Origin of the sequence: Streptomyces sp. MUSC 14, assembly GCF_001866675.1 — a bacterium.
In the GTDB taxonomy this organism is placed as follows: Bacteria; Actinomycetota; Actinomycetes; order Streptomycetales; family Streptomycetaceae; genus Streptomyces.
The window spans coordinates 1-112129 of sequence record NZ_MLYN01000022.1; the positions used below are offsets into that span (position 1 = coordinate 1).

Consider the following 112129-nt stretch of genomic DNA (forward strand, 5'->3'; position numbering starts at 1 on the left):
AAGGCCCCCGCTGGACCCTCAAGGCCTAGCCGGGACCCGAAGATCGACTGTGCCGCCCGGCCTTCCGGGCGGCACACTGCACAGGACGCGGACGACGCAGGACGCGGACGACGCAGACACAGAAGACGTACGTACGAAGCTCACGGAGACGAGTGACTCATGGCCGCGAACAACCGCCGCATGTCCGGCAAGAAGGGCGCGCAGGTCGGCAGTGGCGGCCAGCGGCGCCGGGGCCTGGAGGGCAAGGGCCCGACCCCGCCCGCCGAGATGCGCAAGGGCCACAAGAAGAACCGCATCGCCACCGCCAAGGCGAAGCAGACCGCACGCCGTCCCGTGGCCCGGGGCCGGGGCGGCAAGTCGGCGTCCGAGATGGTCGTCGGCCGTAACCCGGTCGTCGAGGCGCTGCGCGAGGGCGTGCCCGCCACCACCCTCTACGTCCAGCAGTTCATCGACAACGACGAGCGCGTCCGCGAGGCCCTCCAGCTCGCCGCCGAGCGCGGTGGCATCAACCTGATGGAGGCCCCGCGCCCCGAGCTGGACCGCATGACGAACGGCCTCAACCACCAGGGCCTCGTCCTGCAGGTCCCGCCGTACGAGTACGCGCACCCGGAGGACCTGTTCGACGCGGCGGCCGACGAGGGCGAGGACCTGCTGGTCGTCGCGCTCGACGGGGTCACCGACCCGCGCAACCTCGGCGCGGTCGTCCGCTCCGTCTCCGCCTTCGGCGGCCACGGCGTCGTCGTGCCCGAGCGCCGCTCGGCCGGCATGACCGCCGGCGCCTGGAAGACCTCCGCCGGTACGGCCGCCCGTACCCCGGTCGCCCGCGCCACCAACCTCACCCGCACCCTGGAGCAGTACAAGAAGGCCGGTGTCGCGGTCGTGGGCCTGGCGGCGGACGGCGAGGACGAGCTCGGCGAGCTGGCGGCCCTGGACGGCCCGGTCGTCATCGTGGTCGGCAGCGAGGGCAAGGGTCTGTCCCGCCTGGTCGGCGAGACCTGCGACTTCCGCGTCCGCATCCCGATGCCGGGCGGCGCCGAGTCGCTGAACGCCGGTGTGGCGGCGGGAATCGTGCTGTACGAGGCGGCGCGCAGGCGAGCCTGAACGGCCGTCCGAATTCTCACCCGTTCGTGTTCATTCCGGTGCTCCTGCGGTGCTCCGGGCCCCTTTGACGGGGTCCGGACACATCCGGGCGGTCAAAGCAGTGTCCTAACTCCACGTCACTCGGTTAGATGAGTGTGGACACCAGAACACCCCGCACACCCACGGGGGGCCGCTCGTCGGGATTCAATTCCGGATTCTCGTCCGGACCCGAGGACGCTCCCGCGCTGAGCATGGTGAAGGTGCCGAGCGATCCGGCGCAGGTCATCGTCAATCACGCCAGCTTCCGCGTGCAGCTGAGCGGGTCGGCGAAGCGGACCCAATCCCCGCGGATCGCCCGGCATCTGAGTGCCGCCCATCACACCGCCGGGATGCCCGCCATGAGCCCCGAGGGCCGCGCGGCCGCCGCCGGCCGCCGCCGCCCCGTCGTGTGGAGCGGCAAGTCCGCCCCCGACGACACCGGCGCCCACCGGCTCCTCCAGGCCGTGCGGGGCAGCGTCCGCCAGACCGAGGAGCCCGAGGCCGGCGCCACCCAGGTCATCCCGCGCGTCGGGACCGGCTATGACGACGGCTACGACGCGCTGGACCAGACGGTCGAGACCCCGGTCGTGGGCCACCAGCGCACCGCCCCGGACACCGACGGCACCCGCCTGCTGCCCCACATGCGCACGGTCGACGGCGCCTACGACGAACCCCCGTACCCGGACGCCGACTTCGGACACCCCCACGGCTACGACGACCACGACGGCTACGACGAGTACGCGGACCACCCGGGCCACCGGGATCCCGCCCTCGACGACCTCGTGCGCCCCGTACGGCGCCAGGGCGACGACCCCGCCCGGCACGCCTACTACCCGGGCCGCCGGATGAACCTCGGCGTCGTCCTGCTCCCGCTGCGCATCTTCCTCGGCTTCATCTCCATCTACGCCGGCATGGGCAAGCTGTGCGACCCCGTCTACTTCGACGGCGGCAAGCGCGGCTCCATGGTCAAGTGGCTCAACACCCTGCACCCGTGGGAAGTGGCCGAGCCGCTGCGCCAGTTCGCCCTGCACCACCCGGTCGGCTCCGGCCTGGTCATCGCCTTCCTCCAGGTGGTCGTGGGCGTCCTGACGATCCTCGGCTGCTGGCAGCGCGTGGCCGCGGTCGTCGGCGCCCTGCTCTCCGCCGCCCTGATCGTCACGGTCAGCTGGAAGACGGTCCCGGCCTACGACGCGCCCGACATCATCTACCTCGCCGCCTGGTCGCCGCTGATCATCGCCGGCGCCCCCGTCTACTCCGTGGACGGCCGGCTCGCGGCCGCTGCCTGGCGGCGCCTCGGCCCCCGCTCGGACATCTGGGAGCTGCGCCGCTACGTCCTGCGTCGCGGCGCCCTGATCACGGCTGTCACGGCCGGCCTCACCCTGCTCGTCGGCTCCCTGCTGGGCGGCGCCGTACGCGACTCCAGCCGCGTCGTCGTCCCCGGCCCCGGCGAGGCCCCCCGCAACAACCTCCCGGGCTCTCCGCTCCCGCAGGAGCCGGGCCGGCGGCACAGCACCACCCCGTCGGCCTCCACGCGCCCGAAGGGCGCCGCCACGGGCGGTGCGAGCCCCTCCGGCGCGGCGACGACCCCGGGCGCCACGCACAGCGCGGGCGGTACGACGCTGCCCAGCGAGACCCAGGGCATCTCGGGCCAGCTCCCGCGGCACCACTCCTCTCCGACGGGCGGCACCCCGAGCACCACGGCCGGCCCGACCAGCACCGGTGGTACGGCGACCGGCGGCCCGACGTCCTCGGGCGGTTCCGGCGGCACGTCGTCCTCCGGCCAACCGGGCCTGGTGGGTGGCCTGTTGGGCTAGCCGGCAGCCCGGCACGGCGAAAGGGAAGGGCCCCGCATCGCGATGATGCGGGGCCCTTCCCTTTCGCCGTCGGCCGTTCCGGGGGCCTTCCGTCAACGGCCCAGAGCCGCCAGCTCCTTGGCGGCTTCCGTCAGGTCCTTCGCGGTGTCGATGGCCCGCCAGTAGGCCCCCTGCGGAATGGGGAATCCGAAGAGCCGCTCCTCCCGGGCCAGCCGGGGGAACGTGGTCCGTTCATGGTCGCCGCGCTCCGGGAGCAGCTCGGCGAACTCGGGCGAGAAGACGTACACACCGGCATTGATCTCGAACGTCGACGGCGGGGCCTCGATGAAGTCGGTGATGTGCCCGAACCCGTCGGTCCGCACCGCACCCCACGGGATCCGGGGACGGGCCAGGGCCAGGGTGGCCGTGGCGTCCCGCTCGGTGTGGAAGTCGGCCATGTCCCGCAGGGAGAAGCGGGTCCAGATGTCGCCGTTGGTGGCGTACCACGGCTGGTCGGGGCGGGGCAGATGCGCGGCGGCGTACTTGAGGCCGCCGCCGCGGCCGAGGGGCTCGGTCTCCACGACGGTGATGACGGAGACCGGCAGGTCGGCGGAGTCCAGCCACCTCTGGAGGACCTCCGCGAGGTGGCCGCAGGAGACCACCACGTCCGTGACGCCTTCCTCGGCGAGCCAGGACAGCTGGTGGCCGATGATCGGCGTGCCCGTGCCGGGGATCTCGACCATCGGCTTGGGCCGGTCGTCGGTGTACGGACGCAGCCGGGAGCCCTGGCCACCGGCCAGGACCACGGCTTGGGTGGGGCGCGACGCGGCGTTGGGATGGGTCATGCCCGCACTGTACGTGGCGCCCTGCCCGGGCCGGCCGACGACGACGCGGGCCCGGGCCCCGGCTCAGCTGTGCGCGGCGAGCACGCCCGAGGCGAACGACGTGTCGCACACCGGGCGGGCGTAGGACTGGGCGTGCGAGGCGCCGTACATGCGCGCGGCGGCCTGGCCCAGGGCGCGGGCGATGGACGAGCAGTGCTTGGCCAGCGACGGGTGGTCGTTGACGGCCTGCTGGAGGTGGGTGAGGACCTCCCCGGGGTTCTTGTCCTGGAGCTCGCCGATCAGCCGGTCGCGGAGCGCGTCCTGCGGGGTCTCGGGGGCGGTCCTGGCGGACGCCGGGGAAGCCTCCGCCGGGGAGACGTCGGAGGCGGCCAGCACCGAGCTGCGGGGGCTCCCGGTCCAGTTGACCCGCGTGACCGCGAGGGTCCCGGAGAGCACCAGGACGACGGGCAGGACGAGGGCGAGAGTGCGGCCGATGTGGCGGGCAGGGCCGCCCCGGTGGCCGCGTCGCGTCTGAGGGTTGGTGGAGTGCTTCACGCGTGTGAGGGTAGCGCCCGGTAATGATTTGGCGACATTGAGTCACCCTTACGGGGGATGAGGTCGCGCCGTTTTCTGGGTAAGGGGTTGACGCCACTCACCCGAAATGGTCGCTGTGCCGGGGTATTTCCGACGGTACATACGACGCGAATGGGGCCCCGCGGCACTCCGCGGGGCCCCATTCGTCAACTCCGGCGCAAACGCCCAGCTCAGTCGGAGAGACGCTCGCCCGACGACGTGGAGAACACGTGGATCTCGCCCGGCCGCGGCACGACGTGCAGCGTGGAGCCCTTCTCCGGCACCTGACGGCCGTTGACCCGGACCACCAGGTCCTTGACCTCGTCACCGACCTCGGCGGTGCCGTAGACGTAGCCGTCGGCGCCCAGTTCCTCGACCACGTTCACCGAGACGGCGAGGCCGGCCGGGGCGTCCGCGCTGTCCTTGGAGAGGGAGGCGGCCGCGCCCCCGCCCAGTTCGACCACGTCGAAGTGCTCGGGGCGCACACCCACGGTCACCGTGCGGTCACCCTTGTCGGTGGCGGCCGTCAGGGCGTCGCGGTTGACGGGGACGACGCTGTTGCCGAACTTCACGCCGCCGTCGGTGACCGGGACCTCGATCAGGTTCATGGCGGGGGAGCCGATGAAGCCGGCGACGAAGAGGTTCGCGGGTTTGTCGTACATGTTGCGCGGCGAGTCGACCTGCTGGAGCAGACCGTCCTTCAGTACGGCGACCCGGTCGCCCATCGTCATGGCCTCCACCTGGTCGTGGGTGACGTAGACGGTGGTGATGCCGAGGCGGCGCTGCAGGGACGCGATCTGCGTACGGGTGGAGACGCGGAGCTTGGCGTCCAGGTTGGACAGCGGCTCGTCCATCAGGAAGACCTGCGGCTCACGCACGATGGCGCGGCCCATCGCGACACGCTGGCGCTGACCGCCGGACAGGGCCTTCGGCTTGCGGTCGAGGTACTCGGTGAGGTCGAGGATCTTCGCGGCCTCCTCGACCTTCTGCCGGATCTCCGCCTTGTTGACGCCGGCGATCTTGAGCGCGAAGCCCATGTTGTCGGCGACCGTCATGTGCGGGTACAGGGCGTAGTTCTGGAACACCATGGCGATGTCCCGGTCCTTGGGCGGCAGGTGGGTGACGTCGCGGTCACCGATGCGGATGGCGCCGCCGTTGACGTCCTCCAGGCCCGCGAGCATCCGCAGGGAGGTGGACTTTCCGCAACCGGACGGGCCGACCAGGACGAGGAACTCGCCGTCCTCGATCGCGATGTCGAGACCGTCGACGGCGGGCTTGGTGGAACCCGGGTAGATCCGGGTCGCCTTGTCGAACGTGACTGTGGCCATGGTGATGGGCCCCCTTCTACCGGCAGGAACGTGCCGGACGATCCGTTGTAGGAAGGTGGTGGGTGTAGTCCACACGGTGTGGTCCACGCGGGTGAACTGGCTCAGGACGCTACCTGGCGTCCACTCGGTCTGTCAGTACCCCGGCCACGGTGAACTTCGCGGAAATTTTCGACAGGAGCCGGCGCAGAGGTGGGTACACTGCACGGGCGCCCATGCGCACGCCTCCTTAGCTCAGCTGGTCAGAGCGCCGCTCTTGTAAAGCGAAGGTCGTCGGTTCGAATCCGACAGGGGGCTCAGAGAGTACGCAGGTCAGAGCCTGTTTCAGAGTGACGAGGGCCCTCCGTGGAGATCACAGAGGGCCCTCGTCATGCCAGATGGGAACGTGCTGGGAACATGCCGTCAGGCGGCCGTTTCCCCGGGAACATCGCTGGGAACGTTGCCCTCCGCCGAGGGCTCCTCCTGCTTCGGCTTCTGGCTCTGTTTCTTCTTGGTTCGGGGCACCAGAGCCACCGGTGCTTCGGCCTCGGCCTTCTCGAACTGGGGGAGCACCGAGGTGTAGGTGTCGGCGGTCAGGGCGTAGCTGCTGTGGCCGAGGAGCGCCTGGATCTTCTTCATGTGGATGCCGGCGGCCAGGGAGAGCGTGGCAGCGCAGTGGCGGAGATCGTGGAACCGGATCGGCGGCAGGTTGAGCTTCTCGATCAGCCGGTCGAACACCTGTGACAGGTACTCGGGGTGGTAGGCGCTGCCGTCCTGCCAGGTGAAGACCAGGCCGGTGTCCTTCCAGGGCTCCTTCGCGGCCTTGCGGCCGGGTTCTCCGGGCTTGTTCTTCCGGTTCTGCTGCCACTGCTCGTAGGCGTGGTTCCATTCCTCGCATTCGGCCTTCTGGCGCTGCTGCCACTGGGTGAGGAGGTCTTGGGACTGTGAGTCCAGGGAGACGGTGCGTGCCCCGCTCTCGCTCTTGGGCGTGTCTTCCCAGACCTCGTAGGAGGCGGAGACGAGCTGCTCGCTGATGTGGACGGTGCCGTTCGTCAGGCTGGTCTCGCTCCAGGGCAGGCCGGCGACTTCGCCGCGGCGCAGGCCCCGGAAGACCATCAGGTGGAACATCGGGTAGAGCCGGTGCTCGGCGACGGCGTCGAGGAACGCCCCGGTCAGCTGGGGCGTCCAGACCATGACCGGACCCGGCCTCTTCCCGGTGGTCCGCCAGCCTTCAACGCGTTCGTCTGTCCACACGATGGGCTTGGGGCGGACGTACTTGGGCAGGACGACGGTCTTCGCCCAGTTCTCGCTGACCAGTTTCTCGGCGACCGCGTCTTCGAGGGCTGCGCTGAGGGTGTTGTTCATCTTGAGCTGGGTGCCGGGGCCGGTGATGTGGAGGGGCTTGGCGCGCGCCGCACGGAGTGCGGTCTTGGCGGCCTGCCAGTTCGCGCGCAGCTCGGGTGGGCGGGGGCGGGTGGGGCATGCGCGCCAGGCGTTGTGTGCGGTGCGTTCGGCGGTCAGTGCCTCTTGGGCGGCTTCGCGGTTGGTTTGGTGGGTCTTGTTGTCGGCCCAGATCTGCTCGAACATCTGCTGGATGTGGCGGGTGCGCAGGTCGAGCATCTTGAGGTGGCCGAGAGCGGGTATGAAGACGCGCTCGATGTGGTCTTCGTAGCCCTTGCGGGTGGAGCGTTTGAGGTCCTGGCGCTTGGCGAACCAGCGGCGCAGGTACTCGGCGACGGTCTCCTTGGACTTGACCTGTACGCCGCCTTGGGAGAGGTCCCAGACTTCCTTGCAGGCTGTTGCGGCGTCCTTCTGGGTGCGGAAGCCGCCCTTCTTGGCGGTCTCACGCTTGCCGCCGGGGCCTGGTGGCAGCTCGATGGAGTAGTACCAGGAGCCGTGGTCGCGCCGCTTGAGCTGGGGGCACCGCTTCTCCAGGTAGCCGATCTTGGGTGTGCCGTCGTCCTTGAGGACTGGTTTGCCCTTCTTGTCGACCTGGGGCCCCTTGCAGGCGCACCGCTTGTAGGTCTTCTCCTCGAACATGTGCTGTCCCTCGCCCTTGCCGCCCGTGATCCGGGTGGTGCCGGTTCGTGTCGGTGATCGCGTTGCGTGATCTGTCTTGATCTTCAGAGGGCTGTTGGACAGTGAGGTAAAGTCGCCCCCAAGTTGGCGCGGGGGAGATTGCGACCAACGACATGACGGCTCAGGAAGTGGCCGGGCGGGTTTCTGCTGCCAGCGGCGTGATGGGCCTGGAGGAGCTGCTGTCTCTTCCGGCAACGGTGAACGTGGTCACTGCGGCGCGGGCCTTGGGTATCTCGGCGAACAAGGCGTACACACTGATCAGGGATGGCGAGTTCCCTGTTGTGACGCTGCCGTTGGGGAGCACGGTGCGGGTGCCGACGGCGGGTCTGTGGAAGGTGCTGGGGGTCGAGGGGCCGGCGTCGGCGCATGCGTGATCTGCGGCGGTCGACACCCGCAAGATATGTGATGGTTTTGCAAAAGGGTGACCTATCTGCCACTAGAGTGAGCCCCGCAAGGGGGTCGGTTGCGAGGGCGAGGAGTCCAGGAGATGCCGCGGCTGTTCGGGTTCGAGGACATGGCGCACCGGCGTGTGCGCGAGAGCGAGGCGGAGGGGATCAGGGCCGCGGCCTCACGTCGCCTGCTTGAGCAGAGCTACGAGGCCATGAGCGACTGGATGAATGCCGAGGGCTACCGCACGACGCTGGGCAACCTGTTCACAGGCCCTGCTCTCGCGATGGTTCTCGACCATCCCTCCATTGCCGGCCTGATGGAGGGCGAGGACGGGAACCTGGTGGACTCCGGCGGCCCCCGGATCATCCCTGTCGAAGACTTCAAGGCCATCCGCGCGATGCGCCCCTCCAGCAACCCTGACACCCGGCGCGCACCCGATCGCGAGTACCTGCTCACCGGCTCACAGGGGATCTGCGGCCTGTGCGGGCACGCCCTGACCACGTCGCCGTCGAACGCGGGCACGCGTGGCCATCGCTGCCCTCCGAGCACGGCCCGCCGTCACGGAGGATGCGGCAAGGTTCGTATCAACGCGGACCTGCTTGAGGCGTACCTCGGCGAACACGTGCTGGCTGAGCTGGCCAAGCCGGAGGTGGCCGCGCTGATCGGCCAGGCCCGTGACGAAGTGCTCGCCCAGGCCGAAGAACTGCGCAAGGAGGCTGCCGACGCCCGCCGCAGGCAGGAAGAACTCGTCGAGAGCTACGCGCAGGGCTCGGAGTTGTCGCACAAGGCGTTCACAGCGGCCGACAAGAAGCTCACCGACCTGATCCGGGGGAAAACCACGCAGGCTCTCCTTCTGGAGCAGGCCAAGCATGTCCCTGTCGGCGACATCCCCGATCTGGTCCGCTGGTGGAACCATGCGCCGATGGCCGCGAAGAGGGGCGTTCTCGTTCTCTTCCTGGAGCAGATCGCGGTGTATCCGGCCGCGTCCAGGGGCTCGCGCACCGTGGACGCGGATCGGGTCGCTCTCACCTGGCGTCAGTGGGACGGGTCACCTGGGGCCACGGATCAGCGGTCCGCGTGAACCGCTCGCTGAGTCTGCCTACTTGGTGGCGGGCAGGGGGATCCGGCGACGGATCGTGGGCAGGGTGAGCCCGAGCGTGGCGATGAGCAACGCCAGACCGCCTGTCGTCGGCAGCGCATACGCTTCGACCAGCGTCCACGGGTTCCCCCGCAGGTAGGAGACGATGGCGGCTGCCCGGCCTACGGTGTAGCCCAGACACAGCACGGTTCCCGCCATGGTGGCCGCGAGGCCGATGGCTGCGCCACGCCGGCTGGGCCAGACCGCACTGGCCATCCAGCCGTAGCGGACGCCGATCAGCGAGACGAGGACGGCCAGCAGGCACACATGGGTCAGCATGTAGGCGGCTGCCATGCCGTCTTCCGGGGACGCTGAAGCAAGCGGGACAGACGGCATGTCGGTGAAGTGGAACTCCACGGTCAGCACCGTCAGTACGCCGCCCAGGAGAAACAGCCAGAGCGCGACTGCCTTGCGGGGTTCTTCCGTAGTCCAGATCACGGTCATGATCTGGAGGCTGAATCCAGCGACTTGGGCCGCCAGGTTGGTGAGGAGGGTGCCGGTACCGTCTCGTCCGGTGAAGGTATCGATGGCCGTAGCGACGGCGGGCACGGACGTAAGCGAGCACAAGAGGCAGCTCGTGAACGCCGCGATGCGGGCGCGGCGCGCCATGGGTGATGCCTTGGACTGGCCAAGACGTGAGGCCCACGCCAGGTAGAGGTAGACGGCCGAGCTGACTGCTATGAGTACGGCACAGCTGCCGTAAATGACGTCAGCCACGATCAGTTTCCTTCCAGGTCGTCCGCTGCCCTTTCCGCGGCTTCGCGAAGGCTCAGACGGCGACGCGGCCGGCCTTCGCGGGGTTGATCGACGCCAGGGGGCGGTGGGGGGATCGCCGGAACATCCTCGGGGAGTTGCTTGTCCCGGCGAATCTTCCTGAGCGTCGATGCGATTTCAGCGATGTCCTCGACTTCGAGGTCTTGCAGTAATCGCAGTACCTCTCGCGCCTCGGGACGATCCCGGTACACCGTGAGCGCGGTGAGGTCGTCCCATTCCGGGCCCGGCAGCAGGAACGCGGCCGGAACGTCCAGGGCCTGGGCAAGAACGGTGACGGTGGAGGACCGCGGGTTGCAACTGGTGCCGTTGAGCAGGCTGTTGACCTGGCCGTGAGACAGCGCCGGTTTGCGCTGCCCTGGAGTTGATGTCGCCTCGGCAATGTCGCGGGCGCTGGGGGTGAATCCATCCGGACTGCGGCGCAGACGCAGCAGCACGAGCAACTTGGCGCACAGACCCATGGGTTCGGGTGTGTCTGCCATGCCCCCCGCCTCCGTTCCTGCATATGCTCGCGGCATCGTAACTACCTGGTAGCTGTTGCGTCTTCCACTTTATCTTGCAGCTCGGACGGGTTATAAGGTTTGTCGGACAGTTTCCCGGCGTGTCGGACCCGGCGAGCGGAGGGCATGACCGTGCCCTGCACCCGCCTCCGGGTGGCACGCCACAGGAGCCACATCGGGGCGGGGTGAGGGCGGCGTGCGCGCCGCTCACGGGAGGAATCGCATGTGCGAGCTTGACGAACAGCAGGCCAAGGAGCTGGCGAAGCTGCCTCCACGAGTGCTCGGGGGCAGGGGCGGACCGGCGGCCCGCAAGGAGGCGCGCAAGGTCCTGGAGCACCTGGCCTTGATCTCCCGGAAGGAGCGGGAGCCTCGCCGCAAGGAAGGCACGGGCGGGTGAGACCTGCCGGGCGAGACCCGACCCCGAACCTCTGAAGATAGGTGACAGGATTGAAGCATTGAGCTATCTTCTGATGTGCCGGGCGGGAACAGCAGCCGCTGGACCCCATCCGGTAGTGCCGCTCCGGCGGCACCCTTCCCTGCTCCTCGCGGGTGGCCGACCCCCCGCGCCCCGCCCGCGAGGAGCCGGCCGTGTCGGTGCGGCCGGTGGGGTGCGTGATGGGAGTGGAGCCCGTCGCGGCCGCGAGGCCGTGGCGGGCTCGCCGCATTTCCGCGTACCCGAGGTCAGGGGTGGCGCCGCGAGCCAACACCTCTCCCGTCGAGGAAATCCGGGAGAATTCACGTAATTGAATTCCTCGAAATTAAAAGAATTGCCCACTTGCTTTAGAGGTGTATGCGATTAAGATATAAGTGTAAGAACAACGGGAAAACAAAAAGAGTTTCCCTCTCGGAATTAAGGAAGGCGCGGGAAATGTTCACCAACCTCAAGATCACGGAAATCGTCCCCAACCCCGACCAGCCTCGCAAGTTCTTCGACGAGGCAAAGCAGGCGGAGCTGACCGGCAGCATCAAGGAGAACGGCCTCTTGCAGCCGGTCGTCGTCCGTCCGACCGGGAGCGCCGAAGCCCCCTACGTGCTGATCGCGGGCGAGCGCCGGTGGCGGTCCTGCAAGGAAGCCGGCCTGGAGGTCATCCCCGCCAAGGTCATCAAGGACGTCAGCGAGGAGAACGCGTACGTCCTCAGCATCGCCGAGAACGTCAACCGCGAGGACATGACGATCATGGAAGAGGCCGGTGCGTACGCCGACCTCAAGGCGGCCGGCTGGACCCCAGCCAAGATCGCCAAGCAGTTCGGCAAGACCGAGACCCACATCACCTGGCGGCTCGGCCTGCTCACCCTGCGGCCCGAGGTCGCCGCGATGGTCGACAAGGGCGACATCAAGAACAACCTGGCCTGGCACATCGCCCAGCTCAACCCGGCCAACCAGATGGTCGCGGCCATGCGGTACGTGCGCGGTGACTTCGACAGCGAGGCCGAGGCCCAGCACTTCGCCAACGGCCTGAAGATGATGGAGAAGCAGTCCTCCCTCACCGGCGACGAGGCGCCGACGGCCGAGGTCCAGGAGGAGCGGAAGAAGGCCAGGGCCAAGGCCAAGGACAGCCTGGGCAAGGCCGAGGACATCCTGATCCCGCTCTTCGAGGAGCTGGGGGCGAAGAAGCCCGAGGACCTGGCCGTCATCCTCGGTACCGACCTCACCCGCTATGTGCGCGTCATCGGCAAGATCCACAGCCAGGTGCAGCAGGTGCGCAACCTGCTCAGCAAGGCCCAGGGCATCCAGCGCGCCATGGCCGACGACTTCAACAAGAAGGCCGTCGAAGTCCAGCAGGAGGCCGCGCAGCAGAAGGCGGCCAAGCAGGGCGAGGCCAAGCCCGAAGCGGCCGCCAAGGCTCCCGTGAAGGCGGCGGCCAAGAAGGCGGCGCCCAAGCCCGCGTCTCCTCGCGCCAAGGCTGCGGGCGCGGCCAAGAGCCCCGCCCGCAAGGTCCCCGCCCAGAAGCAGGCGGAGCCCACCGTTCAGGCGGCCAGGAAGGCGGCGGTCCCGGCCGCTCAGTAAGGGAGGGCGGGGGGGCTGCCACCCCCTTCTCATCTCCTCTGCAAACCAACGCCCGGAGAATTCCGGGCGTTGACGCATGATGTGCACCCCACGAGAGGACGCGAATTGCTCACCCTTTTCACCAACCGGTACCAACAATTCCAGCCGGCGCAAGGTGTGCCGGTACGCATCACCCTGGGCGCCCCACGATTCAAGCTCCCGTATTCCCTGACGCATGCGGTGCGCGAGCTCGCACCGCGGCGGGAGTACTTCACCAGGCCCCTGCTGGAGTTCACGGCCGCCTACCGGGCCGACCTCGACCAGCTCGGCCCGGCGCGGGTTGCGGAGCGGCTGCGGGAGATCGTGAACGCGGAGCAGGATCACCGGCTGGTCCTGCTCTGCTTCGAGGACCTGGCCGACCCGAAGCTGTGGTGTCACCGCAGGATCTTCGCCGCCTGGTGGAAGGACACCACCGGCGACGACGTACGGGAGCTGTCCCCGATTGCCGACCACTACGAGCAGGGCACCTTGATGTGAGCTGCCCAACCACTCACCGAAGATAGGTGACATGATTCCAAGGAGACTCACTGCTTGGGGTCAGGTTCTGTACAGCGCCCGGACCGGCACCCCGTCGGTCCGGGCGCTGTTTCATGCAGGAGGAGAGATGTTCCAGGGCACCATCCCCGCCCCGATGCGTGCCATCGTCCGGGAGACCGCGGCCAGTTGGCCACGCGGGCCGGTGTACGTGCCGTGCTGCGGCAACTTCACCATCGAGCGCAGCGTGGCCGGCATGGGCTTCGAGCTGCACTCCTCGGACGTGTCGATCTACACCAGTGCCGTCGGCCGTTGGCTCACCCGACAGCCGGTCGGCATCCGTCTGCGCGACGAGAGCCGGGACGAACTTCACTGGCTGGCCGACTCGTTGGACGACGGTGTGGGCACGGTGGCGACGATGATGCTCGGCACCCGGTTCCTGGCGAGCGTCGGCCGCGACGGGCTCTGGCACGAACGCGTCGTGCGCTCCTACCGGGACCAGTGGAACGCCAAGCACGCCGAGACGGTCGAGCGGCTGGCTGCCTCCGATGTCGAACTGGCCTCCTACGAGGTAGAGGACGTGCGCTCCTGGCTCCAGAAGGTGCCCCGCGACGCTCCCGTGTGCAGCTTTCCTCCCTTCTACGGCGGCGGGTACGAGAAGCTGTACGAGCCGCTGAACACGCACTTCGACTGGGACGCCCCCGAGTACGAGCCGCTGTCCGACGCGGATGTGGTCGGGGTGCTTGGTGCGATCACGGACCGGCCGTACTGGCTGACCGCCTCCAATCACGATGTGCCCGAGCTGCACCCGTACCTGCGCGGCGTGATCAAGGCAACCCCGCGCGCCGCTCCCTTCTACGTGTACGCCTCGGTCGCGCCGACGCGGATCGTCGCTCCCCGCCAGCCGATCGAACCGGTCAAGGCCCCGCGCCTGCGTGCGAGTGACGAACTGATCGGGCCGCTGGCGCTCGCCCTGCTCAAGCCAGGTCAGTTCAACGCGCTGCGGTCCCGGTACCTCAACCCGCGGATCGCGCCCGGCGCCGCGAACCTGGCCGTCGCGGTCAAGGACGGCACCGGGAAGATCCTCGGCGTCTTCGCGATGGCGCCCAGCAGCTACACCCCGGACGAGGCGTATCTGCTGTCCGACTTCGCGGTCGCGCCGACGGACTACCCGCGTCTGTCGAAGCTGATCGTGCTCGCGGCCACCAGCTCCGAGGCGCAGTTGCTGTGCCAGCGGGCGTTCTCGCGCCGGATCCGGGCGGTGTCGACGACGGCGTTCAGCAACAACCCGGTGTCGATGAAGTACCGCGGGCTGCTGAGGCTGACCAAACGCGGGCCGTCGAACGAGGACGGCTGGAAGTTCCAGCTCCAGTACCAGGGGGCCATGGGCGGGCACACGCTCGCTGACGCCTTTGAGATGTGGGCGACGCGGTGGGGCGCCCGGACCACGACGCAGACGGGAGTCTGACCATGGACGAGACCAGCCAGCTTGCCCCGCCGCAGATGGTGCAGGGCGACCCACGCACACTGACGCTGCTGGACGTGAACGCGCGCTACCTGCCGCACGAGCAGTTCCGCCAGCTGGTGGCGAACATCCAGCGGGACGGACATCTGACGTCCACGCCGCTGGTGTGGAACGACGCCGGCAGCGGGCGGCTGATCGTGCTGTCCGGCAACCACCGCACCCTGGCCGCGATCGAGGCCGGCCTGCCCCAGATCTGGTGGATGCAGATAGACGAGCCGCTACCGCGCCAGCGGCAGATCGCGCTCCAGCTCTCGCACAACGCGATCGCGGGCCAGGACGACCCGGCGATCCTGAAGGAGCTGTACGACGAGCTGGAGTCGGTGGAGTGGCGCCAGTACACGGGCCTGGACGACAAGACCCTGGATCTGCTGGAGAAGGTCGACGTCGCCAGCCTCGGCGAGGCCAACCTCGACTTCGCCAGCGTGCAGCTGATGTTCCTGCCCGACGAGCTGGAGCGGGCGGAGGCCGCCTTCGACGCCGCGCGGTCGACGGCTTCGGCGGATCAGCGGTGGGTGGCCGGCCTGGAGCAGTACGAGCCGGTCCTCGATGCGCTGGAGACCTCACGGGCCGCCTACAAGATCGGCAACAGTGCGACGGCGCTCGGCGTGATCCTGTCGGTCTTCGAGCGGCACGTGGGTGAGCTGGCCGAGGGCTGGTTCGACGCGGGCTCTGGGGAAGCGATCCGGGCGGGGACGGCGCCGCTGGAGACGGTGTTCGGTGTGCGGGAGGTGCCGGTGGAGACTGCGGCCGTCGTGCGGGCGGCCATCGACCGGATGGTGCAGGACGGCACGGTGCCGGCCGACGAGCCGTGGCGGGCGCTGGAAGTCCTGGCCGCACAGAGCAACTAGTCGGCCGTCGGCCAGGAGGTGAGCGGTGGCCGAGGGCACCGTGGAGGCCTGGGAGCGGCAGAGCGGGGAGTCGGTCCAGGCGTTCGAGGCGTTCGCTGCCTACCGTGATCTAGGGGCGGCGCGGAGTGTGGCGAAGGTTGCGCGGGAGTTGGGTAAAAGCACGACGCTGCTCTTCCGCTGGTCGCGGCAGTACGCGTGGGTGATGCGGGCGACTGCGTACGACCGCGAGCAGGACCGGCTGTTCCTCGCGGAGCAGCAGCAGGCCCGGCGCGACATCGCCCGTCGGCATGCCAAGTTGGCGCAGGCGTTCCTGGGCAAGGCCGTGGCACGGCTCCAGGCCCTCGATCCGCGTGAGCTGTCTCCGTCTGATCTGCTGCGGTACTTCCAGGTCGCGGCCGAGATCGAGCGGCGAGCCGTCGGCGAGATCCCGGGCATGACCGCTGTGGCTGTGGATGAACAGGGTGCTGACGTGGCTGCTCTCACCGACGAGGACAGGCGGGCCCGGATGGAGCAGCTGCGCCGGGAACTGGAGCGCCGGTTGTCGGAGGATGCGCAATGAGCCGTGGCAGGGCGAAGCGCCGGATGATCGAGAGCTTCGCTGATCCAGCCATGATGAGCGTGGAGCAGCTGAAGGCCGAGGTCGCCAAGCTGCTTCGAGCCGATGAGCTGTCGGCACGACGCTGGGCGTGCGACGTCCCGGGCTGTGACGGCCTCCCGCATGAGGGATGGCGTCACCACCATGCCCGCGCGGCGCAGCGGCAGCCGTCGTGGCTGTGGACGGTGTGGATGCTGCTCACCGGCCGTGGCTGGGGCAAGAGCCGCACCGCGGCGGAGACGGTGCGCGAGTGGGCGAAGGTGCCCGGGTTGCAGATCGCCGTGGTGGCGAAGAACGCCACCCTGGTGCGGGACATCTGCTTCGACTCCCCGAAGTCCGGCCTGCTGTCGGTGATCCCGCCGGAGGACGTAGCCAAGTACAACTCGTCGCTGGGCGAGACGACGCTGCGGCTGAAGAACGGCACGCTGATACGCGGCTTCGGTGCGGAGACGCCGGACAACCTGCGTGGCTGGGCGTTCGACAAGGCCTGGTGCGACGAGTACGCGGCCTGGTCGAGGCACACCGCGCAGGAGGTGTACGACATGCTCTGGTTCTGCCTGCGCGAGGCGGACACCCCCCAGGTCGTCATCTCCACGACGCCCAAGCCGCTCCCTCATGTGAAGCGGCTCGTCGAGCGGGGCCGGACGCAGGAGAAGGCACACCGGGAAGGCGGGGAGGCGCCCCGCGTGGTGCTCACGCGCGGCCACATGCGGGAGAACGACGCCAACCTGTCGGCGGCGGCGCGGGCGGAGCTGGAGGAGGAGTACGCCGGCACCCGTCTCGGCCGACAGGAGCTGTCGGGTGAGCTGCTGGAGGACGTCGAAGGGGCGCTGTGGAAGGGCTGGATGCTGGAGGTCGAGGGCTTCAGGCCCCGTCCCGAGCACCTGCCGGACCTTCAGCGGGTGGTCGTCGCGGTCGACCCGGCGACCAAGAGCCACGAGAACGCGGACATGACGGCCTTCACCGTGGCCGGGCGCGGCTTCCCCATGGAGACGATGTTCGGCGACGGCCGGCCCCGCGGGTACCTGTTGCACTGCGAGCAGGACCGGCACACCCCCACCCAGGCGATGAAGCGGGCGGCGAAGCTGTACCACGAGCACCGGGCGGACTGCGTGGTCATCGAGGTGAACAACGGCGGCGACTACCTGCCCGCACTGCTGGAGCAGGTGGATCCGACGGTGAACTGGCGGATCGTTCACGCCACGCGCGGGAAGCGGGCGCGGGCGGCCCCGGCGGCGCAGCTGTACGAGCAGGCGCGTGTGCATCACGTCGGCTCGGCGCGGCTATTCGCGGAGCTGGAGGAACAGATGACGACGTTCGTCGGCCAGGGTGAGACAGAGGACTCGCCTGACCTGCTGGACTCGGCGGTCTGGGCGTTGTGGGACCTGTTCCTCGATCCGACGATGCCGCCGCCGCGGGGTGGGGATGACCAGCGACTGGCGAGCCGTCGGTAATGGCCGGATTTCACAGTGAACTCAACGGATTCTACGGGGAGTTGTCAGTGACGCCGCTTACGGTGCGAGTCAGAAATGTCGGTTGGACGAGGAGGATGGCAATGGCCGATGATCTGCGTCGGAAGTACACCAACGCCACCATCGCTGCGTTGATGACCCTGGCGCGTGGGGGGTGTTACGCACCACAGTGCGGGGCACCAACTGTCCGCATGATCGACGGGAAACCAGTACTCAACCTGGATATCGCACATATCCGAGCACTCAAGTCGGACGGGAAGCGGTACGACGCCTCGTGGAGCGTGGAGGAGCGCAACAGCTTCGCCAACTTGCTGCTCCTGTGCAACGTGCACCACAAACGGATCGATGGTGCGGGAGGTGAGAGGTACACCGTGGAGCTCCTGGAAGGGTGGAAGGTTGCCCGCGAGGCTGATGGACAGGCGGTGTTGGCAGGGCTGAGTGGGCTCACGGAAGCGCGGCTGGCCGTGATGATCCAGGAGGCTCAGAAGGCATACGTCGAGCGGATCACCCCGATCCTGGGCGAGGTCGCCCGACAGATTCCTGACCTTGCCGCCTTGATGAAGATCCTCAAGGCAGACATAGAGGGACTGCGAGGGCGCGGCCCCGGGGTGTCGGAGGACACGGCCTTGATGCTGTATCGGGCCAGCGAGGGGCTCGGGCACCTTCAGGACAATGCTGGCCTGCTACTGAAGGCAGGTCAGAGCCTGCAAGGCCTGCCGGATCCAAAGGAGCTGTCGAGGCTTGTTGCCCTTCCCGGAAAGCTCAGTACGGCAGCTGAGGAGATCAAGAGCGCCGCTGCTGCTCTTTCTGATGCCAAGCGGGGCCTCTGACCATCGGCTGTAGGCGGGGCGTGAGTATGGCGGGATCTATGGCTACCCTGATCTTTCGGCGTGGGGCTGATGACGGAGGAACTGCGCCCGATGGGTCTGCGCCAATTCGTGATCGACGCTTGGTCATGGCTGAACTACAAGCCGGTGATGGCGGATGCCAGCCGCCCGTCGAGCCGAGCGTTCCCGGAGCTGGCGGCCTCGTGGCTGCCGCCGCACGAGATGCGGCGGCTGGCGGCGTACAAGGTGCTCGCGTCGTACGACAACAACCAGGCCGGGCAGCTCGCGGCAGCCGCGGGAGACGACGCTGCGCTGGAGCGGCGCGAACTGGGTGACGCCGCGAACCTGGTCGACACGGCGCTCGGCTATCTGCTCGGGTCGGACCAGGAGATCGCGGTGGCCGGAGCCGAACACGCGGATGAGGACTCGCCGGAGCCGGGCGCGACGGAGGCCGCGGCCGTGCAGGAGCGGCTGCGGCAGTGGGCGGGGAAGGAGCTGCTGACGCTGCGGGTCCAGCAGGCAGAGCGTACGGCGGTTCTGCTGGGCGACAGCGTGTACGTACTGGCGTGGAGTCCGGACAAGCAGCGGCCGACGTTGCGCGTATACGACCCGGGGTTCTACTTCCCACAGTGGGACGACGACCAGGACCAGGACTTCCCCACGCGGGTGCATCTGGCCTGGGAGCTGCCGGAGAACGAGGACGCCGGGCTGAAGGCGCGGGTGCGCCGGGTGACCTACGAGCTGGGCCTGATCTCCGAGGACGGGGGTGCCACGCGGACCTATCCGTGGGAGCCGGGCCGGGTCACGAACGTGACGTGCTACCTGACGGATGCGGAGTGGCTGCTGGAGGACCTCAAGCGCGGCGAGACCCTGGACCGGCTGCCGATGGACAAGGCTGCGTTCCGGGTGCGCTCGGACGGCACGGAGCTGAACCGGCTGGACCTGATGATCGACTTCCTGCCGGTCATCCACGTTACGAACACGATCCCGGAGGGCGGGGAACACTGGGGGCGCTCCGCCCTGGCCCGCGTGCTCCAGAGCCTGGATGAACTGGCCGCGACGGACTCGGACAGCTCGGCCGCGAGCGCGACGACGGGCACGCCGATCATTGGCCTGGCGGGGGCGCGGCTGCCGGTGAACCGGACGACGGGCCAGCCGGAAAAGCTGAAGGTGGAGGCCGGCGCGGTGTGGCAGCTCGGCGACAGCGGACGCATGGACGCGCTGGATACGTCGCCGCAGCTGGCGGAGCTGCGGGCCCGCGTGGAGCACCTGCTGGACCGGATCGCGGCGAACTCGCGGATCACCGCGGCCGGTTTGGGCACGCTGGATGCTTCGGAGGTGCCGTCGGGGTACGCGTTCCAGCTGGCGCTGGCGCCGTTGGATGCGCTGGTGGGGTCGATGCGGCTGGCCCGCGAGCACAAGTACCGGTTGCTGCTGAAGTTCGTGCAGCGCCTGTATCAGGCCGGTCGCGCGCAGGGCTGGCCGGGCGGGGAGTCGTTCCCGGCGCGGCTGGCGTGGGCTCCGCACACGCCGACGGACCGGGCCGCGGTCCTGGACGAGGTCGTCACCGCATACGGAGCCGGTGTGATGTCCCTGGAGACGGCGGTGCAGATGCTGCTCGATGCGGGCTACCCGGTTGAGGACGCATCGCAGGAGGTGGCTCGGATCCGGGCGAAGGCCGAGCAGGATGCCGCGATGCGGATCGCGGAGACCGCGGCTGGGCGCGATCCTGGCGGTGCCGGAAGCAATGATCAGGTTCGTGGCGATACCGGACAGGTTGCGTAGCCCAGGTCGCGTCGTCGGAGTGAGACGGCGACCGATCGGAGGGTCACGAGCGCAAGGTCGTGGCTGGATCTTGTCGCTCCCGACGTAGGATGCGCCGACGTGACCGCTATTTCGTTCGATGACCTGATCAATGCGCAGCGGGCTGCCGTCGAGGCCAACGCGACCGTCAAGGACGTGCCCTACAGCGTCGAGGCATGGAAGCCCTGGTTCGATGCTGCTGCGGACTTTCAGGCGAAGGTGACGGAATACGCGAAGGCGGAAGGCAAGGACCGGGTGTCTGTCGAGATGGATGCGAAGAGGGCCGTCCGGCACGCTGGGGTGGGGGAAGTCGCGGCGTAATCAACCGTGATGGGCGTGGCTCGTCTTGAGTGCGCTCGGATCATGTCGACGCGTACCGACATGGTCCGTGGTCGGGAGGGAAGCCGGCGTGCGGGCCACGAAGGTGACAGCGGGGCGTGGAGAGTCGGACGGAGAGCGATCTCGGCGAGACGGGTGAGGGGTCGACCGTCCGGGACACGGGATTAGTGTCCGAGGCAGTCGACGGCTGAGGCAATCAGGAAGCTTCACCGAGTGGGCCCATCCTCCCGCGTCGCCTTCGTCCATTCGATCAACTGCTTGACGAGGTCGATGACCCTCTTCTGCCGACTCTCGGGGAGGAAGACCCAGGACAGCCAGGCAGGCGCAAGGAGGACCACAACGATGATCAACGGGAGGATACGGAGTGCCCCGAGAATGTGCTTGGGGTTGATCGAGTCCAGAATGGAGTGCACGTCGATGGCCTCTCGTGGCTTCGCCGTGTCCTACGTCCCGGAAGGTTCGGAGAAAGGGACACCACGGCGAAGATTCAGGTAAGAACGTGCGCTGTTGCCAGCGCCAACGTGCTCCCAAAGGCCAGCAAGTAGAGGTCCACTCGGTGTGCCGACGGTTCTGTTTGGCGACAGACGTCAAGGGAGCCGCAGATGATCAAGGCTCAAATCTGCGGCGCGGATATGTGCATTCTTGGATGCATCAGTTGCCCCCGTCACACATGGCTGTCGATCAGCCAAGGTGCGTGCAGTATGACTTAACGGGCGGCGGGATTGCAATACACGACTGGATGCGACTGGGCAAGTACTCTCGGTCGACATTCACTCTCAAGGGGCCTGGATGTTAGCTGTCCAGTGCCATCAGCGGCGTTGTCGGCGCCGGTGGCTACACTGACCGGTAGCGCGGGGGCGCGCACTGGAGGAGTTGCATGGTCCGGCCCCTGCCCGCCCGTCACCCTGTCGGCTTTCGCCGTGACGGTCGGCCGATCTACCCGATTCTCGGTGCCTCCTCGGAGGACGAGGCGAACGACCAGCTCGGCGATGCCGGAGACGACAGTCCGGAGCCGCAGGTGACGGTCACCCAGGACCGTCTGGGCAAGCTGCTCACGCGGGAGAAGGCGCAGGGTGAACGCGCCGCGATCAAACGCCTGTTGGCCACGCTGGGCTTCGACACCCCCAAGGCGCTGGCGGAGTTCGTGACCGCGCAGCGTGAGGCCGAGCAGGCTGCGCTGACCGACGTGGAGCGACGCGAGCAGGCCGCTGCCGACCGGGAGTTGCAGGCCGTCCGGCGTGAGGAGCTGGCGGCTGAGCGGGAGCGGGCGGCGCTGCGCCGCGGGGCTCTGGTGGCGCTGGGTGCGTCGGGTGAGGACCTGACGGACGCGGAGCGTCTGCTGATCTCTGATGCTGACGCGGACGAGACGCAGATCCAGGCGGCTGCCGAGGCGCTGCGGGCCCGGCGTCCGGAGCTGTTCGGTGAGATCCGCACTCCCCCGGTGCCGGCGGCTCCGGCCGGGGCCCCGGCCGGGCGCGCCCCGACACGGACGGCGCCGCCGCCGAGGCCGGGCGCGGCCGGGCTGGAGATGGCCCGCCGTCGCGGCCTGGTGACCGAATCCGGTGACGCTCGCTGACCTGCGGGCGCTTCATGCTGTGGGGACCACGCCCCCTCGACTTCGTGGACAGCACCGCCCAAGGAGGGCCGGTGCGCGGACAGCTGACCGCAACGTCCAGGAAGACAACACCATGAGCATTCAGCCCGTTTCCACTTCCGAGCACCTGACCGCCAACCGTGAGTGGCTGGCCGCTCTGCACGGCACCGACTCCACCGACACCATCACCCTCGACCTGAACCTGTTCACCGAGGGCGTCCACTACCAGTGCGGGGACGGCTGCGAGCCGTACGGCCGGGTCTTCTCCGGGGTGCCGGTGGGCAAGGTCGCCGAGTCGAAGCTGTACGGCCCCTACGACCCGGAAGCGTCGTGCGGCCGCCAGGTGCTGCGCGGCTTCGTGTTCGCCGAGGTGCCGTTCGCGCCGGGGCAGACGCGGGTGCCGGCCGCCCTGCTGTGGCACGGCGCGGTGCGTGCGTCGAAGGTCCCGGGCGGCATCGATCTGTCGCAGCTGACCTGGCACCCGCGTGGTGCACAGGTCCGCTTCGTGTGAACAGGGGGTCTGAGCTGTGACGATTCAGGACCTGTTGAAGGACGTCCAGGCCGTCGACCTGACGGCGTTCGCGCGGGCGATTCCGAGCCCGGCCGACTTCCTGCTCACTCAGTCGATCTTCCCGACGATGGTGTTGCCGGAGGTCAAGTGGCGGGTGAAGGACTCCGGCCGGTACGTGAACGTGGCGAAGTACCGGGCGTTCGACGCCAGCGTGCCGTTCGCGACGCGTGAGGCGTGGCAGACGTCCCGTGAGGGCGCACTGCCCGCGCTCGGGCAGAAGCTCGTGGTGGGGGAGCAGGAGCAGATCTTGCTGGAGGCCTCCCGTGGTGCGGAGCAGGACCGGTTGATCGAGCTGCTGTACGACGACGTCGAGCGGCACGTGGAGGCCATCCGTTCCCGACTGGAGCTGGCCGCCGGCGACGTCCTCGCGGACGGGAAGTTCTCGCTGGTGCAGGAGAACGGGCTCACCCTGGAGGTGGACTGGAACGTCCCCGCGGAGAACATGCCGGTGGCCGCGCGCCCGTGGTCGGATCCGGCGTCGGACCCGATCGCGGACGAGCTGCGGTGGATCCAGCACCTGGACGACATCGGCGCCCCGGAACCGGAGCTGGTGCTCACCAGCCGGAAGGCGTTCAGCTTCTTCGCCGCGAACAACGCCTACCGGGCGGCGTACTACGGCAGCGTGAACCCGTCGACGACGCCGACGGCCACGCTGACCCCGCAGCAGATCAACGTGGTGCGCGGCAACTACGGCCTGCCGCCGGTGACGTTCTACAAGGCGCAGGTGCGGGTGGACGGCAAGCCCCGCAAGGTGCTGCCGGAGGACCTGTGGATCCTGGTGCCGCCGGAACGGGAGAAGTGGGCACAGACCATGCTCGGCGTGACCGCCGAGGCCCTGGTCCTCTCCCGCGGCTCCAACCCGGAGATCGTGCGGGAGGACGCCCCTGGCCTGATCATCACCCGTGGTGTGCAGGATGACCCGGTGCAGATCTGGACCAAGGGCGCCGCGGTCGGCATGCCGGTCATGCACACCCCGGACGCCCACATCGTCGCGAAGGTGCTCTGATGGCAGTGCGCCGAGTGGTCGCCGCCGTGTACGTGAAGGACCCGGCGACCCACGAGGACCTGATCCTGCTGCCCGGCGAGTGCCCGGCGCCGGAGATCGCAGCCCTGGTCACGAACCCGGAAGCCTGGGACACCCCGCTCGTCGGTGGCCCTGGGCCGGAGCCGATCGCGGTCGGCGAGCCGGATCCGACCGCGGGCGGCGCGGAGCCCAACCCGGGAGAGGACGAGGCCGGCGGGGGAGGCGCGAAGAAATCGGTGTCACGGCGGACACGCACGTCCACCGCGTAATACGCTCGCGTGCACGGCTCGGAGCCAGCATCCCCCGTCTGGCTCCGGGCCGTGCCTCATGTTGAGGGATGTGAACCTGGTGGACGAGTTCCAGCGGTCCTGGCTCCTCGCCCAGCTCGTCCCCGACACCGACCCCGCCGACCTGGAACGCCGCTTCTTCCGGCTGCGCTCGGTACGTGCGGTCGCGCTCGAAGTACTGGGCGAGCGGCGCGCTAAGCTCCTCGCCGATCCACTGAAGGTCACCGTGGACGGCGTGGTGACCATGGACCTTCAGGAGAACCTGCGCGGCATAGAGCGGCAGATCGAGCAGGTACGGCAGGCCCCCGCCCCGGATGACCCAGGCGATGGAGATGACAGCGCGGTGGTGTCGATGGAAGTGACGTGGCTGGCTCCCACGCGCCGCTACAGGTAGGTGAACTAGGTGGGGAGCCTCCAACTGGGGCCGTCTGCCGATCCGAGCTAGATGGTCTGATCACGCTCTGTGACGTTCGTAGCTCGGGAGACACGGGAGCCCCTGATCCTCTGCGGGCCAGGAGCTCCCGTCGCGGGCTTGACTCAAGGCTGGGTGGTCTCCTCAGACTGAGGGGAGTTCGCCGGCCTTCACCGTCCTCATGAACGAGGTCCACGCGTCTGCCTCGAACACGAGGCAGGGGGCTTCGGGGGTCTTGCTGTCACGAACGGGCACGATGCCGATGAAACCGTCGGCGACTTCGACGCACTGACCGTTACCACTGCTGTAACTACTCTTCTGCCACACAGCCTCGGAGAGGTCGTACTGCACTCCAAACACCTCCTCTCAGTCCTTCGTCTCGGTAACCTTAGTCAGCAGGTCAGCACTTTCATTCGGCCCTACCGCCACGGCTTGCAAGTGCTCGAACATCGACTTGTAGCGCCGGATCTCCGCCTCGGACTCCAGGAAGAGGTCCCCGGCTGGTGTGTCCACGTAGACCAACTCCGGATCGGCAGGGTCCGGGAAATCCATGTGCACGAAGCTGCCGGGCATGCCCGCATGAGCCCCTTTGTCGAAGGGGATCACCTGAAATGTGACATGCGGCTCCTCCATGAGCTGAAGCAAGTGCCGCGCCTGCTCTTGCATCACCTTGCGACCGCCGACCACGCGCCGGATGGCAGCTTCGTCAACGATTGCCCAGAGCTGTAGCGGGTGCTCCTTGGTGAGCAACGACTGTCGTTCCATGCGCGCCTGGACTCGTTGCTCCACCTCCTTCTGGCTGGCCGTGGGCAACACGCCTTTGATCACCGCGCGGGCGTAAGGCTCGGTCTGGGCAAGACCTGGGATGAACAGTGACTCGTAGTTACGCACCGTGCGGGCCTCGACCTCGAAACCGATATAAGCAGTGTATTCCTCCGGCAACTCCGAGTGATACGGCCGCAACCACCCCTGGTCGTTGGAACCGCTCTGGACAGCCAGGAGGTCCACCCGCTGCACGTCAGTCGCCTCGTAGAGGTCCAGCAGCGCGAGCAGTGTCCGCTTCTGTGGCCGGGCGCGTGCCTTTTCGATGCGGTACAGCGTTGCCTCGTTGATCCCCTTCTTCTCGGCGACGTCCTCTCGTGTCAGCCCTGCCGCTGAGCGGAGACGGCGCAGCTCGGCGGCCAACCGCCGAAGTCTGACGGTCGGAGGATGTTGTCGCTTGTCCGACACGGTGCTGTCCCTTCGGTCCCTCGGTAGTACCCGTGAGTGTGAGCGACCAGCACGCCGCGACTCAACCTAGTTCGAACGCATGGAAGTGATTCGCAAGGCTTGCGTTCTCATGGAAGGCGAGAGCATGCTAGGCCTGCTCTCACTGAGCGTTCCAATCCGGTGACGTAGCAGGGATCTTGACGTGCCGTCACCTGCTCCCAAGGGGATGAGCTATGCCCGCAAGAGCGTTAGCGGCAGGAACGGTGCCAGCCCTCGCCCTCACCACATCGGCACCAGATAGCTCGGCTGCGCGAGGCTTCGAGGTTGACTTCCTCCCGGCTGACTTCCGGGTTGGGCAGATGCGGCGGATAACGTCGGCGCACCTGCGCCTCTGGGACCTTTCGACGCTCAGTGAAGCGGCCACGCTTGCTGTTTCGGAGCTGGTGACCAATGCCGTGCGACATGGCCAAGGCTGTTCAGTCGGGCTCAGAGTGATGAGTTCCGAGGGTGAGCTGCGCATCGAGGTCACTGACGGTAACCCGACTGCGGCTCAGCTCCGTGAGTCGGGTGAAACTGCCGAGAACGGCCGTGGGTTGCTACTCGTTGCCGCGCTAGCAAAGGAGTGGGGGGTCAGCCCTGACGGCACGATGACCTGGTGTTCCCTCGCGATCGTTGAGGGAGGATCTCGATGCTCGCAGTGACGCGCGACTGTCGGTCTCGGCACCCTCGCGGAATACGCGGCCCAGGTACGCGCCGTCCACCCGCAGGCCCAGCCCGCGCCCCTGGGCGACTTGTCACGTCCATACCTCGCGCGCCGCCCATGAGACGCACAACAAGTGAAGCCCCGACCGCCGTTGCACCGGCCGCCGAGGCAGTGCGTCACCTGTGAACCCGTTCGAAGGAACTGACAACGCAATGCGTGACCTTATCGCCTGCCTGTACATCTGGTTAGCCCCTGGTCTACGTCGTACGGCGCATGCGACTCGCACACGCGTCCGGGGGTGGCTGTTCACGCCCTCACCGCCGACCGTGCTCCCCGTAATCCCGGCAGCGCCTGCCTATGCCCGTCGGCCTCTGCCGCCGCACGTCCTCGCCCGGCATGCCCCAATCGACGGCAGCCGTCTCGCCCTTGCCCGCCCCTACGTTCTGGCCGCCGAGCACCGTCACACCAACGGGCGTGAGCATCGGAATCAGCGTGCCTCCGCCGTCCATCGCCGACCTGGCAGCCAACGGCAACTGCCCCCCGCCATACAGCAGCTCGTGGCTGTCGAGAACCTGCGATTCGCGCTGCTGTGCCAGCAGATCACCCACACACGTCAAGGAGTGCAGAAGTGACCACGACCGTCGCGAGAGTCCGCCTCTCGCCCAGGGAACGCCAGGTCGTGGAAGGCCTGGCCAAAGGCCTCCCGCTGACCGAGGTCGCGCAGGCCCTGGACATCCGCGACGGCACGGCCTCGGCCTACCTGCTGAATGCCAAACGGCGGCTGCACGGAGTCAGTGAGAACGCCGCCGCGGTCGCGGTCGGCTACGTCACCAAAGCCATCACCCTGCCGACACTGCTGGACCCGGACACGCTGACCCTGCCTGAGGAGCAGCGGGACCTTGTGCCGCTCATCGCGATGGGGATGACGGTCGCACAGATGGCTGAGGAACTGAAACGGCCGCAGGGCCTCGTCAGCCGGGACGGCCGCGCGCTGACGCGGGGCCTGGGGGCCCGCAACCGCGCTCACATCGTCACTCTCGCATGGCAGTACCGGATCCTCACCGCGGGCCAGGTGACCTCGTGGCTGCGATGACCCCTGCCGCCCAGAACGGCACACACGCCCAGCCCCAGACCCGGCCTCACGTTTCCTCTCGGTGCGAGCAGGAACGCGCCGTGGTGGCAGGGCGGCTGGCGGATCCGACGCTCCTGGACCAGGCCGTGGAGATCGAGCTGGGCAGGGACGGCGTGGCCGACACCTGCCTGGCCGTTCCACTGGGCGGCCAGCGGGTGGCGGGAGAGGTCACCGTGACCGGCTGGAGCCAGGCTCTGCTCGCCCTGCTGGCCCTGGAGGGCAAGCCCGGGTTCCCCGACCTGAGGGACGGCACCAGTTGTGGCGAAGCGATCGACGCGCCGCGCACCATCCGGTGGGGCCTTCGTACCTTCAGTGCGGAACCCGGACACCGGGCTCGGATGTGGGGATACCACGATGCCGGCGTGCGGGCGTACGTGGCCGAGCAGACCCGCGACGACCCGCGGATCCCCGTCACACCGCTGCCCGCGCTCCCCGTGGCTCCCAGCGTGGCACGGATCTACGACCTGTTCCTCGGCCGCCGTGGGGACAGCTACATGGCCGACAGAGCATTCCTCCGCTCGCTAACGCCGGCCGACGCCGAGGCCCTGTCCACAGCTGCTGTCGTCAATCGCACGCACCTGCCGGCCGTGGTCAGCAACCTCACCGCCCTCGGCATCGACCAGTTCCTCGACCTGGGGTCCGGCCTGCCGACCGCCACCGACTTCCGGCCCATCGACAACCCCCTACATGACCCGCTCCACGCCATCGTGGCCCGGCACCACGACACGGCGCGCGTGGTCTACGTAGACCACGACCGCACCCTCTTTGGCTTCAGCCGCGCGGTGCTGTCAGAGCACTCGATGAAGCCGCAGTGCGTCCAGGGCGACATCCGGTACATGCGTCGGTTCCTCACCTCGGGCCGGGTGCAGCACCTGCTCGACTGGAGTCGCCCGATCGCGGTGCTGGTGCACGACGTCCTGCCCTGGATTGGCATCGACAGGATCGTGAAGAGATCGATGGCCGTGCTCAGGGAGCAACTGCCACCAGGCAGCGCCGTGTCCATCACCCATGCCGCGGACCTCGGCGAGAACCGCATGAGCCGGTTCACCAAGGCGTTCCGCGCGGTGGGAATCACCTACAAGCCGCGTGATCCCGCCCTCATCGAGGCGCTGTTCGGAGACTGGCCCCTGGAGTCGCCGGGACTCGTACCCACCAACCACTGGCACCCCGGTCACCCGCACGCCGCTCTCGCCCCCCACGAGGCAGGCGCGCTCGCCGGACTTGCCTTCAAACCGGAGCCGCCGCTCTCGTCCTGAAGCCGTGCTCCTGCCAAGACCCCGCCGCGCCCCGCCCTGCCGATGCTTTCCAGTTCGGAGTCTGACCATGACCACGCAACCGCAGCGGCTCGACCTCGCTCGGACACTTCTCGAACGTGCCGAAAGGGCGCGGGCACACCGCGTGCTCCTCGTCCGAGGGCTGCTGAGCCCGACCGAGATCGACATGGAACGGCACGTCGACCACGCCGACGCCCAGGTGCTGCGGCGGATCCTCACCGACCAGGGCTGGCCCGGCACAAGCCTGGTCGGCGAGGACGGCGCCGAGGCGGCCTGGCACCTCGCCCTGCACGCCGACCACGACCCCCACCTCCAACAGCTCGCGCTCGGTCTCCTGGCCACCGCCGTCGAAGAGGGCGAGGCGAAGATCCAGCAGTGGGCACACCTCCTCGACCGGTGCGCCGTCAACGCCTCACAGCCGCAAGTCTTCGGGACACAGCACGTCCGCCATCCCGCCGGCATACAGATGCTGCCGACACAGGACCCCGAGCACCTCGACGCACGACGGGCCAGCGTCGGCCTGCCAGCGCACGCCACCGCCTACGAGGCCCTGCGCCAGCGCCACCGCCGAGAGCCGGAGACCGAGGAGTCCCACGACGACCAGGCGCGCTCCGTGCTCGTGGCGAGCGCCGCATGATGGCCATCCACAGGCTCCCCGGCGCGGATTACCCCGGCCAGGCCGAGCAAGCAGGGACAGACGTCACCCGGGCGGGCGAGATACGCAAACAGATTCCTGGCTTCCATACGGCCTCGTCAGCCCCACAAGACAACAGCAGGCGCACGACAGACCGCCCGACGGCGGGAGGCTGATTCTCAACCTTGGCCAGAGGACCGCGTAGCGCGGCCAAGGGGACATCGACATCATCACGGTTTCACGTACACGCACCACGAGGAGACCCGCCACATGGCAGAACTGCCCGACGAGAACCGCGCGACCGAGCTGCGCAACGCGGTCGTGGACCAGCTGAAGGAAGGCGGCTGGATCGCCTCGCCCAGTATCGAGGCCGCCATGCGTAAGGTGCCCCGACACCTGGCCGTCCCCGAGGCCTCTCTCGAGGACGCCTACAGCACCTACAACGCCGTGGTCACCCAGGAAGACGCCGAAGGCATTCACACCAGCTCGGTGTCCGCCCCGCAGATCCAGGCCATGCAGCTGGAACAAGCCGGGATCGAGCCGGGCGACCACGTTCTGGAGATCGGCACCAACGGCCCGAACGCCGCCTACATCGCCGAGCTGACCGGACCCGCCGGGCGGGTCACCACCGTCGACGTCGACCCGGCACCCGCCGACCGCGCCCGCCGGTTCCTGGCCATGACCGGATACACGAACGTCAGTGTGGTCGTCGCCGACGGCGAGTACGGCTTCCCCGACCACGCCCCCTACGACGCGATCGTGGTGACCGTCGGCGCCTGGGACATCCCGCCCGCGTGGACCGACCAGCTGAAAGAAGGCGGTCGGCTCGTGGTACCGCTGCGTATCAACGGGCTGACCCGCACCTACGCGTTCGTCAAGCGCGACGGTCAGCTGACGGCTGCCAGCGCCCACGTGTGCGGGTTCGTCGCGATGCGGGGCGACGGTGCTCACAACGCCCAGCAGTTCACCCTGCCCGGCGACGAAGGCGTGACGCTCCGTTTCGACGACGGCGTGCCCGTCGACCCGCAGCTGCTGATCGGCGCTCTGGACACCCCCCGCGTCGAGACCTGGACCGGCGTCACCGTCGCCAGCAACGAACCCATCGGCACGCTTCAGATGTACGTGGCGACGATGGTCCCCGGCTACTGCAACATGTACATCGACCCGGACCGGGACACCGGCAAGGTCGGCCCCACCAACCTGAACTTCTCGCTGGTCGCGGTCGACGGCCCGAACTTCGCCTACGTCGTGGTGCGCCGCAGCGATGACCGCAAGAGCGCCGAGTTCGGCGTGCACGCCTTCGGCCCCGACGGGGAGGGCGCAGCCCACCGGCTGGCCGACGCCATCCGCACCTGGGGTAAAGACCACCGCGGCGGCCCCGCCCCCTGCATCGCCCTCTACCCGGCGGGCACGGCTGATGACCGGATCTCCGGCGACCGGATCATCGACAAGCACCACCGCCGGATCTCGATCTCCTGGCCGGTCGCCCCGTAACGGAGACAGCGGCCAGGTTGTCCTGCACCATCCCAACCCACAGGGAGAGTGATCACATGACCGTTGCCGTACTCGACGCCATGGCCGGGCCCGCGGGTGCCGACCTCGCGGACGACGAGTTCGAACTCGACGTCCAGGTCGTCATCAGCGAGACCCACTTCGCCGCATTCAACTGCCCGACCAGCGACGGCTGCGGCGACACCTGCGCCAACGGAGCCAGCTCCTGCGTCTCCTCGATCGAGGACGCCGCCTAACAGTTCCCTCAGCTGCTGGGGCGGCAACACATGACTGTCGCCCCAGCAGCACCTGTAGACGCGCCCACCCGTGGGGGGAAACCAGTGGCACACGGATCACCCAGCACCTACCAGTGGCAGCCCGCGATTCTGCTGCGGGCATCAACCGCAGCCCAGCCGATACCTGTTCCGGACCTCGACCCGTACGGTGACGACATCGCCGCCCAAGGCAGCCAGTGGCTGGCCTGCGTCTGGCGGGGCCCGCTGCCTGCCGCTGTCGCCGTCGCCAGCCCCGTTCTGTGCCAGCGGGTCGCCGCGATCCTGGACGGCGCCCTGACCGACGGCCGCCGCATCCGCAGTGCCGTACGCTCCGTCGGCGCATACCTGCTGCGCTGGAACCACCGGCCCACACCGTTCGGGGTGTTCGCAGGAGTCGCCCTCGCCCGGCCGGCTGACGAACCGGGCATCGACTGGGGGACTGGCTACCGTACGCGGCTGCGTCCCGATGCCGACTGGCTGGCCGACGCCATCACCCATTTGGAAGCCGACCCGGCGTTGCTCGCCCGGCTGATGGTCGTCTCGAACAACACCGGTCATCCGCGCGGAGACCGGTATGTCGTCGGCGGCAAGCCCACCACCGGACGCACCGGCGGCTACGCCCCCGTTGAGGTGTCCATCCGCCGCACCCGGCCCGTGGCCGCGGTTTTGGACGCGGCCCGCTCCCCGGTCGGCTACAGCGATCTGCTGGCCCTGCTCGCAGCCCGGTTCCCCACGGCTCGTCCTACCCAGCTCGAACGGCTCGTCCAAGATCTGGTCAACCGGCATGTCCTAATCAGCAGTCTGTGGCCGCCCATGACCCATGCCGATCCACTCGGCCACGTGTGCGCCGAACTCGACCGGGCCGACGCAGCCGGCCTGCCCGGCGTCTCCGCCCTGGCCGCACAGCTCACCGAGATACAGCACCTGATCAACCAGCCTGATACCGCTGTTCCCTGGGCCGCGGACTCCCATCTCGTCCGGGCGATGCACGCTGTCAGCCGGATTGCTCCTACCCCCGTGCTGGTCGACGCCGTTCTCGACGCCACGGCTCACATTCCCCGAGCCCTGCTTGCCGAAGCAGCCGAAGCAGCCGACGTCATGGCCCGTTTATCGCCGCACCCCTACGGCTATCCACAGTGGCGCGACTATCACCAGCGGTTCCTCGACCGCTACGGGCCTGGAACGGCCATACCAGTCTTGGAGCTGACCGCTGACAGCGGACTCGGCTACCCCGCTGGATATCTGGGATCGGACCGCGGCCGTGCGCCCTACCAGTGGACCCGCCGGGACGATACGGTCCTGCGTCTCATGCAGGAAGCATCGCTGGCCGGCCGCTCCGAACTCGTCCTCACCCGGTCACACATCGCCGAGCTGACCGCCGAGCACACCGACCCCACCCATACCGCGCCCCGGGCCGAGATCGCCGTAGAGATCCACGCCCCCACCCTCGACGCGGTCCGACGCGGCGCATACCGGCTGTTCGTCACCGGCGCACCCCGGCCCGGAAGCAGCATGCTCGGACGGTTTGCCCACTTGCTGCCCCCCGACGGCCAGGCCGCACTCAGCGAGAGTTACGTCACCGCCAGCCCCGGCGCCGTACCGGCACAGCTGTCGTTCAGCCCGCGTCGGCGCCGCAACGAAAACGTTGCCCGCGTGCCCCAGATGCTTCCCCACACCATCTCCTTGGCAGAACACCCCACGCCCGGCCCAGACGTCATCCCGCTGGGCGACCTCGCGGTGACCGCCGACCCGGAGCGGTTCCACCTGGTGCGCATGTCGACCGGTCAGCGCATAGAACCCCGCGTCACTCACGCCCTGGAAGCATCCGTCCACACACCGCCGCTCGCCCGGTTCCTGGCAGAGATCACCACCTCACGCACGGCCGCCTACAAGTCGTTCGCGTTCGGTGCCGCATCGCCCCTGCCGTACCTGCCCCGGGTCCGGTACAAGCGGACCATCCTGCGTCCCGCCCGCTGGCTGCTGTCCGCCGATGAGCTGCCGGGCCGCTCCGCACCGATGTCCCACTGGAACAAGGCACTTGACCGATGGCGGGAACGGCTGCACATCCCTGACCGGTTCGCCCTGGTCGAGAACGACCAACAGTTACCCATCGACCTGGACCGGGACCTGGACCGCGCACTGCTACGGTCCTGCCTGGACCGCACCCACCTGGTCGAGGTCCGCGAAACGCCCACGCCGCAGGACCGGGCCTGGATCGGCCGCCCCCACGAACTCCTCATCCCGCTCGCCCACACCAAGGCCGCCGCACCGGACCCGACGCCCACGCCCGCCCTCCATATACCGCCGCACCCGCGGGGGCGCTCCGCTGTCCTGCACACCCGGCTGCACGCCCACCCGTTACGGTTCAACCAGATCCTCACCACGCACCTGCCGGACCTGATCGCCCGGTTCCCAAAACCGCCGCGCTGGTGGTTCCACCGGCACCACGACGCCCACCGCCCCGACACAGGCCACCACCTGGCGCTGTACCTGGACCTCGCCACCCCCGACGCCTACGGGCAAGCCGCAGCCTTCGCCCACGACTGGGCGGCCGACCTCACCCGTCACCACCTGGCCACTGGCATGGAGCTGGTGGCCTACGAACCGCACACCGGCCACTACGGTCACGGCGCCGCACTCGCCGCAGCACACGAAGTGTTCGCGGCCGACACGGCCGCCGCCGTGGCACAGATCCGTGCCGCCAACGAAGACACCGGCACAGGACAGGCGCTGACGGCAGCCAGCATCCTCAATCTGACAGTGCGGTTCACCGGCGGATCGAAAGAGGCAGCGGACTGGCTGACCCAGCACCTCCCCAAGGAAGCCGGCCCCCTGGACCGCGCCCTGACCCGGCAAGCCATCACGTGGACGGACCCCGCCGCCCTGGCCGCCCTTCCCGCCGGTGACAACGTCACCGCAGCCTGGCGGACCCGGGCCTCCGTCCTGACCGCCTACCGCCGGCACTGTGCCCACGGCCAGGACACGGACGCGGTACTGCGGTCTCTGCTGCACCTGCACCAGGTGCGCGCGCTGTCCGACGATCCCGACCAGCGGCGCATCACGCACCGGCTTGCCCGAGCCTGCGCCCTGCACCCTCATACCGGCCAGTCATGACCTCCGCCGACGCAATCGCCGCCGCCCTGGACCGCCCGGCCCTGCCGCGAGCCGATCAGCCGTGGCTCACACAATCCCTGTCCAGCGGCCCAGCAGGCACGGCCCTGCTCTATATCGAACGCGCCCACATTGGAAGCGGCACCTGGCACCAGGCCCACACCTGGATCAAGGCCGCCACCCTCACCCCGGTCAGCGCCTCCGACACCAGCGGCCTGTTCCTGGGCGCACCGGCCCTCGCCTTCACCCTCAACTGCGCCGCCACCGCGAACTCGGCCCGATACCACCAGGCACTGAAAGCCGTCGACCAGCACGTCACCGTCCTCGCCCACCGTCGCGTCGACATCGCCAACCACCGGGCGCACAAAGGTGAACGCCCCACCTTCCACGAGTACGACGTCTTCCACGGCCTGACCGGGATCGGCGCATACCTACTGCGCCGCCACCCGGGCAGCACCGCGCTGGAACGCATACTCGCCTACCTCGTCACCCTGACGCGCCCCGTTCACGACGACCAGCTCGGAACCGTGCCCGGCTGGTGGGTCGGCCACGACCCCAACCTCACGCACGCCCCGGGCTTCCCCGGCGGGCACGCCAACCTCGGCGTGGCACACGGCATCAGCGGCCCCCTGCTGCTGATGGCGCGCGCCCTGCGCCACGGCATCACTGTGGACGGCCAGGCCACCGCGATCCATGACGTCCTCGCCTGGCTGGACCAGTGGCGACAGGAATCCGCCCTCGGACCCTGGTGGCCCCAGCACCTCACACTCGGCGACCTGCGTAACGGCCGCCTCCCTCAGAACGGGCCGGGTCGGCCCAGCTGGTGCTACGGAACCCCCGGCATTGCCCGCGCCGGGCAGAGCGCCGCCATTGCGCTGCGCGACGCCGCACGGCGAAACGAGTACGAAGGCGCCATGGCCAGCTGTCTGACTGACCCGCGGCAGCTGGCCCGGCTGACCGACACCAGCCTGTGCCACGGCTGGGCCGGCGTCTACCAGACGGCCTGGCGCGCGGCCCACGACACCGCTACGCCAGCCCTGCACGCCGTCCTGCCGCGTCTCGCCGACGCCCTGATCCGGCACACCCCACCCACCGGCGGACGTGAACCCGGACTGCTGCTCGGCGACGCGGGCGCAGCTCTGGCCCTGACCACCGCAGCCCGCGACGCTGCCCCGGCCTCCGGATGGGATACATGCCTGCTGATCGACTGACCACTACCGTCCGTGCCGTCCTGGACCTCCTCTCCGGAACCCCGCTGGAGACGGCCGCCGCCCGCGCCGGCCTGGAGCCCACCGAACTGGACGCCGCCGCCACCGTCTACCAGCAGGCCGGACAGCAGGCCCTCGCCCAGCAGGCAGGACCTCCCGGATGGAAGCAGCTGTACATCCAGTTCACCGACTGGGCCAAGGCCGAGCAGACCGCAGCAGACCGCCTGGTCCCCGTCCTGGACCGGGCCCGAGCAAGCGGCCGGATCACCGGCTGGTGGTTCATCCGCAAGCACCCGTGCTGGCGCCTGCGCATCCTGCCCTCAGTACCCGCAGCACAGACGCCATCCGCCGTCACCGACGTCTTGGACGAACTCACATCCGCCGACCGAATTCACACCTGGTGGCCCGGCACCTACGAACCTGAGACAGCAGCGTTCGGCGGCACCGCCAGCATGACCATCGCGCACACCCTGTTCTGCGCCGACAGCCACGCGATCCTGACCACACCCAACGGCACCCTCGGCCGCCGTGAACTGTCAGTTCTGCTGTGCTCCACCCTGATGCGCGCCGCAGCCCTGGAGTGGTACGAGCAAGGAGACGTCTGGCACCGCATCACGCTCGACCGCCCTCTCCCCGACGGCACCGACCTCGACAAGGTCCACACCCTGGCCCGTCAGCTCGCACCCCTGCTGATCGCAGACACCAGCCCCACCGCCCCACTGCTCCAGTCCGACCAGACACTCCGGCCAGCCGCCCCATGGGTGGCCGCGTTCCGGAACGCGGGCATCGCACTCGGGGCCGCCTCCCGCGACGGAACCCTCGACCGTGGCCTGCGCCACGTGATCGGCTACCACGTGATCTTTCACTGGAACCGGCTAGGACTTGCCGCCAGCACCCAAAGCGTCCTGGCACACGCGGCCCGCACAGCGATCCTCCACCCGACCGAAGGAGCCGCACCGTGAGCGCCAGCCCACCGACCCGCCTGCACCCCGTTACCGCCCGGCTCCCGTTGGTCAGCCGCCCCCACCTGCACTACCCCAGCCTCGATGCCCGGATTGAAGAAGTCTCTGCCTGCGCGGCCAAGTCGGCTCTCGATCTCCCAACCTCAGACCGGATCAACGCCGCGTGCGCCACCTGGAACCTGTCCGCTCTGATCGCATCCGACTGCGGCATGCCCGGCTACGCGGAAGACCTGTGCCTGCGCCAGCTGCGACTGTTCCGGCAGGCACAGCCCATCACCGGAGACACCGCCATTGCCGCGCTCCAGCCGCTGGTCAACCTGATCCGCCTGACCGCCCGCGCCGGACAGAAGAACACCGCCTACGACCAGCTGACCGCCCTGCACCACGCCGTCCACCACGGCGGCCCCGCTACCGTCCACGGCCACACGATCGACCTGGCCGACTTCACCGACGACGCCACCCGCCAGCACATCCGCCCGTGGCTGCGGTTTGTCATGCTCGACGACGGAACCCGCCTGCTGGCATCAACTGCCCAGTGGACCAAAGCCGCCGCACACGCCGCAGCCTACGACGACACACCCAGCCGATTGACCGAAGCCCGCCAAACACGCGCCATCGCCGCGCTGGCGGACAGCGACCCCGACCATGCCGCCTCTCTCATCGACTCCGCCTGCGTCACCGATTCCTGGGAAACCGTCGTCGCCGATGTCCTGCGCTACCTCGTACGCGATCCTTCGGCCAGCACTACAGCCGCTCACTACTCTGCCCTGATCACCGCCGTGGAGAGCATCTTCGACCAGGCGCCCGCGCACACACGCTTGTTCCGGACGCGACTGGCTCTGACGGTCATCGAGATGGCCCCGCCCAGCAGCACAGCCCAAGCCAACCTTCATGACACTGTCGTCCATGACGTCCTCAAGGCCGAGGACTTCTACGCCGCCCGCGAGATCCTGCGTCGCAGCACCGCCCCGGCCAGCGCCCCCTACCGAGCCCAGATGAAAGACATCGTTCGGGGTGCCGGCCTCGGAGCGGGCCGCCTCCCCGACGGCGCTCTGCCCGTCATAGAAGAAGCCACATGCATTGCCGGGGACAGCCTCACCCGATGCCTGGCCCAGGACCGGACGCCCCCCGCCTTCTGAGCCGCCACACGACCGGGTAGCTCAACAGCGGTTATCAGCCACGCAGAGCCATGGCGGCCCCTAGGCCGATCAGGCTCACGCCCGACACTCCGGCAAGCCCCTGCCGGACGCGGGGGCGTCGCAGCAGAACCTCGACGCGGGCAAGGAGCCCAAGGACCAGCACGAACCAGAGCAGGCACAGGAACCAGAAAACCCCGGCGAGCACGGCATGCGCGGCCGTCGTCGTCAGGTTCGGCAGGGTGAACTGGGGGAAGAGGGACAGGTAGAAGGCCGCCACTTTGGGGTTCAGCAGGTTGCTGACCAGGCCCTGCCGAAAGGAGACGCGCGCGATGCGTCCTGTGACAGGTCGGGTGGGCTGGGCGTGCTGGTGTGCTGGAGCGTCCCCGTTGCTGCTTCGGCGCAGGCGGACGAAGTCGGTCAGGGATTGGACGCCGAGGTAGATGAGATACAGGGCGCCGGCGATGCGCACGGTTGTGTAGCCGACTTCCGAGGCGGTCAGCAGGGCGGTCAGACCGGCCACCGCGGCCGCGGCCAATATGGCGTGCCCCAGCATGATCCCCGCTGCGGTCGCGATGCCTGCACGCCGCCCCGATCGGGCCGTGGTGGCGAGCAGCAGGGTCAGGTCGGGGCCAGGCACGACGATGATGACCAGGGACGCGGCGACGAAGCCGAGCAGTTCTGACATGGGGATCCTTCAGCGTGTGTGTGAACCGCGGTCGACCGCGTCGAGGGAGCGGTTGGTAGGTGCCGGTGCCCATCGGTGACAACATGGCCATCTCAGCGGATGCCCCGACACCGGGGCAGGGCCAATCGCAACGATCTGGACTGACTTGCGAAGGCCGGGAGTCTCGGCCAGGGGCTGCCGAGGATCTTGGTCTCCATCGCCAAGGAGTTCTCGCCCGTCCGCCGGTTCGGTGTCCGACAGGCCGGTTAGCGTCGGCTGAATGGATCACACAAGCGACAAGGGCACAGCCCGGCGCGTGGAAATCATCGCGAGGGGCGAGCGAGCCGATATCGAGATCGACGGCACCCGGATAGATCCGAGTGCTGTCAGGGCGTACTCCGTCAGTCACTTCGCCGGTGAGCGGCCGGAGGTTGTGCTGCATGTTGCGGATCGCGGCGACGCCCAGTGGTCCGGGCTGGCCCGTGTCGCTGTGGCCGACGTTCCCGCCCCTGGCCCGGCGGCAGCCGTCTTCCTCGACGCGATCGACCCGGAGACCCTGGAGCGTGCCGCGCTGGCCCGTCCCGACCTGGGCTCCGAGCCGTACTCGCTGACCAAGGCGATGCTCGTCCAGCTCGGGGAGTGGGCTCGTGGCCTTTGACGTGGAGGGCGCGCGTCGGGTGGTGGGCCGCATCCTGGACGACAAGCTGGAGGCCTGGCGGGACAGCGCGGGCCGCACGGACGACGTGCTGGACGAGATCACGGGCAGATTGGTGCCGCCCAGGCCGGATGAGGAACTCCTGTGGGACGGGCTCGGCGCGATCACGCCGTTCGGCCGTCCCGCGATCACGCGGCCGGTCGGCGGGTCGGTGGCTGTCGAGCCGCCGACCACTGACTACCAGGCCGTGCTGCCCGTCGACGCTCCCGCGCTGCGGCGCGACGACGTGATCCGCGTGGCCGGATCTGTCCGCCCCGGAGGCCCGCGCGACCCCCAGTTGGTCGGGCGGCGTTTCCGCGTCTCCGACGAAGCTGTCGGTACCTACAGCGTGGTCCGCATCGTCCGGGTGCAGGTGATCGGCTGATGGCCGTGGAGAACCTGCACCCCAACGCTCCCTCCGACGCGACGGCGTTCCGCGACCCGATCGCCCTCGCTGCCGCCCTGGCCCGGCTGGGCCCGGCCGCCCGTGCCCGCACCCGGACGATCACCCGGCATCACGCGATGCTGCTGCGGGTCCGTATCCAGCGCAACGCGTCCGGCCGTCCGGGGCCGAACGTGATCACCGGCCAGTACCGGGCGTCATGGGACGTCCGGATGACTACCAGCGGCGGGCAGGTGACCGCGGAGGTGTTCACCGATGCTCCGCAGGCTCGGCGGTTGGAGTACGGCTTCGTCGGCGTCGACGCGCTCGGCCGCTACTACCGGCAGCCCCCGTACCCGCACGTCGAGCCCGCGTTCCGGCAGACCGAGCCGGCGTTCGTCCAGGCCCTGGAGGACGGAGTTCTGCCATGACCGCCCCACGCCTACCGGTGACGCGAGCCCTGGCGGCACTGATCGAGAAGGCCACCAGCCGACCATGCGGCGTCGGCGAACTCCCCCTCGTTCAAGGCAAGGCCGGAGACTGGCAGCCCGCAGACGTGCCGTACACCGTGCTCGATTCGCTTCCGGGTGAGTTCAGCGGGCCGCCGCTGTCGGACTGGCAGGCGGATGCGGCCTGGAGCTACCAGGTCACCTCGGTCGGCGAGCGTGGGGACCAGGTGCAGTGGCTCGCCGACCGCGTACGCCACGGTGTCCTCGGCCGCCATGACGGCAGCTGGACCTACGACCTGCGTGTCCCCCAAGGCCGTGTGATCGACCGGGAGTTGGCACACGAGGGCGGCGGCGAGACCTCCGTGTCGGCGGCAGGCGCTATCGTGTCTTACGTACAGCGGTTCACGATCACCGTGACCCCGGCCTGAAGACTCGGTTCTTCGGCTCCTCACCGCGGAGGCCCGCGCGGACGCTCGGCCCCAGGCCAGGCGAACCCCCTTTTGGTATCTCAAAGGGGCAGGGCCTTACGCATGGGACGCTGCCCCGGAAGTGGGAGCGGACCTGTGTCCTCGACCAAGCCGGCCACGAAGCCGTCCACCCAGACCCGATTCCTGCGGCGCGGCATCTCCCAGATCTACTGGCTCAGGAAGATCAACGACCCGAAGCGGCCGACCCGTACGGAGATCACCGAAGAGCCCAACCGGTTCGACCTGACCAAGGCCGTCAGCGACATCGAGGGCTGGGCGCTGACGAACGAGCCGATCGAGACCCCGGACATGGGCAGCACCTTCAATTCCTCGATCCCGGGCAACGACAAGGCCGACAGCAGCTCCCTGACCTTCTACGAGGACCGGTTCTCCGACGCGATCGAGCAGCAGCTCCCCAAGGGCGCCCAGGGCTACGTGGTCTTCCTGCGCAAGGGCGACATCCCCGGCTCCCGCTCGGTCGACGTCTTCCCCGTCCAGGTCGCCACCCGCGCCGCGACCTACAGCACCGGCAACGAGGCGGCGAAGTTCAAGGTGGACTTCACCATCACCGACGTGCCCTCTCTCGACGCCCCGGTGCCCGAGGCGTTCCACACCCTCCCCGCGCCGGTCGAGGACTGCGACGACGACCGCGAGCACCGCCACCACGGCGGTGAGCATGTCGACGTGACCGTCGTGAGCACCACCGCGACGGCGACCGCAGCCACCGTCCACGAGGACGTTGAGGACTGAGCATGTCGCGCCCGACGCCGGCCAAGCGCCCGCCATCCCCCTCCGCTGCCCGGCAGACGGCGGAGGGGGCATGGGCGGCCAAGATGGACCGCCTGCGCCACCGTGCCCGGCCGCAGAACAAGCTCCGCATCTGCGACGACGACCAGCTACGCCGACGCTTCGAGGACGCCGAACAGGCAGCCCAGCGCGCCCGGTTCCTCGCCGAGGCGAACCCCGACGATGAGCAGGTCGCCGAGCACGCCGCCCAGGCCACCACCGCGCTGGAGGACGCCCGCGCGGCGCTGGACGACGCCTCCGACTTCCTCACCTTCCTCGCCCTGCCCCGCCCCGTGCTGGAGGAACTGATCTCCCAGCACCCTCCGACCGAGCAGCAGGCCATAGAGGGGACGGTGTTCAACCCCGACACCTTCCCGGCCGCGCTGATCTCGGCGGCGTCCTTCGACGGCATGACCCGGGACGAGGCCGATGAGCTGCTGTCCACCTGGCCCGCGGCCGACGCCACCCTGCTGTGGGAGGCGGCCTGGTCCGTCCAGCAGGAAAGCCGGGTGGAGCTGGGAAAAGACTGAGCGGTGACGCGCAGCTGCGCGCCGAGCTGGAGCTGTGCGAGCGGTACCGGATCCCGCACTCGCAGTTCCTCGGCGGCGACGGCCGCTGGACGGACCTGGACCGGGCGAAGGCGCTGGCGTGGGCGCAGTGGCAGCGGTCGGTGTGCCCCCAGTGCCACACCCGGCTTCAGGACTGGGACCCGGAACACGGCGGTGACCCGCACGCCTACGTCACGGACACCCTGCGTTGTCCGGGCTGCGAGCTGATCGAGCAGGAACGCGACCACGTCCCCGCCGACCGCTCCGGCTACGGCGTGAAGATCCAGCTCCAGCCCCGCGCCCAGCACGCCGAACACCCCTGACCAACACCGGTACGACGACGTGAGGAGGCCTGCTGCGGTGGCCGGGTTCACCCTGACCGTGGCGATGCGCGCCGAGGTCCGCGACCTGATCGCGGGAACGCGCGCTGCCTCCGGCCAGATGCGGACCTTCGCCGACCGCACCGACGCCGCCAACCGGACCCTCGTCCGCCTGGAGGTCAACGGCGGCCGCGCGTTCGCGGCGTTCAACCGTTCCGCCCGCTCGTCCGTCGGCGAGCTGGACCGGATCGCCTCCCGTGCCACGGTGGCCCGCGTCAGCCTTCGAGCAGTCGGGGACGACGGGGCCCGCTCCATGTCCCGCTTCGAACGCGCCGTGGCCGGCGCGGGCAGGCGCAGCCTCGCCACCACCAGCCTCCTCGCGGGCGGCGGCCTGCTCCTCGGCGCGGGCGAGATGGTCGAGGAGGGCAACCGCTACCAGCGGCAGATGAACGTCTTCCGCGCGGTCACCGACGCCACGGCCGCGCAGATGAAGCGTGCCGATGCCGTCGCGCAGGAACTGGGCAACGACCTGTCCCTGCCGGGGATCACGGCAGCGGATGCGGCCGAGGGCATGGTCGACCTGTCCAAGGCGGGCTTTCGCGCCGATCAGTCGATCGACGCCGTACGCGCCTCGCTCCAGCTCGCCTCTGCGGCCGACGTCAACGCCGCCACGAGCGCCCGCTACCTGGGCGACATCATGGACCAGTACGGCCTCAGCGCAGATCAGGCGGCCAAGGCGTCCGACACGCTGGCGGCCACGGCCAACAACGCCTCCGGCTCCATCACCGACATCTACTACTCGATGCGGTACGCCGGACCGGTTGCCAACGCGCTCGGCGTCTCCCTTCAGGACACCGCGGCTGCGGTCGGCATGCTCGGCAAGGCAGGCATCCTCGGGCAGACGGCCGGCACCTCCCTGCGCGGCATCTTCGCCAACCTCGCCGCCCCGACCCCGCAGATGCGCGGTGCGCTGAAGGACCTCGGCATCGACGCCTTCGACGCCCAGGGCCGCTTCCGCGGTCTGCGTACGGTCATCGAGGGACTATCGAAGGCCGAGCACGAGATGTCCCAGCAGGACTTCACCGCCGCCGTCACCCGGGCGTTCGGCAAACCGGCGCTGTCCGGCGCGGTGGCCCTCGCCCACCAAGGCACCGAGTCCTTCGACGCGCTGTCGATGGCGGTACGGCAGACCGGCGCCGCAGCCCAGATCACCGCTTCGCGCGGTCAGGGCCTGACGGGTGCGATGACGCAGCTGCGCACCCAGGCCCGCCAGACCGGGCTGGCCCTCTACCAGGGCATGGCGCCGGGCCTGGAGTACGTCACCCGGCTGCTGACCCGCGGCATGGCCTCGGCGACGCCGTACCTGACCACCGCGCTCGCATACGGCCGGGACCTTGCGGTGCTGTACGGGCCGGAGCTGAAGGCGAAGACCGCATCGGGGCTCGGCGGCCTGATCGATGAGGCGAAACGGCTGGCCGCCCCCCTGAAGGACATGGGCGAGGACGCCCTCGCCACGGGGCTCAACCTGCTGGTCAACTCCGCCGAGGCCCTGGGCCAGGTTCTGGCCAACGCGGCCGACGGGGCGGAACCGCTGCTCCACGCCCTGGGCGGACTGGGCGATGAGGGCGGCGCCACCGCAGGCACACTCGACATCGTCGCGACGGCCGCGAACCTCGTCATCGACGCCGTCTCGGGGCTCTCCTACGTCCTGGTGCCCATCGGTCACCTCGTCGGCGGCCTGGTCCAGGGCTTCACGGCACTGCCGGGCCCGATTCAGTCGGCCGTCTTCGCCATGCTCCTGTTCCGCCGGGTCCAGCCAGCTTTGACCGGCGTGGCCAACACGCTCACTGGGCCCGTCCGCAACGGGTTTAGGGCCGCCACCGATGAGATGCGGCTCCAGCAGTCTCTGGCCGCCGCATCCGGCGTCACCGTGTCTCGGTACGGCGCCGCCTGGGCCGCCGTACAGGCCCGCGTCGGGTTCCTGGGCACCATGACCAGCGCGTTCCGCAGCGCGAACGGCGCCGGCGTGACGTTCACCGGCACGCTCAGCGGCATGGGCCGCGCTGCCGGATCGGGTCTGCGCTCGGCCCTCGGCGGCGTCACCAACGCACTCGGCGGCCCGTTCGGGATCGCCATGGCCGGTGTCTCGGTCGGCCTGGGCCTGCTGGCCGCACGCCAGCAGCGCGCGGCGCAGGCCGCGGCCGAGCACCAGCAGCGGATCTCCTCCCTCACCTCCGCGTTGCGCGAGTCCGGCGGGCAGATCGACAGCAACGTCCGCCAGCAGGCAGCCCAGACCCTGCTGGACACCAAGACCAGCCAGGGCCAGCTCACCAAGGTCCTGGACCAGGCCGGCGTGCCCCTGTCGACCCTGACAGACGCCTACCTCGGACAGGGCACGTCGCTGGAGGCGCTGCAGAAGCAGCTGCTGGCGACCGCCAACGCCCACCGCGAGTACAAGGACATCGCGGGCGGCAAGGCCACCGTCCTCGACTACTCCGACGTCGGCCAGCAGTACAAGGACGCCGCCGACGCTCTGGGCAGCGTCAAGGGCGAGATGGCCGAGTCCATCAAGAACGCCCGCGAGCTGGCGCAGGCCACCAGAGGCGCCGGCGACGGGACTTCCGCCTATGACCGGTTGAAGACTGCGGTCGGCGGCCTGGCCGACGAGACCGCCGACGCCGACACCCGCACCCGCTCCCTCAAGAGCGCGCTCGACCTGCTCTCCGGCGGCCAGATATCGCTCCAGGCGGCCACGGCGAAGGTCAACTCCGCGGTCCTTGACGTGCAGGAGGGCAGCCGGAACGTCAACCGAGGCCAGGGCTTCGGCGGCCGGCAGCTCGTCAACCAGGACCGGACTCTCAACACGACCACGCGGAACGGCCAGCAGCTCTACACCCAGCTCACCGCCCTCTCGGACGCGGCGGCCGATGCCTCGGTGGCGACGTATGACCTGGCCCAGCGCAATGGCGAGACTCTGCCTGCGGCGCTGGCCAAGGCCCGGGGCGAGATGAGCCGGGCCCGCGAGGAAGCGGTCAAGGCGGCCCAGGGCTACGGGCTGACCCGCGCCCAGGCCGAGGGCGTCGCCGACACCCTGGGCCTGCTGCCGTCGAAGGTGTCGCTGCTGCTTCAGACCAAGGGCATGGACAGCACGCTGGCGAACCTGATCGCCGTCCAGGCCGAGTTCCACCGGCTGCCGAACGCCAAGACGATCAAGGTCGACTCACTCAGCGACGGCGCGCAGCAGAAGCTGCGCCAACTCGGCTTCACCATCCGCACCGTTCCGGGCACCCGCCAGATCCAGATCACCGCCCCGACCGCGGCCGCCCGCAAGAGCCTCGACGGCCTGATCGACACACTCGGCCGAACCCCGAACAGCAAGACCGTCCGCGTCTCAGCGCCAACGGCCGCGGCCATCAAGAGCCTTCAGGCAGTCCAGGCCCAGGTCAGGGCCACCCCCGGCGCGAAGTCCGTCATCGTGCGCGCACCGACAGCACAGGCCCGAAAGGAACTTCAGGCGCTGGGCTTCCGGATCGAGCAGGTGCCCGGTTCGAAGAACGTCCGGGTGATCGTCCCGACCAGCGGACCGCGCAGGGCGGCCGACGCGATCCAGCAGCGCATCGACGCGCTGCGCGGGAAGACGATCACCGTCACCACCCGCCACACGACCATCCTCGACCAGGTCGTGCGAGAGGCAGATCCCTCCAAGATCGCCGACGTGCTGAACCAGCAGGCCGATGCCCAGCGCAGGGCCGCCAGCCGGCACGCCGCCGGAGGCGTGGTCGACTACTTCGCCGATGGCGGGATCACCGACCCCGCCTCCCGCCGCCGCGAGGACCACGTGGCACAGATCGCCCCGGCCGGCAGCTGGCGCATCTGGGCGGAGCCCGAAACCGGCGGCGAGGCCTACGTACCGCTCACGCCGTCGAAGCGGGAGCGGAGCAAGGCCGTGGTGGAGGACGTCGTCGGCCGCTTCGGCGGCGAGGTCCAGTGGTTCGCACGCGGCGGCATCAGCGCAGGCGGACGCGACTACACGCCCATGCTTGCCAACTCCTTCACACAGACCAGCAACGCCCAGGTCCTGGCCGGGGTCGTGCGTGCCTTCGACGTCCGCACCGGCAGCGAACCCGCCCGTACCCGCGTGGTCGACGCCCGCGCGGGCGGCCGGGTCCAGGTCGTCGTCGTGCGCGAGCAGCAACCGCTGATCGGCACCATGCCGGTCACCGTCACCGACAGCTCCGCCACACCCGAGCAGATCGGCAACGAGATGATGCGCAACCTGCGCAACGCCCAACGGGGCGGGAGGATTTGATGAGCACACCAGCAGCGCAGACACCGCCGATCGAGCTGGCCCCCTGGCAGTTCGAGATCGGCGGCGTCGTCCTGGGGCACGGCACCCGGATCCCGGTCGGGAACGTCGAAGGGCTCGGCGCACCCGCCACCCGCCCGCAGGACGTGGACAACCCTGTGGGCGACGGCACCTCTCCGGGCCAGGACTTCTACGGGCCCCGCACACTCCGCTTCGAGGCCGGCATCAAGACCCCCGGTGACCCGGCCGCGGCCGCCGACCTACTCGCCCGCCTGGAGCTGGCCCTCGACTCTCCGGCCGCCCGGACCCGGCCGGTGGGCCGTCACGTGCTGCGGGGCCGCTGGCCGGGACACCGCACCCGCCGCATGTACGGCAGGCTGCGCCGCCTGGAAGCCACCAGCACCGCCAACGCGGTCAACGGCTGGATTCCCCTGGACATCGAGTTCGCCGGTCTCGACCCGCGCTGGTACGACGACGAGCCGTCCCAGCTCCGCCTGGGCCTGGACCAGGCCGCCGCGCACAAGGACAGCGACCGCACCGCAGACCACGTGCTGTGTCCGCCGCTTGGCCGTGGCCACGCGGGCCCGGACGACCGGCCGGGCTGGGTCACCAACCACGGGAACGTGCCGACCTGGCCCAGCATCCGCGTCCACGGCCCGGTCACCAACCCGAGGATCTGGAACACCGCCACCCGCCGCACCCTCGAACTGCGCCTGTCCGTGCGCTCCGGAGAGTGGGTGGAACTGGAGACCCGGCCCGGCACCCGCTGGGCGCTGCGCAACGGCACGGTCAACGTCGCGAACGCCCTCACTCCGTCCTCGCGCCTCGACCAGTTCATGATCCCGCAGGGCCGCTCCGAGATCGGCTGGAGCGGCGACGACCTCACCGGTACCGCGCGCCTCGACGTGTCCTGGCGGTCGGCGTACACCGCCCTGTGAACGGAGACCAAGTGACCCTTGTCCAGCCCCCGATGATGGTGCACGGCGGCCATCACTCCGCCCGCGCGATGCGCCTGATGATCCGCGACCTGGCCCGCGGCCGCCAAGGCATCGCCGAACCCGGCGACCTCAAGGTCAGCCCCCTGGAGACGCCCGGAGCCGGGGTCCGTGTCGGAGACGGCTCGGCGTTGATCCATGGCGTGCGTCCGTGGCAGGGCGTCTACATGCAGAGCAACATCGGTGACGCGGTGGTCGATGTCCCGCCGACCGGCCCGGTCGCCCGCACCGACCTGCTCGTCCTGCGCGTCGAAGACCCCGAGTACGAAGGCGAGCGAGACCCCCGCCGGGAGGACATCGGCTACTTCCACCTCGTCCAGGGCGTGGGCGAGGACACGAGTGTGCTGCGGGAGATGACGGCCATCCCCCTGGCCCGCATCACTCTGCCCCGCAACACGGCCGCGGTGACCGCCGGGATGATCACGGACCTGCGGCGGATCGCCAGTCGGCGCACCGAGCGGACCCTGCGCACGGTGCATCCGACGGATGCCGAGACGGCGCCTGCCAAGCACGGCCAGTGGGCGAACTGGCCCAAGGAAGCCGCCTGGGACCTGGACATCCCGGCCTGGGCGACGAAGGCCACCATCGTGGTCACCCTGTCCGGGCTGCGCGCCGAGGCCGGCAACGTCTATGCCGAGCTGCGCACCCGCCTGGGCGAACGCAACGCCGCGCCGACCGTGGTGGACGACGACGGCACGACCACCCGCCGCTCCAGCGTGACCCTGGCGGACACCCTCACCCTGCCCCCGGCCTACCGGGGCACCCGCCAGCACCTGGCCGTGCAGATCAACCAGATCGACAAGTACGGCGACGGCGACCTGACGGTGGCCAGGGGCACCACGGTGATCGCCGACATCGAGTTCACGGAAAGCCCGGTGTGACGATGCCCGACTACCGGTACATCATCGCCCGCGCCACCACCGGCGAGGTTCTGCACTGGAACCTGCCGCTGACCGAAGTCGAGTTCGGGCCGGAGAAGTCCGGGCCCGGCTCGCTCCACGCCACCCTCAACCCCACCTACGGCGGCGGGTTGAGCGACATGCTCGACGACGCCGGCGACGTGGTGATCATGGTCGAGCGCAACGGGCGGCTGCTGTGGGGCGGAGTGCTGTGGCGGGCCGAACCCCAGGGCCCCAAACTCGCTGTCGAGGCGTCCGGGTTCACCAGCTACTTGCACCGCCGTTTCGATCTGCATGGCAACCTCGGCGGGCGCGGCCCGTACGTCGGGGCTGACCCGTGCCAGGTCATCCGCGACGTCTGGGCGTACGCGCAGGAGCAGCCGGACGGCGATCTCGGCGTCGTCGTGGACGACACGAAGTCCAAGGCGACCACCGGCACGGCGAAGGACCCCTACAGCACCTCCAAGTCCGACCCACGCAACCTGGGGGAGATCGTGGACGAGATGGCCGGCATCGCTGACGGACTGGAATGGACCGAGACCGTCACCTGGCGCGGCCGCCGTACCGAGCGGCGCATCGTCTTGGGCGCGCCCCGGCTCGGCCGACGCCGTGAGGACCTGACCTTCACCACCGGCGCCAACGTCACCGGCGAGCCCCAGGTCATCAAGGACGCCGACGCCTACGCCCAGTGGGTTGTCGGCCTCGGCGCCGGTGAGGGCAAGAAGCGCAAGGTCGTCATCGACGGTGTACGCAATGGCCGACTGCGCCTGGAACACAAGCTGGAGACCAGCGAGAAGGACGAGACCAAGCTTCACGAGCGTGCTCGGCGCGAGCGGCTGGCCCGGCAGATCCTGCCGACGCTCACCGAACTGGAGATCACCGACCATCCCGCAGCGCCCATCGAATCACTGCGGGTCGGCGATGACGTGCGGATACGGCTGCACGAGCCGCACACCGCCTACGACGGCTGGAACCGCATCGTCGGCTGGACCGTACGCCCCGGCGAAGGAGAGACGCCGGAGCGGGTGACGCTGAAGCTGGAGCGCACCTTCAAGCCGGAAGACAGCAGCGGCGACGAGACCGGGGAGCAGTAGATGCTGGACACGATCGCCGAGCTCGCACGCCGCCTGGCCGGACTGGAACGGCGCGTCACCGCACTGGAGCGCGCCGCACGCGCACCGTACCCACCGTGGCGGGACCTACCGCTCACCGCAGACACCGAGGTACCCGACTCCGCGCAGCCGCCGCAGATCCGCGCCACGCCGTGGAACACGCTGGAGTTCAGCGGCCGGATCGGGCTGAGTGGCGGACGGGCCGTGGACGAAGCGCCCGTCGCCCTGCTGCCGGACGGCTTCCGGCCCGCCGCGCCCCGCACCGTTCCGGTGGCCTCCGATGCGGCACAGCGCGGGCTGCGAGTGGACGTGGATGCCGAGGGCCGGATGCTGCTGCGCGTGCAGGACGGCGGGAGTGTGAAGGCCACCTGGGTCAGTCTCGACAGCGTCTCCTGTCGCATCGACGGTGACGAAGACAACGAGCCGTAGCACCAGGAAGGGGCGGGAGGTACAACCTCCCGCCCCCTGGATGCCAGACTGCGGATCAGACGGCGGCCAGCCCTGCCAGCACACCGAATCCGAGAGGGATCAGGAAGGCGACGCGACCGCGCGCGGACCGCGCCCCGTCCCTTCGGTCCAGGCAGGTCACGAGCCCGGCCGTGACGATGCCGAAGGTCACCGAGTACAGCAGGGTGTCCATCGCCGACGCGCGGCCCCACCCGTGGGCAAGCAAGGCGGTGATCGTCATCGTGCCACCGAACAATGCGGCGCCGGTCAACGCGTCACCCCCGGTGAGGACCAGAGGTTGGGTGCTCCCGTTGCGCTGCTGGCGCCAGACCTGGAAGACCAGCACGGCAACCAAGACGATTTCGGCTGCTGTGGCGAGCATGAACGATGTCTTGAATGCGATTTCCATGCGTCAACACCTCTCTTGCACGATGTTCCGGCAGCTCAGCCGCAAGAGGTGGCAACCGTAGACAGACCGGTAACCTCGCCGAAGATGCCGACGAGGAGCTTGAGCCGCTCCTGCTTGTTACCCGCCTGCACGATGAGCTTCGCACCCTTGAGCACACCACCGAACTTGGTGGCCTTGGAAACAAGAAGCGCGTTGCCAGCGATGAAGGCGCCGATCGCTCCGACACACTTGGTCACCTTCCAGGTGGTGCCCCAGGCGCTTCGCGGCTGGATCCCATGAGGGTCGAGCTTGGCCAGCGCCGCGGACTGCGCTGCCTCGTCGCCCGGGTACATCGCCTCGACCAGCTGCTGCATCGTGGGATTCTGCGGAAGCGCCCCCAGCCGTTCTTCCAGCCCTTCTTCGACGATCTGCGGAACGTCCGCTTCCTGGGCCGCCGCCAACGCAGATGCAGTGGCCTGGAGTTCCGTATTCTGCGCGTGCTTCGTCTCGGTGGCGGAGGCCATCGGCCCGGCCACTCCGAGAGCGACGGCTGCGACGACGCCGACCGCAGTGGTACGCAGGGCGGATCTCGATATCGACATGTGTGTTCCCCTCGTCTCATCGCGTTGCGATGGGCCCACACCGGTTGAGTTCTCCCTGGTCAAGGGTGATGTGTGGTGTCGGGCTTCCCCGATCCTGACTCTTGGTATAGAGATGGTAAAGAGAATTGAGGATCATCTGAGCTTGGCGAATTAACGGGAGAGAGCGCGGAGTGGGCTGCTGTCGGGTTGGCGAACTGTCGGGGGAGCCTCACCAGGCATGCCGGCACGTAACATGACACCTGGGTGACCCTCCACCCGCGCTTCGCAGCCAATCCCCGAGGGACCGGCCCGCATTCGTCAGGGCCCGGCCGACAGCCGTACGGCGCAGGGGAGAAGGCGAAGGGAGCGTGGCAACTCCGTTGAGTGCGGACAGGTTTCTGTCCGCGTTGAAGCACGAGGGTCTCGGTGTCGTCGAGCACGGCCGGTGGCGTACCCACAACCGCAACACCCACGGCGACTGGGGCCCTGTGAACGGGGTCGTGATCCACCACACCGGCCCCTACAGCTCCGAGGCCGAGATGGTGGAGCTGTGCCGCGTCGGCTACCAGGACCTGCCCGGACCGTTGTGCCATGGCGTGATCGACAGGTCCGGGACGGTCCACCTGGTCGGCTACGGCCGTACCAACCACGCCGGCCTCGGCGACAGGGACGTCCTCCTCGCGGTCATCGCGGAGAAGAAGAGCCTGCCGCGTGACAACGAGGCCGACACCGACGGCAACCGGCACTTCTACGGCTTCGAGTGCATCAACACCGGCAGCCAGCCCTGGCCCGCCGCCCAGCTTGACGCGATGGCCCGGGCCGCGGCGGCAGTATGCCGGGCGCACGGCTGGAACGAGCACAGCGTCATCGGCCACAAGGAGTGGCAGCCGGGCAAGCCGGACCCCGGCGGGATCGACATGGACGACTTCCGCGCTCGTGTCGCCCGCCACCTCAAGAGCGGCGGCACACCGGGCAAGCCGAAGCCCACACCTAGGCCGAAGCCGGCCCCCCGGCCCGTTCCGAAGCCGAAGCCCAGCCCGAAGCCGGCCCCGAAGTACGCCGCCTACCCGGGCAAGGACTTCTTCCACAACGGCCGGTCGTCCCCGGTGATCGAGGCCATGGCCAAACGACTCATCGCCGAGGGCTGCGACTCCTACGACACCCGGCCCGGCCCGGTGTGGAACGAGGCGCACCGCCGCTCGTACGCCGCCTGGCAGATCAGGCGCGGCTACCACGGCGCCGACGCCGACGGCATCCCCGGCCCGGCGACCTGGACCGCACTGCGCATCCCGCGCACGGCCGGCGCCACCGAACCCACCCCGAACCAGTCCGCCCAGGAGACCGACCCCATGCCGCAGGCCCTCGCCGACATAGCCGAACGCACCATCGCCACCTACCTCCAGACACTCCTGGGCCTGATGGCCGCCTCCCACACGACCGACCTGGTGTCACTGTCCGCCTGGCAAGCCGCCGCCGTCGCCGCAATGCCCGCCGCACTGTCGGCACTGAAGTCCACCCTGGGCACCGTGATCGGGCGCAGCGGCACCGCCTCGTGGCTGCCGCTCAGGCGCGACCCGGCCACCCCCAGCTCCTGAGCCGTGATGCGAGAAGAGGTGAACCGGCATGCCAGAGGGTGAGGTCGCTCTGGCGCTCGCCGAGCTGCGCAGCGCCCTCGAGGTCGGGCTGGCCCGCATCGACGGTCAGCTCGCCCTGCTGGTCCAGCGCAGCGATCAGGCCGACAAGGCGCTTCAAGACCTGGAGGCCAGGGTCACGACGCTGGAGAGGGCACGGTGGCCACTGCCGACCGTCGCCGTGCTGGTGAGCATCACCGCGGTGGCGCTCACCGCGTTCAGCATGGTCAAAGGCTGAGGCCAAGCGCCCCAGGACATCTGGGGGGTCCGGGCAAGAGGGTGTGCAGTGAGTGCTCCACGCAAGTGGCCCCCGCCGGAGCGGGGGCCACAGGGTCTTGGAGACCGCTGCCCACGATAGCAGTGTTCGAGCGGGTGTTTGACCGTGTGGTGCGGTTACCCTCGTGCGTCGGCGCACGCGAAGCGACGTGGAGGGACGGGGCGATGCACGGGCACAAGCCGTATCTGGTGGGGCATCAGGAGTTCGCTGCCCTGTACGGCGTCGAGCCGCAGATGGTCTCGCAGTGGCTGGCTCCCAGCCGCGGCGTCCTGGACCCGGCCACGGCCATCGTCGTGTCGGGGGTGCGCTACTGGCCGCTGGGATTCGCCTGCCGCTTCGGGACCATGACGGCCCGCCCGAAGGTGCTGGATCTCTTCTGCAAGAAGCGGCTGATGCAGGAGCAGGGCGAGGGGTGGGAGGCCGACTCCCGCGACCAGCTCCCGCCGATCGTCGGCCAGCAGGAGATCATCGAACTGTTCCACCTGCCCTCGCAGGGCACCCTCGCGAGCACGATCGCCTCGGGCAGGTTCCCCGAGGAGGACTGGCTGCTGTCCGGGTCAGGGCTGTGGCTGCTGGACACGGTCACCGAGGCTGCACCGGAACTGCGTGAGAGCGCCCGCAGCCTGCCGTGGGAGGTCGACGACAAGGTCGCCGCCGCTCTGCGCGGCGGCACCTACGACGGTCCTGGCTCCATGGTTCTCACGCGCGGCCGCTACGCGCGAAAGGCCGTCTGACCTGCGGAAACTCTGTACTTAGAGTCAATTTGTGAATAAGATATGGATATGCCCATCCGGGTAAATGATCCCTATTCGCGAAGGAGGTTTTTCGTGCAGGCGGTACGCGCATCCGGCGGTGGTCATGCCGCCGTCCGCGCGCCGACCGGGTTCGCGCGCATCGGCGAACGGGTGGAGACTGCGTCTCCGGCCTGACGCCTCCGTCCCCATGTCCGCCATCCCCGGGCGGGGTTGATCATTCGCCTTTCAACCCTCAAGATAGGTTCCAATCTTGAAGTATTGGTTCGGGGGGTGGGGTATGGCGGCGGTCCAGGACGAGATCCCAGGCCTGGTGATCCTCACGGTGAGGCGGCCCGAGGAGCAGGCGGCGACGATCCAGGAGCGGTTCGAGGCGTTCCACCGCCTCAACCCCTGGGTGCTGGGCGCGCTGGAGAGCCTGACTAGCGACTACCTCGGCCACGGCGCGAAGCGCGTGGGCATCGGGATGCTCTTCGAGGTCCTGCGCTGGCGCTACGTCGCGGCCACGGCGGGCGATGACTTCCGCCTGAACAACAACTTCCGTTCCCGCTACGTGCGGCTGCTCATCGAGCGCCACCCGCAGTGGGCATCCGCGTTCGAGGTCCGCGCTCTGCGGACCGACTGAACCGACTCCCTTGGAGACCGACGAACCATGACCCAACCGACCACCCAACCCGCCGAACGCGACGACGGCCGAGCCGCCTCCGTGGCCCCGGCGCCGGACGGCACCGACGGCCAGCCCGAGCGTGCCCTCACCCCGAGCGCCGTCGTACTGCGTGCCGACCAGAGCGAGTTCAACGAACGCCAGGTGTCCGCCCTGGCACTGATCAACCCCGGCCTTCAGAACGCCTCACGCCCGCAGCTGGCGATGTTCTTCCACCACTGCGTGCGCTCAGGCCTGGACCCCTTCGCCCGCCAGATCTACATGATCGGCCGCAAGAACCGCGGCCCGGACCGGGAGAACAACCCGGTCAACTGGACCATCCAGACCGGCATCGACGGCTTCCGCACCATCGCCCACCGGGCAGCCGAACGGACGGGTGAGCGCATCTCGTACGAGGACACCGTCTACTACGACCCCGACGGCGGCGCCCACGACGTGTGGCTGGCGGCAGTCCCGCCGGCGGCCGTCAAGGTGACCGTGCTCCGCGGCAACAGCCGCTTCCCCCTGATAGCGCGCTGGAGCGAGTTCGCTCCGATGGTCTTCGACACCAAGCAGGGCACGTACGTCCTGGCGAAGATGTGGAAGCAGATGCCCGCCCACATGCTGCGCAAGTGCGCCGAGGCCGGGGCTCTGCGGATGGCCGCCCCGCAGGACCTCTCCGGCGTGTACGTCGAAGAGGAGATGGCGCAGGCCGACGCCGAAGTCGTCGCGGGCCAGGCCGATGAGGCCGCCCAGCGGCTGCGCGTCGCGGCCGGCCTGGAGGGCTGCAACGCCGCGCAGGGCTCCGAGCAGCCTGCCGCCGAGACGGCCCAGCCGAAGAAGCAGACCGCGCCACGCAAGCGGGCCCAGCCCCGGCCGGAGGAGACGGAACAGAACGCGGCCTCGGAGGACGCGACCGTCACGCGCCGCACACGCCCCACCGGAAAGCGCGCCACCGCCAAGAAGACCGCAGCCGAACCGACGTCCTGACCACGGGGGAACGCACGACATGACCGACAACACCGACACCCAGAGCAAGATCACAGCCCTGTGCGAGCACTACCTGGACGAGCGCACCGAGTGGGACGAAGCCCCGGAACTCCTGGGCCTGTTCACCGACGGCCAGGGAGGAGTGCGGCTGGTGCAGATCCTGCTTCCGGCGGAACTGTGGGAGCTGGACCGGCCGCCGGTGATGCTGCGCCGGTACGCGCGAACCGTGGCCGCCTTCGGCGGGCCCGACCTCCCCGGCCTGGTGGCCATGGCCTTCCGCTGCGAGGCGTTCACCCTCTCCGAGGACGCCGGACCCCAGGCTGCGGAAACGCTGCGTCGGCGCAGGGCGGGCGGCTCGGTTCCGCCCAACAAGGACGTCCACGGCCGTATCGAGCAGCGCCTGCTCGTGGCCGTCGACACCGACGGCCACCAGTACACGGTCACGGCAGACCGGCGCACCGACGACAGCGCCAGCCCGGCCGTGACCAAGGTGATCCCCGACGGCCAGGGGCAGTCCGGGCTCATCCCTGACGCGCTGAACCTCCTGATCGGCGTACTCCGCCCCCAGCCGGGGACTGCCCCGACCAGCCGCTGACGGCCGCCCACCCCCCCTCTTGCGGGGGCCGCCCGGACTCGTGTGCCGGGCGGCCCCCGTCCCTGGAGACCGCGATGACCACCATCACCGACAACACCCCCGCGCGGCCGGTCAGCCTGTGGCCCGCCGCTCACGCGGCCGACGCGCGCCGCCCCCGCTCCCTGCAAACGAAGATCGGCGCGAGCGACACCGTGTGCGCACGCCGCGCCGGATACCTCCTGCACGGCCGCACCCCCACCGACACCGGTGAAAGACGCAAGGCGATCCTGGGCACCTACCTGCACGCCGGGATGCTGGAAGCCGCCCGTGAGGAGTACGGCTGGATCATCGAGCGGCGCGTGGAGGACGACACCATCCGCGGCCACATCGACGCCGTACAGCTCGACAGCCACACCGCCGCCCGGCTGCCCAAACGGCTGCGCCCGTTCCTGGCGGCCGAGGAGATCACCGTGGAGGACATCAAGACCAAGTCCACCTTTCAGTGGGACACCGTCGTGCGGCACGGGGCCAGCGAGGCGGAGATCCGCCAAGTCCTGCTGTACGCCGACCTGTTGCACACCGAAGGGTTTGCCGACATCGATGGGCAGCGTCAGCTGGCGCGGCTCGGGCCGCTGCCGGTCGGCCGCATCCGGTTCAGGTTCCTCAACCGCGACTCCGGCGAGGACCACGTCCAGGAGATGCCCTTCACCGCCGAGCGGGCCCGCGGCGCGCGCTGGTGGGTGGAGCAGGTCCGCGCCGCAGAGACACCGGAAGACCTGCCGCGCACCTTCCCCGGCCCTGGCCTGTCCGCGATCTGTGACAACTGCCCGTTCAAGACGGCATGCTGGGGCCCGGACGTCGCCGGGCGCCGTTCGCAGAGCCTGCTCGTCCGTGACGACGCCGAACGCGCACAGCTGCTGGCCGAGTACGTCGAGGTGGCGGAGCAGATGAAGCCGCTCAGGGACCGGCTGAAAGAGCTGCGGGCCCAGCTGGACGGCTCCGAGGAAGGCGTCTACGGGGCCAACGCGCTGTCGTGGAGCGGAGGCAACCCGACCAGGGTCGACGACACCGACGCCATGGCCGCGCTCTTCACACAGGCCGGGCTGCCGGTGCCGACGGCCCCCGACACGGCAGCGATGAAGGCCCAGCTCAAAGCCGCCGGCATACCGGTGCCGGTGCGGCTGGACCACGAGCGGCGCACTGCGGTGAGCATCAACGTCACCGCCCGCAAAACCCCCTGACCCACACCACCCGGCAGGGGCAGGACCGCCGTACGCCCTGCCCCTGCCCCAACACGGCCCGAACCCAGAGATGACATGGAGAAATGAGGTAGCGATGAGCCTTCAACTGATGTGGGTGGCAGCCCACTTGCCCGCCGACACGGTCGACGCGTACCAGAAGCTGGCACTGATGCAGATCTGCGACATGTCCAACGACGACGGCTACACCGGCGAGCCCTCTGTGGCGGGTGTGGCCGCGTGGACCGGAGTCCCGCCGAAGCGTGCGGCGCGGATCGTCGCCGAGCTGGCCACCAAGGGGCTGCTGGAACGTGTCAGGACGCGCGGGGCCGGGGCCGAGGTCGCGGATGAGTACCGGGTCTTTCCCCAGGGCGTTCCGGCCGTCGTGATGGACGGCGGTGCGTGGTGAGTTTCCCCCTGATGCTGGCCGCCGCGTATCTGCCCGCCGATGTCGTCACGCAGGGGCAGAAGCTGGTGCTGATGAAGATCTGCGATTCCGTCGAGGACGGGAGCCAGACGGCCCGGCCGGGGCTGGCCCGGCTGGCCACGTGGGCGGGGGTGTCGGACAAGCGGGCCGTGACGATCGTGACTGAGCTGGTCGCCAAGGGATTGGTGGAACGGGTCAAGACGGGGAGGGGCGGCCGCGCGGCCGTCTACCGCGTCTTCCCCCACGGTGTTCCGCCTGTCCCCGACGCGGACGAGCTGAAAGACCGCAGAGAACAGGAGAGGGCCGCCCCGAAGAACCCCCGCATGGCGCGCACGGGCGTCAATCGGGCCGCGCCGTCGAAACCGGCCATGACCTCCCAGGACGTCCACGCACGCACAGCGGCACGCCCGGTAGTACGCAGGGCTGCGCACACCGCAGGGATACCGGAACAGGAGACCGGCACAGGGTTCCATGAGCACGCTCCTGATTCGGGGTGGAACCCTGACGAGGCCCGCGCGGGGACGCCTCCCGTGGAACCCCCAGTGCTCCGCCCGCAGAACCCAGGGGGTTCTACCGGTGAAGCCCCTTTCTTTCCTGTTCCTTCCTACGTCCTTCCTTACCCCCCTCCCCCAGGGGACAGCCCGGCTGCGGACGCGCACGCCGAGACGGGTGGGCGCCCGCCGTCCGGCTGCCAGCAGCCGGTGCCGGGCTCGGAGGCCGGTAGGCAGCCGCCGGTCACCAGCCCTGAGCCCCCGGTGCTGCATGCCGACACGGCCGCGCAACCGCCGGAGCGGCACGCCGCCGGGACCAGCGGGCGGCCGGTGGCGGGCTGTGAGGAGCCGCCCGTGCCGGGCCCCGGCAGCGAGGGGCCGCCGCAGTCCGCCCGGCCAGAGCCGTCCGGTCGCCCGCAGCCGCTGGCACCGGCTGCCGAAGATGGTGGGCGGCTGCCGTCCGGCTGCCTGAAACACCCGGAGCCGGTGGGCAATTGCCGGGGGTGCGGGACGAATCCCCGGGCCGGCCGGGAACAGGCGCGCCGTGATGCCGCCGAGCGGGAGCACGCGGCACACCAGCAGTGGCTGCGGGAGTTCTTCGCCGAACAAAAGCGCCGGGTGGCCGAGTCGGATCCTCAGGCGCTCCAGGAGGCCCGGCAGCACGTGCGGGAGCTTGCCCGTGCGGGACGCACACGCCGCACGGACCAGACGGTGCCCAGGGCGGCCCGTGCACGGCGCGGCGCGGGCGACGACCGGCAGCTGCCGGTCCGGGGGCGCGACAGCGTACGAGAACTCGCCCCTGAGCATGCGGAGTGGACCAACACTCCTTCTGAACAGGCGAGTTGAAGAGTGGATCACCATTGACGCCCCGGTGTATGCGAATAGGATATTGATAGTAAGTTCGAAACCCCTTCGAACCTGGCCTTCTTGGAGATTCCGTGACAGAAACCGAAGAGCGCGACCCGGCGGGCGTGCCCTACATCGTCGTGGCCGAGGTCATCCACGGCCCGCACGCCGAACCCGTCGTCGACAGGCAGGCGTTCTGCTCCGCCGCATGCGCCGGAGTCGGCGTGTACCAGCTGACGCACTCGATCAGCTCCGGCCAGCAGGGGGCTGCCTTCGTCCTGCGGCGCCGGGACCGCCCCGTCGGCTACGTCGTCACGCGCGACGGCCGTATGTGGCTGGTGCAGGCCCACGCCTGGCGCGGAGTGCCCGATACGGACTGACGCACACCTAGAGATAGGTGTCAATGTTTGAAAAAGGACGCCCGGCTCGGGTGTCCTGCGCGTAACACCCCTTGGAGACCCACATGAACATCCCCGCGGCACTGCCCGACCACATCCATCAGCACGACCCGCTCCGCACCCAGCTCCTGCGCAGCTACTGGCACGTCATCACGCCACTGCGCTACCTCGGCTGGACCACCGACGTCGACACCGCCGACAAGCCCCTCATCCGCGCCGACCTCGGTGATGGCACCGAACTGATCATCACCACCGAGCACGGACTGCCCCGCGACTCGGGGCAGGTGAACGGCTGGCGCGTGCTGCGCCGGGACATCGACAACCCCGAGCGGCACACGGCCCTGTACGACTCCGCGCCGGGCGGCCCGCAGAGCCACCACCGGGCCGGTCTCGTTCCGCTGTTCGCGCGTATCGACGCCCTGGACGCCCCCAAGCCCGCCGTCCGGCTGGCCACGTCAGCGACGTACTGCACCCCGTACGGCCTGAATGCCAACCGGGGCGGAAGCGCCGAGGCACCGGGCGTGGCCGTCGCCCGCTACTTCGAGTCGTGCCAGTACCTGACCGCCGCCGAGGGCTACCAGCGCATCTGGGAGCGGCCCGAAGGCGACGGCTACCCGCTCGCTGCCTTCGAGAAGGACGGCTACCTGGCCGCCGTCCGCGTCAACCGCATCCATGACTGACCGGCCGCGCCACCTGGGCGCCTCCCGCGAGAGGGCCACCCCAGATGGGCCCCGAACGGCCCCTGACGAGCACTCACCCACCCCCGGCACGCGAAGGAAAACGGCCCACGTCATGAAAGCCAGCGACAAGAGCATCGTCGTCACCGTCGCCTTCAACGAAACTGTCCCAGCTCACGAACTCGCCTCCGGCGACGTGTTCACCTTCCCCGACGCCCCGCACACACCGATTGCCGTCAAGGGCATCATCAAGCAGACGTTCATCTCCCACGAACTGAGCGTCCTCGCGCTGCCCGTGCCAGGACGGGCCGAGCCCCTGCACCTCACTACGGCCACCCTCGTGCGCCCGCACCGCATGGTCCGCACCTTCACCCTCAGCTGCCTGCTGTGCGGCAACAGCGAGGAGATCGAACTCGACCTCCCGCGCACGGGCCGCCCCCTGTCCGTCGTCTGCGGCAGCCACACACCCGGCACCGGCCACAGCACGCAGGGCGCCCCCCTTCGCTACCTCAGCGCAGTCCAGCTGCTGCGCCGGGCTGACGAGGCGAAGGCCCGCGCCCTGTACGCCGACGTCATCGAAGCTCTCGAAGAGCACTGCACGGACGTCGGCGTGGACTGGCCCGGCAACGAGCTGAACATCACCGTCCCGCTCACCGACGACGGCGAGCAGTACATCGCCATCGCAGGCCGCTACTCGCTGCCCTGGCACGACGACCGCAGCGAGATCGGCGGCTGGAAGGCCCAGCACATCGACAACACGCACGGCACGGCCAAGGTCATCTACGACACCACGACCGGTGAGGGCGAGCCGTCCGGCGACATGTCGCTCGAACCTCTCGCTGAAGAGGTCGGCTCGTACGCCAACGGCTGGCGCGATGCCCGGTAAGGAGCGCGGCCGGTGATCTGGCTGCTGCTCCTTCTCCTGCTCGGCCTGGGGGCGTTCATCGCCCTCGGCATCGAGGACAGCAGCCACCACCGCGCACCGCGCGCCCCGAAGAAGTCCTGACCACGGGCCGCCCGGCTCCGGCCACCGGGCCGGGCGGCCCCGCCTCCTGGAGATCTCCGACCTTGACCAGATCCATCCATCTGCTCTGCGGAGCAGGCGGAGACACCCTCGGCCTGCAAGAAGCCGGGTTCGACCCGGTCCTCGGCATCAACCACTGGCAGACCGCCATCGACACCTTCGAGCTCAACTTCCCCAAGGCCACGGCGCGATGCGCCGACATCCAGAACTACCCCATGCGCTGGCTGCCCAAGGCCCTGGTGCTGTGGGCCAGCGTCATCTGCTGGGAACTCAGCCCGGCCGGCGGGAGGAAACGCCCCGACCCTGCGCAGGAGGCCCTCTTCGAGGAGGAGGAACAGTGGCGCGAACTACCGCCGGAAGCTTTTGAGATGACCCGGGTGACCGCCTGGTGCGTGCTGCGCGCCATGGAGGCCAAGCGGTTCCCCTGCGTGGTCATCGAGAACGTGGTCGAGTTCGTGACCGACTGGATCCTGTTCCCCGAGTTCATGCGCTGCGTGAAGAAGCTGGGCTACGAAGTCCAGATCGCCTCGATGTCGTCGGCGCACGTCGGCTCCGAGACCAACCCGTACGCGCCGCAGTGGCGCGACAGGATTTATGTCGTCTGCACGCTGAAGGGGATACGCCGCCCGGACCTCGCCCCGCGCCCGCTGGCGTACTGCTTCGAGTGCGGCAAGGACGTCAGGGCCCGGCAGAGCTGGCGCAACCCGAAGATCCGCGTGGGCAAGTACGGCCAGCAGTACGACTACCGGTGCCCCAGCACCCGGTGCGGCCGCGCCCTGGTCGAGCCCTACGTCCGCCCCGCCTCCGACATCATCCTCTGGGACAACATCGGGCAGCGCATCGGCGACCGCGCCCGGCCACTGGTGCCGAACACCATGCGGCGGATCGAAGCCGGACTGGTGAAGTACCCCTTCGATCCGAGCCTGATCACGGTCACCCACGGCAAGGACGGCACCGACCGCGCGTTCGTGCCGTTCGAGCGGCCCCTGCCCACGCGCACGGCCAAGCTCGGGGAAGGCCTCCTGGTCCCGGTCGGCGGCTCGTGGAACGACACCCCGACCCATGTCGGCGCTCCAATGCGTACCCGCATGACCCGGGAGAGCGAGGCGCTGGTCACGGTCGACGCGGACCCGTTCATCGTGGAGTTCCGCAACAACTGCGACGCCGCGCCGGTGGACAACCCGCTGAGCACGCTGGCCGGGGCCCGCCATCACGGACTGGTGGTGCCCGACGGCGTCGGCCGCGACCGGGCCCGCAACACGCTGGTCATTCCGTACCGCAAGGGCAGCCGGGTGAAGACCGTCGCCGAGCCGCTGCACACCCTGTCCACCCACGACTCGGCGGCCCTGGTGCGCACCGCGCCCGCCATCGAGGACTGCTACTTCCGCATGCTCCAGCCGCAGGAGCAGCTCGCGGCACAGCGATTCCCCGGCACCTTCGAGGTCGTCGGTTCCAAGGCCGCCCAGACCATGCAGGCCGGCAACGCCGTGACGGTGAGCGTCGCCCGCCACATCGGCGAACGTCTCATGCCCGTCCTGGCCTGACCCCTCCCACGCGAAGAAGGAGAGCCACCGCAATGACCCCTGGTATACCCAATCAGCTGGACGACCTCGCACGGCGTCGCGAGGACCTGTTCGCCGAACTGCGCCGCATTCGCAAGGCGCACTGCCTGGCCGTGCTCGACCACATCACAGCGAAGGTCCGACGCGTCTGCCCCCAAGCCGCATACATCGAGTTCGCCTACCAGGGCGAGACGCGGGACGTGGGCCTGCGCGGCGTGCTCGGCGAGCAGGGCAGCCCGCTCGGCGGCCTGCCCTGGCTGTGGGAGTCCGGAGACGAGGAACACGCGCTCGCCGAACTCGCCGTGGAGATCGAGGCCGACGTCCAAACCTCCCTGGAGCCCTACGACTCCCCGGCCTGGGCCACCGTCCGCCGCAACGCCGCCAGCGAGGGCAACGGCTGGCTCATCGAGCTGCCTCCGTCCGACCGCGTGGCACGCATCGCCCAGCTTGTGCGTGCCACCCACCCGGAGGCCGGCGCCGTCGTCGTGGACCGCCGCCATGCCGGAGGCCGTGTCATCGAGGTGATCGAAGGCGCTGCCGGCGTGATCGGCAGGTGCACCCGGCCCAGATGGACACGTGAGGGCGACTACGCCCTGACCCGCTGGGTGGCCCAGATCTTCGCGATACCGGTCTTGGCCGAACGCCACCTCCGGCCGGTCCCCGGCGGTTACGCCCACCCTTACGGCAGCTCCGTCACCACCCTCGTGCGCCTGCTGCCGCTGCCGCTGCCGCCGATCACCTAGGGCCTGGGTGAAGTACCTGATGAGCGGTACCGGGTGGGCCGGTGAGGCACCATGCGCCGGGGACACGCGGTTCACCCCCAACGACGCCTCCGAGGAATCACTCAGGGCGCCGGGCATCCAGGACCTGCTCAAGGTCTGCCGGGTGTGCCCGTTCAGGTCCGCGTGCATCAGCCTCGTCAAACCCCGCGCCTCCCTCTTCGACGGCATCTGCGGCGGACGCCTGTGGCTAAACGGCGAGATCCGCGCCACCTGCGAGACCGCTCATCCCGGCGAACTCACCGAAGGCGCCCGGCCCATCACACACGGCACGCCCGCGGGCGCCCGCGCCCACAGACGGCGCGGCGAACCCGTCTGCTCCCTGTGCAAGGAAGCCGTGCGGCTCGACCAGGCCGCCCGGCGTGAACGCGAGAAAGCCTCCCCTCAGCAATCACCTCATCAACACCCGTGAAGGAGAAGAGATGTTCAGCATCAAGGCGGATGCCCTGTCCGCCATCCTCGACAAGGTCACCCCGCACCACCTCAGGGCCCGTGCCGACGACGACGTGGACATGGCCGTACTGGACTGCACGAGCGGCCGGCTCCACGCCGTAGCCGTGAGCGCGAACACGCTCGCCGTCGCCCGCACACCGGTTGAGAACACCGCGCACTGGACGGCGCCCCTCGACTACGAGGAGGTCATCGCCCTGCGCGCCTGGCTGGACACCTCCGACCACGTCCGCGTGGAACTCATCATCGAGACCGGCCGTCCGCTGCTGCACTTCGCCGAGGGCCCGGCACAGTTCACGGTGCCCGTCGCCACCTACACACCCGAGCTGCCCTGGCGGGCCATCGTGCGCGAGGCGGCACGCCCGCGGCCGGCCAAGCCGCGCACCGTGCAGGTCGTCTCCAAGGATCTGGCGCTGTGGGAGGCCGCGGGCGAGGACGTCGAGATCTGGCCCGCCACCGGGGCAGCGGCATTCCTCGTCACCTCCGGCCCGGACTTCATCGGCGTGCACATGCGCGAGAGCCAAGCATCGGACGGGTACCCGCTGTCCGGCTGGGCTGCGTCCCTGCGCCGCCAGCGGTTTCTGCACGGCAGCGTGATCTACGAGGTGGGGGGCGAGTACGCGGACCGGTGGGGGAAGGTGTGGCGCCTCCTCTCCCGTCCCAAGCCGGGACACGAGCCGACGGCCATCTCCGCCGACCCCTCCGGCGCCGCTCTGCCGCTGTCGGTCGTACTCAACGTCGCCGTGCCCCTCCTGCCCGTCTCCGACTGAACTCACCCTCAAGATAGGTGACATGCTTTGAGTAATGTCTACGAGTTTCCGAGTGGGAGACAGGTTGCACCCGCAGCCGACGACGCCGACACGGATCCGGGCCTCGGCCTCGACGCCCTCCCCGCCGCGTGGCGCGCCAGGACTCCCCGGCCCGGCCGCAAGCCCCAACTGCCTGCTCCTGAGCACGATTCGAAAGGGAAGCCAGTGAACAAGGCCCAGCTCATCAAGGCCGTCGCCGACAAGAGCGGCCGCCGCCTCACCCCGGCCGAAGCTGTCGAGACCGTTCTCGACGTCATCGTGCGCGCCGTCGTCGCCGGCGACCCCGTCGCGGTTACCGGCTTCGGCTCCCTCGTGCCCCGGTACCGCCGGGCCCGCGACGCACGCAACCCGATGACCGGGGCCAAGATGCAGGTCAACGCCTACCGGGTGGTGAAGTTCCGGCCGGGCGTGCGCTTCCAGGACCTCGTCGCAGGCCGTGCGGTCCTCCCGGCCGAGGGCAACTGCATCCAGAAGACCTCCAAGACACCCCGCCCGTAACCGCGCAGACCAGGCCGCCGCCCCGGTACGCGCCGGGGCGGCGGCCGCCAGGAGGACCGCAATGAACCACACCGTTGGAACCGAGATAGAAGCCACCGCCCAGTGGCTCGAAGAACACGCCGCCCCCGGCGCCGCAGGCGTCCTGCGCCGCGTCGCCCTCCAGCGCGACCGGGCACGCAGCCAGCTGGACGCCGCCGCGACCGAGGCCAACCGCTACCGCCTGTCCTGGCGGTCGGCGCGCCGACGCGCCGAGCAGCACCGGGCCCGATCCGAGGAGATGCGCGACGGGCGGGCCCGGTCCCTGCCCCAGCCCGCGCAGGACGCCGTGCACGACAACGCCCTGATGCGCGTCGACCTGGCCCGCTTCCAGAACCTCGTCGAGCGCGCGGGATGGCTGGCCGACACCGATCCGCGCCGCCTGTGGCGCTGGCGCAACGGCTGGTGGGAACTGGCCCACCGCAAACGCGACACCCGGGACGGCTACCCCGACACCGGCTGGTACCTGTGGGGCCCGGCGGAGAGCTACTTCGGCCAGTGGACCGCGCCGACGAAGACGTCCGCGACGCGCGTGGCCGACCGGCTCATCACCCAGCACCTCGCCGCCGCGACGGAGACGCCGTGGTGACCACCCGACTCGAACGGGACGCCGCCCCCGAGGCCCCCGTCACCCTGCCGAGCGTCCAGGGGAAGGGGGAGTGGCAGCCGCGGGTTGTCGGCCTCGATCTGTCGCTGACCTCGACCGGCGTCGCCGGTACGAACTGGGCGTACGCCTACCGGCCCGGACGCCGCCGCAGCCACGAGCGCCTGGACTGGCTGCTGGCGGCCATCGCGCTCAACGTGAAGGACGGCGCGGACCTGGTGGTGGTCGAGGGCGCCGCCTACGCCCAGGGCGGGCAGGCCGGGCACCACGAGCTGGCCGGCCTGTGGTGGCTGGTCACCCAGTACCTGTGGCGCAACCGCATCCCATACGCCGTCGTGACACCGCACGGCCGCACGATCTACGCGACCGGCCGGGCGAACCCCGCGCAGGACTGGCCGCGCAAGGACCGGTCCCGGGTCGCGAAGGGAATGGTGCGCTCGGTGGCCGTCGAGCGGTACGGCATCGAGTGCGAAGGGCCGGGCCGCTACGACCAGGCCGACGCCACCATCCTCGCCGCGATGGGCCTGGACTGGCTCGGATACCCCACCGTCCCGGTACCGGACACCCACCGGCGCGCCCTGGAAGCCGTGCGCTGGCCCGACCTCATCCCCGCAGCAGCGAATTAAGGAATTCGAATTGCGGAAAATGAATGCGAATTCAAAAGGATGCACCTTGCTTTTAGGGTATTTGCCATTAAGATATAAGTAGGGAATTCGGGGAATGCCCGAACGGAAAGGGGAATGGGAAATGAGCGGCTGCCCGTGCGAATGCAACCGAGGCGGCTTCTGCGGCGGCTGCGGCCACGCCGGATGCGGCGGCCGACGCCGCTGACCACCACCCCCTGAACCACACCCGCGCCCCCGGCCCACCGGCCGGGGGCGCACCCATACGCGCAAGCGCCCTTCTTGGAGAACACAAAATGCCCTACCCCCGAGGAATCCAGATCCTCGCCGATCACATCGGCGTCGACCCCGAGCACGTCGCCCTTGCTCTGCGCGCTGCCTCCCGCTCCCACGCCGTCATACGCGCCAACAACTTCGCCCACCTGACCCCCGAGCAATACCTGAACCTCACAGGCAGCGATCGCCACGCCGTCGCCGTCGTCGCCAACCTCGCCATGCGCTTCGCGGGCCGCATCGAGGACGCCCTGCTCCTCATGGACATCCACCACGCCAGCCAGGGCACCAAGGCCCCGCGCCTCGCCATCCGCGAGGGCGTCGGCACTCTGCCCGAACACCACGACCACGCGCACGTGCAACAGGCCATCCGCATCCTCCAGGCCGCCGGCCTGCCGCCGATCGTCACTGACGGCACACACGAACTGCGCCCCGGCTTCCAGGTACTGCCCGGAAGCAGCGAGCTGCCCGGCTGGGTCTTCGTCGCGCCCGACCCGGAGTGCGACGACCGCCGCGGCTTCGCCGGCGGCCAGCTCGGCTACCTCGCCGTCATGCGCTTCGCCGGATGGGGCGTCATCACCGAACCCATGCCCCACAGGCTGTGGGCCGCCGTCCACCCCGACTACCGGAACAACCCCTTCACCTCCTGACCACCAGCACGCCTGGGGCCCGCCCGCGGGCGGGCCCCAGGACGGCCGATCCCGAAAGGCCAACCGCACGTGAAGATCCCGGTAGACGACGACACCCTCAGCACCTGGGCCCAGCTCCTCACCCTCACCCCCGAGCAGACCACCGCCACGCTCAAGGACATCGAGGCCGTCCTGCGCATCACGTACGCCCACCGCCCTGACGAACTCCTCGACGCGAGCTTCGAGGCACTGAACCCCGACATGAGCGTGGACGAGTTCGCCCTGATGTTCCTGATCAGCGGCCTGCGCCAGGCAGGGCATCCCGACGCCGCCCGCTCCGTGGAGCTACGCGCAATCGCCTCCCACATCGACGCCCCGCCAGGGGGCTGAGCCGCCTCACCCACAGCACCACACCTGCCGCCCCGGCCGCTCCACCCGCGCACCGGGGCGGCCCCATGCGCGCCCACAGAAAGGAATCAGCACCCATGTCCGACGACTTCTTGCCCCGAGCCGCCCCCACGCCCGCCGCACGGCCCGCACCCTCGTGGGCGAAGAAGCCCCCGCCCAAGTCCAAGGCCAACGCACACACCCGCTCCAAAATCACCGCCCGCCGCTACCACGCGCCACGCGATCCGCAGGACCACGCCCGCAAGATCGCGGAGAACGTCCTCGACGCCTGGTACCAGAGCTTCGGCGGCAGCAGTATCGACGTCCCCCTGGGCACCGTCGGCGCGCTCAGCCTGGTCCGCAACGTGCCCGGTCTGGCTGACTGGATTCTCAACCTCCAGCCTGACGAACTCCCGCGGCTGTTCAAGGAGATCTACCTCGGCCACTGGATCAAGCGCCCCGACCTGATCAACCGCGCGATACGCCTGCACGACTGGGCCTGGAACCCCGACCCCGACACCCAGCAGCTCCGCGCCGTCCACGCCGTCACCCGCGCCGCCGTCAACACCGGCCTGATGGACCTCACCGGCCACGACGACCCCGGGCACCGCTCCGAGGCAGACGTCCTCAGCCCTCTGTTGACCGGCCTGCGCCACAAGAGCGACAAGAAGTGGCGCGGCGAGTACCACACGCCAGCGTGCGTCACGGACCTGATGGCCAACATGCTCGTCGACAAGGACTTCGCCCAGCCCGGCAGGGCCTTCCGCGAGCCTGCCATCGGATCCGGGGGCATGTTCCGCTCCGTCGCCCAGCGACTGCGCGATCTGGGTCTGAGTACCCACGACTTCCACTGGTACGGCAACGACGTCGACTCGCTGTCCGCCGGGTGCGCCGCCGTCAACGCGATCATCTGGGACCTCGGCCCCCGCTGCCTCATCGGCTGCGCAGACTCCCTCGCCCCCGGCGACGACTACGCCGCCACCCGTGCCGAGGCCAAAGAAGCCTTCGAGGAACGCGACCGCTACGTGGACACCGCCCGCACGATCGTCGCCCACCGCCGCGCCTTCGCACTCCTCGACCAGCTCATGCCCAGCAAAGAGGCCGCGTGACAGAACCCGACGCCTTCGCCCGACCGGCAACGACTCCCGCCGCCCGCCGTCGGCGCCCCGCCTTCGCGCGGCACCGCGACGAGATCGATCTGCCGCCGCTCGACCAGATCGCACCCACCCTCCAACCCCCCTGGTGCAAGGAGGACACCGACACACCCGAGCGCACCGCCACCTACGCACACCCCGACGGACACCGCGTCGGCCTTCGCATACAACCCGGCGGCCTCGCCATCCAGACCTGGATCACCGCAGGCCCCCACCTCGCGCCGATCCCGGACGGCACCGACATCGAACAGGCCGAAGCACAAGCAGCCAACGACGCCCGGCTACAGCCCGGCCGCACCTGGCATGCCGTCCTCGCCACCCGCACCAGCAAGGCCCTGGTCACCGACCTCGGCGAACTCCTCGACAGGCGGCTGCTCCCAGCCCTCACAAAGAAGCCACGCCACGTGGCCGCCGCCCAGGCGAAGCCCACCGGCGCACAGCCGCCGGCCGCCAACAACGACAGCACGGATCAGAAGGAAGAGACCCAGAAGTGAGCGCACCCGACAACACCGTCCAGGTCACCAGCCTGCCCGACCTCGCCCAGATCCTGCCGTACCTCCTCGGCCACTACCCGGACGACAGCATCGCCCTCCACGCACCCGGCCCCAACTTCCACGACGGGCCGACCATGACCTGCCCCCTTCCCGAAGACACCACCGAGTGGCAGGCCACCGCCGAGAACGCCGCCCGCCAGTTCCTGGCCTACGCCCACGACGAGGGGCACGACCTCGGCCAGGGCGTCATCATCTATCTCTGCCGCGAACCGCGCCCCGGCCAGAGCCCCGAGGACACCGCCGCGCTCCTCGCCCCCCTCGGCACCTGGCTCACGAACGAGTTCATGGAACACCGCGCATACGTCCTCCAGACGATCGGGCTCGTCGCCAACCGGTGGTGGGCCTACGAGTGCACAACCGCCGGATGCTGTGAGGGCGAACCGGTGCCCTCTCCCGACGACCCCACCAGCCTCGCCGCACAGATGACCCGACTCGGCCGCACCCCCGGCCCCCGCACCCGCGACATCGTCAAGGAATTCCGAGCCGCAGCCGACCCCGAATTCCTCGAAGTCCTCCACACCGCTGCTCGCCGCTTCAACGCGCGGTGCACCACCAACGCCGGACGTGACGCGACACTCGCCACGACGATCAGCCAGATCGACACGGTCATGCGACGGTTCCGTGGCGGAGTAGCAACCGCGCTCAGCCGCGCTCTGACCGCACAGCTCATCGTCGGCCTGCAAGACGACGCAGCCGTGGAAGCCGGCATGACCCACGCCCAGGACGACGACCTTCCCCACGCCCGACGCCTGTGGGCCTACCTCGCCCGGCACTGCGCCGAACCGTTCACACAGGAAGCCGTCCCCATCCTGACCCTGTTCGCCTTCATCGCCTGGCGGCAAGACGACCTCATCGCGGCCCGGCTCGCCCTGCGCGACGCCATCACCACCGACCCCGACTACGAACTGGCAACCGGCATCCACCTCGCCACGATCGACAGCGAAGACCCCCGAGAATTCCTCACCTCAGCCCGCGAGGGCCATGCCCACCGCATGGCGCACCTCCAGCACGCCGTCGACGTCGCCAGCGAGTACTGCCCCGCCTCCGACACCAACGCCGCCCGCTACCGCGAAGCCCTCGACACAGCCGCCCACCGCGACCGCGACCAGATCCTCACGGACGGGGGACGGCTCCTCGCCCGTCGCAGCACCCTCCACATCATCAACGCAGCCCTGGCCGACTTCCGCAACGGCCACCCCCGGCTCGCGGACGAGACCGCCGCCCGCATCATCCTCGGCCTGCAAGACCCCCACACAAGGGACGCCGCCCTGTCCACCGGCGAGGAGAGCGATCTGCCCTACGAGCGCCAACTGTGGGGCCACCTCGCCCGGCGCTGCGTACCGCCCCACACCAGCAAAGCGCCACCGCTCCTCACCCTCTTCGGCTGGGTCGCCTGGCGCCAGGAGGACACTGCCACAGCCAGCCACGCCTTCGCTGAAGCCCTCGACATCTACCCCGGCTACACGCTGGCCAAGCTCATGTTCGACGGCATCCGCAACGGGTGCGACATGGCCCAGCTCCTGACGGCGTTCCGGGAGACGATATGAGCGAGCCCCTGCCCCTCAAATGGCTCCGACCCGAATACAAGGGCCGCGAAGACGAACTGGTCAACGTCGCCGCAGCAGCAGCCCTCGTCGGCGTCCACCGCTCCGCCGTGACCAACTGGGCCAAGCGCCACGCCAACTTCCCGAAGACCGCGCTCCTGGTAGGACTCGGCGCCGGACGCGCGAAGTACGTACCCCGCGACGAGTTCCTCACCTTCGCCCGGGAGCAGCTGACAAACCCCGGCACGGGCCGAAAGACGGGGCCGCACCGACCTGCAACCGTCATCCGGGCCGAAGAAATAGCCCACCGCAAGCGGCAGATCGAGCGGCTCACGAAACTGGCAAAACGCCAGGCAGCGACCCTCGCGAACACGCGGCGCGCACTGGCCAGGCACAAATCAGGGCTCCAGCACGCGCAACAACGACTGGCCGCCGAGGTCGCCGCTGTGCAGCAGTTGGAGGAGACGGCAGGAGATCCGCGCCGAGAGATTCCGAAGGGGCATCAAACACGCAGTAGACCTAGTGCAGTGCACGGCTGAGAAGCGATCGCTCATCCGAGGGGTTTGAACCCACTGGGGTTCCGCCGGTTCATGGGAAACCGATAGCTGTCTAAGCATGACTTTCATGCACAGCTCATCAGTGACGCGTCGTGCGGGCCAAGCCTCCCTGGCAGCAGCTTTGGTGACGGCCGCCATGTTCGCTACGGCCACCTCGGCGTCAGCCGAGCAAACGCCGTACAAGACCCCTGGGACGTACACGTTCACCGTGCCGACGAACGTGACGTCTGTGACCTTCCAGCTCGTCGGTAGTGGCGGCGGAGGAGGCGGCGGAGGCGCTGCTGTCACGGCGTTTACGAACAAGGGTGGCGGTGGCGGAGGCGGCGGCGGGGGCGGCTCCTTGGTCGAATGCACACTCGCCACCACTCCCGGTGAGACGTACACGCTCTCGGTACCGTCCGGCGGCGCAGGTGGGAAGAGCGACAACGGCTTCCTGCCGAGCCAGAACGGCGATGCTGGCAGCCCCGCCACCGTCACATCCACCACGAATCCCGGCACACCCCTCATCCGTGCCGCCGGCGGTGACCGCGGTCTCCGCGGCACCCGGGGCATTGACTTCGAAAGCGGAGCCGGCGGCACAGGCGGCACCGGCGGACAGGCAAACCAAAATATCTGCAACGGCGTATCACCTGCCGGAACGAATGGCGCAAACGGCACCAACGGCCAGGACGGGGTGACCAAGGGGCATGCCGAACGGGGCAAGGGCGGCACAGGCATCTGGACCGTACCCGCCTGTGTAGCCCCCGGGCGGGGCGGTAATGGAGGATACGGAGACTACCAAGCTCCAGCCGGGTGGGACGGCGAGAACGGTGGCGACGGCTGCATCGCCGTAACCTACTAACGTCGCCGCCAGGCGTTGCGACTGCGCTCTGCCACCAGCAGGCCGCAGTCGCTCACCTCACGGGCGCGCGAGATGCATCACGCGTCAAGACCCGAGCCGTCATACGAGGCGTGTGTAACCACGTGGACGGCCTGCGACAACGGCTCAGCTCCGGGTCAAGAGGGCGAGGGCGCCGATCCTCCTAAAAGCTCTGCGGTGCTCACTGATTCGCGACAGGCCGTCGACCTCCGCAGACCCCTCAGCCGACTCCGGACCACGCGTTCCCAGGCGTTCCGCTGGGAACGTGATGGGAACAGAAGGACAGAGAAGGCCCGGGAAGGATCTCGAAAGACCGTGCCTCGGTCTCGCCTCATCAGGCTGTTGACCTGCGAAAACGGCGATGGATGAAGACAGGTGAGGAAAGACGGGTAAGCCTGTGATCATCCTTGTAAAGCGAAGGTCGTCGGTTCGAATCCGACAGGGGGCTCTGGAAAACCTGCTCTGACCTGGGATTTCTCCCAGGCGGGACGCTTTCTTCGGCCTCGGACTCCGCGTCCGGGGCCGTTTGCGTGAGCGGCCGCCGCCGGCCGCCTCTCACTCGGCGGGCGCGGTACGAGCCGCGCCGCGGCCTCGGCGATCACCAGGTCCGCTTCGGGCAGCAGGCTCGTGTACGTGTCGGCCGTGATGGCGATCGAGGAGTGGCCGAGCATCTCATCGGCGGGAGACCGATCTCCTCGTACAGCTCCATGAAGCGCCCGGTGACGTCGGCGAGATGGAGCATCTCGCCGTTCTCCTTGGTGAAGACCCGGCCTGGACCGTGTCCGAGTCGAGCGCGATGGTCCGGGCGCCCGCGTCGGTCTTGGGATCGTCCTCGTACACCGCACGTCTCACCCCGTCGCAGTCCGCAGAAGTCGACCAGGTGCCACAACGCGTACAGGCGGTCCTCCGCGACGTGGTCGAGGATGAGGCCGGTGTGCTCCGGCGTCCGGACCAGCGCCTTGGGGCGCCTGCCCGCCTCCGTCCCCGGGGCGTGGGCCGCCCAGGGCGAGGACTGGCGGGCCTGTTCCGCGGGCAGCAGGCCGCACTGCCCGGCAACTGCCGGCTGTCAGGACGCGAGGACGGAGATGCCGTCGCCGAGCAGCTTCAGTCCCAGGACGAAGAACAGGACGGCCATGACGGCGGCATTGTGCTGAGCAGCCCAGTCCTTCCAGTTGCCGAGCGTGGTCCTGGCCCGCTCTCCGCCGAGCAGGAAGACTCCCAGCGGAGCCAGCAGGCCGAGGGTGGCGATCAGGGCGAAGATCGCCAGCGCCGCGATCTGCTGCCCGACCGGCAGCCCGGCCGAGCCGATGGAGGCGCCCGCGGCGATGGTCAGCGGGGCGTTCTTGGCGTTGAGCGCGGCCAGGGCCAGCCCGAGTCCGAGGATCTTGACCGGCGTGAGGCGGTCGATCGCCCCCATCCACTTCGGCAGTCTGGCTTGGGAGGGGTCCTTCGGGCGCCGGTGCCACTGCCGGGCGCCGAAGAGGGCGAGGAACAGGCCCAGAGCGAGCTTGAGGGCTCCGACCCAGGTGGCCGGCTGATGGTGGGCCGAGGCGCCTGCGGGGGAAGCGATCCCGAGCATGACCGCGCCCAGGGCCGAGAGCCCCAGGATCCAGCCGACGGTGAAGAGGACCCCGTTGAGACGCCCCCGAGGCGTCGCGAGTATCAGGATGATCGCGATGATCGGCAGCGGGCTGACCGCGACGGCGGCCGCGAAGCCGAGCACGTCACCGAGGACTCTGCCCATCTCTGCCTCCGCATGTCCGGTTTCCATCGTCCTGCGCCCGGCCGAATCTGTCCTCGGGAGCGAGCGCGGCGCGGTGCCCGGGACGTCCGGGGCCGCCGCGGCCGGTGTGGCGAAGAGGGTGGTGCCCAGTGCGGCGAGGGTCCGGGGCATGGCCGGGGTGAGGAGGCCGGGGGAGACGGCGGCGAAGACCGTCGCGAGGGCGGGGCGGCCCGTGGTCCTCGCGGCCGCCCCGCCTTTCCCGAACGGGTGGGAAGCGACAGGTCGCGTCGTGTACCCCGGCCGGCCCCACGGAGGGGCGGACTCGGCTCAGGGCACGTACGACCTGGTGTTGCTCGCCCACAGCGCGCCGCCCTTGCCCGTGCCGCCCGTCGCGGTGTAGACGACGACGTTGCCGTCGCTCTGCATCACCGCGTACGCGCCGGAGTGGCCGTAGGTGTGGGTGGACCACAGGGCGGCGCCGGTGCTGGAGTAGACGACCAGGTTGCCGTCGGCCTGCATGGACGCGTAGGCGCCGGAGTGGCCGGAGGTGCCGGTGGACCAGATCGCCTTGCCGTCGCGCTTGCGGTACAGCACGAGGTTGCCGTCCGGCTGCATCGCCAGGCGGGTGTACTTGGCCTGGGCCCACCAGCCGGCCTTGAGCTGCTGGCCGGAGCCGATCGTCGCCGAGTGCACGTTCGTGCCGTCGGCCCACAGCGAGCCGCCCGTGCTCGGGCCGCCGCCGGCGCCGTAGACCACCAGGTTGCCGTCGTCCTGGACCAGGAAGTAGGCGCCGGAGTGGCCGTTGGTGTGGGTGGACCACAGGGCGGTGCCGGTGCTGGAGTAGACGACCAGGTTGCCGTCGGTCTGCATCACCGCGTAGGCGCCGGAGTGGCCGCTGGTGTGGGTCGACCAGATCGCCGGGCCGCTGCCGCTGGTGCCGTTCGTCTTGAGGTACGCGACCAGGTTGCCGTCGCTGCCCATGGTCAGCGTGATGTTCGCGCTGCTCAGCCGGTGGCCGGAGGTGAGCTTCTGGCCGGGCTGGAGGGAGTTGACGCCGGTCGCGCCGGAGGCGAAGGCGGCGGTGCCGTTCGGGGTGCCGAGACCGGTCGGGCCGTCGTAGCCGGTGGCCGCGGTGCACAGGTAGCTCGTGGAGCAGGTGCCGTCGCTGCCGGTGGTGACGTCGTTCAGGGCCGACGTGTGGCCGTAGACGTACGTGGACGGGTAGCTGTTCGCGGCCGGGGTGCCGGCGAGGGCGTAGGTGGCCGCGATGATCGGCGAGGAGGCGCTGGTGCCGCCGTAGACGTTCCAGCCGGCGGAGCCGCCGTAGGTGTCGTAGACGGCGACTCCGGTGGCCGGGTCGGCGACCGCGGAGACGTCCGCGACAGTGCGGTGCGAGCAGCCGGTGTCGGTCTGCCAGGTGGGCTTGGCCTCGTCCGCGGAGCAGCCGGATCCGGTGCCCTCGGTGCTGCTGGTGGACCACACCGACTCGGTCCAGCCGCGGGTGGTGCCCGCGCGGCTGAGCGAGGTGCCGCCGACCGCGGTGACGTAGGGGGAGGAGGCCGGGTACTGGACGCCGTAGCCGCTGTCGCCCGCGCTGACCGTGATGGCGACGCCGGGGTGGTTGAAGTACTGGACGTCGGCGGTGGTCTCGCTCGGGTCCTCGGTGCCGCCGAAGGAGTTGGAGACGTACTTGGCGCCGAGGGAGACGGCCTCGTTCTCGGCGATGCCGATGTCGCTCGTGCTCGTGGAGGAGGCCTCGACGAGCGTGATGTGGCACTGCGGGCAGACGGCGCTGACCATGTCGAGGTCGAGGGAGATCTCGCCGGCCCAACCCGCGTCCGCAGCGGGGTACGTGGTGCCGCCGGTCTGGTTCACCTTGTGGAAGCAGCCGTTGGCGGTGGTGCAGGCGGGCAGACCGTACTGGGCGCGGTAGGCGGCGAGGTCGGACTCCGCGCTCGGGTCGTCCATGGCGTCGACGATCGCGACGGTCCGGCCCGAACCGGCGCTCGTGGACGGCAGGTTGTAGGCGCTCTGGAGGTCCGCGGGCCCGTAGCCGGACGGGGTGGTGTGCGGGCTCACCGTCAGGTGCTGGAGGACGTCGGTGCGGGCCTCGGCGAGGCACGCCACGTGGCCCGGCGTGGTGGGGTGGGCGCACAGGTGCTTGGCATGGGCCGCGCCGCCTGCCGACGGCGCGGCGGAGGCGGTGGCCGTGAGCCAGCCGGTGGACAGCGCGGTGGATATGAGCGCGGTGGTGGACAGGACGGCGGCGGCGGATGCCGCCCGACGTCTCCGTGTGTGCAAGGAAGTGCCCTTCTGGCGTTCCGATGTGACAGCGGGGGGGCGGACGAAAACTAGCCACGCCGTTCACCGGGAACAATGAGAGGGCGGTAAATCCTTGATCATGGTTTCCCCGGTCAGGACCGGGGAAGCAGCCGGCGGGCGATCTCCAACTGGGCCTCCTCGACCGGGTTGCCGTCCGCCACGTCCCACAGGGCGTTCTGCAGCAGCCGGCCCAGCGTCCAGGCGCGGGCCCGCTCCCGGTCGAGGCCGAGGACGTCGGTCATCGCGTCGAAGCGCCAGACGACCTCGGCCGCGTCGAACCGGTTCCACAGGGCCGGCCACAGCTCGAAGCCGGGGTCGCCGGCCAGCGGCTTGGGATCGATGGCGAGCCAGTCGGCGCGGTCGGAGCCGAGCACGTTGTCGAAGTGCAGGTCCCAGTGCAGCAGCCGGTCGCCGGGTTCGCCGACGACCTCGCGTACGGCGGCCGCGCAGTCGGCGACCGTACGGCGGGTCCCGGGGTCGGGGATCCGCTCCAGCGCCCACGGGGTCCGTTCCAGCATCGCGGCGGCGATGTCGCCGAGCCGGCGCATGCCCGGCGGGCCCGGGAAGGACGTCAGCCGGGCCAGCAGCCGGGCGATCACGAGAACGGCGGCGCGGGTGTCGGCCCGCGCGGAGAGCATCCGGGACGGGGCCAGGCGCTCCAGGAGCATGGTGCCGGTGGCCGGGTCGTGGTCGAGGAGCCGTACGGCGCCGTCGCCGTCCCAGACCCGCAGCGCGACCGGTTCGCCCTCGGTCTCCTCGTCGGGCAGCTGGAGTTTGAGCACGGCCCGGGTGCCGTCCGCGCCGACGACCGGCAGGACGAGCGCGCTGACGCCGTTCATGGCGGGCCCGTCGAGCCGCAGCCGCCAGCGGTCCAGGAAGTCCGCCGCCAGCCCGGGCAGGGCGGCGACGAAGGCCCGCCCCGCCGCGCCGTTGTACCTCGCTTGCGTCTCGGCCAGGCCGTCGGGGATGTCGATCACGGACGGGACGATACCGGCGTGCGTGAATCGGCTCATGCGAATCAAGCGGGGCCTCACAGTGGTACGGACGGCGGTGCGGTCGTGGATCTGCAGCGCACCCGGCACCTACGTGTGGCTGCTGGTCCTGTTCGTCACGACCGTCGCCCTGCACCGCATGTCGCCCGAGTTCGAGCAGCACTTCCTGCGCCGGCGCTCGACCAACATCCACGAGCTGTCGCACGACCCGGTGCGGGTGCTGGTGGCGAGCGCGTTCTGGATCGACAGCGGCCACTGGATTCCGTACGCCTTCCTCTACACGGTGTTCCACGCACCCGCGGAGCGCTGGCTCGGTACGGCCCGCTGGCTCTCGGTGTGCGCGCTGGCGCACGTGTTCGCGACGCTGACCAGCGAGGGCGCCCTGCTGATCGCGATCCGGGCCGGCATCGCCCCGCACCGCGCGGTCAACACCCTGGACATCGGGGTGAGTTACGCGCTGGCCGGGATCATCGCGGTGCTCACGTACCGGATCGCGCCCCCCTGGCGGTACGCGTATCTGCTGGTGGTGCTGGTCATCTACGGGCTGCCGCTGGCCGAGGGGCGGACCTTCACCGATCTGGGCCACTTCGTCTCGGTGCTGATCGGGCTGGCCTGCTATCCGCTGGTCAGAGGGCGCGGAAAAGCATGGAATCCGAAGGAGACACTGGCCGGGACGAGGGGCTAACGTCCGGGCCATGAGCAGCTCGGCAAGCAGTGCGGCCCCCGGCTTCGCGGGCGGCGTCGTCAACGGCGGGATCTCCTACTGGTACGCGGACGACGGTCTCCCGGCCGTACGCGAGCCGCTGCCCGGGGACGCCACGGCCGACGTCGTGATCGTGGGCGGCGGATACACGGGCCTGTGGACGGCGTACTACCTGAAGAAGGCCGCCCCCTTCCTGCGCATCACGGTGCTGGAGCAGAAGTTCTGCGGCTACGGCGCCTCCGGCCGCAACGGCGGCTGGCTCTACAACGGGATCGCGGGCCGCGACCGGTACGCGAAGCTGCACGGCCACGAGGCCGCCGTACGCCTCCAGAAGGCGATGAACGACACGGTCGCGGAGGTGATCGCGGTGGCCGGGGCCGAGGGCATCGAGGCGGACGTCCACCGCGGCGGAGTCCTCGAAGTGGCCACGACCCCCGCCCAGTTGGCGCGTCTGAAGGCCTTCCACGCGCACGAGCTGTCGTACGGCGAGAAGGACCGGGAGCTGTACGGCGCCCGCGAGACGGCCGAGCGGATCCGGGTCGTGGACGCGGTGGGCTCGGCCTGGACCCCGCACGGGGCCCGGCTGCACCCGGTGAAACTGGTCAAGGGCCTGGCGGCGACGGTCGAGGCGCTGGGAGTGGTGGTCCACGAGTCGACCCCGGTGACGGAGATCCGCCCCCAGCACGCGGTCACCCCCTACGGCACGGTCCGCGCCCCCTACGTGCTGCGCTGCACGGAGGGTTTCACGGCGCGGTTGAAGGGCCAGAAGCGCACCTGGCTCCCCATGAACTCCTCGATGATCGCGACCGAGCCGCTGACCGGGGAGCAGTGGGCGTCGATCGGCTGGGAGGGGCGCGAGACCCTGGGCGACATGGCGCACGCGTACATGTACGCGCAGCGCACGGCCGACGGCCGGATCGCGCTGGGCGGCCGCGGCGTGCCGTACCGCTTCGGTTCGCGCACCGACAACGACGGCCGCACACAGGCGGCGACGATCGAGGCCCTCCACGGGATCCTGACCCGCTTCTTCCCGTCCCTGGCCGGGGTCCGGGTGGAACACGCCTGGTCAGGCGTGCTGGGCGTGCCCCGCGACTGGTGCGCCACGGTCACCCTGGACCGCTCTACGGGCCTCGGCTGGGCCGGCGGATACGTCGGCTCCGGTGTCGCCACGACCAACCTCGCCGCCCGCACCCTGCGCGACCTGGTCCAGCGGGACTCCGGACAGGGCGGCCGCACGGACCTCACCGACCTGCCCTGGGTGAACCACAAGGTCCGCAAGTGGGAGCCGGAGCCCTTCCGCTGGCTGGGCGTCCACGGCATGTACGCCACCTACCGCACCGCCGACCAGCGCGAACGCCTCCGCCCCGGCACGGAGTCCTCCCGCCTGGCGAAGGCGGCGGACCGGGTGGCGGGGCGGCACTGAACCGGTTCTCTCCCCGGCCCTCCCCTCGTTTCCCCTGGCCAGGGTGATTGTCAGTGGCGGGGTGCAGCATGGGGGCATGGTGAGGAGAGCGACGGGTGAGGGCAGGAAGCGGGTGAAGGGTGCGCGGCGGCCGGAGCTGCGGCTGCCGCCGCTGACCCCGTGGTCCGGCGGCGGGCTGGAGCCGGACGGGGACTACGACGGGCTGGAGTTCCAGGACGCGGACCTGAGCGGGCAGGACGGCGCGGGCGCCCGGTTCATGGACTGCGCGCTGGCGGGCTGCGCCGTGGACGGTACGGCGCTGGGCCGGGCCAGAGTGCTGGACTCCGTGCTGACGGGGCTGCGCGGGGTCGGCACGCATCTCGCCGAGTCCACGTTCCGGGACGTCGAGGTGGTCGACGCGCGCCTCGGCGGCACCCAGCTGCACGGCGCCGTGCTGGAGCGGGTGGTGGTCCGCGGCGGCAAGATCGACTATCTCAATCTGCGCGAGGCCCGCCTCAGAGACGTCGTCTTCGAGTCCTGCGTACTGGTCGAGCCGGACTTCGCGGGGGCGAGCCTGGAGCGGGTCGAGTTCGTCGACTGCGCGCTGAAGGGGGCCGACTTCGGCAGCGCGACGCTGAAGGACGTGGACCTGCGCGGAGCCGCCCCGCTGGAGATCGCCCGCGGCCTGGACCGGCTGTCCGGGGCGGTGATCAGCACGGGTCAACTGCTGGATCTGGCACCGGTGCTGGCGGCGGAGCTCGGGATCAGAGTGGAGTGAGCGGCGCCGGGGACCAGGACGTCACGACCATGGGGGCGGTCACGGCAGGCGGGGGAAGCGGGCCTGGAGGGTCCAGATCGCCGGGTTCTCCGCCAGGTCGTCGTGGAGGTCGGTGAGGTCCGCGATCAGATCGTGCAGGAAGTCACGGGCCTCGCGGCGCAGTTCGGTGTGGCCGAAGCTGAGCGGGGCCTCCTCGGCCGGCATCCAGTCGGCCTCGATGTCCACCCAGCCGAAGCGGCGCTCGAACAGCATCCGGTCGGTGGACTCGGTGAAGTCCAGCTCCGCCTGCTGCGGGCGCGCGGCGCGCGAGCCCATCGGGTCCCGGTCCAGCCGCTCCACGATGTCGCACAGCGCCCACGCGAAGTCCAGCACCGGCACCCATCCCCAGGCTGTGGACAGCTCCCGGTCGGACTCGGTGTCCGCGAGATAGACGTCACCGCAGAACAGGTCGTGCCGCAGCGCGTGGACGTCCGCGCGGCGGTAGTCGGTCTGCGGCGGGTCCGGGAACTTGTTGGAGAGGGCGTAGCCGATGTCGAGCACGCACCGATGGTGTCACGGGTCCCTGCCCGGCCCTTAATTTCGGGCCCCGTAAGTAAGACCGGTGCCCCATAGGATCGCTGTCGTGCCCCGTTCCGTACGCCTCGCCGTGGCCGTCCCGGCCGCCGCGGCCCTGCTCACCTTCAGCCTGGCTCTTACCGGAACGGCGGCCGAAGGCGGTGTGCACGGCACTCCGGGCAGCCCGGGCCTGCACGACCCGTACTTCCCGCAGGCCGGCAACGGCGGCTACCACGTGGAGCACTACGCCCTCACCCTCGACTACACCCCCTCCGGCCGCCGGCTCACCGGTACGGCGGTCATCACCGCCCGCGCCCTCCAGGACCTGTCCTCCTTCGACCTCGACCTCGCCGGACTGCACGTCGACTCGGTCACCGTCGAGGGCAGGCGGGCCCCCTTCGGCCGGTCCGGGCAGGAGCTGACCGTCCGCCCGCACACCGACCTGAACGCGGGCGAAACGTTCCGTACGACCGTGCGCTACTCCGGCGTCCCGCAGACCCTCACCGACCCCGACGGCTCCAAGGAGGGCTGGCTGCCCACCTCCGACGGCGCTCTCGGCCTCGGCGAGCCCGTCGGCTCCATGGCCTGGTTTCCCGGCAACCACCACCCCTCAGACAAGGCGTCCTACGACATCACCGTCACCGTCCCGAAGGGCCTCCAGGCCGTCTCCAACGGCGAGTTGGCGGGCCAGAGCACCCAGGGCGGCCGGACGTCGTACCACTGGCACACCGCCCAGCCCATGGCGAGCTATCTGGCCACGGTCGCCGTCGGCCACTTCACTCTCACCCGCAGCACCGGCCCGCACGGGCTGCCGATCCTCACCGCCGTCGCCCCGGACCAGGCGAAGGACAGCGCGGACGTGATGGCGCAGCTGCCCGGCATCGTCAAATGGGAGGAGGACAACTTCGGGCCGTTCCCCTTCTCCTCCGTCGGCGCGATCGTCGCCGGGGAGGGCGACGCCGGGTACGCCCTGGAGACACAGAACCGGCCGACCTTCCCCGGCGCCCCGGACACCGGCACGGTCGTGCACGAACTGGCCCACCAGTGGTACGGCGACTCGGTCACCCCGAAGTCCTGGCAGGACATGTGGCTCAACGAGGGCTTCGCCACCTACGCCCAGTGGCTGTGGCAGGAGGACCACGACGGCGACTCGGCGCAGAAGATATTCACCGACCTCTACGACGGCGACGACGACGGGATCTGGGCCTACCCGCCCGCGAAGCCGTCCGGCGCCGCCCACATCTCCGACAGCCCCGTCTACGAGCGCGGCGCGATGGTCCTGCAGAAGATCCGGCAGAAGGTCGGCGACAAGGGCTTCTTCGCCCTCCTGCGCAGCTGGCCCGCCTCCCACCGGTACGGCAGCGCCGACACCGCCGACTTCACCGCGTACGTGGAGAAGCAGTTCCCGGGCACGGACTTCACCGGGATCTGGCGGGACTGGCTGTACGGCAACGGCAAACCGGCCCAGGCCTGACGCCTCGCAGCGGTACGGCGGGGGCCCCGCGCCGCGGCGGTGTGCGCCGTGGCCCGGGGCCCCGCTCGGTGGTGCCGCGTCCGTCAGACGTTGACGCCGAAGTCCTGGGCGATGCCGACCAGGCCCGAGGCGTAGCCCTGGCCCACCGCGCGGAACTTCCACTCCGCGCCGTTGCGGTACAGCTCGCCGAAGACCATGGCCGTCTCGGTGGCCGCGTCCTCCGAGAGGTCGTAGCGCGCGATCTCGGCGCCGCCGGTCTGGTTCACGATGCGGATGTACGCGTTGCGGACCTGGCCGAAGTTCTGGCTGCGGTTCTCCGCGTCGTAGATGGAGACCGGGAAGACGACCTTGTCGATGTCCGCCGGGAGCCCGGCCAGGTTGACGTTGATGGCCTCGTCGTCGCCCTCGCCCTGGCCGGTGGTGTTGTCACCGGTGTGGACGATCGTGTTGTCCGGCGTCTGCTTGTTGTTGAAGAAGACGAAGTGGGCGTCCGAGTAGACCTTGCCCTGTGCGTTGACCGCGATGGCGGAGGCGTCCAGGTCGAAGTCCGTGCCGGTGGTGGTGCGGACGTCCCAGCCGAGGCCCACGGTGACGGCGGTCAGGCCCGGAGCCTCCTTGGTGAGCGAGACGTTGCCACCCTTGGACAGGCTTACAGCCATTCTTGGGAGTCCCTTCCTTTGGTTCGGTACGGCGGAAAAGGTACAGCTACCCCTGTCAACGCCGGGGGAGCCCGGGAAGGTTCCAGCTCTCTTTACTTTCTTTACTTCCCGTCCCCGGTTTCCCCGCCCGGGGTATTTCGGGTGACGTGGACGGGTCAGCCGCGCGACCATGGTGGGCATGTCCGGTCCCTACCTCATCCGTGGCTCCGTCTCCCTTCCCGAGGCCGAGCTGATGTGGCGTTTCTCCAGGTCGTCGGGGCCCGGCGGACAGCACGTCAACACCAGTGACTCGCAGGTGGAGCTGCGCTTCGACCTCGCGCGCACCGAGGCGCTGCCCCCGGTGTGGAAGGAGCGGGCGTTGCAGCGGCTGGCCGGCCGGCTCGTCGACGGGGTCGTCACCGTCCGCTCCTCCGAGCACCGCTCCCAGTGGCGCAACCGCGAGTCCGCCGCCGTACGCCTCGCCGCGCTCCTCGCGGAGGCGAGCGCGCCCCCGCCCAAGCCCCGCAGGCCCACCCGCATCCCGCGCGGCATCAACGAACGCCGGCTGCGGGAGAAGAAGCAGCGTGCGGACACCAAGCGCGGCCGCTCGGGCCGGGACTGGCAGTAGGTCCGTCACACTTCCGGGCCGCCGTACGTCAGGGTCGTGAAGACCCTGGACGGCGACAGAGAGGCCGGCACCACCGATGAGCGAGCACGACGCGCACCAGCACCACGACGGCATCGGCGGCCTCGACGCGCTCGCCGAGCGGTTCGAGGCGTACCGGGGGCATCTGCGGGCCGTGGCCTTCCGCATGCTGGGCTCGGCCGCGGAGGCCGAGGACGCCGTGCAGGAGACCTGGTTCCGGCTGAGCCGGTCCGACACGAGCGAGGTGGACAACCTCGGGGGCTGGCTGACGACCGTCGTCGGCCGGGTCTGCCTCGACCTGCTCCGCTCCCGCCGCACCCGGGGCGAGCAGCCCCTGGACACCTGGGAGCCGGCGGCCGCCGCCGCGCAGGGCCCGGCGCAGGACCCCGCGCAGGACGCCCTGCTGGCCGACTCGGTCGGCTCGGCCCTGCTCGTCGTCCTCGACCAGCTGAACCCGGCCGAGCGGCTGGCGTTCGTGCTTCACGACCTGTTCGGGGTGCCGTTCGACGAGGTCGGCGGCGTCCTCGGGCGCACCCCGGGCGCCGCCCGGCAGCTGGCCAGCCGGGGCCGGCGCCGGGTGCGGGGCGCGGACGCGCCGGAGACCGACCTGGTGCGGCAGCGTGCGGTGGTCGACGCCTTCCTGGCGGCGGCGCGGGACGGCGACTTCGAGGGGCTGCTGGCCGTCCTCGACCCGGACGTCCTGGCCCGCGGCGAGGCCGGTACGACCATCGGCGCGAGCGGGGTGGCCGCCGGCGCGAAGAGCTTCGCCCGCCTGGCCGTCGAGTCCCGCCCGGCCCTGATCGACGGCGCCACGGGCCTGGTCCGCTACGTCGACGACCGCCTGGAGCGCGTACTGACCTTCACCTTCGTCGCCGACCGCATCGCCACGATCGACATCGTGACGAACCCGACCCGCCTCACGGAGCTGACGATCGAACCGGTGGGGTCGTGACGGGGTTTGTCACCGACCGGCGGTGTCGTGACGGCGGGCGGGTCTGTGGTCGGTCGGCGGGAGCCTGGCGACCGGAGGGTCTGCCAGCAACCGGCAGAGCACCGACGGTCGAGGGCTCTGCCGCCCTGCCCTGCCCTGCGGCGGCCCTGCCCCAGTCCCGACGGTGGCGGCTCTGCCACCACCCTGGCCCGGCGGCGGGTCTGCCGCCCCTGCCGGCAGCGGCTCTCCCCCAGTCCCGACGGTGGCGGCTCTGCTATCCCTCCCGGGGCCCGACGGGCGCGTCTGCCGCTCTGCCCGACGGCGGCCCCTCTCCCGGCGCCGGCTCTCCCCCTTCCGCCGCCGGTCGGCTCAGGCTCAGCCCAACTGCCGGTACCGCCCCCGGAAGTACAGCAGTGGGCCGCCCTCGGCGCTCGGTACCTGGGCGGTGAGGACGCGGCCGATGACCAGGGTGTGGTCCCCGGCGCTCACCCGTTCCTCGGTGCGGCACTCCAGCGTGGCCAGTGCGCCGCCCACCAGGGGTGCGCCGGTCACCTCGCCGCGGACGCAGGGGATGTCCTCGAAGAGGAGCCGGTCGCTGATGCGGCCCTTCATCGCGAAGCGCCCGGCGATGTGCCGCTGGCTCTCGGTGAGCACCGACACGGCCCACAGGGGCTGTTCGGCCAGCAGGTCGTCCATCCGGGAGCCCTCGCGCAGGCTGACGAGGACGAGCGGCGGGTCGAGGGAGACCGACAGGAAGGCGGTGGCGGTCATGCCGACGTCCTCCACGCCCGGCGCGCCCGGGTCGTCCGGGTCGAGCGGCGGTTCCTGCGCGGTCACCAGGACCACGCCCGCGGCCAGCCGGGACATCGCGGCCCGGAACTCGTCGTTGCTCACCCCCTCAGCATGCCCGGAAGCGGTGAGGGTGGCGGGAGAGGCGGTCTTCAGCACGCCTGGAACGCTAGTCTCCGCCCCGCACGGGCCACATCGGGCCTGCGCCCGAGCCGGGTCCTAGGACCAAGGGACGACCACGGGGCACGTATGGACATCATGTGGGCACGCCCGCACAGCCTGCGGTCAGCATTTGCACGTGCCAAATGCAGAAACTCCACTCAATTGTTCACGTTCACCTGTGACTTGAGTCACAAGGGGCAAGAATTGTTGACCCTGTGTACCGAGTGAGCAGCGCGCTGTGATTCAGTGGCGTGGAAGCTGAGACAACCCTTGATTCGCTGTGAGGTCGCGGGGGGAGGGCGGGCATGGAGACTGAGTCGGAGCCGTATGTCCGTCTCGCGTCCCTGCGGCAGCTGCACCAGGTCATGGCCGACATGAACACGGCGCGCAGCCTGGCGGACACCTTGCAGACGGTCGCCGACGGCGTCGTACAGGCCCTCGGGTACGAGATGGCGTGCGTGAACCTCGTCCGTCAGGACAGCGACCTCGTCGTCGCCGCCCTCGCCGGTAACTCCGCCGCCGAGGCCCTGATCACCGGCCGGGTCGGCTCCCGCGAGTCCTGGGACCGGCGGCTGCACATGGGCGAGCGCTGGGGCGACCTGGTCTTCATACCGCACACCGAGGGCTGGGTACTGGACGACGACGACGTCCCCCAGTGGTACACCGACGGCCCCATGCCGCGCTTCGAGGACGAGTGGCACCCCTCGGACCGCCTCTTCGCCCCCATGTACACGCCCGGCGTGCAGGGCGGCTCCTCCGGCGAGCTGCTCGGCGTCCTGTCCGTGGACCGGCCGCGCAACGGCCGCCGCCCGGGCGCCTGGGGCCGCGAAGCCCTGCAGATGTACGCCTTCCAGGCCGCCATCGCCATCAGCAACGCCCGGCTGCGCGCCAACATGCAGCGCGCCCTGGTCCGCCTGGAGCGCGAGCAGCAGGCCCTGCGCGCCAGCGAGGAATCCTTCCGGCAGGCCTTCGAGTACGCCCCCTCCGGCATGGCCATCGCCGAGATGGGCGGCGACCAGCACGGCCGCATCCTGCGCACCAACGACGCCTTGTGCCGGCTGCTGGGCCGCCCGGCCTCCGCGATGCGCCGCTACTCCTTCTCCGACCTCGTCCACCCCGAGGACATCGGCACGCTGCTGCGGACCTCCGCCGAGGGCGGCCGCGCGGAGCTGCGCCTCGGCCGCCGCGACGGCACGTACGTCTGGGTGTCGCTGCGCAACAGCGTGGTGGCCGACGCCGCCGACGGCCCCCGCTTCCTCCTCACCCACGTCGAGGACATAGAGGAGCGCAAGCGGCGCGAACTGCAGCTCGCCCACCGCGCCTCGCACGACTCCCTCACCGGCCTGCCGAACTCCGCCGAGCTGCGCTCGCGCCTGTCGGCCCGCCTGTGCCGGCGCCCCTCCGAGCCCGGCGACCTGGAATCCCTGGACGCGGCCTACGGCCTCCCCGTCTTCGACGCCCCGGGCGGCCACGGCGGCGGCCACGGCGGTTTCGACTTCCGGCCGGGCACGGAGGGCTACGACGCCTTCGACCACCACGTGCACACGGTCGCCCCGGAGGAGGGCCGCGACGACGGCACCAAGGGCCTCGCGGTGCTCTTCTGCGACCTCGACGGCTTCAAGTCCATCAACGACCGCTTCGGCCACAACGCCGGCGACGCGGTCCTCATCGAGGTCGCCCGGCGCCTCACCCGCGGCGTCCGCGACGGCGACACGGTCGCCCGCCTCGGCGGCGACGAGTTCGTGATCCTCGCCGACGGCCTCGGCCGGGCCGACGCCCAGGACCTCGCCGTACGGCTGCGCAACGAGATCATCCAGCCGATCCGGGCCGAGGGCCGGGCCGTGCGGGTGGGCGCGAGTTTCGGCATCGGGTGGGCGCACTGCGGCATGACCGCGGACGAGGTGTTGAAGTCAGCCGACGAGCGGATGTACGTAGAGAAACGATCTCGTCCCAAACAGCACCGACGCGCGGGATGATCCGCAGGTCAGCGAGTTGATGCGGTACGAGTCACCCGTTTGGCTCAGTGAGAGCGGGTAGGCTCGCTGATCCATGCCCCCTATCGCATCCGCCCGCACCTGCTGAGGAGTACCAGGGATGACGCCCGGCGACAACGGCGCGAGCACGCCCGAGGAAGACGACCCCTTCGGCTATCTGTACGCCGACGGCCAGGCCAGAGGAGCCCAGCCGCCGTCCGGCGGTTACGGCTACCCGAACTCGGTCAGCAGGGTGCGTGCCGTCGGCGAGCGCCAGTACGGCCAGCAGCAGCCGCCCGCTTACGGCCAGGTGCCGCAGCAGGGCGCCTACGGCCAGCCGAACACCCACTACCAGGCCCCGGAGACCCTCCCGGGCGGCCCCGCCTCCACCACCCGCACCCCCCAGCCGGCCCCGCCGCGCCGCGGCCCCAACACCAAGGGTCTGCTGATCGGCGCGATCGCGGTCGTCGCGGCGGTCGTCATAGGGATCGGCGTGGCGATGCTGAACGGCAACTCCTCGGACAACAAGGCGGGCGGCGGCGCCTCGGGCGCGCCGTCCGCCTCGCAGAGCTCCCAGCCGAGCCAGTCGGCGAGCAGCAGCGCGTCGGGGGACCTGCCGAAGAGCGACGCGAAGGATCTCCAGCTGGCGGGCGGCGCGTCCACGGCCTCGGGCGTCAAGGGGGCGTCAGCGGCCGGCGGGACCTACGTGGCGGGCTTCAACAAGGTCGGAGCCTCGCTCACCTGGACCGTCAACGACGTCCCCGAGGCCGGTAAATACAGTGTCTACGTCGGCTACAGCGTTCCCGGCAAGGACGCCACCGCCACCATCACGGTCAACGGGACGGCTTCCGATTCGCCGGTCGGCCTGAAGAACTGGTCGCACGGCGCGGCGGGCGACTACGAGAAGGGCTGGACGAAGACGTTCAGCTATGTCCAGCTCAACAAGGGCTCGAACACCATCAAGCTCTCGTGCGAGCAGGGCGACCAGTGCGACGCCCTCATCGACCAGGTGTGGCTGGTGAAGGGCTGGGTCGGTTCCGGCGGCTGAGCCCCGGAGCGGTGGGGCGACCCCGGCAGCCGCCGAGGTCGCCACATCCGCTGTGAAGGCCTCGGCACTACTGGGCGTAGACCTCGATCCCCGTAGGCGTCGGCCGGCAGAGCACCTGCCACGGCCACCGTCGTCAGGCTCTTGTTGCCTTCACGCCGCCGTCACCGACACCTGCGCCAGGAGTTTCTCGTAGGCCGCGTGGTCGAACTCGCCCGCCGCAGCCGCCCGTACCGTCGCCGCCGACAACGCGACCGCGCGGACCAGCCGGTCCGGCCAGGGGAGTTGGTCGACGAGCCCCGAGAGCAGGCCCGCCACCGCCGAGTCGCCGGCGCCCGTCGGGTTGCCGTGCTCGGGGGCGGGCGGGACCGCGTGCCAGCTGCCCTCCGGGGTGGCGGCCAGGAGGCCCTGGGGGCCGAGGGAGGCGACGACCGCGTGGGCGCCGCGCCGGCGGGCGTCCTGGGTGGCGCGCGACGGATCGTGGGATCCGGTCAGTTCGGCCAGTTCGTCGGCGTTCGGTTTCACGATGTCGGGGCGGGCGGCGACCCCGCGGCGCAGCGGCTCGCCGCTGGTGTCCAGCAGCACCGGGACGCCGGCGGAGCGGGCGGCCCGGACCAGGTTCCCGTACGCCCCGACCGGCACTCCCGGGGGGAGGCTGCCGCACAGGGCCACCGCCGAGGCGCCGGGCAGCAACTCCTCGTAGCGGTCGAGGAAGGTGCCCCATTCGGCGGGGCTGATCTGGGGGCCCGGCTCGTTCAACTGGGTCGTGTCGCCCGACAGTTCGTCCACGACGGCGATCGTGCGCCGCGTCGCCCCCGCGGCCGGGAGCAGCGCGTCCGTCAGGCGGGGGACGTCGGAGAGCATGTCGCGCACCGCGCGCCCGGTGCCGCCGCCCGCGAAGCCCGTCACCGTCACCTCGTGGCCCAGCGCGGCCAGCACCCGGGCCACGTTCACGCCCTTGCCGCCCGGCCGCTCGATGACCTCCGAGACCCGGTGCGAGGCGTGCGGCCGCAGCGACCGGACGCGATAGGTCAGGTCGAGAGCGGTGTTCAGCGTGACCGTGAGGATCACCCGGGCCGCCTCCCTCGAAGTTCCCTGCGCGTGTCGTCGCGCCCGTCATCGTCCGCCGGGGCCCGATCATGCCAAAGAGACGGCGGCCGGCCCAGTCAGGAGTCGGCCGCCGTCCGGGGAAAAGACGGGCAGATCACGCCAGTTGGGGCGGTACCACCACCCATTCGCCGCGCCGCATCACACCCTTGAGGGCGAAGTCCGCGTCGAACACGACCAGGTCCGCGTCCTTGCCGGGCTCCAGCGAACCGATGCGGTCGGACAGGCCGAGCAGCCGGGCCGGGTTCACGGACAGGGCCGTCACCGCGTCCTCGACGGACAGCCGGTCGATCGTCACCGCCCGCCGGAACGCGCGGTCCAGGGTCAGCGTGGAGCCCGCGATCGAACCGCCGTGCACCAGCCGGGCCACGCCCTCGCTGACCTCGACCTCCAGCGGGCCGAGCAGATAGCGGCCGTCACCGGCGCCGGCCGCGTCCATGGCGTCCGTGATGAAGGCGACGCGGGAGGCGCCCGCGTGGTGGAAGGCCAGCTCCAGCGCGGCGGGGTGGAGGTGCGTGCCGTCGTTGATCAGCTCGACCGTGACCCGCTCGTCCTCCAGCAGGGCCGTGATCGGGCCGGGGGAGCGGTGGCCGACCGGGGGCATCGCGTTGAAGAGGTGGGTGGCGACCGTGGCGCCCGCGTCGATCGCCTCGACCGTCTGCTCGTACGTCGCGTCCGTGTGCCCGACGGCCGCGATCACGCCGTGCTCGGCGAGCAGCCGTACGGAGTCGACGCCGCCGGGCAGTTCGGTGGCGAGGGTGACCATCTTCGCCTTGCCGCGCGCCGCGTCGATCAGCTTGCGGACCTCGGCCGGGTCCGGGTCGCGCAGCAGCTCCTCGGAGTGCGCGCCCTTGCGGCACGGCGAGATGAACGGCCCCTCGAAGTGGATGCCGGCGATCTCGCCCTGCTCGGCCAGCTCGCTCAGCAGCCCGGCCTGCGTCGCCAGGAGGTCCATCTCGTCGGTGACGGTGGAGGCCACCAGGGTGGTGGTGCCGTGGGTGCGGTGGGTGTGGATCGCCGTGAGGACGTCCTCGGCCGTGCCGGAGAAGGAGGCTCCGCCGCCGCCGTGGTTGTGGATGTCCACGAAGCCGGGGAGGACCCAGTGGCCGCTGAGGTCGACGGCACGGGCGCTCTCGGCGGCCGTCGCCGTGATCCTCGTACCCTCCACGGACACGCGCCCGTCGTCCACCACTCCGCCGGGCAGCACCACCCGAGCACCTGTGAGAACCAAGCTGGGAGCCATCAGGCGCCTACCTCCGGAGTCGTAGAAGTGGTGGTGGTGAGCAGGTCGCGGGCCAGCAGGCCCGCGCCCAGGCAGCCCGCCGTGTCGCCGAGGGCGGCGGGGACGATGGCCGGCAGTCTCTGGAAGGTGACCCGGCGCCGGACGGCGTCGCGCAGCGGTGAGAACAACACTTCCCCCGCCTCGGCCAGACCGCCACCGATGATCAGTGTGCGCGGGTCCAGCAGGGTGAGCGCGGTGACCAGGCCGTCGGCCAGGGCGTCCACCGCCCGCTGCCAGACCCGGACGGCGTTCGGGTCACCGGACGCGACGGCCTTCGCGCAGTCGGCCGCGTCCGCGTCCGGGTCCCCGCAGGCCGCCGCCCAGGCCTCGCTGACGGCGGACGCGGAGGCGTACCGCTCCAGACAGCCGTGCTGCCCGCACGGGCAGGGGGTGCCGGACGGCCGTACGACGACATGCCCGATCTCGCCGGCGAAGCCGTGCGCGCCCGCCTCGACCCGGCCGTCGATGCCGATGGCACCCGCGATCCCGGTGCCGAGCGGGACGAACAGGAACCGGTCGGCGCCCTTGCCCGCGCCGATCCGGCCCTCGGCGAGCCCGCCGGTGCGCACGTCGTGCCCGAGGGCGACGGGGATGCCGAGCCGCTCGGCGAGCAGGGCGCGCAGGGGTACGTCGCGCCAGCCGAGGTTGGCGGCGTAGGCGGCGATGCCCCGCTCCTCGTCGACGATGCCGGGGACCGCGATGCCGGCGGCGCGCGCGGGGGTGCCGTAGCGCTCGACGCCGTACGCGCGCAGTTCGGCGGCGAAGTCGAGGATCGTCGCCACCACCGCGTCCGGTCCGCGCTCGCGGCCGGTGGCGCGGCGGGCGCGGTGGAGCAGCTCGCCGTCGTCGCCGACGAGGGCGGCCTTCATCCCGGTACCGCCCACGTCGAGGGCGATGACATGTCTCACCACGGCCCTAGTGTGGCCCGCGTACCCGCGAGAGGTCTAGTCCACTCACGTGGTGTAGACCTTATGTGTCCATATATTGAACGGTCAGACGGCAGGGTTGGGGCGTTGAGGGTGCGTCGGGGTACGGCAGGAACGATCGCGGCAGTTTCTGCCATGGGCATGACGGCGCTCCTGGGGGGCTGCGGGAGCACGGGTTCGTCCGGCGTGACCCTCAGACTCGTGGCCGCCGACTACGGCGACTCCCCCAAGAACAGCTCCAAGAAGTACTGGGACAGCGTTGTCCAGGCGTACGAGGCCCAGCACTCCGGCGTGAAGGTCGAGGTCAGCGTCTACTCCTGGAACGACGTCGACGCCAAGGTGAAGGAGATGGTGGCCGACGGCCACGCTCCCGATCTCGCCCAGATCGGCGCCTACGCCGACTACGCGGCCGCCGGCAAGCTCTACCCGGCCTCCGACCTCCTCACCATCCGCACGCAGGCCGACTTCCTCTCCCAGCTCTCCGACGCGGGCCAGTGGAACCACACGCAGTACGGCATCCCCTTCGGAGCCTCCACGCGCGTGCTCTTCTACAACAAGACCCTTTTCGCCAAGGCCGGCATCACCACCCCGCCCACCACCTGGGACGAGCTGGCCTCGGACGCCAAGGCGCTCAAGGACAAGGGCGTGAAGTACCCGGTCGCGCTGCCGCTCGGGCCCGAGGAGGCCCAGGCGGAGACGATGCAGTGGCTGCTGAGCGGGGCCGGCTCCGACGGCGGCAACGGCTACACCGACGACGTCGGCACCTACACCATCGACTCCGCGCAGAACGTGGACACCTTCACCTGGCTCAAGGACGACCTGGTCGGCAAGGGCCTGACCGGGCCGGTCGCGCCCGGCAGGCTCAACCGCGCGGACGCCTTCGCCGCGTTCGCGAACGGCCAGGTCGGCATGCTCAACGGGCACCCCACGCTGATCCAGCAGGCGCAGCAGAAGGGCGTGCAGTTCGGGATGGTGCCGATGCCGGGGCGCACCGGCACGCCGCGGGCGGCGATGGGCGTGGCCGACTGGATGATGGCGTTCAAGCAGAACGGCCACCGCGACCAGGTCGGCGACTTCCTGAACTTCGTCTACAGCGAGAAGAACGTCCTCGCCTTCTCCCGCGACTACGGGCTGCTGCCGGTCACGGGCTCCGCCTCGACGGCGATGAGCGCGTCGGACGCCGCCCCCGACAAGGCCCTGCACCCCTTCCTGGACCAGCTGCCCACCTCCGAGCTGTACCCGGTCGGCAAGACGTCCTGGGCGGCGGTCGCCGCGGCCGTGAAGCAGAACATCGGCCAGGCCGTCGCGCCCGGCGGCGACCCCTCCGGCGTCCTCACCCGGCTCCAGGCGACGGCCACGGCGGCGGACAGCAGCGCGAAGAACTGAGCGCTACGGTGACTTCATGGAACTGGGCACCCGGGAAAAGTCGATCCTCGCGCTCGAGCGCCGGAGCTTCGCAGGCCCCGGTGCGAAGGAACGGGCCATCCGAGAGGAACTCGACCTGGCCCCGGTCCGCTACTACCAACTCCTGAACTCCCTCCTGGACGACGAACGTGCCCTGGCCCACGACCCGGTGACGGTCAACCGCCTGCGCCGAGTCCGCGACCAGCACCGCTCCTCCCGCTGACTCTGCCCACTCACCCACCGGTTGCGCGCGGTCCCGGCAGGCCCGGCGGGTGGGCGTGGCGGGGTCTGGGGCGGAGCCCCAGGAGTGACAGCGGGCCGTGCTGGATAGTGTCGGTCCATGGACCCTCTGCCGACCCCGCAGACCCAGCCCGGCCGGGACGGACTCGCCGCGCTCCTCGCGAAGCCGCGCACCGCGATCGTCGGTCTCGACTTCGACGGCACCCTCGCCCCCATCGTCGCCGACCCCGAGCAGGCCCGCGCCCACCCCGACGCCGTACCGGCCCTCGCCCGGCTCGCCCCCAAGGTCGCCGCCGTCGCCGTGATCACCGGCCGCCCCGCCGGTGTCGCCGTCCGCTACGGCGGCTTCGCCGGTGTCCCGGGCCTGGACCACCTCACCGTCCTCGGCCACTACGGCGCCGAACGCTGGGACGCCGTCACCGGCACGGTCACCGCCCCCGCCCCGCACCCCGGCGTCGCCGCCGTCCGCGCCGAGCTGCCGGGCGTCCTGGACCGCGCCGGCGCCTGGCCCGGCACCTGGATCGAGGAGAAGGGGCGGGCCGTCGCCGTCCACACCCGCCGCGCCACCGACCCGGAGGCAGCCTTCGAGACCCTGCGCGGCCCCCTCACCGACCTCGCCACCCGCCACGGCCTGGTCGTGGAACCCGGCCGCCTGGTCCTGGAACTGCGCCCGCCCGGCATGGACAAGGGCGTCGCCCTCGCCGAGTACGTCCGCAGGACCGGCGCCGGCTCGGTCCTCTACGCCGGCGACGACCTCGGCGACCTCCCCGCCTACGCCGCCGTCGAACGGCTCCGCGCCGACGGCGTCCCCGGCCTCCTGGTGTGCAGCGGCAGCAGCGAGGTCACGGAACTGGCGGAGCGGGCCGACGTGGTCGTCGACGGCCCCGCCGGCGTCGTACACCTGCTGGGCGCCCTCGCCGATCAGCTGGCAGCCGATCAGCCCGGCTGACGTTCCTCCAGCGCCCGCAGCTGGTCCATGAACCACTGGGCCGGGGGCAGCGCGGTGGCCGCCGTCGCCAGTCTCTTGGCGCGGTCCGCCCGCTCCTCCGGCCCCAGCGACAGCGCCTCGTGCAGGGCGCGCGCGGTCTCCAGTACGTCGTAGGGGTTCACCGTGAACGCGTCGGCGCGCAGCTCCTCGTACGCCCCGGCCTCCCGTGACAGCACCAGCGCGCAGCCCTCCTCGGAGAGCACCGGCACCTCCTTGGCGACCAGGTTCATGCCGTCCCGGATGGGGTTGACCAGAGCGACGTCGGCGAGGCGGTACGCGGCCAGTGAGCGCGCGAAGTCGTCCTTGACGTGGAGCACGACCGGGGTCCAACCAGCCGTCCCGTAGCGGGAGTTGATGTCGTCGGCGACCCGCTGCACCTCGGCCGTGTAGTCCCGGTACACCGCGAGGTCCTGCCGGGACGGGTACGCGAACGCCACGTGGACGACGTTCTCGCGCCACTCGGGGTGGTCGTCGAGCAGCTGCCGGTACGCCAGCAGTCCGCGCACGATGTTCTTGGACAGCTCGGTGCGGTCCACCCGGACGATCGTCCGGCGACCCGCGCCGATCTCCGCCCGCAGCGCGGCCATCCGTTCGGCCACGTCCGGCCGGTGCGCCCGCTCGCGCAGGAAGTCCGCGTCCGCGCCGAGCCCGTGCACTCCGATCGCCGTACCCGAGAGGCTGTCGGGACCCAGCACCGCCGTGCAGCACGCCGTGAACGCGTCCGCCCAGCGCCGGGTCAGGAAGGCCGCCCGGTCCGCGCCCAGCATGCCGTTCAGCAGGGCGGCGGCGATGTCGTCGGGCAGCAGGCGGAAGTAGTCCGGCGGGGCCCAGGGGGTGTGCGAGAAGTGGCCGATGCGCAGGTCGGGGCGGAGGCCGCGGAGCATGCCGGGCGCGAGGCACAGGTGGTAGTCCTGCACCAGTACGGCCGCCCCCTCGGCGGCCTCCTCGGCCAGTGCCTCGGCGAACGCGCGGTTGTAGGCCTCGTACGACGCCCACTGCCGGCGGAACTCCGCGTCGAAGACCGGTTCCAGCGGGGTCTGGTACAGCATGTGGTGGACGAACCAGAGCACGGAGTTGGCGATGCCGTTGTACGCGTCGGCGTGCACGGCCGGGTCGATGTCCAGCATCCGCACCCGCTGCCCGCCGGTGTCCCCGTCCGGCAGCAGCCCGCCGCCCGCCTGCCGTACGGCCTCCCGGTCGCCGTCACCGAGCGCCGCGCACACCCAGACGGCACGGGCGTCCGAGCCGATGGCCGACAGCCCCGAGACCAGCCCCCCGCCGCCCCGCCTGGCCCGCAGCGAGCCGCCCTCGCCGTCCGCGTCGAGCGTGTACGAAACCGGGCCGCGATTGGACGCGACCAACACCTCGGCACCACCGGTGGAAGCCATGGTCCTCAACCTAGCCCGGCCCGGAAACGCTCAAACGTACGGCCACGCCCGACGCCCTCGCCGTATACGAAGCACCGGCGAAGTCAGGCCACCCCCTCACGCCACCCGGCGCTCGGCGTACTCCGCGATCTCCACCATCGGCGGCCGTTCCTCGGTGTCCACGGAGTACGTCCGTGGCGCGAAGCCGTCCTCGTCCCGTTCGAACTGGGTCAGGGCGGGGCGGATCAGATGGCCCCGGGCCAGCCGGAGCTGGGCGGTGCGGTAGATCGCGGCGGCCATCCGGCCGAGAGCCTGCCCGTCCTGGTGCCGGTGCTTGCGGACCCCGACGTCCACCTGGGCGAGGGCGTCCAGCCCCGCCAGATGCAGCGCGTCCACCAGCATGCCCAGTTCCACGCCGTAGCCGACGGGGAAGGGGAGCTGTTCCAGCAGGCCGCGCCGGGCCGCGTACTCGCCGCCCAGCGGCTGCACGAATCCGGCCAGCTGCGGCCAGTGCATGTTGAGCAGCGGGCGGGCCATCAGCTCGGTGACCCGGCCGCCCTGCCCGGCGGCACCGGCGAGCGGACGGTCGTACATGGCCTTCACCAGCGAGATCCCGGGGTCGGTGAGGAGGGGGCCGACGATGCCGGAGACGAAGTCGGCGGAGAACTCGCGCAGGTCGGCGTCGACGAAGCAGATGATGTCGCCGCGGGTCACGAGGAGCGAGCGCCACAGCACCTCGCCCTTGCCGGGGACGGCCGGGATGCGCGGCAGGATCGTGTCCCGGTGGACGACCCGGGCGCCCGCGGCGGCGGCCACCTCGGAGGTGCGGTCGGTGGAGCCGGAGTCGACGACGACGAGCTCGTCGACGAGCGGGACCCGCTCGACCAGCTCGCGCCGGATGACCGTGACGATGTCGCCGACGGTCTCCTCCTCGTCGAGCGCGGGCAGCACGACGCTGATCGTCTGCCCCGTACGCTGCTTGGCGGCCAGTATCCGCTGGAGCGGGCGGTCGGTCACGGACCAGGAGTGGGTGGCCAGCCAGCGCTCTACTTCTTCCAGCACGCTCTGCGGCTCCTCACTGTTCGTGATCACAGGTGGTGGCTGTGTGATCCATCTCGCGGTTCGGACGACTATCTCAACTGTCCTGGCCTTCGGTTACAGTCTTGAACAACGCCGGTGACCATCGCATGTCGGGGTCGCGCGCGCAGCACGATTCGTGCGTACAACTGCTCATACAACCGCATACCGCTCATCCAGAGGGGCAGAGGGACACGGCCCGATGAAGCCCCGGCAACCCTCCAGTCGGTTCTTGTCACGTTGACGTGGCGAGGCTCCCGGCTAGGGAAGGTGCCAAATCCGTCTCACGGCGAGATGCGTCGTGAGGAAGATGAGGAGAAAGGGCCTCGCCTCCATGGCTGTGCAGACAGTTGCAAGCACCTCCACCTCCCCCGTCGACCTCGGTCCGGCCGCGGCGCTGAGCTGTCGCGAGTGCGGTCACCGTGTCCCGCTCGGCCCGGTCTTCGCGTGCGAGGAGTGTTTCGGCCCGCTGGAGATCGCCTACGACTTCTCGGCCTACGGCACCGAGGAACTGCGGGCCCGCATCGAGGCCGGCCCCGCGAACATCTGGCGGTACGCCCCCCTGCTGCCCGTCCCGGCCGACGTCGCCGACAAGCCGAACATCAACCCCGGCTGGACCAAGCTCGTCAAGGCCGACAACCTCGCCCGCGAACTGGGCATCACCGGTGGCCTGTTCGTCAAGGACGACTCCGGCAACCCGACGCACTCCTTCAAGGACCGCGTCGTCGCCCAGGCCCTGGAGGCCGCCCGCGCCTTCGGCTTCACCACCCTGTCCTGCTCCTCCACGGGCAACCTGGCCGGTGCCGTCGGCGCCGCCGCCGCCCGCGCCGGCTTCCGCTCCTGCGTGTTCATCCCGCACGACCTGGAGCAGGGCAAGATCGTCATGGCCGCGGTCTACGGCGGCGAGCTCGTCGGCATCGAGGGCAACTACGACGACGTGAACCGCTTCTGCTCCGAGCTGATCGGCGACCCGGCCGGCGAGGGCTGGGGCTTCGTCAACGTCAACCTGCGGCCGTACTACGCCGAGGGCTCCAAGACGCTGGCGTACGAGATCTGCGAGCAGCTCGGCTGGCGGCTGCCGGACCAGATCGTGATCCCGATCGCCTCCGGCTCCCAGCTGACGAAGATCGACAAGGGGCTGAAGGAGCTGATCGGGCTCGGGCTGGTCGAGGACAGGCCGTACAAGATCTTCGGTGCGCAGGCCGAGGGCTGCTCGCCGGTGTCGACGGCCTTCAAGGCCGGGCACGACGTGGTCCGCCCGCAGAAGCCGAACACCATCGCCAAGTCCCTCGCCATCGGCAACCCGGCCGACGGGCCGTACGTGCTGGACATCGCCCGCCGCACCGGCGGTGCGGTGGAGGACGTGACGGACGAGGAAGTCGTCGACGCGATCAAGCTGCTGGCCCGCACCGAGGGCATCTTCGCCGAGACGGCGGGCGGCGTGACGGTCGGCGTCACCCGCAAGCTGGTCGAGGCCGGTGTCCTGGACCCGACGAAGACCACGGTCGTCCTCAACACCGGCGACGGCCTGAAGACCCTCGACGCGGTGGCCGGCACGGGTCTCACCGCCACCATCCGTCCGACCCTGGACTCCTTCCGAGAGGCTGGCCTCGCATGAGCGTGACCGTTCGCATCCCCACCATCCTGCGCACCTACACCGGCGGCCAGGCCGAGGTCGCCGCCGAGGGCGCGACCCTCGCCCAGGTCATCGAGGACCTGGAGAAGAACCACACCGGGATCGCCGCCCGGGTCCTGGACGACCAGGGCAAGCTGCGCCGGTTCGTGAACGTGTACGTCAATGACGACGACGTGCGCTTCGAACAGGGCCTGGAAACCGCGACCCCGGACGGCGCCGGTGTCTCCATCATTCCGGCGGTCGCCGGCGGCTGATCATTACCGTCGGTAACCGCGGTTACCGATTGTTCATCGAATGGCCTCCTCCGTGAGAGAAGCGGAGGGGGCCATTCAGTGTGATTGAGCGCGGTACAGTTGGGGAACGCGTTCCGGACCGGAAGGTCGAGGTCCCGGATTCCGCATCGCAAGCCCGATAAGAAGTAGCCAAACTGTGCGGGCTTTCTGCGGCTTTTGTTCCATTTTGTACGGCCCGACTTGCCCTGGATTCGGCCGTATTTTAGGTAGATTCCGGACCGTCGTCGTCCAGATTTCTCGTCCGATTGACCTGTTGCAGACGGCAGTTGGACAGATACATTCAGCCGCGGTCGACGCGTTCCGGCGCACGCCCCCGACCGATGGGGGGTGAGGTCTGACCCGGGTCCGCGAAGTGTGGATCTGTGCAAGGGCCAGTAATAGGGGAGTTAGGCATGGCTCAGGGCACCGTCAAGTGGTTCAACGCGGAGAAGGGGTACGGCTTCATCGCGGTCGACGGTGGTGCGGACGTCTTCGTCCATTACAGCGCCATTCAGATGGACGGCTACCGCACCCTGGAAGAGGGGCAGCGGGTGGAGTTCGAGATCTCGCAGGGCCAGAAGGGCCCGCAGGCCGACATGGTTCGCCTCAGCGCCTGAACGTTTTTTGTCCGAAGGGCCTGCACCTCGCGAGGGGTGCGGGCCCTTCGCTGTGCCCGGCTGCCCCGTTCGGCGCCGCCCTGATCCTCTGTTCGCGGGTGGCTGAGCGCGCGCCCCGACCCCCCGAAGGCGCTTGCACTCGACAGGGGCGAGTGCTAATCATTGGCGTTAGCACTCTGAAGGTGAGAGTGACAAAGAAGGACCGGGTCGGTGAGGCCCGCAGGCCACGTGGGGCAAGGAACCACAGGCCGGCGAGCCGTCCGTCGCGGGCGCGGGCGCGGTCCGAAGGAATCACCCCCAGTCCTGGAGGGACCACTTCACATGGCCAAGATCATCGCGTTCGACGAGGAGGCGCGGCGCGGCCTCGAGCGCGGCATGAACCAGCTCGCGGACGCCGTCAAGGTGACGCTCGGCCCCAAGGGTCGCAACGTCGTCCTCGAGAAGAAGTGGGGCGCCCCCACGATCACCAACGATGGTGTCTCCATCGCCAAGGAGATCGAGCTCGAGGACCCGTACGAGAAGATCGGCGCCGAGCTGGTCAAGGAAGTCGCCAAGAAGACGGACGACGTCGCCGGTGACGGTACGACCACCGCGACCGTGCTCGCCCAGGCCCTGGTCAAGGAAGGCCTGCGCAACGTCGCCGCCGGCGCCAACCCGATGGCCCTGAAGCGCGGTATCGAGAAGGCCGTCGAGGCCGTCTCCGCCGCCCTGCTGGAGCAGGCGAAGGACGTCGAGACCAAGGAGCAGATCGCCTCCACCGCGTCCATCTCCGCCGCCGACACCCAGATCGGCGAGCTGATCGCCGAGGCCATGGACAAGGTCGGCAAGGAAGGCGTCATCACCGTCGAGGAGAGCAACACCTTCGGTCTGGAGCTGGAGCTCACCGAGGGCATGCGCTTCGACAAGGGCTACATCTCGGCGTACTTCGCGACCGACATGGAGCGCATGGAGGCGTCGCTCGAGGACCCGTACATCCTCATCGCCAACTCCAAGATCTCCTCGGTCAAGGACCTGCTCCCGCTGCTGGAGAAGGTCATGCAGTCGGGCAAGCCGCTGCTGATCATCGCCGAGGACGTCGAGGGCGAGGCCCTGTCGACCCTGGTGGTCAACAAGATCCGCGGCACCTTCAAGTCCGTCGCCGTCAAGGCCCCGGGCTTCGGCGACCGCCGCAAGGCCATGCTCGGCGACATCGCCATCCTCACGGGCGGCGAGGTCATCTCCGAGGAGGTCGGCCTCAAGCTGGAGAACGCGACCCTGGACCTCCTGGGCCGCGCCCGCAAGGTCGTCATCACCAAGGACGAGACCACCATCGTCGACGGCGCCGGCTCCTCGGAGCAGGTGGGCGGCCGCGTGAACCAGATCCGCGCCGAGATCGAGAACAGCGACTCGGACTACGACCGCGAGAAGCTCCAGGAGCGCCTGGCCAAGCTCGCGGGCGGCGTCGCGGTCATCAAGGCCGGTGCCGCCACCGAGGTGGAGCTCAAGGAGCGCAAGCACCGCATCGAGGACGCCGTGCGCAACGCCAAGGCGGCCGTCGAGGAGGGCATCGTCGCCGGTGGTGGCGTGGCCCTGCTGCAGGCCTCCTCGGTCTTCGAGAAGCTGGACCTGGAGGGTGACGAGGCGACCGGCGCCAACGCCGTGAAGCTCGCCCTGGAGGCCCCGCTGAAGCAGATCGCCGCCAACGGTGGCCTTGAGGGCGGCGTCGTCGTGGAGAAGGTGCGCAACCTGGCCGTCGGCCACGGTCTGAACGCCGCCACGGGCGAATACGTCGACATGATCGCCGAGGGCATCATCGACCCGGCGAAGGTGACGCGTTCCGCGCTGCAGAACGCGGCCTCCATCGCCGCGCTGTTCCTCACCACCGAGGCCGTCATCGCCGACAAGCCGGAGAAGGCCGCCGCGGCCGCTCCGGGCGGCATGCCGGGCGGTGACATGGACTTCTGATCCGCCCGGATCACCTGTCCTGCTCCGAGGGCGGCACTTCCAGCTTCCGGCTGGGGGTGCCGCCCTCGGGCGTTTCCGGGGCGAGTCCGGGATCGCGTCCCGGACTGTGCCTCGGATCACACGCGGGCGGACCGTGCTGCGGAATGTGGGCCGGCACATAGGCCGTTACTTAAGGAGCTGCAACAATGCGTGTTCACATACCGACCGGTTAACTCCGTTGCCCCCGAGGAGCCCCCACGTGACCGCCACGACGACCGCCGCCTCCCGCGCGGCCCAGATCCTGTCCCGCCCGATCGCCCTCAACGGCCTCACCGTGCCGAACCGGATCGCGATGGCGCCGATGACCCGGATGTTCTCCCCGGGCGGCGTACCCGGCGAGGACGTGCGCTCGTACTACTCCCGCCGTGCCGCCGCCGGAGTCGGCCTGATCGTCACCGAGGGCACCTACGTGGGCCACGACTCGGCGGGCCAGAGCGACCGCGTGCCGCGCTTCCACGGCGAGGAGCAGCTGGCGGGCTGGGCGAAGGTCGCCGAGGACGTGCACGCGGCGGGCGGCACCATCGTCCCGCAGCTGTGGCACATCGGCATGGTCCGCAAGGACGGCGAGGCCCCCTTCCCCGAGGCCCCCGCGATGGGCCCCTCCGGCCTGGTCACCGCGGGCGCCGAGGCCACCGGCCGGGCGATGACCCAGCAGGACCTCGACGACGTGATCGCCGCGTTCGCCCAGGCGGCCGCCGACGCCGAGCGCATCGGCTTCGACGGCGTGGAGCTCCACGGCGCCCACGGCTACCTCCTGGACCAGTTCCTGTGGGAGGGCACCAACCGCCGTACCGACGCCTACGGTGGCGACCCGGTGGCCCGTGCGAAGTTCTCCGCGGAGATCGTGGCGGCGGTCCGCGCGGCCGTCTCGCCCGAGTTCCCGGTCATCTTCCGCTACTCGCAGTGGAAGCAGCAGGACTACGCGGCCCGCCTCGCCGAGACCCCCGAGGAGCTGGAGGCCATCCTGACCCCGCTGGCGGCGGCCGGCGTCGACGTCTTCCACGCCTCCACCCGCCGCTACTGGGTGCCGGAGTTCGACGGCTCGGACCTGAACCTGGCCGGCTGGACGAAGAAGATCACCGGCAAGCAGGTCATCAGCGTCGGCTCGGTCGGCCTCGACGGCGAGTTCCTGGGCGCCTTCCAGGGCCAGGGCTCCGAGGTCAAGGCCATCGACAACCTCCTCGACCGGATGGAGGCCGATGAGTTCGACATGATCGCCGTCGGCCGCGCGCTGCTGCAGGACCCGGAGTGGGCGGCCAAGGTGCTCGCCGACCGCTTCGACGAGCTGAAGCCGTACGACGCCGCGTCGCTGAAGACCCTCAGCTGACGGTGTCCGTCGCGCCGTTCGGGCACTTGTGACCGTCGTCGCGCGTTCCCTTGATGAACAGTCAGTTCGTGCTGAGGCTTACGGCTGAGGTCAGGGGAGCGAGCGATGACGAAGAGCGAGTCCGGGCCCGTGGTGCGCACCGCCTCCGGGGCGGTGCGCGGTCTGCGGGAGCAGGGGCTGTCGGTGTTCCGGGGCATTCCCTTCGCCGCGCCCCCGGTCGGCCCGGACCGCTTCCGGGCACCGCGCCGGCCCGACCCCTGGGAGGGCACGCGGGAGGCGTACGCCTTCGGCCCGCCGCCCCCGGAGGAGGCGGGACTCTCCGGCCGCGCGGTACAGCCCGGGCAGCCGGAGGGCGACGACTGGCTGACGGTGAACGTCTGGACCCCGGACCCGGATCCGTCCGCCGCCCGACCGGTGCTGGTGTGGATCTACGGCGGTGCGTACAAACTCGGCTTCAGCGGCCAGTCGGCCTACGACGCCCAGCATCTCGCCCGCACGGGCGACGCGGTGCTCGTCTCCTTCAACCACCGCACGGGCATGGAGGGTTTCGCCTTCTGGACGGGCGCTCCCGCGAACCGGGGCCTGCTCGACCAGGTCGCGGCCCTGGAGTGGGTCCAGGAGAACATCACGGCGTTCGGCGGCGACCCCTCCCAGGTCACCGTCTTCGGCCAGTCGTCCGGCGCGGGCTCCATCGCCTCCCTCCTGGCCATGCCGAGGGCCCGGGGCCTGTTCCGCCGCGCGATCACCCAGAGCGTGCCGGGCACGTTCTTCTCCGCAGCCCTCGCCCGCGACATCGCCGCGGCGCTGGCGGCGGAGGCGGGCCGCACGCCCACCGCGGCCGACCTGGCGCGGACGGACCCGCGCGAGCTGACCCGGGCGGGCCAGGCCCTGGGCATCAAGATGCAGGCGTACACCGACCGCTGGGGCCAGGTGGCACCGACGGCGCTGCCCTTCGCGCCGGTGGTGGACGGCGAGGTGCTGTCCACGACTCCCTGGGAGGCCCTTACAGCGGGTGCGGCGCGGGACGTGGACCTCCTGGTCGGCCACAACCGCGACGAGTGGCGCCTGTTCCTGGTCGCGGCCGGTATGTCCGGCAAGATCACGGACGACCTGGCCGCGGGGATCCTGCGGCTGTACGCACCGGGCGGGGCGGCGGGCGAGGCGGCGTACCGCTCGGCCTTCCCGGAGCGGAGTGCAGAGCAGCTCTTCGAACGGGTCCAGACGGACTGGCAGTTCGGGCAGCCGAGCCTGCGGCTGGCGGAGGCCCAGCGGGCGGGCGGCGGCAGCGCCCACGTCTACGAACTGACCTGGCCGGCCCCGGACTCCACGGGCGCGCTGGGCGCCTGCCACGGTCTGGACATCCCGCTGCTCTTCGGCACGTTCGGCGCCGACCTGGCCGCCCTCGCCTTCCCCGGCGGCAGACCCACACCGGAGGCGGAGCGGCTGTCTGCCTTCATCCAGCGCGCCTGGACGGCCTTCGCCCGCACCGGCGACCCGGGCTGGCCGGCCTACGACCCGCGCTCCCGCCTGGTCCAGGTCCTCGACGCGGAACAGCGGGTGGCGCCGTACCCGGAGGAGGCGAGCAGGCGGATCTGGGAGGGCTACGACTTCACCGCCCTGCCGCTGCTATAGGTTCCCCAGCGGTTCGATGTCGACGCGCAGCGGGGTGCCCCACACCCGGAGCACCTCGTAGTCGGTGAACTCGTGCACAAGCCGGTACGCCATGGCGGGCCGGGACGAGCGGCGCTGGGCGGCGAGATACGCCTCGGCCTCGCGCTTGTCCCGCCGGGGCGTGCCGCACAGCTGCCACTCCTGTCCGTTCCACGCCTCCGGCAGCCAGCGCTGCTGTGGCTGCGGCCGGTCGGCGCGGACGCCGTACCGGGACGGCGCGGTGGCCGCGCCCGCGGCTTCGGTCCGCTCCCGCCCTCCGCCGTGATACTCCGACCGGCGTGCGGCCCGGCGCCGGGTCTCGCACAGCAGACACAGATCGGGCGCGCTCTCGTCGACGGGCCCCTGCGGGTGCTCGGGACACCGGGTGGCGGGCGCGCCGGCGGCGACACTCTCGTCCAGCAGATCGAGCGCCCGGCGCAGATCGGCCTTGATCTCGTGCAGCCGGGAGTCCGGGGTGTCGGCACCGAGCGCCTCCCCGTGCTCCCCGACGAGCCGCAGGGCCCGTCCGAGAGCGGTGAGCTGGGCGTGGTTCATGGTCAGTCCGCGTAGTCCTTGAGTTTCTCTGTGTCCAGTGTGATGCCGACCGGAGGCGGCAGCTCGACGGTAGCGCCCCAGGGGTAGCGAGGGGACAGGAGGTAGCGGCCTTCCTTCGGTTCGCTGAAGACGGTGAGGGTGTTGTTGTCGCGATCGATGAGGAGGTAGACGGGGATACCGGCCTCGGCGTAGCCGATGGGCTTGTCGATGCGATCGCGTTGGTCGGTGTCGCGGTCATGTGAGGTGATTTCCACCGCCATGAGGGCGCCGTCGGTCTCCGACCACTCCCCGTGCCCCTTGAAATGGCCCTCGGGTGCGAGGAAGCCGTCCGTACGGGCGCGGACCTTACGGTAGGACTCGGCCTTGACGCCCCGCTCGGGCATGAGGTTCAGCTCGGGGCGCTGCTGCATGCACTGACGAAGCAGCCACATGAAGATCTCGCCGTGGTTGCCGTCCGGCATGGCTTTGACTACTACGTTTCCGTTGATGTACTCCAGCCGCACGGTTTCCGGGGCAGTGGCTTCCAGCTCTTCGAACTCCTCGACGTCGAGCGGACCGTGCCGGATGCACAGCCGTCCACCGAGGAACTCCAGGCGGTTGCGCAGCTCCCTCGGAGCCCTGCGGGCAAGTTCCTCGAAGTCCTCGACGGACATCTGCGGGCGCTCGGCGGTGTCAGGGGTCATGGCATTGCCTCCTTCCTTCCATGGTGCCCCCGAGTGATCTCGTCGGACCGTAGGAGCGGTCATGCCAGTGTCCTTTCTTGTCGCTTTTGCAAGATCGCAGCACGCATCTCAGCTGCGTAGGAGCGGATTGCGGGAGCCGCCAGGGGCCCATTCGGGTGCGCGCGGTCACGCGGGGGCGCACCCCTGCACGCGCGGCACAGCCCGTCCGCCAGCGCCTCCGGCCGCCCCGGCACCCCGCACTCCGCGCACTCCAGGATCCGGCGGGGCGGGCGGGGTGGCTGCCGTACCGGTTCGGGTGGGAGCTTGCTGGTCAGGCGGCTGCGGACCAGAGCGGCCGGGTGGTGGACGGGGCTGGGCAGGCCGGCGGTGAGGGCGTGGAGTACGGCGCTGTCGTCGGCGCCCCGCACGAACCACTCCGCCACCAGCGGAGCGAGTTCCGCACAGTCGGCGGCGGAGAGGGACATGACCGGGGCCGTACGCCCCAGGGCGGCGAGCAGGATGTGGGCGCGGGAGCGGGTCGGGGCCGGGCGGGCCTGGTCTTCCGGTGGCGGTTCCGGCTGCGGTACGTCGCCGCGCGCGAACGTCGCCCACCAGTCGTCGTCACGTGCGGTGCGGGACCACCACGATCGGGTGATCCAGCGGACGCCGTCCGCACCGGCCAGGCGTTCCCGTCCGCGCCGTAAGTGCCCTGCCTTCTGGAGCCGGTTGAGGGCGGTCCCCAGGGCGCACTGCCCGTACGGCATCACCTTGGCCAGCGTCTTTACGGAGATGTCGGCGCCGTCGGGAAGCCGGTCGAGGTAGGCGGCGATGGCGGCTTCGCGGGCGGGGAGGTGGGCGAAGTCGTGGTTCGTCCGGGGACGTTGTCCGGGGACCGACCGCTTGCCGTAGCCCGGATTGGCCATCGGGTGAGGGAAGGGGTGCGCGGGGGCAGGGGCAGCACTAAAGTTGGCGTAAGCCATGGGATCGAATGTGTCCTTCGATCTTGTAGGTGAGGCCCCCGCACCGGTGTTGGCGCACCAGCGGGGGCCGTTTGCTTATGGCCGCACGTTAGAGGCATGTGACGCTGCGTTGCAAGCCGAACGCGTCAAGTCAACACGCAGGGTGGGAGGGTGGGTTGAGACCCTCCGCCCATTCCTTGAAAAGGGCGCTCGGACCTGGGAGCTCGGGGCTTGAGCTTCGGGACGGCTACCTGAGGGACGAGGTGAACGCAGCCCACGCGGCCGGGCTGAAGAAGAGCTTTGGGCCGTGGGGGGTCTTCGAGTCCCGGACGGGGACCAGGGCGGGGTGGGCGTCGGCGACTTCCAGGCAGTCGTTGCCGCCGCCTGCGCTGTAGCTCGACTTGTGCCAGGTGGCCGTGCTCAGGTCGTACTCAGAGATGTTCCTCATGAGTGTCATCCTGCGCCAACGCCTCGATGAGGGCCAAGGACTTCTCCTGCGAGAGGGCGGAGGCCACGAGAAGGTCGAACGTGAACCTCAACTGGGCAACGGTGGCCGGGTCGTCCTCCAGCCGACCGATGCGCACCCCCTCGAAGTAGACCAGCGGAGGGGCGTCCGCGAACTCCATCAGCTTGAGGGCGCCACCCATAGCTGCGTGGGCTCCCGCGCTGAGCGGCAGTACCTGCACGATGACCCGGTTTCGGCGGGCCAGGCCTGCGATGTGGCGCAGGGTGTCCGTCATCACCGCCCGGCCGCCGGGCTCCCGACGCAATGCAGCCTCGTCAAGCACCGTCCACAACAACGGCCTTGTTGGATGGTCGAGCAGACGGGTCCGCGCCATCCGGCCTTCCGTCCACTCCTCGATGGTCTCCTCCGGTGCCGTCGGGTCGTACGCGCGGTTCACGGCCCACGCGTATGCGGGTGTCTGGAGTAGCCCGGGGATCAGAAGCGGCGCGTACTGCCTGATCGCCGTGGCTTGAGCCTCGGCCTCCGCTGCCTCCTCAAAGTCCTCCAGGTACTTCGACCTGGCCGCCGCCTTGCAGTTCCGCTTGAAGAAACCCCCCGTACTCAGGACCTCGTCCAGCATCCGCGCGACGTCCGGCTGCATCCGCCGCGTACCTGACTCCAACTGCCCCACGAACGAGCCGCTCACGAACAGCCGTTGGCCCGGTTCCTCCTGACTCGAGCCGGCTTTCTCGCGGGCGTGGCGTAGCTCGGCGCCCAGGAGAGCGCGCGGTGATGACGACGGATCGAGGTCCTTCGGGCCTGCCATCGCGACTCCCTGTCACACGGTTCGGGTTGTTGGGATGCCGTATCTGGCCAGGCTGGCGAGCCGTCGACCACGCTGTGTGGCAGATCCAGAACTCACCGTGGAGGTTGGAGAACGTGCGCAGCACCGAGGAGATCGTGGAGTCGTTGCGGGACGCGCTCACCGGGGTCGGGGTCGTGTTGCCGTCCCCTGTGTGTCGATCCGGTGACCGGTGCGAGCGAGGAACCGTTTGCGTTGGTCGACCTGGGACGCTGCAATGTCCGTACCGCCGAGGGGCTGACGGACGTGTTGAAGGCGATGTCCGTCGGTGAGGAACTGCGGGTCAAGGTGCGGCAGGTGAACCGGGAGAGGCGCAGCCGTTGAGCAGACTGGTCGAGGCCCTGCACCGCTTGAACGCCGCCTACCCCTGGGACCACAACGCCCACTACCACCGCTGGCTGCTGCGGCAGTTGCCCCGCGCGGCCGGGCGGGTCCTGGACGTGGGGTGCGGCAGCGGGGAGCTGGTGCGGCGGCTGGCCGGGCGGCGGGCGGAGACCGTCGTCGGAGTCGATGCCGATGCGGGGATTCTGGAGCGGGCGCGGGAGTCGACCTCCGTCGACGCCCCCGTCACCTACGCACTCGCAGAGGCGCCCGGCCGCCTTCCCCCGGGTCCCTACGACGTCATCACCTGCGTCGCCGTACTCCACCACCTTCCCTTCACCGAGACCCTCGTCCGGTTCCGGGAGGAGTTGGCGGGCGGCGGCACCCTGGTCGTGGTCGGCTGTGCGCGGGCGGAAGGGGTTCTCGACCACGCGCTCGGGCTGGCGGCCGTAGCGCTCAATCCGCTCGTCGGGTGGGTGAAGAACCGGGGGCGGGCCGCGTCGCACCGGCCTGTTTCCATGACCGCCCCCGTCCGGGATCCGGAGATGACCTTCGGCGAGATCGGTCGCGAGGCCCGGCGGATTCTTCCCGGGGTCCGGCTCCGCCGCCGGCTCTTCTGGCGGTACACCTTCGTCTGGCGCGCACCGTAAGGACCGACGAGGCCCCCGTCAGCCCCTCAGCGGTTGCCGTGCGGGCCCAGGTGGCCCCGGTGGCCCGGGCGGATCAGGCTGCCCGCGCCGCACGTGGGGCTGTTCTCGCGCACCTGCAGCGGCGAGACCTGCTTGAGGACGGGGACCACGGCGAGGGTGTCGGCGCAGTTCGCGGTGTCGGAGATCGTCCACTGGCCGTTGCCGTGGGCGGCCTTGGCGCCCGGGACGGCGCCCGTGTCGGCCAGGGCGTCGGCGTGGGCGGGGGCGGCCAGCGCGGCGGCGGAGGCGGCGGTGAGGGCGGCCGTGGCGAGGAACTTCATCGTCGTCATGCTGAGGCAACGAACGGCGACCGCCGTGCGTCACGTGGCGGCGCTCGGCCGGGGGGCGCGCGGGAGGCCGAAGAGGTACGTCGCCACGAAGCCCACCGCATAGCCGGTGAGCAGGCCGCCCGCGTAGACGGCGACCGCCGCGCCCGCGCCCCTGCTGCCCGTCAGCAGCGGGAACAGGGCCCAGCCCGAGGGGCCGATCGCGGTCGCGCCCACCGTGGTGCCGAGCATCGCGAAGAAGCCGACGAACGCCCCGCCCGCGGCGCCGCCCGCGCACGCCGTCAGGAAGGGGCGGCCCAGCGGCAGGCACACGCCGTAGATCAGGGGTTCGCCCACGCCGAGCAGGCCGGCCGGGAGGGCCGAGCGGATCGTCGTGCGCAGGTCGCCGTCGTGGCGCAGGCGGACGTACACCGCGAGCGACGCGCCCACCTGGCCCGCGCCCGCCATGGAGAGGAGGGGGAGGAGGACCGTGTAGCCCTGTTGTGTGATGAGGGTGGTGTGGATGGGGATCAGGGCCTGGTGCAGGCCCAGCATCACCAGGGGGAGGAACAGGCCGCCCAGCACCAGGCCCGCCGCCGCGCCGGCCGTGGTCAGGAGCCAGTTCACGGCCGTGCCGATCGCCGCCGCCACCGCACCGGCCGCGTACATCAGCCCGTACAGCGTCACGAGACCGGAGACGAGCACGGTGACCGTCGGCGTGAGCAGGACGTCCAGCGCGCCCGGCACCCGGCCCCGTACCCACTTCTCGACGCGGGTGGCCAGGAACGCGGCGGCGAGGGCGCCGAGCACGCCGCCCTGGCCGGGGGACAGGTGGGCCCCGAACGCCGTCACCTTCGACACCCCCGGGTGGACGACGACGGCCGCGGCCGCCCCGCCGAGTACCGGGGTGCCGCCGAACTCCCGCGCCGTGTTGATGCCGACGAACACCGCGATCAGGGCGAGGAAGGCGGAGGCGATCGCGGACAGGGCGGGGGAGAGGGAGGGGAGCCAACCGGCGTTCAGCAGAAGGCCGTTGAGGCCGGCGAGGATGCCGCAGCCGATGAGGGCGGGGATGAGGGGGACGAAGACGTTCGCGATCCGGCGCAGGGCGGTCCGGACGCCCGTCTCCTGCTCCGTTCCTCCCTTTCCTCCCTCGTCGGCCCGCGCCGCCGTCTCCGTCACCGTCCTCGTCACCGCCTCCGTGACCTCCTCGACCACCCCCGGTCCGAGTACGACCTGGCAGTCCGGGCCGTCGGAGACCAGGCCCAGTACCTCCGGGACCGCCCGCAGGGCCGCCTCGTCCACCGCCGTCGGGTCGGCGAGGGTCAGCCGGAGGCGGGTCATGCAGTGGGTCACGGAGGTGACGTTGGCCGGGCCGCCGACCAGGGTGAGGACGGCGGTCGCGGTGGAGGCGGGGTCGATGCGCACGCCCCGAGCGTGCGGGTCAGCGGGGCGCGTGCGCCAGCGCGGCACGCAGATGGCCGCCGGACTCCTCCAGAAGGCGGGCGGCCGTGGGGCCGTCGACGTCGGCGAGGAGGGCGAGGATCGCGTTCTTCACCTCGCCGCCGGAGTCGGCCAGCGCCCGCTCGATCTCGTCGTCCGTCGCGCCGGTGGCGAGGGAGACGATGCGGCGGGAGCGGGCCCGGAGCTTGTCGTTCGAGGCCCGGACGTCGACCATCAGGTTCCCGTACGTCTTGCCGAGCCGGATCATCGTGATCGTCGACAGCATGTTGAGGACGAGTTTCTGGGCCGTGCCGGCCTTGAGGCGGGTGGAGCCGGTGATCAGTTCCGGTCCGACGACGACCTCGATGCCGTGCTCGGCGGCGGCCGCGAGCGCGCTGTGCTCGTTGCAGGCCAGGCCGATGGTCAGGGCGCCCTGTGCGCGGGCGTGAGCGACGGCGCCGATCGCGTAGGGGGTGCGGCCGGAGGCGGAGATGCCGACAACGGTGTCATCGGGCGTGAGTTTCAGCGCGTCCAGGTCCTGGCGGGCCAGCTCCGCGGAGTCCTCGGCGCCCTCCACCGAGGTGACCATGGCCGTGGGGCCGCCCGCGATCAGGCCGACGACCTGGGCGGGGTCCGTGTTGAAGGTGGGCGGGCACTCGGAGGCGTCCAGGACGCCGAGCCGGCCCGCCGTACCGGCGCCGGCGTAGATCAGCCGGCCGCCGCGCGCCATCCGTTCGGCGACGGCGTCGATGGCGGCGGAGATCTCCGGGAGGCGCCGGGCCACGGCCATGGGCACGGCGGCGTCCTCGGCGTTCATCAGGCGGGCGAGGTCGGGGGTGGGCAGGCGGTCGATGTCGGCGAGCTCGGGCCGGAAGGCCTCGGTGGTCAGGGAGGCCAGCTGACTGCGCAGGTCGGGCGAGGTCATGAGGGGTCGGCTCTTTCCAGTGCAGGTCGGGTGCAATTCCCTAGGGGCGCGGGGAACTGCGCGATCAGCCACTACGGACCCGCAGATCCCCTCCATGGTCAGTCCTACGGTCTATCGCGAACCACTCCGGTGCCGATGAGCCAGGGCCTCGTAGGAAGCGGCCAAAGCCGGCGCAGCCGTCTCGTACGTCCGCTGGGCCACACCCACGAACAGGCAGTCCACCACGAGCAGTTGACTCGTCCGCGAGGACATCGCGGCGGGTCGCAGCTCGCTCTCCCGTGAGGTGGACGTGGTCAGTACGTGGTCGGCGTACTGGGTGACCGGCGAGTCGGGCCGGCCGGTGATCGCGATGGTCGTCGCCCCGTGTTCGAACGCGACCCGCAGCGGCTCGATGACGTCCCCTGTCGAGCCGGAGTGGGTGATCGCGATCGCCACGTCGCCCGAGCGGAGCTGCACCGCGTTGGTCACGGCGAGGTGCGGATCGCTGTGGGCGTGGGCTATGAGGCCGATGCGCAGGAGCTTCTGGGTGAGGTCCTGGGCGACGAGGCCGGAGGCGCCGATGCCGTACACGTCCGTCCGGCGGGCGCCCGCCAGCGCGGTGACGGCGGCGCCGAGCTGGGCGGTGTCCAGTCCGGCGGCGGTGTCGGCGAGGGTCTGCTGTTCCTCGTAGGCCAGCTTGGTGACGACGTCGGCGATGGGGTCGTCCACCGCGATGTCGGTCGTGATGGCCGGCGCCCGGCCCGACTGCTGCTGTGCGGCCAGCCCGGCCAGGGCGAGCCGCAGGTCCCGGTATCCCGGGTAGCCGAGCAGGCGGGCGGTGCGGACGACGGTGGCCTCGCTGGTGCCGGTCAGTTCGGCGAGGCCGGTGACCGTGAGGGCGGCGCAGCCGGCCGGGTCGTTCGCGACGGCCTCGGCGACGCGCTGCATGGACCGGGTCATGGAAGGGGCGAGGGTGCGCACCTTCGCGGCGAGGGATCCGCCCGGACTGCCGAAACTTTCCTTCACGTCCTGGGTCACATATGAAAGATATTTTCGGTTCGGTACGACGGTCAAGAGTGCGCACAATGGGTTCCATGGACCCCGTCGATCCCGCCAACCCGGCCCATCCCGTCACCCCTCTCGAACAGGCCCTGCACGCCGCCCGCGCGCTGGTGCTGGCCGACCTGGTCGCGGGCGAGGTCGCGCAGGCGGACGTGGTCTCGCTGGTCGAGGACTCCGTGGC

The 112129-nt window shown here is 70.2% G+C and carries 118 protein-coding genes, 1 tRNA gene, 1 pseudogene and 1 riboswitch (1 of these 121 cut by a window edge); of the genes and pseudogenes, 88 read left to right on the forward strand and 32 right to left on the reverse strand.

Annotated elements, in window-relative coordinates; genetic code table 11:
- Nucleotides 1-159: 159 nt before the first annotated feature.
- Together rlmB and BIV25_RS13075 are read left to right on the forward strand one after the other, a co-directional pair.
- Nucleotides 160-1101: a 23S rRNA (guanosine(2251)-2'-O)-methyltransferase RlmB gene (gene rlmB, locus BIV25_RS13070; protein ID WP_071372445.1), complete on the forward strand. Its 942-nt coding sequence runs from the start codon at nucleotides 160-162 to the stop codon at nucleotides 1099-1101.
- A gap of 128 nt (nucleotides 1102-1229) precedes the next feature.
- The gene (locus BIV25_RS13075; RefSeq protein WP_177235253.1) at nucleotides 1230-2933 is read left to right on the forward strand and encodes a DoxX family protein; all 1704 of its coding nucleotides are present in this window, start codon (nucleotides 1230-1232) and stop codon (nucleotides 2931-2933) included.
- Nucleotides 2934-3025: 92 nt separating this feature from the next.
- Here the strand turns inward: BIV25_RS13075 and BIV25_RS13080 are convergent, their stop codons facing one another.
- From BIV25_RS13080 to BIV25_RS13090, 3 genes are all read right to left on the reverse strand, one after another.
- Complete coding sequence (locus tag BIV25_RS13080) at nucleotides 3026-3757, reverse strand: nucleotidyltransferase family protein (RefSeq protein ID WP_071372447.1); 732 nt, start codon at nucleotides 3755-3757, stop codon at nucleotides 3026-3028.
- Nucleotides 3758-3820: 63 nt separating this feature from the next.
- Complete coding sequence (locus tag BIV25_RS13085; protein WP_071372448.1) at nucleotides 3821-4291, reverse strand: hypothetical protein; 471 nt, start codon at nucleotides 4289-4291, stop codon at nucleotides 3821-3823.
- Between the two features lie 209 nt (nucleotides 4292-4500).
- Nucleotides 4501-5637: an ABC transporter ATP-binding protein gene (locus tag BIV25_RS13090; protein WP_071372449.1), complete on the reverse strand. Its 1137-nt coding sequence runs from the start codon at nucleotides 5635-5637 to the stop codon at nucleotides 4501-4503.
- A 220-nt stretch (nucleotides 5638-5857) separates the two neighbouring features.
- Here BIV25_RS13090 and BIV25_RS13095 point away from each other — a divergent pair.
- Nucleotides 5858-5931: transfer RNA gene (locus BIV25_RS13095), tRNA-Thr, on the forward strand.
- 105 nt (nucleotides 5932-6036) lie between these two features.
- Here the strand turns inward: BIV25_RS13095 and BIV25_RS13100 are convergent.
- Nucleotides 6037-7653, reverse strand: a complete 1617-nt coding sequence (locus tag BIV25_RS13100; RefSeq protein ID WP_071372450.1) for a site-specific integrase — start codon at nucleotides 7651-7653, stop codon at nucleotides 6037-6039.
- Between the two features lie 152 nt (nucleotides 7654-7805).
- Between BIV25_RS13100 and BIV25_RS13105 the strand changes: the two genes are divergently transcribed.
- Entirely contained in the window at nucleotides 7806-8066 is a 261-nt protein-coding gene (locus BIV25_RS13105) for a DNA-binding protein (RefSeq protein WP_071372451.1), read from the forward strand.
- A 113-nt stretch (nucleotides 8067-8179) separates the two neighbouring features.
- Nucleotides 8180-9163, forward strand: a complete 984-nt coding sequence (locus BIV25_RS13110) for a recombinase zinc beta ribbon domain-containing protein (protein ID WP_071372452.1) — start codon at nucleotides 8180-8182, stop codon at nucleotides 9161-9163.
- 18 nt (nucleotides 9164-9181) lie between these two features.
- On the opposite strand, the gene BIV25_RS13115 is transcribed toward BIV25_RS13110, so the two are convergent.
- On the reverse strand, nucleotides 9182-9937 hold the full coding sequence (locus tag BIV25_RS13115; protein ID WP_071372453.1) for a hypothetical protein: 756 nt from the start codon (nucleotides 9935-9937) through the stop codon (nucleotides 9182-9184).
- Nucleotides 9938-9939: 2 nt separating this feature from the next.
- Nucleotides 9940-10473, reverse strand: coding sequence for a hypothetical protein (locus tag BIV25_RS13120; RefSeq protein WP_143076620.1), 534 nt, complete (start codon nucleotides 10471-10473; stop codon nucleotides 9940-9942).
- A 241-nt stretch (nucleotides 10474-10714) separates the two neighbouring features.
- Between BIV25_RS13120 and BIV25_RS50970 the strand changes: the two genes are divergently transcribed.
- The 15 genes from BIV25_RS50970 to BIV25_RS13195 all read left to right on the forward strand — a co-directional run bounded on the left by BIV25_RS50970 (nucleotide 10715) and on the right by BIV25_RS13195 (nucleotide 24291).
- Nucleotides 10715-10888, forward strand: a complete 174-nt coding sequence (locus tag BIV25_RS50970; RefSeq protein ID WP_177235254.1) for a hypothetical protein — start codon at nucleotides 10715-10717, stop codon at nucleotides 10886-10888.
- A gap of 471 nt (nucleotides 10889-11359) precedes the next feature.
- Nucleotides 11360-12499, forward strand: coding sequence for a ParB/RepB/Spo0J family partition protein (locus BIV25_RS13125; RefSeq protein WP_071372455.1), 1140 nt, complete (start codon nucleotides 11360-11362; stop codon nucleotides 12497-12499).
- 219 nt (nucleotides 12500-12718) lie between these two features.
- Nucleotides 12719-13015 carry a DUF488 family protein gene (locus tag BIV25_RS50975; protein ID WP_177235255.1) on the forward strand — a complete coding sequence of 99 codons (297 nt, stop codon included), beginning with the start codon at nucleotides 12719-12721 and terminating at the stop codon, nucleotides 13013-13015.
- Between the two features lie 127 nt (nucleotides 13016-13142).
- Nucleotides 13143-14480 (forward strand): hypothetical protein, encoded by a 1338-nt coding sequence (locus BIV25_RS13135; RefSeq protein ID WP_071372457.1) that lies wholly within the window; start codon nucleotides 13143-13145, stop codon nucleotides 14478-14480.
- 2 nt (nucleotides 14481-14482) lie between these two features.
- Complete coding sequence (locus tag BIV25_RS13140; RefSeq protein ID WP_071372631.1) at nucleotides 14483-15385, forward strand: ParB/Srx family N-terminal domain-containing protein; 903 nt, start codon at nucleotides 14483-14485, stop codon at nucleotides 15383-15385.
- A gap of 25 nt (nucleotides 15386-15410) precedes the next feature.
- Complete coding sequence (locus BIV25_RS13145) at nucleotides 15411-15944, forward strand: hypothetical protein (protein WP_071372458.1); 534 nt, start codon at nucleotides 15411-15413, stop codon at nucleotides 15942-15944.
- Nucleotides 15941-17434, forward strand: coding sequence for a terminase large subunit domain-containing protein (locus BIV25_RS13150; protein ID WP_079176608.1), 1494 nt, complete (start codon nucleotides 15941-15943; stop codon nucleotides 17432-17434). Before BIV25_RS13145 ends, BIV25_RS13150 begins: the two co-directional genes overlap by 4 nt.
- A gap of 101 nt (nucleotides 17435-17535) precedes the next feature.
- Nucleotides 17536-18282, forward strand: a complete 747-nt coding sequence (locus BIV25_RS13155) for a hypothetical protein (RefSeq protein WP_071372459.1) — start codon at nucleotides 17536-17538, stop codon at nucleotides 18280-18282.
- Between the two features lie 60 nt (nucleotides 18283-18342).
- Complete coding sequence (locus tag BIV25_RS13160) at nucleotides 18343-20064, forward strand: hypothetical protein (RefSeq protein WP_071372460.1); 1722 nt, start codon at nucleotides 18343-18345, stop codon at nucleotides 20062-20064.
- Nucleotides 20065-20163: 99 nt separating this feature from the next.
- A complete protein-coding gene (locus tag BIV25_RS13165) occupies nucleotides 20164-20403 on the forward strand; it encodes a hypothetical protein (RefSeq protein ID WP_071372461.1) in 240 nt (79 codons plus the stop codon).
- A gap of 895 nt (nucleotides 20404-21298) precedes the next feature.
- Nucleotides 21299-21997: a hypothetical protein gene (locus BIV25_RS13175; protein WP_071372463.1), complete on the forward strand. Its 699-nt coding sequence runs from the start codon at nucleotides 21299-21301 to the stop codon at nucleotides 21995-21997.
- 112 nt (nucleotides 21998-22109) lie between these two features.
- On the forward strand, nucleotides 22110-22526 hold the full coding sequence (locus tag BIV25_RS13180) for a K structural protein (RefSeq protein WP_071372464.1): 417 nt from the start codon (nucleotides 22110-22112) through the stop codon (nucleotides 22524-22526).
- A gap of 16 nt (nucleotides 22527-22542) precedes the next feature.
- Nucleotides 22543-23592: a major capsid protein gene (locus BIV25_RS13185; protein ID WP_071372465.1), complete on the forward strand. Its 1050-nt coding sequence runs from the start codon at nucleotides 22543-22545 to the stop codon at nucleotides 23590-23592.
- Nucleotides 23592-23879, forward strand: coding sequence for a hypothetical protein (locus BIV25_RS13190; RefSeq protein WP_143076622.1), 288 nt, complete (start codon nucleotides 23592-23594; stop codon nucleotides 23877-23879). Before BIV25_RS13185 ends, BIV25_RS13190 begins: the two co-directional genes overlap by 1 nt.
- 70 nt (nucleotides 23880-23949) lie before the next feature.
- Nucleotides 23950-24291: a hypothetical protein gene (locus BIV25_RS13195; RefSeq protein WP_256255786.1), complete on the forward strand. Its 342-nt coding sequence runs from the start codon at nucleotides 23950-23952 to the stop codon at nucleotides 24289-24291.
- A gap of 162 nt (nucleotides 24292-24453) precedes the next feature.
- Here BIV25_RS13195 and BIV25_RS13200 read toward each other — a convergent pair whose 3' ends face one another.
- Nucleotides 24454-24660 (reverse strand): DUF397 domain-containing protein, encoded by a 207-nt coding sequence (locus tag BIV25_RS13200; protein ID WP_071372467.1) that lies wholly within the window; start codon nucleotides 24658-24660, stop codon nucleotides 24454-24456.
- Nucleotides 24661-24675: 15 nt separating this feature from the next.
- Complete coding sequence (locus tag BIV25_RS13205; RefSeq protein ID WP_256255787.1) at nucleotides 24676-25494, reverse strand: helix-turn-helix transcriptional regulator; 819 nt, start codon at nucleotides 25492-25494, stop codon at nucleotides 24676-24678.
- 383 nt (nucleotides 25495-25877) lie between these two features.
- Between BIV25_RS13205 and BIV25_RS46835 the strand changes: the two genes are divergently transcribed.
- On the forward strand, nucleotides 25878-26219 hold the full coding sequence (locus BIV25_RS46835; protein ID WP_256255799.1) for an ATP-binding protein: 342 nt from the start codon (nucleotides 25878-25880) through the stop codon (nucleotides 26217-26219).
- A 316-nt stretch (nucleotides 26220-26535) separates the two neighbouring features.
- Here BIV25_RS46835 and BIV25_RS13210 read toward each other — a convergent pair whose 3' ends face one another.
- Nucleotides 26536-26829 carry a hypothetical protein gene (locus BIV25_RS13210; protein ID WP_071372469.1) on the reverse strand — a complete coding sequence of 98 codons (294 nt, stop codon included), beginning with the start codon at nucleotides 26827-26829 and terminating at the stop codon, nucleotides 26536-26538.
- 20 nt (nucleotides 26830-26849) lie between these two features.
- Between BIV25_RS13210 and BIV25_RS13215 the strand changes: the two genes are divergently transcribed.
- From BIV25_RS13215 to BIV25_RS13255, 9 genes are all read left to right on the forward strand, one after another.
- Entirely contained in the window at nucleotides 26850-27314 is a 465-nt protein-coding gene (locus BIV25_RS13215; protein WP_071372470.1) for a LuxR C-terminal-related transcriptional regulator, read from the forward strand.
- 80 nt (nucleotides 27315-27394) lie between these two features.
- A complete protein-coding gene (locus BIV25_RS13220; RefSeq protein ID WP_071372471.1) occupies nucleotides 27395-28609 on the forward strand; it encodes a DUF6302 family protein in 1215 nt (404 codons plus the stop codon).
- Between the two features lie 67 nt (nucleotides 28610-28676).
- Nucleotides 28677-29264 carry a DUF6624 domain-containing protein gene (locus BIV25_RS13225; RefSeq protein ID WP_071372472.1) on the forward strand — a complete coding sequence of 196 codons (588 nt, stop codon included), beginning with the start codon at nucleotides 28677-28679 and terminating at the stop codon, nucleotides 29262-29264.
- 267 nt (nucleotides 29265-29531) lie between these two features.
- A complete protein-coding gene (gene fxlM / locus BIV25_RS13230) occupies nucleotides 29532-30755 on the forward strand; it encodes a methyltransferase, FxLD system (RefSeq protein WP_071372473.1) in 1224 nt (407 codons plus the stop codon).
- 56 nt (nucleotides 30756-30811) lie between these two features.
- Nucleotides 30812-31009, forward strand: a complete 198-nt coding sequence (locus tag BIV25_RS13235) for an FxLD family lanthipeptide (RefSeq protein WP_071372474.1) — start codon at nucleotides 30812-30814, stop codon at nucleotides 31007-31009.
- An 84-nt stretch (nucleotides 31010-31093) separates the two neighbouring features.
- A complete protein-coding gene (locus BIV25_RS13240; protein ID WP_071372475.1) occupies nucleotides 31094-34141 on the forward strand; it encodes a lantibiotic dehydratase in 3048 nt (1015 codons plus the stop codon).
- Nucleotides 34138-35349: a lanthionine synthetase C family protein gene (locus tag BIV25_RS13245; RefSeq protein ID WP_071372476.1), complete on the forward strand. Its 1212-nt coding sequence runs from the start codon at nucleotides 34138-34140 to the stop codon at nucleotides 35347-35349. Before BIV25_RS13240 ends, BIV25_RS13245 begins: the two co-directional genes overlap by 4 nt.
- Entirely contained in the window at nucleotides 35331-36308 is a 978-nt protein-coding gene (locus BIV25_RS13250) for a thiopeptide-type bacteriocin biosynthesis protein (RefSeq protein WP_071372477.1), read from the forward strand. Before BIV25_RS13245 ends, BIV25_RS13250 begins: the two co-directional genes overlap by 19 nt.
- Nucleotides 36305-37447, forward strand: coding sequence for a hypothetical protein (locus BIV25_RS13255; protein ID WP_071372478.1), 1143 nt, complete (start codon nucleotides 36305-36307; stop codon nucleotides 37445-37447). Before BIV25_RS13250 ends, BIV25_RS13255 begins: the two co-directional genes overlap by 4 nt.
- Before the next feature lie 34 nt (nucleotides 37448-37481).
- Here BIV25_RS13255 and BIV25_RS13260 read toward each other — a convergent pair whose 3' ends face one another.
- Nucleotides 37482-38132, reverse strand: a complete 651-nt coding sequence (locus BIV25_RS13260) for a LysE family translocator (protein ID WP_079176612.1) — start codon at nucleotides 38130-38132, stop codon at nucleotides 37482-37484.
- Nucleotides 38133-38391: 259 nt separating this feature from the next.
- Between BIV25_RS13260 and BIV25_RS13265 the strand changes: the two genes are divergently transcribed.
- The 12 genes from BIV25_RS13265 (at nucleotide 38392) to BIV25_RS13320 (ending at nucleotide 49498) form a co-directional block, all read left to right on the forward strand.
- On the forward strand, nucleotides 38392-38769 hold the full coding sequence (locus BIV25_RS13265) for a hypothetical protein (protein WP_143076623.1): 378 nt from the start codon (nucleotides 38392-38394) through the stop codon (nucleotides 38767-38769).
- Nucleotides 38759-39190, forward strand: a complete 432-nt coding sequence (locus tag BIV25_RS13270; RefSeq protein WP_143076624.1) for a DUF6093 family protein — start codon at nucleotides 38759-38761, stop codon at nucleotides 39188-39190. The genes BIV25_RS13265 and BIV25_RS13270 overlap by 11 nt, the downstream gene beginning before the upstream one ends.
- A complete protein-coding gene (locus BIV25_RS13275) occupies nucleotides 39190-39618 on the forward strand; it encodes an HK97 gp10 family phage protein (protein ID WP_071372482.1) in 429 nt (142 codons plus the stop codon). Before BIV25_RS13270 ends, BIV25_RS13275 begins: the two co-directional genes overlap by 1 nt.
- Entirely contained in the window at nucleotides 39615-40064 is a 450-nt protein-coding gene (locus tag BIV25_RS13280) for a hypothetical protein (RefSeq protein ID WP_143076625.1), read from the forward strand. Before BIV25_RS13275 ends, BIV25_RS13280 begins: the two co-directional genes overlap by 4 nt.
- 135 nt (nucleotides 40065-40199) lie before the next feature.
- The gene (locus BIV25_RS13285) at nucleotides 40200-40853 is read left to right on the forward strand and encodes a hypothetical protein (protein ID WP_071372484.1); all 654 of its coding nucleotides are present in this window, start codon (nucleotides 40200-40202) and stop codon (nucleotides 40851-40853) included.
- A 2-nt stretch (nucleotides 40854-40855) separates the two neighbouring features.
- Nucleotides 40856-41419, forward strand: coding sequence for a hypothetical protein (locus tag BIV25_RS13290; RefSeq protein WP_143076626.1), 564 nt, complete (start codon nucleotides 40856-40858; stop codon nucleotides 41417-41419).
- A complete protein-coding gene (locus BIV25_RS13295) occupies nucleotides 41362-41760 on the forward strand; it encodes a hypothetical protein (RefSeq protein WP_071372486.1) in 399 nt (132 codons plus the stop codon). Before BIV25_RS13290 ends, BIV25_RS13295 begins: the two co-directional genes overlap by 58 nt.
- Nucleotides 41761-41797: 37 nt before the next feature.
- The gene (locus tag BIV25_RS13300) at nucleotides 41798-46066 is read left to right on the forward strand and encodes a phage tail tape measure protein (protein WP_071372487.1); all 4269 of its coding nucleotides are present in this window, start codon (nucleotides 41798-41800) and stop codon (nucleotides 46064-46066) included.
- Nucleotides 46066-47001: a phage tail domain-containing protein gene (locus tag BIV25_RS13305; protein WP_071372488.1), complete on the forward strand. Its 936-nt coding sequence runs from the start codon at nucleotides 46066-46068 to the stop codon at nucleotides 46999-47001. The genes BIV25_RS13300 and BIV25_RS13305 overlap by 1 nt, the downstream gene beginning before the upstream one ends.
- 11 nt (nucleotides 47002-47012) lie before the next feature.
- Nucleotides 47013-47939: a hypothetical protein gene (locus tag BIV25_RS13310; RefSeq protein WP_143076627.1), complete on the forward strand. Its 927-nt coding sequence runs from the start codon at nucleotides 47013-47015 to the stop codon at nucleotides 47937-47939.
- Nucleotides 47936-49051: a hypothetical protein gene (locus tag BIV25_RS13315; protein ID WP_071372490.1), complete on the forward strand. Its 1116-nt coding sequence runs from the start codon at nucleotides 47936-47938 to the stop codon at nucleotides 49049-49051. The genes BIV25_RS13310 and BIV25_RS13315 overlap by 4 nt, the downstream gene beginning before the upstream one ends.
- Nucleotides 49052-49498: a hypothetical protein gene (locus BIV25_RS13320; protein ID WP_071372491.1), complete on the forward strand. Its 447-nt coding sequence runs from the start codon at nucleotides 49052-49054 to the stop codon at nucleotides 49496-49498.
- A 55-nt stretch (nucleotides 49499-49553) separates the two neighbouring features.
- Here the strand turns inward: BIV25_RS13320 and BIV25_RS13325 are convergent, their stop codons facing one another.
- Nucleotides 49554-49925, reverse strand: coding sequence for a hypothetical protein (locus BIV25_RS13325; RefSeq protein ID WP_071372492.1), 372 nt, complete (start codon nucleotides 49923-49925; stop codon nucleotides 49554-49556).
- Between the two features lie 35 nt (nucleotides 49926-49960).
- Nucleotides 49961-50506: a hypothetical protein gene (locus BIV25_RS13330; protein WP_071372493.1), complete on the reverse strand. Its 546-nt coding sequence runs from the start codon at nucleotides 50504-50506 to the stop codon at nucleotides 49961-49963.
- Between the two features lie 347 nt (nucleotides 50507-50853).
- On the opposite strand from BIV25_RS13330, the pseudogene BIV25_RS13335 reads away from it, so the two are divergent.
- The 26 genes and pseudogenes from BIV25_RS13335 to BIV25_RS50325 all read left to right on the forward strand — a co-directional run.
- Nucleotides 50854-51783 (forward strand): annotated as a pseudogene (locus BIV25_RS13335) (peptidoglycan-binding protein); the annotation flags it as partial.
- 325 nt (nucleotides 51784-52108) lie between these two features.
- Nucleotides 52109-52354: a hypothetical protein gene (locus BIV25_RS13340; RefSeq protein ID WP_071372495.1), complete on the forward strand. Its 246-nt coding sequence runs from the start codon at nucleotides 52109-52111 to the stop codon at nucleotides 52352-52354.
- Between the two features lie 203 nt (nucleotides 52355-52557).
- Entirely contained in the window at nucleotides 52558-53127 is a 570-nt protein-coding gene (locus BIV25_RS13345; RefSeq protein WP_071372496.1) for a hypothetical protein, read from the forward strand.
- 298 nt (nucleotides 53128-53425) lie between these two features.
- Complete coding sequence (locus BIV25_RS13350; RefSeq protein WP_079176613.1) at nucleotides 53426-53770, forward strand: hypothetical protein; 345 nt, start codon at nucleotides 53426-53428, stop codon at nucleotides 53768-53770.
- Between the two features lie 27 nt (nucleotides 53771-53797).
- Entirely contained in the window at nucleotides 53798-54778 is a 981-nt protein-coding gene (bet, locus tag BIV25_RS13355) for a phage recombination protein Bet (protein WP_071372497.1), read from the forward strand.
- A gap of 19 nt (nucleotides 54779-54797) precedes the next feature.
- Nucleotides 54798-55373, forward strand: coding sequence for a hypothetical protein (locus BIV25_RS13360; protein ID WP_071372498.1), 576 nt, complete (start codon nucleotides 54798-54800; stop codon nucleotides 55371-55373).
- Nucleotides 55374-55447: 74 nt separating this feature from the next.
- Complete coding sequence (locus tag BIV25_RS13365) at nucleotides 55448-56593, forward strand: PD-(D/E)XK nuclease family protein (RefSeq protein ID WP_071372499.1); 1146 nt, start codon at nucleotides 55448-55450, stop codon at nucleotides 56591-56593.
- Nucleotides 56594-56687: 94 nt separating this feature from the next.
- The gene (locus BIV25_RS13370) at nucleotides 56688-56999 is read left to right on the forward strand and encodes a helix-turn-helix domain-containing protein (RefSeq protein WP_071372500.1); all 312 of its coding nucleotides are present in this window, start codon (nucleotides 56688-56690) and stop codon (nucleotides 56997-56999) included.
- Nucleotides 56996-58354: a hypothetical protein gene (locus BIV25_RS13375; protein WP_177235256.1), complete on the forward strand. Its 1359-nt coding sequence runs from the start codon at nucleotides 56996-56998 to the stop codon at nucleotides 58352-58354. Before BIV25_RS13370 ends, BIV25_RS13375 begins: the two co-directional genes overlap by 4 nt.
- Nucleotides 58355-58446: 92 nt before the next feature.
- Nucleotides 58447-58734 (forward strand): hypothetical protein, encoded by a 288-nt coding sequence (locus BIV25_RS13380; protein WP_071372502.1) that lies wholly within the window; start codon nucleotides 58447-58449, stop codon nucleotides 58732-58734.
- Between the two features lie 83 nt (nucleotides 58735-58817).
- On the forward strand, nucleotides 58818-59432 hold the full coding sequence (locus BIV25_RS13385) for a hypothetical protein (RefSeq protein WP_071372503.1): 615 nt from the start codon (nucleotides 58818-58820) through the stop codon (nucleotides 59430-59432).
- Nucleotides 59433-59544: 112 nt separating this feature from the next.
- On the forward strand, nucleotides 59545-60315 hold the full coding sequence (locus tag BIV25_RS13390) for a hypothetical protein (protein WP_071372504.1): 771 nt from the start codon (nucleotides 59545-59547) through the stop codon (nucleotides 60313-60315).
- Nucleotides 60316-60497: 182 nt separating this feature from the next.
- Complete coding sequence (locus tag BIV25_RS13395) at nucleotides 60498-61997, forward strand: DNA cytosine methyltransferase (protein WP_071372505.1); 1500 nt, start codon at nucleotides 60498-60500, stop codon at nucleotides 61995-61997.
- Between the two features lie 32 nt (nucleotides 61998-62029).
- Complete coding sequence (locus BIV25_RS13400; protein ID WP_071372506.1) at nucleotides 62030-62758, forward strand: hypothetical protein; 729 nt, start codon at nucleotides 62030-62032, stop codon at nucleotides 62756-62758.
- Between the two features lie 19 nt (nucleotides 62759-62777).
- Nucleotides 62778-63206 (forward strand): hypothetical protein, encoded by a 429-nt coding sequence (locus BIV25_RS13405; protein ID WP_071372507.1) that lies wholly within the window; start codon nucleotides 62778-62780, stop codon nucleotides 63204-63206.
- Nucleotides 63207-63216: 10 nt separating this feature from the next.
- Entirely contained in the window at nucleotides 63217-64014 is a 798-nt protein-coding gene (locus BIV25_RS13410) for a hypothetical protein (protein WP_071372508.1), read from the forward strand.
- A 204-nt stretch (nucleotides 64015-64218) separates the two neighbouring features.
- Entirely contained in the window at nucleotides 64219-64551 is a 333-nt protein-coding gene (locus BIV25_RS13415; protein WP_071372509.1) for an HU family DNA-binding protein, read from the forward strand.
- A gap of 61 nt (nucleotides 64552-64612) precedes the next feature.
- Nucleotides 64613-65176 (forward strand): hypothetical protein, encoded by a 564-nt coding sequence (locus BIV25_RS13420; protein ID WP_071372510.1) that lies wholly within the window; start codon nucleotides 64613-64615, stop codon nucleotides 65174-65176.
- A complete protein-coding gene (locus BIV25_RS13425) occupies nucleotides 65170-65817 on the forward strand; it encodes a hypothetical protein (RefSeq protein WP_256255791.1) in 648 nt (215 codons plus the stop codon). The genes BIV25_RS13420 and BIV25_RS13425 overlap by 7 nt, the downstream gene beginning before the upstream one ends.
- Nucleotides 65818-66110: 293 nt before the next feature.
- Nucleotides 66111-66737: a hypothetical protein gene (locus BIV25_RS13430; RefSeq protein WP_071372511.1), complete on the forward strand. Its 627-nt coding sequence runs from the start codon at nucleotides 66111-66113 to the stop codon at nucleotides 66735-66737.
- 69 nt (nucleotides 66738-66806) lie between these two features.
- A complete protein-coding gene (locus tag BIV25_RS13435; protein WP_071372512.1) occupies nucleotides 66807-67106 on the forward strand; it encodes a hypothetical protein in 300 nt (99 codons plus the stop codon).
- A 95-nt stretch (nucleotides 67107-67201) separates the two neighbouring features.
- Nucleotides 67202-68212 (forward strand): N-6 DNA methylase, encoded by a 1011-nt coding sequence (locus BIV25_RS13440; protein WP_071372513.1) that lies wholly within the window; start codon nucleotides 67202-67204, stop codon nucleotides 68210-68212.
- Nucleotides 68209-68751 carry a hypothetical protein gene (locus BIV25_RS50980; RefSeq protein ID WP_071372514.1) on the forward strand — a complete coding sequence of 181 codons (543 nt, stop codon included), beginning with the start codon at nucleotides 68209-68211 and terminating at the stop codon, nucleotides 68749-68751. Before BIV25_RS13440 ends, BIV25_RS50980 begins: the two co-directional genes overlap by 4 nt.
- Nucleotides 68748-70358: a DUF4192 family protein gene (locus BIV25_RS13450; protein ID WP_071372515.1), complete on the forward strand. Its 1611-nt coding sequence runs from the start codon at nucleotides 68748-68750 to the stop codon at nucleotides 70356-70358. The genes BIV25_RS50980 and BIV25_RS13450 overlap by 4 nt, the downstream gene beginning before the upstream one ends.
- Nucleotides 70355-70894 (forward strand): hypothetical protein, encoded by a 540-nt coding sequence (locus BIV25_RS50320; protein ID WP_143076628.1) that lies wholly within the window; start codon nucleotides 70355-70357, stop codon nucleotides 70892-70894. Before BIV25_RS13450 ends, BIV25_RS50320 begins: the two co-directional genes overlap by 4 nt.
- A gap of 76 nt (nucleotides 70895-70970) precedes the next feature.
- The gene (locus BIV25_RS50325; RefSeq protein ID WP_177235257.1) at nucleotides 70971-71753 is read left to right on the forward strand and encodes a hypothetical protein; all 783 of its coding nucleotides are present in this window, start codon (nucleotides 70971-70973) and stop codon (nucleotides 71751-71753) included.
- Nucleotides 71754-72837: 1084 nt separating this feature from the next.
- On the opposite strand, the gene BIV25_RS13455 is transcribed toward BIV25_RS50325, so the two are convergent.
- The 3 genes from BIV25_RS13455 to BIV25_RS13465 all read right to left on the reverse strand — a co-directional run bounded on the left by BIV25_RS13455 (nucleotide 72838) and on the right by BIV25_RS13465 (nucleotide 76829).
- Nucleotides 72838-73515 carry a GAP family protein gene (locus BIV25_RS13455; protein WP_071372516.1) on the reverse strand — a complete coding sequence of 226 codons (678 nt, stop codon included), beginning with the start codon at nucleotides 73513-73515 and terminating at the stop codon, nucleotides 72838-72840.
- Nucleotides 73516-73821: 306 nt separating this feature from the next.
- Nucleotides 73822-75795 (reverse strand): hypothetical protein, encoded by a 1974-nt coding sequence (locus BIV25_RS52670; protein WP_071372517.1) that lies wholly within the window; start codon nucleotides 75793-75795, stop codon nucleotides 73822-73824.
- Between the two features lie 113 nt (nucleotides 75796-75908).
- Nucleotides 75909-76829, reverse strand: coding sequence for an aminoglycoside phosphotransferase family protein (locus BIV25_RS13465; protein WP_071372636.1), 921 nt, complete (start codon nucleotides 76827-76829; stop codon nucleotides 75909-75911).
- On the opposite strand from BIV25_RS13465, the gene BIV25_RS13470 reads away from it, so the two are divergent.
- From BIV25_RS13470 to BIV25_RS13480, 3 genes are all read left to right on the forward strand, one after another.
- The gene (locus BIV25_RS13470; protein ID WP_177235258.1) at nucleotides 76828-77493 is read left to right on the forward strand and encodes a rhomboid-like protein; all 666 of its coding nucleotides are present in this window, start codon (nucleotides 76828-76830) and stop codon (nucleotides 77491-77493) included. The two genes, BIV25_RS13465 and BIV25_RS13470, sit on opposite strands and share 2 nt — an antisense overlap.
- 10 nt (nucleotides 77494-77503) lie before the next feature.
- Complete coding sequence (locus BIV25_RS13475; RefSeq protein ID WP_071372518.1) at nucleotides 77504-78934, forward strand: FAD-binding oxidoreductase; 1431 nt, start codon at nucleotides 77504-77506, stop codon at nucleotides 78932-78934.
- Between the two features lie 76 nt (nucleotides 78935-79010).
- Nucleotides 79011-79691, forward strand: a complete 681-nt coding sequence (locus BIV25_RS13480) for a pentapeptide repeat-containing protein (RefSeq protein ID WP_256255792.1) — start codon at nucleotides 79011-79013, stop codon at nucleotides 79689-79691.
- Nucleotides 79692-79730: 39 nt separating this feature from the next.
- Here the strand turns inward: BIV25_RS13480 and BIV25_RS13485 are convergent, their stop codons facing one another.
- The gene (locus BIV25_RS13485) at nucleotides 79731-80231 is read right to left on the reverse strand and encodes a hypothetical protein (protein WP_071372520.1); all 501 of its coding nucleotides are present in this window, start codon (nucleotides 80229-80231) and stop codon (nucleotides 79731-79733) included.
- 82 nt (nucleotides 80232-80313) lie between these two features.
- Between BIV25_RS13485 and BIV25_RS13490 the strand changes: the two genes are divergently transcribed.
- On the forward strand, nucleotides 80314-81720 hold the full coding sequence (locus tag BIV25_RS13490) for a M1 family metallopeptidase (protein ID WP_177235259.1): 1407 nt from the start codon (nucleotides 80314-80316) through the stop codon (nucleotides 81718-81720).
- Nucleotides 81721-81803: 83 nt separating this feature from the next.
- Here BIV25_RS13490 and BIV25_RS13495 read toward each other — a convergent pair whose 3' ends face one another.
- A complete protein-coding gene (locus BIV25_RS13495) occupies nucleotides 81804-82379 on the reverse strand; it encodes a TerD family protein (protein WP_071372521.1) in 576 nt (191 codons plus the stop codon).
- A gap of 169 nt (nucleotides 82380-82548) precedes the next feature.
- Between BIV25_RS13495 and arfB the strand changes: the two genes are divergently transcribed.
- A complete protein-coding gene (arfB, locus tag BIV25_RS13500; protein WP_071372522.1) occupies nucleotides 82549-82986 on the forward strand; it encodes an alternative ribosome rescue aminoacyl-tRNA hydrolase ArfB in 438 nt (145 codons plus the stop codon).
- Nucleotides 82987-83062: 76 nt separating this feature from the next.
- Nucleotides 83063-83956 (forward strand): sigma-70 family RNA polymerase sigma factor, encoded by an 894-nt coding sequence (locus BIV25_RS13505; RefSeq protein ID WP_071372523.1) that lies wholly within the window; start codon nucleotides 83063-83065, stop codon nucleotides 83954-83956.
- A gap of 354 nt (nucleotides 83957-84310) precedes the next feature.
- Here BIV25_RS13505 and BIV25_RS13510 read toward each other — a convergent pair whose 3' ends face one another.
- The gene (locus tag BIV25_RS13510; protein ID WP_071372524.1) at nucleotides 84311-84883 is read right to left on the reverse strand and encodes a flavin reductase family protein; all 573 of its coding nucleotides are present in this window, start codon (nucleotides 84881-84883) and stop codon (nucleotides 84311-84313) included.
- 308 nt (nucleotides 84884-85191) lie between these two features.
- On the opposite strand from BIV25_RS13510, the gene cdgB reads away from it, so the two are divergent.
- Nucleotides 85192-86862 carry a diguanylate cyclase CdgB gene (cdgB, locus tag BIV25_RS13515; protein WP_071372525.1) on the forward strand — a complete coding sequence of 557 codons (1671 nt, stop codon included), beginning with the start codon at nucleotides 85192-85194 and terminating at the stop codon, nucleotides 86860-86862.
- Nucleotides 86863-86980: 118 nt separating this feature from the next.
- Entirely contained in the window at nucleotides 86981-87907 is a 927-nt protein-coding gene (locus BIV25_RS13520) for a CBM35 domain-containing protein (protein ID WP_071372526.1), read from the forward strand.
- Between the two features lie 150 nt (nucleotides 87908-88057).
- Here BIV25_RS13520 and BIV25_RS13525 read toward each other — a convergent pair whose 3' ends face one another.
- The 3 genes from BIV25_RS13525 to BIV25_RS13535 all read right to left on the reverse strand — a co-directional run bounded on the left by BIV25_RS13525 (nucleotide 88058) and on the right by BIV25_RS13535 (nucleotide 91201).
- A complete protein-coding gene (locus tag BIV25_RS13525) occupies nucleotides 88058-88975 on the reverse strand; it encodes a 1-phosphofructokinase family hexose kinase (protein ID WP_071372527.1) in 918 nt (305 codons plus the stop codon).
- Nucleotides 88976-89108: 133 nt separating this feature from the next.
- On the reverse strand, nucleotides 89109-90254 hold the full coding sequence (nagA, locus tag BIV25_RS13530) for an N-acetylglucosamine-6-phosphate deacetylase (protein WP_071372528.1): 1146 nt from the start codon (nucleotides 90252-90254) through the stop codon (nucleotides 89109-89111).
- Complete coding sequence (locus tag BIV25_RS13535; protein WP_177235272.1) at nucleotides 90254-91201, reverse strand: ROK family protein; 948 nt, start codon at nucleotides 91199-91201, stop codon at nucleotides 90254-90256. The genes nagA and BIV25_RS13535 overlap by 1 nt, the downstream gene beginning before the upstream one ends.
- Nucleotides 91202-91354: 153 nt before the next feature.
- Between BIV25_RS13535 and BIV25_RS13540 the strand changes: the two genes are divergently transcribed.
- From BIV25_RS13540 to otsB, 3 genes are all read left to right on the forward strand, one after another.
- Nucleotides 91355-92605 (forward strand): extracellular solute-binding protein, encoded by a 1251-nt coding sequence (locus BIV25_RS13540; protein WP_071372530.1) that lies wholly within the window; start codon nucleotides 91355-91357, stop codon nucleotides 92603-92605.
- 16 nt (nucleotides 92606-92621) lie between these two features.
- Nucleotides 92622-92846, forward strand: coding sequence for a DUF3263 domain-containing protein (locus BIV25_RS13545; protein WP_071372531.1), 225 nt, complete (start codon nucleotides 92622-92624; stop codon nucleotides 92844-92846).
- A 117-nt stretch (nucleotides 92847-92963) separates the two neighbouring features.
- Nucleotides 92964-93812 (forward strand): trehalose-phosphatase, encoded by an 849-nt coding sequence (gene otsB, locus BIV25_RS13550; protein ID WP_071372532.1) that lies wholly within the window; start codon nucleotides 92964-92966, stop codon nucleotides 93810-93812.
- On the opposite strand, the gene BIV25_RS13555 is transcribed toward otsB, so the two are convergent.
- Both BIV25_RS13555 and BIV25_RS13560 read right to left on the reverse strand, forming a co-directional pair.
- Entirely contained in the window at nucleotides 93800-95239 is a 1440-nt protein-coding gene (locus BIV25_RS13555) for a trehalose-6-phosphate synthase (RefSeq protein WP_177235261.1), read from the reverse strand. The genes otsB and BIV25_RS13555 overlap by 13 nt on opposite strands.
- A 96-nt stretch (nucleotides 95240-95335) precedes the next feature.
- Nucleotides 95336-96280 carry a glucosyl-3-phosphoglycerate synthase gene (locus tag BIV25_RS13560; RefSeq protein WP_071372640.1) on the reverse strand — a complete coding sequence of 315 codons (945 nt, stop codon included), beginning with the start codon at nucleotides 96278-96280 and terminating at the stop codon, nucleotides 95336-95338.
- A 184-nt stretch (nucleotides 96281-96464) separates the two neighbouring features.
- A riboswitch (SAM riboswitch) is annotated at nucleotides 96465-96612 on the forward strand.
- Between the two features lie 17 nt (nucleotides 96613-96629).
- Here BIV25_RS13560 and thrC point away from each other — a divergent pair.
- The 6 genes from thrC to BIV25_RS13590 all read left to right on the forward strand — a co-directional run bounded on the left by thrC (nucleotide 96630) and on the right by BIV25_RS13590 (nucleotide 103762).
- Complete coding sequence (gene thrC, locus BIV25_RS13565) at nucleotides 96630-97913, forward strand: threonine synthase (RefSeq protein WP_071372533.1); 1284 nt, start codon at nucleotides 96630-96632, stop codon at nucleotides 97911-97913.
- The gene (locus BIV25_RS13570) at nucleotides 97910-98185 is read left to right on the forward strand and encodes a MoaD/ThiS family protein (RefSeq protein ID WP_071372534.1); all 276 of its coding nucleotides are present in this window, start codon (nucleotides 97910-97912) and stop codon (nucleotides 98183-98185) included. The genes thrC and BIV25_RS13570 overlap by 4 nt, the downstream gene beginning before the upstream one ends.
- Before the next feature lie 431 nt (nucleotides 98186-98616).
- Complete coding sequence (locus BIV25_RS13575; RefSeq protein WP_004929928.1) at nucleotides 98617-98820, forward strand: cold-shock protein; 204 nt, start codon at nucleotides 98617-98619, stop codon at nucleotides 98818-98820.
- Between the two features lie 321 nt (nucleotides 98821-99141).
- Nucleotides 99142-100764: a chaperonin GroEL gene (gene groL / locus BIV25_RS13580; protein WP_071372535.1), complete on the forward strand. Its 1623-nt coding sequence runs from the start codon at nucleotides 99142-99144 to the stop codon at nucleotides 100762-100764.
- Nucleotides 100765-101002: 238 nt separating this feature from the next.
- Entirely contained in the window at nucleotides 101003-102130 is a 1128-nt protein-coding gene (locus BIV25_RS13585) for an NADH:flavin oxidoreductase (protein WP_071372536.1), read from the forward strand.
- A gap of 105 nt (nucleotides 102131-102235) precedes the next feature.
- Nucleotides 102236-103762, forward strand: coding sequence for a carboxylesterase/lipase family protein (locus tag BIV25_RS13590; protein WP_071372537.1), 1527 nt, complete (start codon nucleotides 102236-102238; stop codon nucleotides 103760-103762).
- On the opposite strand, the gene BIV25_RS13595 is transcribed toward BIV25_RS13590, so the two are convergent.
- From BIV25_RS13595 to BIV25_RS13615, 5 genes are all read right to left on the reverse strand, one after another.
- Nucleotides 103757-104335, reverse strand: coding sequence for a hypothetical protein (locus BIV25_RS13595; RefSeq protein ID WP_071372538.1), 579 nt, complete (start codon nucleotides 104333-104335; stop codon nucleotides 103757-103759). The genes BIV25_RS13590 and BIV25_RS13595 overlap by 6 nt on opposite strands.
- Before the next feature lie 2 nt (nucleotides 104336-104337).
- Nucleotides 104338-105018 carry a Uma2 family endonuclease gene (locus BIV25_RS13600; RefSeq protein ID WP_177235262.1) on the reverse strand — a complete coding sequence of 227 codons (681 nt, stop codon included), beginning with the start codon at nucleotides 105016-105018 and terminating at the stop codon, nucleotides 104338-104340.
- 59 nt (nucleotides 105019-105077) lie between these two features.
- Nucleotides 105078-105920, reverse strand: a complete 843-nt coding sequence (locus BIV25_RS13605; RefSeq protein WP_071372539.1) for a hypothetical protein — start codon at nucleotides 105918-105920, stop codon at nucleotides 105078-105080.
- 283 nt (nucleotides 105921-106203) lie between these two features.
- Nucleotides 106204-106404, reverse strand: a complete 201-nt coding sequence (locus BIV25_RS13610) for a DUF397 domain-containing protein (protein WP_071372540.1) — start codon at nucleotides 106402-106404, stop codon at nucleotides 106204-106206.
- The gene (locus tag BIV25_RS13615; protein WP_071372541.1) at nucleotides 106388-107227 is read right to left on the reverse strand and encodes a helix-turn-helix transcriptional regulator; all 840 of its coding nucleotides are present in this window, start codon (nucleotides 107225-107227) and stop codon (nucleotides 106388-106390) included. The genes BIV25_RS13610 and BIV25_RS13615 overlap by 17 nt, the downstream gene beginning before the upstream one ends.
- A 231-nt stretch (nucleotides 107228-107458) precedes the next feature.
- Here BIV25_RS13615 and BIV25_RS52675 point away from each other — a divergent pair, with 231 nt between their 5' ends.
- Both BIV25_RS52675 and BIV25_RS13620 read left to right on the forward strand, forming a co-directional pair.
- Complete coding sequence (locus BIV25_RS52675; RefSeq protein ID WP_256255801.1) at nucleotides 107459-107587, forward strand: hypothetical protein; 129 nt, start codon at nucleotides 107459-107461, stop codon at nucleotides 107585-107587.
- Nucleotides 107584-108234 carry a bifunctional 2-polyprenyl-6-hydroxyphenol methylase/3-demethylubiquinol 3-O-methyltransferase UbiG gene (locus BIV25_RS13620; RefSeq protein WP_071372542.1) on the forward strand — a complete coding sequence of 217 codons (651 nt, stop codon included), beginning with the start codon at nucleotides 107584-107586 and terminating at the stop codon, nucleotides 108232-108234. Before BIV25_RS52675 ends, BIV25_RS13620 begins: the two co-directional genes overlap by 4 nt.
- A gap of 26 nt (nucleotides 108235-108260) precedes the next feature.
- Here BIV25_RS13620 and BIV25_RS13625 read toward each other — a convergent pair whose 3' ends face one another.
- The 4 genes from BIV25_RS13625 to BIV25_RS13640 form a co-directional block, all read right to left on the reverse strand.
- Nucleotides 108261-108563: a hypothetical protein gene (locus BIV25_RS13625; protein ID WP_143076630.1), complete on the reverse strand. Its 303-nt coding sequence runs from the start codon at nucleotides 108561-108563 to the stop codon at nucleotides 108261-108263.
- A 30-nt stretch (nucleotides 108564-108593) separates the two neighbouring features.
- Nucleotides 108594-109967, reverse strand: a complete 1374-nt coding sequence (locus BIV25_RS13630; protein ID WP_071372642.1) for a PTS transporter subunit EIIC — start codon at nucleotides 109965-109967, stop codon at nucleotides 108594-108596.
- A 16-nt stretch (nucleotides 109968-109983) separates the two neighbouring features.
- Nucleotides 109984-110907 carry an N-acetylmuramic acid 6-phosphate etherase gene (gene murQ / locus BIV25_RS13635; protein ID WP_071372544.1) on the reverse strand — a complete coding sequence of 308 codons (924 nt, stop codon included), beginning with the start codon at nucleotides 110905-110907 and terminating at the stop codon, nucleotides 109984-109986.
- Nucleotides 110908-111018: 111 nt separating this feature from the next.
- On the reverse strand, nucleotides 111019-111924 hold the full coding sequence (locus BIV25_RS13640) for a MurR/RpiR family transcriptional regulator (RefSeq protein WP_071372545.1): 906 nt from the start codon (nucleotides 111922-111924) through the stop codon (nucleotides 111019-111021).
- Between the two features lie 56 nt (nucleotides 111925-111980).
- Between BIV25_RS13640 and BIV25_RS13645 the strand changes: the two genes are divergently transcribed.
- Nucleotides 111981-112129, forward strand: the beginning of a protein-coding gene (locus BIV25_RS13645) for a hypothetical protein (RefSeq protein ID WP_071372546.1). The gene runs 262 nt beyond the window's last position; the window shows 149 of its 411 coding nt (coding positions 1-149); it begins with the start codon at nucleotides 111981-111983; its stop codon lies off the right edge, out of view.

Bases quoted from the DNA above. Each gene is read 5' to 3' on its own strand.
- rlmB (WP_071372445.1), top strand. From the start codon at position 160: ATGGCCGCGAACAACCGCCGCATGTCCGGCAAGAAGGGCGCGCAGGTC.
- BIV25_RS13075 (WP_177235253.1), top strand. From the start codon at position 1,230: ATGAGTGTGGACACCAGAACACCCCGCACACCCACGGGGGGCCGCTCG.
- BIV25_RS13080 (WP_071372447.1), bottom strand. From the start codon at position 3,757: ATGACCCATCCCAACGCCGCGTCGCGCCCCACCCAAGCCGTGGTCCTG.
- BIV25_RS13090 (WP_071372449.1), bottom strand. From the start codon at position 5,637: ATGGCCACAGTCACGTTCGACAAGGCGACCCGGATCTACCCGGGTTCC.
- BIV25_RS13100 (WP_071372450.1), bottom strand. From the start codon at position 7,653: ATGTTCGAGGAGAAGACCTACAAGCGGTGCGCCTGCAAGGGGCCCCAG.
- BIV25_RS13105 (WP_071372451.1), top strand. From the start codon at position 7,806: ATGACGGCTCAGGAAGTGGCCGGGCGGGTTTCTGCTGCCAGCGGCGTG.
- BIV25_RS13110 (WP_071372452.1), top strand. From the start codon at position 8,180: ATGCCGCGGCTGTTCGGGTTCGAGGACATGGCGCACCGGCGTGTGCGC.
- BIV25_RS13120 (WP_143076620.1), bottom strand. From the start codon at position 10,473: ATGGCAGACACACCCGAACCCATGGGTCTGTGCGCCAAGTTGCTCGTG.
- BIV25_RS50970 (WP_177235254.1), top strand. From the start codon at position 10,715: ATGTGCGAGCTTGACGAACAGCAGGCCAAGGAGCTGGCGAAGCTGCCT.
- BIV25_RS13125 (WP_071372455.1), top strand. From the start codon at position 11,360: ATGTTCACCAACCTCAAGATCACGGAAATCGTCCCCAACCCCGACCAG.
- BIV25_RS13135 (WP_071372457.1), top strand. From the start codon at position 13,143: ATGTTCCAGGGCACCATCCCCGCCCCGATGCGTGCCATCGTCCGGGAG.
- BIV25_RS13140 (WP_071372631.1), top strand. From the start codon at position 14,483: ATGGACGAGACCAGCCAGCTTGCCCCGCCGCAGATGGTGCAGGGCGAC.
- BIV25_RS13150 (WP_079176608.1), top strand. From the start codon at position 15,941: ATGAGCCGTGGCAGGGCGAAGCGCCGGATGATCGAGAGCTTCGCTGAT.
- BIV25_RS13155 (WP_071372459.1), top strand. From the start codon at position 17,536: ATGGCCGATGATCTGCGTCGGAAGTACACCAACGCCACCATCGCTGCG.
- BIV25_RS13175 (WP_071372463.1), top strand. From the start codon at position 21,299: ATGGTCCGGCCCCTGCCCGCCCGTCACCCTGTCGGCTTTCGCCGTGAC.
- BIV25_RS13180 (WP_071372464.1), top strand. From the start codon at position 22,110: ATGAGCATTCAGCCCGTTTCCACTTCCGAGCACCTGACCGCCAACCGT.
- BIV25_RS13190 (WP_143076622.1), top strand. From the start codon at position 23,592: ATGGCAGTGCGCCGAGTGGTCGCCGCCGTGTACGTGAAGGACCCGGCG.
- BIV25_RS46835 (WP_256255799.1), top strand. From the start codon at position 25,878: ATGCGGCGGATAACGTCGGCGCACCTGCGCCTCTGGGACCTTTCGACG.
- BIV25_RS13225 (WP_071372472.1), top strand. From the start codon at position 28,677: ATGACCACGCAACCGCAGCGGCTCGACCTCGCTCGGACACTTCTCGAA.
- fxlM (WP_071372473.1), top strand. From the start codon at position 29,532: ATGGCAGAACTGCCCGACGAGAACCGCGCGACCGAGCTGCGCAACGCG.
- BIV25_RS13235 (WP_071372474.1), top strand. From the start codon at position 30,812: ATGACCGTTGCCGTACTCGACGCCATGGCCGGGCCCGCGGGTGCCGAC.
- BIV25_RS13245 (WP_071372476.1), top strand. From the start codon at position 34,138: ATGACCTCCGCCGACGCAATCGCCGCCGCCCTGGACCGCCCGGCCCTG.
- BIV25_RS13250 (WP_071372477.1), top strand. From the start codon at position 35,331: ATGCCTGCTGATCGACTGACCACTACCGTCCGTGCCGTCCTGGACCTC.
- BIV25_RS13260 (WP_079176612.1), bottom strand. From the start codon at position 38,132: ATGTCAGAACTGCTCGGCTTCGTCGCCGCGTCCCTGGTCATCATCGTC.
- BIV25_RS13265 (WP_143076623.1), top strand. From the start codon at position 38,392: ATGGATCACACAAGCGACAAGGGCACAGCCCGGCGCGTGGAAATCATC.
- BIV25_RS13275 (WP_071372482.1), top strand. From the start codon at position 39,190: ATGGCCGTGGAGAACCTGCACCCCAACGCTCCCTCCGACGCGACGGCG.
- BIV25_RS13280 (WP_143076625.1), top strand. From the start codon at position 39,615: ATGACCGCCCCACGCCTACCGGTGACGCGAGCCCTGGCGGCACTGATC.
- BIV25_RS13290 (WP_143076626.1), top strand. From the start codon at position 40,856: ATGTCGCGCCCGACGCCGGCCAAGCGCCCGCCATCCCCCTCCGCTGCC.
- BIV25_RS13305 (WP_071372488.1), top strand. From the start codon at position 46,066: ATGAGCACACCAGCAGCGCAGACACCGCCGATCGAGCTGGCCCCCTGG.
- BIV25_RS13320 (WP_071372491.1), top strand. From the start codon at position 49,052: ATGCTGGACACGATCGCCGAGCTCGCACGCCGCCTGGCCGGACTGGAA.
- BIV25_RS13325 (WP_071372492.1), bottom strand. From the start codon at position 49,925: ATGGAAATCGCATTCAAGACATCGTTCATGCTCGCCACAGCAGCCGAA.
- BIV25_RS13330 (WP_071372493.1), bottom strand. From the start codon at position 50,506: ATGTCGATATCGAGATCCGCCCTGCGTACCACTGCGGTCGGCGTCGTC.
- BIV25_RS13340 (WP_071372495.1), top strand. From the start codon at position 52,109: ATGCCAGAGGGTGAGGTCGCTCTGGCGCTCGCCGAGCTGCGCAGCGCC.
- BIV25_RS13345 (WP_071372496.1), top strand. From the start codon at position 52,558: ATGCACGGGCACAAGCCGTATCTGGTGGGGCATCAGGAGTTCGCTGCC.
- BIV25_RS13350 (WP_079176613.1), top strand. From the start codon at position 53,426: ATGGCGGCGGTCCAGGACGAGATCCCAGGCCTGGTGATCCTCACGGTG.
- bet (WP_071372497.1), top strand. From the start codon at position 53,798: ATGACCCAACCGACCACCCAACCCGCCGAACGCGACGACGGCCGAGCC.
- BIV25_RS13360 (WP_071372498.1), top strand. From the start codon at position 54,798: ATGACCGACAACACCGACACCCAGAGCAAGATCACAGCCCTGTGCGAG.
- BIV25_RS13365 (WP_071372499.1), top strand. From the start codon at position 55,448: ATGACCACCATCACCGACAACACCCCCGCGCGGCCGGTCAGCCTGTGG.
- BIV25_RS13370 (WP_071372500.1), top strand. From the start codon at position 56,688: ATGAGCCTTCAACTGATGTGGGTGGCAGCCCACTTGCCCGCCGACACG.
- BIV25_RS13385 (WP_071372503.1), top strand. From the start codon at position 58,818: ATGAACATCCCCGCGGCACTGCCCGACCACATCCATCAGCACGACCCG.
- BIV25_RS13390 (WP_071372504.1), top strand. From the start codon at position 59,545: ATGAAAGCCAGCGACAAGAGCATCGTCGTCACCGTCGCCTTCAACGAA.
- BIV25_RS13400 (WP_071372506.1), top strand. From the start codon at position 62,030: ATGACCCCTGGTATACCCAATCAGCTGGACGACCTCGCACGGCGTCGC.
- BIV25_RS13405 (WP_071372507.1), top strand. From the start codon at position 62,778: ATGAGCGGTACCGGGTGGGCCGGTGAGGCACCATGCGCCGGGGACACG.
- BIV25_RS13410 (WP_071372508.1), top strand. From the start codon at position 63,217: ATGTTCAGCATCAAGGCGGATGCCCTGTCCGCCATCCTCGACAAGGTC.
- BIV25_RS13420 (WP_071372510.1), top strand. From the start codon at position 64,613: ATGAACCACACCGTTGGAACCGAGATAGAAGCCACCGCCCAGTGGCTC.
- BIV25_RS13430 (WP_071372511.1), top strand. From the start codon at position 66,111: ATGCCCTACCCCCGAGGAATCCAGATCCTCGCCGATCACATCGGCGTC.
- BIV25_RS13440 (WP_071372513.1), top strand. From the start codon at position 67,202: ATGTCCGACGACTTCTTGCCCCGAGCCGCCCCCACGCCCGCCGCACGG.
- BIV25_RS50320 (WP_143076628.1), top strand. From the start codon at position 70,355: ATGAGCGAGCCCCTGCCCCTCAAATGGCTCCGACCCGAATACAAGGGC.
- BIV25_RS50325 (WP_177235257.1), top strand. From the start codon at position 70,971: ATGACTTTCATGCACAGCTCATCAGTGACGCGTCGTGCGGGCCAAGCC.
- BIV25_RS13455 (WP_071372516.1), bottom strand. From the start codon at position 73,515: ATGGGCAGAGTCCTCGGTGACGTGCTCGGCTTCGCGGCCGCCGTCGCG.
- BIV25_RS13470 (WP_177235258.1), top strand. From the start codon at position 76,828: ATGCGAATCAAGCGGGGCCTCACAGTGGTACGGACGGCGGTGCGGTCG.
- BIV25_RS13465 (WP_071372636.1), bottom strand. From the start codon at position 76,829: ATGAGCCGATTCACGCACGCCGGTATCGTCCCGTCCGTGATCGACATC.
- BIV25_RS13475 (WP_071372518.1), top strand. From the start codon at position 77,504: ATGAGCAGCTCGGCAAGCAGTGCGGCCCCCGGCTTCGCGGGCGGCGTC.
- BIV25_RS13480 (WP_256255792.1), top strand. From the start codon at position 79,011: ATGGTGAGGAGAGCGACGGGTGAGGGCAGGAAGCGGGTGAAGGGTGCG.
- BIV25_RS13495 (WP_071372521.1), bottom strand. From the start codon at position 82,379: ATGGCTGTAAGCCTGTCCAAGGGTGGCAACGTCTCGCTCACCAAGGAG.
- arfB (WP_071372522.1), top strand. From the start codon at position 82,549: ATGGTGGGCATGTCCGGTCCCTACCTCATCCGTGGCTCCGTCTCCCTT.
- BIV25_RS13505 (WP_071372523.1), top strand. From the start codon at position 83,063: ATGAGCGAGCACGACGCGCACCAGCACCACGACGGCATCGGCGGCCTC.
- cdgB (WP_071372525.1), top strand. From the start codon at position 85,192: ATGGAGACTGAGTCGGAGCCGTATGTCCGTCTCGCGTCCCTGCGGCAG.
- BIV25_RS13520 (WP_071372526.1), top strand. From the start codon at position 86,981: ATGACGCCCGGCGACAACGGCGCGAGCACGCCCGAGGAAGACGACCCC.
- nagA (WP_071372528.1), bottom strand. From the start codon at position 90,254: ATGGCTCCCAGCTTGGTTCTCACAGGTGCTCGGGTGGTGCTGCCCGGC.
- BIV25_RS13540 (WP_071372530.1), top strand. From the start codon at position 91,355: ATGGGCATGACGGCGCTCCTGGGGGGCTGCGGGAGCACGGGTTCGTCC.
- BIV25_RS13545 (WP_071372531.1), top strand. From the start codon at position 92,622: ATGGAACTGGGCACCCGGGAAAAGTCGATCCTCGCGCTCGAGCGCCGG.
- otsB (WP_071372532.1), top strand. From the start codon at position 92,964: ATGGACCCTCTGCCGACCCCGCAGACCCAGCCCGGCCGGGACGGACTC.
- BIV25_RS13555 (WP_177235261.1), bottom strand. From the start codon at position 95,239: ATGGCTTCCACCGGTGGTGCCGAGGTGTTGGTCGCGTCCAATCGCGGC.
- thrC (WP_071372533.1), top strand. From the start codon at position 96,630: ATGGCTGTGCAGACAGTTGCAAGCACCTCCACCTCCCCCGTCGACCTC.
- BIV25_RS13570 (WP_071372534.1), top strand. From the start codon at position 97,910: ATGAGCGTGACCGTTCGCATCCCCACCATCCTGCGCACCTACACCGGC.
- BIV25_RS13575 (WP_004929928.1), top strand. From the start codon at position 98,617: ATGGCTCAGGGCACCGTCAAGTGGTTCAACGCGGAGAAGGGGTACGGC.
- groL (WP_071372535.1), top strand. From the start codon at position 99,142: ATGGCCAAGATCATCGCGTTCGACGAGGAGGCGCGGCGCGGCCTCGAG.
- BIV25_RS13590 (WP_071372537.1), top strand. From the start codon at position 102,236: ATGACGAAGAGCGAGTCCGGGCCCGTGGTGCGCACCGCCTCCGGGGCG.
- BIV25_RS13595 (WP_071372538.1), bottom strand. From the start codon at position 104,335: ATGAACCACGCCCAGCTCACCGCTCTCGGACGGGCCCTGCGGCTCGTC.
- BIV25_RS13600 (WP_177235262.1), bottom strand. From the start codon at position 105,018: ATGACCCCTGACACCGCCGAGCGCCCGCAGATGTCCGTCGAGGACTTC.
- BIV25_RS13605 (WP_071372539.1), bottom strand. From the start codon at position 105,920: ATGGCCAATCCGGGCTACGGCAAGCGGTCGGTCCCCGGACAACGTCCC.
- BIV25_RS13610 (WP_071372540.1), bottom strand. From the start codon at position 106,404: ATGAGGAACATCTCTGAGTACGACCTGAGCACGGCCACCTGGCACAAG.
- BIV25_RS13615 (WP_071372541.1), bottom strand. From the start codon at position 107,227: ATGGCAGGCCCGAAGGACCTCGATCCGTCGTCATCACCGCGCGCTCTC.
- BIV25_RS13625 (WP_143076630.1), bottom strand. From the start codon at position 108,563: ATGACGACGATGAAGTTCCTCGCCACGGCCGCCCTCACCGCCGCCTCC.
- murQ (WP_071372544.1), bottom strand. From the start codon at position 110,907: ATGACCTCGCCCGACCTGCGCAGTCAGCTGGCCTCCCTGACCACCGAG.